Below are 106,809 nucleotides of genomic sequence, written 5' to 3' on the forward strand. Positions count from 1 at the left end.
ATTGGTTTGTTGGATCTTTGATATCATCTCTGATCCGACGTTCTTGAAATTCTTGTTTGGAATTTCAGGGTTGTCATGTTGTTAATTTTTCAAGGTTCTTTATGTTTTCGCCTCTCAGCGACAACTTCTATATGCTATCACATCTGAAGTTCTTTGTCAACAACTTTTTTATCTTTTTTTCAAGACCTTTTCGGTTGCTGATGTCCGACCTCTTCGGCGACAACTTCTAAATATTACCACACCGAAGTGTGTATGTCAACAACTTTTTTCATTTTCTTTGTCATCATATTCCAGTGACAGAAGAATAAAATCGATGTTAACTTGTGCCGGTCACAACCAGCAAGTGAAACTATACTAAATATCTCCCAATATGTCAATAACTATTTTCAAAAAAATGTTTTTATCGTACAGATATGTGAGAGCCTTGCTATCGTGTACCATTTCCAGCATCTGCGAAGCCACTGAGAATGCCGACAAAAACGTTATGAGAACCATTGCGATCCATATACACAACACAGCCTGTGCAACGCCAAAAGCAAGTCCTCCTGCTTTGTCCAGTCCACCGACCACGGGGATACCCGACAGAACATGCGATAACGCAAGAGCTATCAGCACGAGCAGTAGCACCACAAATATGGTTAACAGATAAGACAGTCCGTTCATTACCATATCTGTGAGATAATCCACAACATATGCCACATAGTCTCCGATCGCCTTTCCATTTATCTTGTCTCCGCCGTTACTGCGTATGTAGTTCTTCACGATCTCCGGCAGTTCTGTATGTTCTAGATAATCTTCTTTCTCATAGACAGATACACTTTCACTGATATCTTCCACTCCTATGCTCTGCTCCACCTTCTGCCTCACGGTGTCTCTGAGTGGTGTATGCTGACAGAGGAACTGGTTTACATACGGATTCAGCACATTTGTCAGGATCACCGCTCCTACTATGCCCACTGCACTTACCGCACTTTTGATGAGACCTCTCCTGTATCCGATAAGGGCGCACAGAAGAATAACCGCCACAGACGCAAGCAACATCAGATTCATATGCGCTTCTCCTTTCTCTTACATGCCCTTGAGGGCAATAGTCTGCGTCTCATTTTCAAATATGACCACATACTCCTCCTCGTTTGAGTCCGGCACAACATTTACAAGATTCTTGGTGAATGAATAATTAAATTTCATACTTCCATTAAACCTGATTATACTGCAGTCCATATCTCCCGTGACTATTATCTCCTCTTCAGTTGCATATATTTTGTCAAATGCATTGTCGTAGTCCACTTCAGCCTTCAGCGCACCCTTGTTGTCATATATATATATTTTGTATTTCGCCTTTGAGGCAGAATCCGAGACAGCAATATAACCCACGCAGGAAGAATTATAGAATACGCCCTGCATCTCCCTGGATCCGAGATCTATAACAGCTCTCTCCTCCGGTTTCTCCGTCATAGTGTATGTTCTTATATCTTTATTACCAAAGCATGCAATATTGTCATTATCTGTAAATTTCACGATAGGATACAGTGCATCATCCACTGTATAGCTTCCCATCATACGATCAGCATTCTCATTCTGTCCAACCGAGCTAAAATTGTACATGGCTATCACAGACTGTACCTTTGTGCCCTGTATCTTCATATAACTTGTGACCAGCTTCTGTCCATCGTTCGATATGTCTATATCCATAGGGTATCCACTTTTATCTATCGTGGTCTTGAGCTCATAGATCGTGTTGCTGTCCTTATCGTATCCATTGATATAATTGCAGTCTTCTCCCACAAGTACAAGGGTGTACACTCCCTGCTCTGCAATATCAACATTTGAGATGTCGTAAGCGAGAGTCTGACGGCTGACTTCGCCGTCAACATTAAACACATACACATCTTTACCGTTCATATCCGCAACTATCGCGTAGTTTCCGCACACCTCTGCGTGTGGCATCTTCATCGCATAGCTCACATCCCACTTTGTCACGCCTTTTTCATCTATGTAAGATGCACCGTCCTTGGTCACCTTCAGCACATTTCCCGCAAATACCGTGTAATCTGCTATATTGTCACCTGATGTTTCCGTCGCTGACACCACATCATACTGAGTGTATGTCTTTATCGCATTATATCTCAAAAGTGCAGTGACAAGTCCTAGCACAACCACAATTGCTGCGATAGCGAGGAGCATTTTGCCTTTTTTGCCCATGGTACGTTTTACTTCAATGACATTATCCCTGCCATTTGCAAGGCTTTCCTCGTCCATATCATCTTCTGTCTGATTCTGAACTTCCTGTTTTTCATCGTCTCTGCCCGCAGCAATTTCCTTATCCGCAGTTTTTTTATTTTTTGTTAAAAATTTCATATCCGTATTCCTTCTGTTCTTTATTCACTATAAAAAAACATGGTAATTATAGCATTTTTAATCTGTATAGGGAATAACCAATTTCTGGCCCTCATATATAGGTTCATCTATCTTCAGGCCATTTACCGCCGCTATACTCTCTGCGCCATCCTGCGTTCCGTACATCTTTATCGATATACTCACAAGAGTGTCCCCCGGTTCAACCACATAGATGCTCTCCGTATCCTCCGGCACAGAAGGTATCTCTGATGTTACAGCTTCATCTGAAACACTGTCCGAAGTGTATTCCGAGCCATCCGAAGTTCCCTCCACCGAAGCACTTGTATTCTCCGCTCCTTGCGCCGCTGATATATCCTGCGATCCATTTGCTTTCTGTGCCATCTCTGTATCCTGCACACCTTCCGCATTCTGAGTTGCCTCCGTGTTCTGTGATCCCGGCGTATTTTTTTGTGTATAGGCATCTCCGGATGCAGCTCCTCCCACTGTTTCCTCAGCACCGGCCATGGTGTCTGCACTGTTCATGAACACCTGAACCTCACCGGAGTGTTTTGCCTTTGTCAGCCTGTCCGTTATCTGCCCCACTGTATCCGGGGATATGTACCACAATGCTCCAAATGACACCGCACATACCGCAACAAAGCACGCCGCGGTTGTACCCCAGCTCCTCTTCTTCCGGTTCTCCGTCTGTTTCCCCCTCTCTCTGAAGTTTTCAACGACCGTCTTATCCTTTATTACCACACTGTCTGTCGCAGATTCCGCAGTCTCACGCTTTCTGCTGATTATGTAGTTCTGCATTTTCTCATTTCTCACATAATATATATAGTATCCCTTTTCCCTCATAAGGGTCCCGTGATCGTAATAATAAAATGCCTCCTCACACTCCAGTGCATCCATAAGGAACAGGATCTTTCCCTCACCCGGGAAATTATCGCGGTGCAGCCTTTTCATCTGATCGTTTATCTCTGCAGAGAAACCCATTCTGGACAGGAACCATCCCACGATTGACAGGTCATCGAAGTATTTGTTTATCTCCGCATATATCCCGCTCCACTCGCTGTCACCAAATTTTATCATGGATATGTCAAATTCAAGATTCTGTGCATCCACTGCGCCGCTGACAAATATCACCTTTGTGCCATTTTCATCATATACTTTTCCGAGAAGTATGGCTCCACGGCAGTTCATATTGCCCGGCGATGCAATTCTCCTCAGATATGTCATGACATAGTCTTCTACATATATCTTGTAATTTCCCGGGGCATTTCCCACCTGTCGTATATTCTTGGGCAGCTCATATTTCACCCTGTCGCTTGACCTCATCATCTCATTTGCTTCATCATATACTATCTCTATCATTCACCCGACCTCCTATACTCTTAAGCATCAGCCCTTACAGCTCCGCCAACGATGCATGAATAATACCATGTTGACAAGACGCTTTTTTAGGAAATCATGTCATTTGATGTGTGTAACTGCGCCCTATATTCCAGCCTATTACGACCTATATCTACAGGATCACGTAAATGAGCGCTTTATGAATCTATTGTGTAAACTTTGATAATCTTGGAAATACTCTATACTATAAAACACAGGCAGGGTATTGATATGATAAAAAAGAAGCAGCGACAAACAGAATATTTTAATCCAAATGACATTCTTGCCTGCCGTGCGCTTTCAACCAGAATATCGGATTTTCTGGCAGACAGCGGGCAACCTTCTGACAGCACCGTGGTTTTATGCATAGGAACCGACCGCGCTACCGGTGATGCTCTCGGCCCTCTGACAGGCAGCTTTCTGACAGAGCACAACTGTCCTTTCAAAGTATACGGAACGTTAAAAGCTCCGGTCCACGCCCTCAATCTGCGCGATACCATACACCATATATACGACCATTTTGTCTCCCCCGCCATCATCGCCGTCGACGCATCCCTTGGACGTCCTTCAGATGTAGGTATGATCACGCTCTCTAACGCCCCCCTGTACCCCGGAATCGGTGTAAATAAAAAACTCCCGGCGATAGGAGATATCTCCATCACCGGGATTGTAAATCTGTCTGGAAAGCCAGGTATGAGTCTTCTTCAGAGCACCAGGCTGTATACCGTCAGCAATATGGCACGCTTCATCTCTGACGCCATACTGTCATCATCGACACACTGACTAGCTCTCTCCCTTATAAACCTCTATGGCGCCTGACACTGTGCTTGCCGTGCCCTCCTCCATGATCGATATAAGATCAGAGAGTTTCTCTTCTGTGAGCAGATCTTTGCCAAGGAATGTGACATAGCTGTCAGTCAGATGGCTCTGCATATCAGCAAGCTGTGACTCCATGGCATTGATCTTTTCCTCGAGCTGCTTCAGATCCGCCTTAAGTGCGTCGATCTTCGGCTGCCGTCTTCCTGTTATCTCATCAGTTATAACCTGTTTTGTATCATTCTCAAATACTTTTATCGCCTCAAGCTTGCGATTGCTTATATCCTCGCGCTCCGCCTCAAGCTCGCTGAGCTTTTCATCATATTTGCCAAGATTATATACACTCTCATCCTTGTCTCTTGTTATCGAGTTTCTGATGATCCTTATCTGCTTGTTGTTGGCGCGGACCTTGTTTCTTATCCGCCTGCCCTCATTGACGATCTCAAGATTCTTTACCTTGGCAAGATTGAACACTATGAAATATATGATAAATTCTGCTATGACAATCGCCTGACTGATCACCACATACGTCAAAGTGTGAACTCCGGTCTGGTATATGGTGTATGAAAGCGCCACGCATACAATCGCCGGTATACATCCGCAGAACAGGAGTATAAGCAGTATAAGCTTAAACACGTCGCCTGCTCCGCACGGAGCGAACATACAGTAGAAAAAGCCCGTATTGCAGAAGCCCGATACATTGTTCTGCTTAAACAGCTCCTTTGCCTTGAGTCTGAGCTGTCTGTTGCTCTCGTTGAGGGAGGCCGTCTCGCTCTCTATTCGGTTGCCCATACGCTCCGTCTTCTTCTTATCTTTTTTTGACTGAAGCTGCCTTATCTTGGCTCCGTTCGCCGAAAGCTGCTGGTCGTATCCATCCTCTATCTCATTCTTTCTGTTTTTCAAGGTTGAACTGATCTCATCAGAAAGGCCCTTTTCCTCCTGTGAGATACTCCTGCTGGTCTTTCTCTGTGCCGTTCTCACCTGTTCAAGGTTGTCCTGCACATCATCGATAGCCACCACCAGCTCCCTTGCCTTTATAAGATATTCCTGATTCTCCTGGAAAACATTCTCCGATCCCATACAGTCCTCCTTATGTCTCTTATAATAGTGCATATCAAGTTTATAATATCAAATCGCCTACTAATTAACAACATAATTTTGCAATTTCTGACACATCTGACACATTTCGGATTATATTCTGAAAATACTTTCTTATCATGCACCCGGTCACTATTATTTCACAGTAATTTAATTGAACTCATACTGATTATATTTTATAATTATTACATATGGGCGATAAGCAATATTTATGGTATTTATCATTTACAGAATGGGGCTGTAAAATTACAAATTATATATGACAAGGAGAAGAGGCATGAACATTTTATTTTTTCTTACACCTAAGAGCGATGTAGCATATATTGAGGACAGTTTTTCACTCAGACAGATACTTGAGAAGATGGAGATACACAGATATTCTGCAATACCGATACTATCCAACACCGGTGAATATGTCGGCACCATAACGGAGGGCGACATTCTCTGGTACTGCAAGCGCAATTCGATGAACGCGCTCAAAACCGCAGAGAGCATCTTCCTTAATGATATTCCAAAGAAATTCGAGTACGCCTCCGTATCCATCAGTTCCAACATGGAGGATCTCATAGCCAGAGCCATGGTCCAGAATTTTGTTCCGGTGGTTGACGATCAGAACAAGTTCATCGGCATAGTTACACGAAAGGATATCATCGGTTACTGCTATAAGAAACTTAAGACCAGCGAATCATAAAAAACACCCGGATATGTAAGCATTTCGCCTGCACATCCGGGTATTTTAATGTAATTCAATATATCTTAATCCCTAATTTAATATCTAATTGAGATCTCCCGTTCTGTTGACGGCGCTCACGAGTGCATGTACAGATGCGTCTATGATATCGTTCTTTATTCCTGCGCCCCATGTAACCTTACCATCGACAGTCTCGACTCCGACATAGGCAACTGCCTGTGAGTTTGAGCCAGTCTGGAGTGAATGCTCCTCGTAGCATACGACCTTGAACTGTATGTCAAAGTGCTTCTTTATAGCGTTGCTCACGGCATCCAGACGTCCATTTCCCTTGCCGTGGTAAACCTTCTTCACACCGTTCTTCAGAATAGTTATCTCTGTGGATATTCCATCTCCCTGTACGAAGTGATTCTCAAGCATCTTGATAGGGCCATCTATATTGACATATGTATTCTGGAATATATCCAATACTTCCTTTGGACTGAGCTCCTTGTGCTCCTTATCTGACACATCCTTTACTGTGTAGCCCAGATCCTCTCTGAACTTTGCAGGAAGGTCAAAGCCGTACTTTGTCTGGAGGATGAATCCAATTCCACCCTTTCCTGACTGGCTGTTTATTCTAATAACATCGCCATCATACTTTCTTCCGATATCCTCAGGGTTAAGCGGCAGATATGGACAGGTCCACATTCCGTCACCTTGCTCTTTTCTGAACTTCATTCCCTTGGCAATGGCATCCTGATGTGAGCCTGAGAATGCGGCAAATACAAGCTTTCCTGTATATGGTGAACGCTCGTAAACCTTCATTCCTGTAACTCTCTCATACATCTCTGTGAGCGATGGTATATCGCTGAGATCTATCTCAGGGTCAACTCCATGGGTGAACATGTTCATGCAGAGTGTGATCACGTCCACATTTCCTGTTCTCTCACCATTTCCAAATAATGTTCCCTCTATTCTGTCTGCGCCGGCAAGGATACCAAGCTCTGCATCTGCCACTCCACAGCCTCTGTCATTATGAGGATGAAGTGACAGGATAATATTCTCCCTGTCGTGGAGGTTCTTGCTCATATACTCTATCTGGCTTGCGTAAACATGCGGAAGTGACATCTCGACTGTTGCAGGGAGGTTGATTATAACCTTTCTGTCCGGTGTCGGCTTCCATACATCGATAACTGCGTTGCAGACCTCAAGTGCATAGTCAACCTCTGTTCCGGTGAAGCTCTCCGGTGAATACTCAAAACGATATGGAACGCCGTACTCATCAGCCATCTTGTTGAGCAGCTCTGCTCCATCCACTGCTATCTTAAGTATCTCTTCCTTTGACTTTCTGAACACCTGCTGTCTCTGGGCAAATGATGTTGAATTGTACAGATGTACGATCACGTTCTTTGCACCCTCTATAGCCTTAAATGTCTTCTCTATGATATGTGGTCTTGCCTGTGTAAGTACCTGTATCGTGACATCATCAGGTATGAGATCCTGCTCTATAAGTGTTCGGCAGAACTCGTACTCAGTCTCGGACGCTGCAGGAAATCCGATCTCTATCTCCTTGAAACCGATCCTGACAAGCTCCTTGAAAAATTCCAGCTTCTCATCAAGGCTCATAGGTACGATCAGGGCCTGATTACCGTCTCTCAGATCCACGCTGCACCAGATAGGTGCTTTGTCAATATACTCCTTGTTTACCCAGTCTGTGCACTGTACCGGCGGCATGTAATAGCCACGCTTGTAATTCTGATAATTCTTCATTGATATAACCTCCTACTTAAGCAAAAAAAAACTCACATCTCCTAATCACTATAGAGACGTAAGTTACGCGGTACCACTCTATTTCATACAATAATGTATGCTCTCATCGCAGATACAGATGAACGATATACTTACCGCCGTCTTATACCCTCCTGCTGTAACGGTCAGGCTCCGTCCCTTCCTACTTCACACGATCATCTGACGTGCCATTCAGCGGGCTGCTCCAAGGCGAGTTCAAACCCTATCGATCACCGCCTCACACCAACCGGCGGTTCTCTGAACATCTCCAGAATTCTACTGCTCCTCTTCATCGCATTATCTAGGCTGACTCTAACACATACAAGTGTCAGATGTCAACCCCTTTTAGCTATAATCCTATATATATTAACAGTTCTACCAGACAATAAATCTCTTGTTCTTGAGAGATCTTCCGCCTGCTGTAAGCATCAGTATACCCACTACAAGACCAGTAACTATCGTTATAACCCCAAGTGCTATGTTGAGTGCTCCAACCTGCTTCATAGTCTTATATGCTTTCTCCATACTCATATGCTCCTTTCTATAAGTCTTTATCAATTCTCAGATATAGTAAGTATATCATGTGATATTGCTTCTTACAACTTAAAACTTGAATTAGTTTATTTTACTTTGCACCCCGCCCGTGATAAAATAACTGTGTTTCGGATCATTATATTTGTATACAAAAAGGAGTATCAATATGCCAGCAATAACAAATGACTGGGCTGAATATCTTAAGCCTGAATATAAGAAACCTTACTATAAAAAGCTGTTTGATTTTGTGGGACAGGCATACGCAACGGAAACTGTCTACCCACCAGCCGATGATATATTCAACGCATTTCACACAACGCCGTTATCCCATGTAAAATGTGTGATAATCGGTCAGGATCCATATCATGAGCCAGGGCAGGCACACGGTCTGAGTTTCAGTGTGAAACCAGGTGTCACCATACCACCATCGCTCGTCAACATATATCAGGAGCTTCACGATGATCTGGGATGTAAGATCCCCAATAACGGATATCTTGAGAAGTGGGCCGACCAGGGAGTCCTCATGCTCAATGCCGTGCTGACCGTTCAGGCTCACAGAGCCGGTTCCCATCAGGGAAAGGGCTGGGAACATTTTACCGATGCAGCGATCAGGATCCTGAACGAGCAGGACAGACCTATCGTGTTCATCCTGTGGGGTGCATACGCCCAGAAGAAGGCCGCATTCCTGAACAACCCACACCACCTGATCCTGAAGTCCGCACACCCAAGTCCACTGTCTGTATACAGGGGCTTCTGGGGAAGCAAGCCGTTCAGCAAGACCAACGATTTCCTGGTTGCAAACGGAGTCGAGCCTATCGACTGGCAGATCGAGGACATTTGATTTTGGAGGACTGTACACATGGAGATTTATATTGTAAGACACGGTGAAACCGTATGGAATAAAAAGAAGCTGCTTCAGGGCCGGACTGACATTGAGCTCAGCGACAAAGGACGAGAGCTCGCCAGGATCACAGGAGAAAATCTGAGAGACACACACTTTGATATGGTGTTTTCCAGTCCGCTTAAGAGGGCTTACGAGACAGCCAGCCTCATTGTCGGCGGCAGGGACATTCCAATTGTGAAGAATGACCTCATAAAGGAAATGTGCTTTGGTGACTGGGAAGGGCAGAATATGTCAGAACTTCTGGCAGACGGAGGTCAGGATTTTCAGTATTTCTTCAAGCATCCTGAGCTCTATCACCCGGTTGGAAACGGTGAATCATTTGAGGAACTCTGCCAGCGGGCGGCCAGATTCATGACTGAGTATGTGGAGCCACTCTCCTCAAAATATTCAAGGATCATGATCGTTGCCCACGGTGCGATAAACAAAGCAATGATGATGCATGTAAAAAAGCATCCGCTCGAGGAGTTCTGGTCAGGCGGGCTGCAGCAGAACTGCAACGTGATAATGCTTGACTACTCAGACAACGTATATACGATCATCGACGAGACAAAAATTTTCTATTAGACAGTATAATAAAAACAAAGAGCACTGTCCCGGCTTCATCCATGATACAACCTATCATGAATGTTTCAGGTTCAGTGCTCTCTGCACTTCCAGTATCTGCTCTTCTATCTTATCTGCGAGCATATATATCTGTTCATTATATCTTCCGTCTATTCTCCGCATAGCCTCGGGAAGGGGATTGAGAATGTCTGTATACGACTGCTTTATCTTCTTCTGTATCCACCTCACATCAGGCATGTAAACTATCGTTCTGAGATTGTGAAGCCTGTCCGCAAGCTTCACGATCACCGTCTGGTACGAACCCTGGGAAAATAACCTCCTGGCATATACGGAAAACGGTTCCCCCTGTATCCTAGTCAGAAGTCTTACCTGTTCGCGTATGTCCGCGCCAAATGCACTCTCTATATCGTCAAGTGTACATTCTGTATCTTCAACCGTGTCGTGAAGGAGTGCAGTTATGAGGATATCCTCGTCGGTTATCCCGCACTCTTCTCTCAGGATATTGTATACGCCAAGTATATGCTCATCATAATAAGGCTTCATACCGCCATTTCCCCGGCGCATCTGCCCTTCATGAAATGCTTTTGCCATATCCATAGCCTGCTGTATGCGTTCTGAAACCTGTACATCCGGTCCAACCATATCATCAACGCCTTTTCCCAGTGTCATGTCAGCCATCTTCTTATCCCTTTCAGTACATCCCAAACTACACAAAGTATAACATAGCAGCCTTGAATAATCTATCCATTTTTTATATACTTAACAAATGTGCTTCTATTAAATTTTACATTTACAATGAAATATTTTTTACTTTGCACATCACACTTTACAAAAGGAGTATATACATGAACATAATCAAGAAAATTGCTCAGGAGATAGGCTGTCGCGACAGCCAGGTTGAAGCAGCGGTAAAACTCATCGATGATGGCAACACAATTCCATTCATCGCCAGATATAGAAAGGAAGCCACCGGCTCCCTCAACGACGAACAGCTTCGTCTTCTTCACGAAAGACTTGTATACCTTAGAAATCTCGAGGACAAAAAGGCTCAGGTCATCGCAAGTATAGAGGAGCAGGGAAAACTTACAGATCAGCTCAGGGCGGACATTGAGAAGGCCGAGACCATGGTTCTGGTCGACGATCTCTACAGACCATACAGGCCTAAGCGAAAGACAAGGGCAACCATCGCCAAGGACAAAGGGCTGGAGGGGCTTGCAAACATCATCATGCTGCAGATGACCAGAACTCCGATAGTCAAGGAAGCTGAAGCTTATGTGTCTGAGGAGAAGGGCGTTGCAGACACAAGCGAAGCCATCGCAGGCGCAATGGACATAATCGCTGAAAATATATCTGACACCGCCGATTACAGGACTCACATAAGAGACCTCACCACCAGACACGGTGTGCTGAGAACAACAGCAAAGGACCCGGAGGCTGAATCCGTATACGAGATGTACTACGACTTCTCCACCCCTGTATCCAAGATGACCGGATACAGAACCCTCGCCGTTAACCGCGGTGAAAAGGAAAAGTTCATCACAGTAAAGATCGAGGCACCGGTCAACGACATAATATCATATCTGAAAAAACAGATCATCGTCAGAGACAATCCTGAGACCGAACAGATACTTTCAGACGCGATCGCAGACAGCTACGACAGGCTCATAGCCCCTGCCATCGAGAGGGAGATCAGAAACGCCCTCACAGAGACCGCTGAGGACGGTGCCATCAAGGTATTTGCATCGAATCTGCAGCAGCTCCTCATGCAGCCTCCTATCGCAGGGCAGACCGTGCTCGGCTGGGATCCGGCGTTCAGAACCGGCTGTAAGCTCGCAGTTGTGGATCCGACCGGAAAGGTTCTCGACACCGTTGTCATATTCCCAACGGCACCTCAGAAGAAGGTTGCAGAGGCTAAAAATACTGTGAATGCTCTAATAAAGAAGTACGGCATAACTCTCATATCCGTGGGAAATGGTACGGCATCCAGAGAGTCAGAGATGGTGATCGCCGAGCTCATCAGTGAACTTGACACACCTGTACAGTACGTGATAACCAACGAGGCAGGAGCTTCTGTCTACTCCGCCAGCAAGCTTGCAACCGAGGAATTCCCTCATTTTGATGTTGGTCAGAGAAGTGCGGCTTCCATCGCCAGGAGAGTACAGGATCCTCTGGCAGAGCTGGTCAAGATCGATCCAAAGGCTATCGGAGTCGGTCAGTATCAGCACGATATGAACCAGAAGAAGCTGACAGAAGCCCTGGACGCAGTTGTTGAGGATTCTGTAAATAAAGTCGGCGTCGACCTCAATACCGCTTCTGCCCCACTTATGGAGCACATTTCCGGAATAAACAAGACGCTGGCCAAGAATATCGTGGATTACAGAGAGGCAAATGGACGCTTCAAAACCAGAAAGGAACTCCTCAAGGTTGCCAAGCTCGGACCTAAGGCATTTGAACAGTGCGCAGGTTTCATGAGGATAAGCGGCGGCTCAAATCCTCTGGATGCCACATCTGTACATCCTGAGAGTTACGATATAGCCACTGCCCTGCTGAGCCACATCGGCTACACAACCGATGACATTGCATCCGGCAGGCTCAAGGATCTTTCAAAAGCCGCCGGCAACATCAAAAAGCTAGCTGAGGAGCTGGGAACAGGAACGATAACTCTCAACGACATCATAAAGGAGCTTGAAAAGCCTGCCCGTGATCCCCGTGACGAGATGCCAAAGCCGATCCTCAGAGGAGATGTCCTTGAGATGAAGGATCTGACAGAGGGAATGATACTCAAGGGAACCGTCAGAAACGTGATCGACTTCGGTGCATTTGTGGATATAGGTGTTCATCAGGACGGACTTGTCCACATCTCAGAGATGTCCGACAAATTCATAAAGCACCCTCTTGACGTGGTGAGCGTCGGCGACATTGTCCAGGTAAAGGTCATCGGCATAGACCTCGCCAAGAAACGCATACAGCTCTCCATGAAGGGTATTTAACACACGACAAAATACAGTAACATATTTAAGCCTCCAGCATAGTTTATACAGAGAAAACTTATGTATGGAGGCTTTTATAGTGGAACAAAACAGAAACTGCTGCCGTAACGGCCAGAATCGATGCTACTATAACCAGGGAACCTCTGTTAAATACACCGCCTCATCCGGCTCCAAGCCACGCTCCTGTGACTCCGGCACTGCCACTTCGGTGAGAACCGACAGGCCGCTCGGAATGGCTTATATCCCTGAACAGTTCTTTGAAAATCTGTACGATGCAAAATGCGGACTGATGGAGGGCACCATGTTCAAGGATCTCAATCTGATATTCTGCGGGGTAAGGGGGAAATAGCCATGAATAAAATGAACAAAAAACAGCTTCTGCGCTTTATCACAGAGGTCTCTTTTGCACTTGACGATATTGCGCTCTATCTCGACCTTCATCCCGACTGCACCAAGGCACTTTCGAGCTATGACAACTATCAGAGCATGCGCACCCAGGCTATAAATGATTACGTGAACATGTATGGGCCGCTGAACAAATATCAGGTCACTGACAACAACTATTTCAACTGGGTCAATGACCCTTGGCCATGGGAAGGAGAGTGTAACTGCTAATGTGGGTTTATGAGAAAAGATTACAATTTCCTATAAATATAAAGGAAACCAACGCAAAGCTGGCTCAGGACATAATCAGTCAATACGGCGGTCCGGACGGTGAAATGAGTGCCTCGATGAGATACCTGTCGCAGAGATATTCCATGCCTGACAAGAAGGTCAAGGCGGCTCTGACCGACATCGGAACCGAGGAACTTGCCCATCTCGAGATGGTTGCGACCATCATTTACCAGCTCACAAGGGATCTGAGCATCGAGGAGATCAAGGCATCGGGCTTTGACAAATATTATATCGACCACACCATCGGCATCTGGCCCCAGGCGGCAGGAGGAATTCCATTTAACGCCTGCGAATTCCAGTGCAAGGGCGACGCGATAACAGATCTTTTTGAGGATATGGCCGCTGAGCAGAAAGCCAGGTCGACCTACGACAACATTCTCAGACTGTGCAAGGATCACCCGGACGTATATGAGCCTATCAAATTCCTGCGCGAGAGGGAGGTCGTGCACTTCCAGAGATTTGGCGAATGCCTTGAGGCTGTAAAAGATACCCTCGATCACAAGAATTTCTATGCATTCAACCCTTCATTTGACACCAAGGCACCTTGTTTAAAGAATAATTGAAAATTAGAAATATCGGTGGTAAAATGATGTCACTTTTAACAAGAGAAGAGGCGGTGTTATGTCAGAAAAACAGATCAACCACTCACAGAGATTCGGAATCATACTGGTTCTGTCATGCGGAATCATGTGGGGCATAAGCGGAGTCCTTGGACAATACGTGTTCCAGTCGTCAGATGTAAATGCCACACAGCTTTCCATAATCAGACAGTTTATATCCGGTGTCGTACTGCTTGTCATCGCCGCCGTAAAGGGAGATAAAAGGGCTTTGACCATATGGTCAAAGCCTAAAAGTGTCATATCTATGCTGTTCTTTGCACTCTCAGGTGTCATGGGCGTGCAGTTCACATACTTCGCTTCCATCGAACATTCCAACGCCGCAACCGGCACAGTGATCCAGTTCACATACATAATCATGCTGCTGTTGTACACAACAATATTCATGCACAAGAGACCTCATATATATGAAGCCGCCTCAGTCGTATGTGCATTTGCAGGTATCTTTCTGATCGCCACACACGGCAGCCTGAATTCCCTTGCCATATCCAGGCCGGCGCTCATATGGGGACTCACCTCAGCGGTATGTTTCACTATATACTGCCTTTATCCTCAGAAGCTCTACAATGAATATGGTCTGGTAAATATCATAGGCTGGTCATCACTCATAGCCTCCATTTTCCTTGCGCTGGTCACGAAAACATTCTCACTGCCTCACATGGATGGAAGGATAATTGCAGCCTCACTTGCGGTAGCCATTGTGGGCTCCCTCATCCCATTTACAATATACGGTCTCGGCATCAGCATCCTCGGAAGCGTGAAGGCGAGTCTTTTTGTCACAGTCGAGCCCGTGTCAAGTGCCCTGCTGACGTGGATCTTTCTGGGAACCCAGTTCACCCGTATGGATCTGATCGGTTTTCTCCTGATTCTTGGATCCATACAGGTTGTTGCCATAATGACATTTCACAATGAAAAACACATAGTAAAAGCTGAACAGACCCATCTGTCATGATGAAAGTCCATCCAGTTCATCTATCGCACATCTCATAACCCGGATCTCCTGAAGCTTTTCATCAAGAAGCTTCTCCCGGTGTGTGAGTTTTTCGTATATATCTCTTCTTCGTCCGTCAAGGCTTTGCAGCCCGGTTCTGCGGCTGTGTATCTCATCCCGCTGTGCACAGAGCTTATCAAGTTCCGCCCTGCTTTCCTCAAGCTCCGCTGTCAATCTCTTTCTTCCACTCTTCTTCCTGAGTCCCCAGTATTTTGACAACGCATATCCAATATAGTATGCAAGTCCCGCAGCTCCGACAGCAAAGAGCATCGCATACACAAGTCGTCCGTCCGGGAGAATATTATCACCCCGTGCGACCAATGCATACATTATAACTATCGACAATATTCCAAGTACCATGAGCGGTACAAGTGCTGTTCTTACTCCAGTCCTTATCCAACTTCGTCTGTACTCCTTAGGAAGCTCCTCCAGATGACGTCTGAGCGTCGTGATCTCAAGTTCGCTTTTCCGCTCCTGTGCCCATACCGAGTTAAGCTCACCCAGAACATCAGAGCTGACCTCGTAGTCATTTCGCAGGCTCATATATTCCCTGACCGCAGCGTCCGCCTCGTATGTCTGACATTTCATCCTGAGTATCTGTCTGACCTGTCTCAGTGTATCGTGATAAAGCTCCCTGCCCATTTTTCTGCCCGATCTTGCATACAGCCCCGACACCTCTATCATCATGTCGACCGCAAGTTTTATTCCGTCTCTGATTTCAAGATCGGCAACATTCAGTTTATCGAGCAATCTGCCAAATTCTGTATTTTTGTTGGCTCTGGCGTATTCACTGTAGTCGGATCGTTCAAATCTCTCACCTTCCACCGCCAGGATTCTGTAATCCTTCAGCATGGATGATATATCAAAGTTCTTCTCACAGCCTGTCATACGGTTCAGGCATATGGAATATATATTGTCACGTCCCTCAAGCTCCAGGATACCCAGAATGGCCTCCGTCAGAGCACCGTCCCTTGTATCGTTATCCACCGGATAATCAATTCTTTTATATTCTCTGACCGCAGCAGGCACAAACTTAGTCGAAACCACTCCGTCAGACATTTCCCCATAGATATATCCATGTGCGCCTGTTGACTCTCTCGACACAGCCTCCGGACTTCCAGAATAATAAGCCTTGCCCGGAATCTTCATCTGATACTTCTGGCGGCCGCCAAACGCAATGTAATTAAATCCACTGGCACGCAGCCTGTTCCAGTCAACCGGCATCCGTCTCCGGTCACCCCCACATGCGATCAGCACATTACATACCGCTTCATCCTGCGGTTCTGCATCATCCACCACCCTGGCATCCATCTTCCTGTCAAAATAGCTCACGCCGTATATATCAACGTCCTTGTCCGGAAAATGAATATGATCCAGTGCCATGGTCGCCTGCTCATCCCTGACCGCTGTGTACCCCATATCTCCAGTCTGTTTGTCTCCAATCTGTCTTATTCCAGGGCTTCCGATCACACACACACGGGATTTGAAACCATAGTCAAGAAGCGGCGCATCACTTCCCAGATTATCCTGAAATCCAGCAGCATATATGACCACTGTATGCTTTAAGCTTCCAAATATCTCATCAAGCCATACAAGCTCTTCCTCAGATGGCTGATGGTCAAACAGATTGCCTGCAACCAGAAGAAAATCCACGTCAAGCTCCCCGGCACGTGCCACCACAGCCTCAAATGTCATGTATATTTCGTTTTTCCTCTCGCCGCTCCATACACACTCCCTGTCAGGCAGCGCGCCGAGCAGCACATCGGATATATGTATAAACGTTATCTTTTTCATCAATCTGTATATTCCAATCCCAAGCATGAAAATGCATTATAATCCGTATTTGTTATGTGTGAGCATGACGCACGCCCCACATTTACATACTCTTTTATAATTATATTAGTATATGTCGATACACGCAAGTGCAACGACATAATGTATGTCGTGCACAGGTGCGACAGCCTTCACGCATCAATGTGCTTCATTATTTCATGTCATCTGACCCTAAAACGTTCATTTCAACAGCCAGAGCATTATTTTGCCAAGTTTAATTTGTTTTTAGCTTGTTTTTCTCAATTGACTTTTAGATATGGCTTGCTTATAATATGTTAATGTAGTTTTTTGAAGTATTAATGGAGGATATAATTATGGCAGTCAAGTATGTGTTTGTCACTGGTGGTGTTGTATCTGGACTCGGTAAGGGTATTACTGCTGCTTCTCTTGGACGTCTTCTCAAGATGAGAGGATATAAAGTCACAAGCCAGAAGTTCGACCCTTATATCAATATTGATCCGGGAACAATGAACCCTATCCAGCACGGCGAAGTTTTTGTCACTGACGACGGCGCCGAAACAGATCTGGATCTCGGTCACTATGAGCGTTTTATAGACGAAAGTCTCAACAAGAATTCTAATGTAACAACCGGAAAGGTATACTGGAGCATCCTTCAGAAGGAGCGCCATGGTGATTTCGGAGGACACACAGTACAGGTAGTGCCACATATCACCAATGAGATAAAAGACAGATTCTACAGAAATCCCGATGCAAAGGATACTGAGGTAGCGATAATCGAGATCGGCGGAACCGTTGGAGATATCGAAAGCCAGCCATTCCTTGAGGCTATCAGACAGTTCCAGCATGAGGTTGGTCCTAAGAACTGCATCATGATCCATGTAACTCTTATCCCTTATCTGAAGGCTTCAGGTGAGATCAAGACCAAGCCTACCCAGGCGAGCGTTAAGAATCTTCAGGGAATGGGTATTCAGCCCGATATCCTCGTATGTCGTTCCGATCTTCCTCTTGATCAGGGCATCAAGGATAAGATCGCACTGTTCTGTAACGTGCCGAGCAGAAACGTTATACAGAATCTTGACGTGGATGTTCTGTATGAGGTTCCACTTGCCATGGAGAAGGAGCACCTTGCCGATGTAGTATGTGAGTGCCTGGATATGGAATGTCCTCCACCTGCAGAACACGCATGGCTCGAGTGGACAAGCATGATAGATGCATGGAAGCATCCTGAGAAGAATGTAAGAGTTGCTCTGGTCGGAAAGTACGTATCACTTCACGATGCCTATATCTCAGTAGTTGAGGCATTGAAGCATGCCGGCGTTGCCAACAAGGCAGAGGTTGAGATCAAGTGGGTCGACTCCGAGCTTGTAACAGAGGAGAATGTCGCTGAGATCCTCGGCGATATAGACGGAATCCTTGTTCCGGGCGGCTTTGGCGACAGAGGTATAGAGGGAATGATCACTTCTATCAATTACGCCAGAACACACAAGGTTCCTTACCTTGGACTGTGTCTCGGAATGCAGCTCACGATAGTTGAATTTGCAAGAAATGTACTTGGATATTCAGACGCCCACAGCTCTGAGTTCAATCCAAACTCATTCCACCAGGTAATCCACATCATGCCAAACCAGCACGATGTAACCGATCTTGGCGGTACCCTCAGACTTGGTTCATATCCTTGTGTGCTTGCAAAGGATTCAAAGTCATACCAGTTATACGGTACAGAATATATCCACGAGCGTCACAGACACAGGTACGAGGTCAACAATGACTATCGTCAGGCTCTGACTGACAACGGAATGGAGCTTGTCGGACTGTCACCTGACGGACATATCGTCGAGATGATCGAGATTCCTGAGCATCCTTGGTTCATCGGAACACAGGCACATCCGGAATTCAAATCAAGACCAAACAAGCCACATCCTCTTTTCAAAGGATTTGTAGCAGCTGCACTTGAGCATATGGATAAATAATATATAGAGACGGGGAGTATATCAACTGCTGATATACTCCCTGTTTTCTGTTTATTATGTTTTATAGCAGGTCTGTAAATGACCTTCCGGATCACTCCACCACGTCAAGAAGTTCCGCAAATGTATGGATCTCCGCATCCTTATCCTTCACACTGCCAAACCCGTATGCCGCGTGAATGAACTTTATCCCGGCAAATCTGGCACTGTCGCAGTCGCCCTGGATGTCGCCGACATATGCAGCATCCTCTATTCCATTCTTCTCCATGAGTATCTTTATACTCTCGCCCTTTGATACCTTTGTATCTCCCCAGCAGAGTATATCCTTAAAATACTTTCCAAACCCGTAATAATCAAGAAATGCCTCTATATATCCACTCTGGCAGTTGCTGACTATAAACAGCCTGTGTGATCCCGAAAGCTTCGCAATGGTATCCTCTACACCATCGTACAGAACGCCGCCATGTTCACGGAGATACTCGTTCTCATAGTCTCCGCAGGCATCCATAAGCTGAGTCATTCTGTCCTCCGAATACGCTCCGAACAGCTTGTCGGCAATGGCATCCATAGGCATACCCATAACAGATTTGATATCGGCCTCTGTCACCTTCATGTCCACATCAGCCTGTCTTTCGAGGACTTCACTCCAGGACGCAGCCACATTTGCCGCGCTGTCCCACAGAGTTCCATCCATGTCAAATATAAGTGATTCTACCTTCATATTCTACCTCTCGTATATTCTATTCAAGTATATGGTCAACACCCTGTTTGATGATGGTCACAACGTGCTCATCGGCCAGGGAATATATTATATTCTTGCCCTCTCTTCTGCTTTTTATCAATTTGGCCTGCTTCAGCACCCTGAGCTGGTGTGAAATAGCCGATGCATTCATCTCCAGACGCTCTGCGATGTCTCCGACACTCAGTTCCTGCTTAAGCAGGGCGAACATGATGGATATACGTGTCGCATCGCCAAACACCTTGAACAGGTCTGCCAGATCTGCGAGATCCGACTGTTCCAGTTCATAACTGTCAAAAAAAATATTTTTATCTTCTGCCATATCTATGGTCCTTTCTGCTCCCAAACAAGCAACTCACGTGTTCCATTTGAACAAGTATTCATATGTAAATTTACTACACTTACTTTTTTGTGTCAAGTCACCTGAATCTCATGAATATTTCAAATGATAACTGCACACAATTACATCATACTGAAACGCCGCATTTGGCGCGATCATATTGGAGGTCAAAAATGAAAACATTAAATTGCATATGTCTCACACTGACCATAATCGGTGCTATCGTATGGGGCATTATAGGACTGTTCAGCTACAACATAGTGGACGGCATCTTCGGTGCCGGAACTGCATTTTCCAGAATAATCTATACTCTGGTTGGTGTTGCCGGACTGTATGCCATCTCCTTCTACTGGTTATTCAACAGGGATTAACGGCATTAATATGCAAATGCCCGCACCTATAAAAGTGCAGGCATTGTATTACATATCATAAAACAAATTCTGTTATTATCATAAATCCTATGCATACGCACAGTGCCAGAACAAGCGGCACAGATATGATCCTCGGTCTCTTGACCTCAGCGTTCCTGTTTCTTCTGAACATCGCCAGCATATCCATATGCCTTCCATTCAGGTACGCCAACAACACTATCATCGCCGCAGCCGCACACAATCCCATAAATGCAAATGGAATATATATCAATATCGTCTGCTTGAGCTGATCTGTTGCTATTCCCTCAGAAGCCTGTTTCTCCACCATCTGCTTGAGCACGCTGACATGTGATGCTATATAGCTGATGATGACGGATATCTCATTAAAGCAGAAATGGGCATACATGGTCGTAAATATACTTCCTGTCGCCTCGGCAAGAAATCCCAGCATCATTCCCAGAACCATCGCATATGCCATCTGATTGAAATTCATGTGCATGGCTCCGAACATTATTCCTCCTATGATTATAGCCGCCAGTCTGCTGCCATATCTGTAGCTTCCCATTATGACGCCTCTGTAGGCAAGCTCCTCCACGATTCCCGGAGTGACCGCCATGAGAAGTGTTGACACCCACAGCTTATGATTCGACACAAGACCTGTTGCAAGCTCGGTAGTGGCACTCTCCACCCACAGAAGACTTATGGCATTTATGAGTGTCATAAGAGGCTCAAGAGCCACGACGAATGCCGGAACGATGATTATCGCCAGCCAGTGCGTCTTTTTCAGTCTGAGCGTTTCGCGCAGATCACATTTGCTTATAAGAATATATATGATCGTCGGCACGAATATCATGCTCTGGCTCAGGATCAGATTCTGAACCATGGTTATATGTGAGCCGATATTCGTCTTCCACAGGATCATAACAACACACAGATACACACATATCAGCGACAGGAAAAACCATGACGCTCCGTGTACCTTTCTCTGAACATTGTCCTGTCTCATACGCTTACTCTACTGTAGCGATGGCTTCTATCTCTATAAGCACATCCTTAGGGAGTCTTGCAACCTCCACGCATGAACGTGCAGGGAAATCGCTTGTGAAGAAGTCCTTGTAAATATCATTTATCTTGCCAAAATCATTCATATCCTTGATAAATACTGTTGTCTTCACTACCTTATCCATAGATGAGCCTGATGCCTCTATGAGATTCTTGAGATTGCCGATCGCCTGTCTTGCCTGTACAGTGACATCTCCCTCAACCAGTGTATTTGTCTCAGGATCGATAGGTATAACTCCTGATGTAAAAAGCATTCCATTCACGAGAACCGCCTGTGAATATGGTCCTATTGCCGCTGGTGCCTTTGGTGTACTTATTATTGTCTTCATGTTTTGTTCCTCCTGTTTTTTACTATTATATATGATGAACTATTACTCCTCATCCATCTCGCTCAGCTCCGCCATGAGAGCCTTTCTGTTGTTGCGCCTTCCGCCATTGCTTCTGGTGAATTTCACAGTGCCTTTTCTGTCTGGCACGGGCTCCGGTGACCGTCTGGATACCGGCTTCTTCGTCTCAGGCTTTGCACGCTTCACAACATCGGCTTTGGTTGTTCCTTTTTTCGCAAGCTCTGCCCGCTCTTCCTCGGACAGTATCTCAATGTTCTTCTCTGTGATCCTTATCTTACCGTCCTTGAGGAGCTTGCCAACCGCCGTCTTAAATGCTCTCTTGCTTATTCCAAATTCCTTCTCTATCACCTTTGAATCTGCCTTGTCATTGAACGGGAGCACTCCATTATATGAATCGATGATATTCAATATCATCTCTGCATTCTCCCTGATCTGCATCTTTATCGGCTTCTGCATGGTGAGGTTCAGCTTGCCGTCTTCCCTGACTGACGCAACCCTGCCCTCAACGTGGTCGCCGGCATATATGGCACTGTGTATCTCCTTCTTCGGGATAAGTGCTGAATATTTGTTGTCCACAGCGACAAATGCACCATACTCGGAGCTGTACTCTATAACTATTCCCGATATAGCATCTCCCTGCTTATATGGGGAATTGCTGCTCAGATACTCATAAACCTTCATGGACACACACAGTCTGTCCGATTTGTCAGTGTACATTCTGACCAGATATTCATGGTTCTCTCTCACCGGGCCAACCTGCTCCTTAAACGGAAGCAGAATATCCTTTTCAAGTCCCCAGTCCATGAATGCACCGATCTTGGTAGTTCCCACACACCTGAGAACAGCCATCTTACCCATAGTTATATATGGAACATTCACAGTTGCAATGAGTCTGTCGTCAGAATCCCTGTATATGAACACGTTGATGTGCTCGCCTGTCTTTATGCCATTCGGGACCTGCTTTCTCGGAAGAAGCACCTCACTGTCAGAATCCGCACATCCAAGATACACACCAAATTCCTTTTCTCTCTTTACTATAAGATCATTCCATTCGCCTATCTTTATCATCGTCATACCGTCCTCTTAATTTTTTCTGTCGACACAGTATATCATATATCCTTACTGCTCCGTTCAAACTGGACAACACACCTTGTCCTGTCCTCTTCATCTGCCAGGATTATCTGAACATATCTGTCGTCAATAAATCTCTTTACTACTATAACATCATCTTTCACATATTGCATCTTATATTCCGCTCTGACTGCAATAATATCCGCAACATCATCCACGTATTCCTGGGCAAGAGCAATATACGCTTCATTATTCATATGATTGTTGGAGTCTATCTGATAAGACATGACTTTTCTGGTATCTATAGTCTCCGCATCGCCCAGCAGTTTTACCTTGCGCGGCGCATACTCCATGTCTATGGCAGGCTCCATCGGATATGCGTCTGACACCTCTTTGTCTATCTTGACAGGTCTCAGCCTCTCGGTGTCCATATAGCTCCAAATGGATGCCGCCTTAACTATGCGTTCTCCATTCTCGTCCAGTATATCTATATTTCTGAATCCCAGAGATGCCTTGAAATCATATGCCCACGTCCTGACCTTGATCTTCTCTCCCATCGCAGGATATCTGACCACCTCTATCTGCCAGGAAACCAGGAACCATGCTCTGTGGTGTTCTGCCAGATAATCCAGCCCTATGCCGACCTCCTCCGACTGCAGTATAGCACAGTCCTGGAAATAGTTCGCTATGGTCGCCATGTTGGATATCTTATTTCCACCAGTCTCACTATACCTGACTATCGCTTCATATGAATACATTACGCCACCTCCATGATGCTCATTTTACTATAATTTTATACCCTATTTAGAGGGCTATCGCAAGGTGAAAAATTTTTTTGAAATTTTTTTAAAAAAGTGCTTGCATTATTCTGAGCTTTAGTATATACTACCATTTGTTGAGGCAATGGGCTATCGCCAAATGGTAAGGCACTGGACTCTGACTCCAGCATTTTCAAGGTTCGAATCCTTGTAGCCCAGCTACTAAGACTTGAGATTTATCTCAAGTCTTTTTTATTTTATAAACCGCTTCATATAATGATACTTACAGTGGGCAGTCCGCTCCACAGCACATAAAAAAGACATGTCGTTAGGCTCCGACATGTCTTTCGTGTATTACTATCTGTGAAAAATTTCATTGGCGTAACAAAAATGTAACACATTTTTAAAACATTATCAATAGGTTTTCGCGTATTTTTTTAAAAATTCAATTTCAATCCAAGCAATTTTCGCGCATTATTCTCAAATATATTGTTTTTGTCCACATCTTCCAGATCAAGGGCCTCTATGTCCGCACATGACTGTTCCTGATCAGACCATGGGCTGTCCGTTCCGAACAGGATCTTGTCAGACCCGTGAGCTGCCACTATCTTCTTAAACATGTCACCATCAAGAAGCTGCCATCTGTGCGATGCCCCCTCCCGCCAGTCTATCTGTCCATAGGAAAATGCCGTGTCAAAATACACATCTCTTCCGCAAAGTCTGTTCAGCACGTCATCCCACATCTGCCATCCACCCATATGGGCAAGCACAAGCTTGTCAGGCCCAACCTCATCCAGCACCTCCTCCGCCATTGCAGGAGTGCAGTGAGTCACATCAGGAAGTCCTATGTCTGTTCCCGCATGTGTCACCACGATAAGCCCAAGCTCTGTGGCATAGCTGATTATCCTTTTATATCTTATATCGTTGAAAAAAGCCCCCTGGTAGTCAGGATGGATCTTTATCCCCTTCAGACCTTTGTCGCATATATCCCTGAGTATCTCTTTGTAATTGTCATTGTCGGGATGTATCCCTCCAAACGACCACACATGTGTCTCTGAAAAGCGCTCATTCTCCTCAACTGCGAATTCATTTATATGCTTATATTGTTTCGGAGACGTTGCCACCGGAAGTACCACAGACACATCCACATGTCTGCTCCTCATGTCATTCTCCAGTCCGTCAAGTGTGCCATCCGAATGTGCCCTTGTACCGGATCTGCTCTCCAGAAGCCCTACCGTCTTGGCTGCTATCCTGTCGGGATACGTGTGTGTGTGAAAATCTATTATCATAAATATTCCTCCTGTACATTTATACTGCGTAAGCGCAGAACACCTCTGCTGCGGCCATGCTGTTCACGTTCTCCATATCCACAGTTGAAAAACATCGGATTTTGAGGTATCTTTATCAAAGATATTTCCACGAAGGAGAAAACATGAGCAAACGAAAAAAGAAAATGACGCTGAAACAGATGCGTTCCCTCGTCGTCTTTTTGGTCGCCATAAACATCATACTATTATTGTGCATACTTGTCATGGGATTTTTTCTGGCAAAGGCACAGATCACCAAGGGGAAAGGACAGACTGTCATGCTCCAGAAGGCCAACGACACATACACGGTGTGTGTGGATGCTGGTCATGGAGGAAGCGATGTAGGCGCTGTGGGACTTGACGGAAGCTACGAGAAGGACGACAATCTCCGTCTTGCGCAGGAGGTTGCCAAAGCCCTGAAAAAGAGCGGCGTCAACGTCATAATGACCAGATCCGACGACAGCGACACACAGCTCGACTCCCGTTCAAAGATAGCAAACAAGGCCAAGGCTGATATCTTCGTTTCGCTACACCGCAATTCAACAGCCAACCCAAACACCACAAAGGGCATTGAGATATGGATACACAGCTCAGGATCTGAGCGCAGTTATGCGGCCGCAGATGACATTCTGAGCAATCTCGAGGAAGTTGGTATAACCGCCAACCGAGGGGTGCGAATCGGAACCCAGGGAGACAGCGATGATGACTATGCGGTCATCAGAGACACCGATATGACAAGCATGATCGTTGAGATGGGCTTCATGACCAACCAGGACGATCTGGACTATTTCAATGAAAATCTTGAGAACTACGCCAAGGCAATATCCAACGGTGTGGTTCAGTGGCTGAACGATTACGTCCAGTAACGCCGGACATATCATAACATTTGAATAATTCCATAAAAAAATAACACATTGAGCACAGCCCAATGTGTTATTTTTTATTCACTTATAACTATTCTGTTTCTTCCTGATTCCTTCGCCTTATAGAGTGCTGAATCCGCTCTGTTGAACCATGCCTTGGAACTCTCTCCCTTGGTGTACTCAGCGACACCACAGCTACAGGTTATTCCATCCTTGTTCATAAAGTGGAAATAGTAGCATCTGAACTCTGTTCTTATGTCATCAACAACATTCATGACCTTAGACAGTTCCACATCATGGAACAGTATCACGAACTCCTCACCGCCGTATCTGAAGGCAAGTCCCATATCCTTCGACTTCTCCTTCATCATCTTACACAGCGCCTTGATAACTATATCTCCATTGCTGTGGCCATATGTATCGTTGACTTCCTTGAAATGATCTATATCAAATATGGTGACATAGGACTTCGCCCCAGTCTGCTCCACATTCTCGATCTCCTTATCAAGGCTCTCCTCAAATGATCTTCTGTTGTACAGGCCTGTCATCGGATCAACCATAAGCTCACTCATCAGTGTTACCTGTCTGTTGTAGCTTCCGGCAATCGATTCCGTAAGTGCCTTCGTGTGCTTGTTGACGACCATAACCATCGCACACATAACAGATACTACCAGTATGTATATGAGCAGTGCTCCAACCCAGTTCATCTGTGTGGCAAGCTCACCGACATTCAAATGTAATCTCACAACATTGATGACCATGAGTGCAAGCACCGCAACTCCCGACCATACCGTCAGCTCCTGATCTGCAAATAACGCCGTGGCAATTATGGTGACACACGGAATAAGTATAAGCGGGTATATGGTGCAATATGTAAATGCTATAACACCGACACATACATATATCATACCTGTCACGACATAATTCTTGTGCTTTATGTCCGCCTCATCGTGCTTCATATAAAAATAGCAAATTGTGATCGCTATAGCCTGTACTATCATCGGCAGCACGATATACTTTACTATATATGCGCCTGCTCCTATGCTCTTATCTACTCTGTATACTCCAAATAATATCCATGCAATAACAAAAGAAATACTGCATATAACTATCATCATACGCCATACCAGCATATGCCATCTTGCGTCAATCTCATCCTTGTTAATATCATTCATGTGTACGCACCCCGCAAACCATCATATGTGTTGATTTTACCATATGAGGGTCCTTTTTTCCACCATTAATCAACAAAAGACGGACTTTTTTTATGCCAAAATCCGTCTTTTGTACCAAAAATCGTCAAATTACTTAAGGTTGTAGCCAACCTCAAATGCCTCAAGATTCTTCTCCACTGTCTTAGGTGGAACTGTGTTCTTGATAACCTCAACCCATGCATCATGTGAGAAATCCATGTGCTGTGCCGCGATTCCTATGATGACTGTGTTAAATACCTTGTTGTTGCCAAGCTTCTTTGCCTCGTCCATGGCATCAACTGAGATAACCTTGTACTTGCCGCTGAGCTCCTCGATGATTCCATCAGGATACTGTGCTGCGCCTGTAACTACAGTGATAGGATCTATTCTCTGGTCATTTACGATGATAACTCCATCCTTCTTCAGGAAGTGTGCATATCTGAGTGCCTCAAGTCTCTCAAATGCTATGAGGACATCCGCACATCCCTCTTCCACGATAGGCTCATTTACCTTCTCACCATATCTTACATATGTAACAACACTTCCACCTCTCTGGCTCATTCCGTGAACCTCTGAGAGCTTTACATCATAACCTGCTGCCGTGGTGATTCCACCGAGTATACGGCTTGTGAGAAGTGTTCCCTGTCCGCCTACGCCGACGATCATAATATTCTTTGTCTCCATGATTAGAACTCCTCCCTTTCTATAGCATCGAACTTACAACGCTTCATGCACAGTCCACAGCCTGTACAGAGTGTGTCATCTATACGGATGGTTCCATCCTCCTGCCTGATAACTGCAGGGCATCCAGGCTTTAAGCACATACCGCACTTCTTGCACTTCTCAGGTATTGCCTTGCATCTTCCTGTTATCTTAGTCGTCTTCAAGAGTACACAAGGTGACTTTGTGATGATGACTGATACCTCATCCTTTGCTGTCTCCTCCTTGATGAGCTTCTTAAGACCTTCTATATCAAATGCATTTATCTCATGGACGCTCTGGATTCCCAGTGCCTTGCAGAGATTGTAAATATCAATGGCATATGTAGGATCTCCCATCAGTGTCTTACCTGTTGCGGCGTGATCCTGATGTCCTGTCATACCTGTTGTCGAGTTGTCAAGTATGATGACTGTTCCTGTACTCTGGTTGTATACCATGTTCATGAGTGAGTTCACACCTGTGTGAAGGAATGTTGAATCACCTATGACCGCTACCCAGTTCTTGATATAATCCTTGCCCTTTGCCTTCTCCATTCCATGAAGGGTAGAGATGGATGAACCCATGCAGACTGTTGTGTCAATAACACTGAGCGGTGCGACAGCTCCGAGTGTGTAACATCCGATATCTCCTGCAGCGTGGATCTTCAGCTCTGAGAGGACTGAGAATACGCTTCTGTGTGGACATCCTGGACAGAGGATAGGTGGTCTAGCTGGAACCTGAGCAGCCTCGACTGTCTCTATCTTCTCGCCGAGAAGCTTCTCTCTGAGCATATTTGCGCTGTACTCACCCTGAACTGTAAGCAGCTCCTTGCCGACTGCATCTATTCCCCATGATCTGACCTGAGTCTCGATATGTGGCTCAAGCTCCTCGATGACATACACCTTGTCTACCTGTGCACAGAAGTCCTCGATCATCTTTCTTGGGAGTGGATTTACCATGCCAAGCTTTAAGACTGATGCGTTTGGCATAGCCTCTCTGACATACTGGTAAGGGATACCGCTGGTGATGACACCCACACTCTTGTCTCTCATCTCAACTCTGTTGATCGGCATGTCAGCTCCGTCTGCTGCCATGTCCTTGAGTCTCTGCTCTACAAATACATGACGTGGTATAGCGTTACCAGGCATCATGACATATTTCTTTATATTTCTCTCATATGGCTTGTCAGGAATCTCCTGTCTGTCACAGAGCTCTACAACGCCCTGTGAGTGTGAGAGTCTTGTGGTTGTACGGAGCATTACAGGAGTATCATACTTCTCACTCAGCTCAAATGCATACTTTGTGAAATCCTTTGCCTCCTGGCTGTCTGATGGCTCAACAACTGGGATCATGGCTGTTCTTGCTACAAGTCTTGAATCCTGCTCATTCTGTGATGAGTACATTCCAGGATCATCTGCTGCAACAAGTACCATACCTCCGTTCACACCTGTGTATGCTGCGGTGAACAGCGGATCTGATGCCACGTTCACACCTACATGCTTCATCGACACTATTGATCTCACTCCCGCAAATGATGCACCGATCGCTACCTCTGTGGCTACCTTCTCATTTGGTGACCACTCTGAGTAGATATCTCCTTTGTACTGCACCATGTTCTCACTGATCTCTGTACTTGGTGTTCCAGGATATGCCGCTGATACCTTGACACCCGCTTCATAACAGCCTCTGGCGATGGCTGCATTACCAAGCATAATCTTTTTTTCGCCCATGAATCTTACCCTTCCTGTCTATATTGATATTCTTGTTTTTATTTTTTCGTCTTAATTGACACTCTAATTTGTTATTATACAAGAATTATCAATAAAATAAAAGAGTTTTATACAATGTGATTACAAAGTGTGATTACAAAGCCATATCGAACAGCTCCTCTTATCGACATTTTTCCTAGTCAGTTATATTCTGCGTCTGACGTACCATGTCTGCAAAGCCCTGCCACTGCATATCGATAATATCGCCACTGCCGGCTGAACTGTCCACCTTACCGCCAACAAGAGCCATAACCATATCAAAATCTGCAGAACCCACATATTCACTGTTTTTGAGGATCATACCATAGGCCGCCACGGCACTTGCCGCACTCATGTCAACGGACATTTCGCTGCTGTAGCTGTCAGTCTTCACCACACGGCTCACAAGACTGCTCTTATCCCCATCCGGCTCCTTGTATCTTACGTTCACTGTCGCAAGCTCACCGGTATAGTCCTCTGCGCTATCAGACTTATCCTTAACGTCTTGTGATGCAGTCTCCGATGTATTTGCCTGATTGGAATCCTGTCCGTATTTGTGCTCGGCTGCAGGCACATCGAAATCTGATCCCGCAGGCACATCGAAATCTGATCCCGCAGGCACTATCTCATAGAGCACCGTCACCATATGTCCTGCGCCTATCTCGCCGCCGTCCACAGCGTCATTTGCAAAGTCCGCATCCGCAAGGGCGCGGTTCTCATAACCTATCTGCCTGTAACCCTTGACATTTGCCGGATTGAACTCTATCTGAAACTTCACATCCTTGGCAACGGTGTTCAGAGTTCCGCCCATCTCGTCCACCAGCACCTTCTTTGCCTCATACGCAGAATCTATAAACGCATAGCTTCCATCACCATTATCAGCAAGAGCCTCAAGCTTGTTGTCCTTCAAATTGTCCGTTCCAAACCCAAGCACGCTGAGAAAAATGTTGTTTTCCTTCTTCTCCTCGGTTATCAGATCCACAAGGTCGCTCTCACTGGTAAGCCCCACGTTCAGATCCCCGTCCGTTGCAAGTATGACACGGTTGTTGCCTCCCTCTATAAAGTTCTTCTCCGCCAGCTCGTAAGCTGTGATGATGGCATCTCCGCCGTTGGTACAGCCCTCGGCTGTCATACTCGAAAGCGCCTCATTTATCGTGTACTGCTCTGAGCCGGATGTGCCCGAGAGCACCACCGTATCCTCACCCGCATATGTGACTATGCTCACCTTGTCGTTCTCATCCAGATTCTCCGCCAGCATGGCAAATGACTGCTGCACGAGTGGGAGTTTGTTATCTTCATACATGGATCCCGAGGTGTCGATCAGGAACACCAGATTTGAAGGCTTCTTGTCTCCAAAATCTATTTCATCCGTGTTGATCCCAACCATCATGAGCTTTGTGGCCTTATTCCACGGGCAGTCCGAATATTCTGTGTATATGGAGAACTTCTCTCCATCCTCAGGCTTCCTTCTGTAGTCATAGGTAAAATAGTTCAGCATCTCTTCTATTCTCACCGCTCCGTCCGGTGGGAGACAGCCTGACTCTATATACGACCTGACGTTGCTGTATGATGCCGTATCCCTGTCCGCCGCAAATGTGGAGAGAGGTCTGTCCGCTGTGGATACAAATCCATTCTCCGCCACGCTGTCATACTCTCTCGTATCGTAGGCGATCTCTGTATACATAGAATTTGAAGTATCTGTCACCATCGCTGTATCTCCAGCGACTGTTGCCACATCACAAGCTTCCTCCGCATACATAACATCATTCGACGTACTGTTGAATATTCCACTCAAGCCATTGTCCTGCAGCGACTTCTTTTTTTGCTTACTTTCTTTTTCCCTGTACTTTTCTGCGATCCCTGTTATCTCTGTCTTATCCCCATTTTGTTTTTCAAGGCGCATTCCCCTGCCATCTACTGCATCATCGTTACCGCAGCCCGTAAGACCTCCTACCATCATAATCCCTGCCATAACTGCGCATATGGATCTTGCAAATATTTTTGAATTATATTTCATCATAAAAAATCCCTCCGTAATATGAATTTCAAGCTACCGGTCAAGCTTTATATTCTATATACGAAGGGATTATTATTTTTTATGGTAATTTCTGTATTTTTTAATTTTTGATTTGTTTGTGCTATTCTGCCCTCTCAAATCTGTACCAGTTGCCCTCAACCTTCACTACAAGGCTGCCATCATCACACACAATGTAGGCTGAGTTTCTGGATGGGTTCATGTCAAAGTTGACCTCGCCGTCATTTGCCGGCACGCCATCGGTGTAGCTCTCAGCGTAGGCCGCTTTGCTCTCATCCACGCTGTCAGCATCGACCATGTCGTATGTGTCCCTGTAGAGCACACCATCCAACATGATCATGGGGATATAGTCAGCACTATTCACAGAATTCTGAGCATCAGTATTTCTCTGTACATCATAACTCGCCGTGGCCTTTTCTGCCATTTCAGCAGCATCGCTTTGAATATCGTCTGCCGCAGCCGCGTCACTTTCTTGTGCATAATAACTTTCATCCGAAGTCACCTTCACACTGTTGTCCTGCGCTGTCTTATCGCTTGCCCTCTTACGGCTGTTCCTTAACGGTCCGGCTACGATCAGCACACACACCACTGCCGCTGCCACAAGACCGGAAACGATCTGGATGGTTCTTCTGTTCCTGTCTTTACGGTCTTTCTTGACTCCAAACTTCTTATCTCCAGATTTCTTATCCTGCACCCGCTGCGCATCCACCGCATCAAGTCCTGCCTCTATTTTTTCCCAGAGATCAGGTGCATCCATATTCTCTATATATTTGTCAGCTATTTCCTTTTCCAGTTCATCTTCATGTCTGTTCATAGTCTGCACCTCCTAAGTCTCTTGATCGCACTGTTGTAAAGCCATGTGACTGTTCCCATCGGCTTGCCAACTATCTCTGATATCTCTCTGAAGGTAAATCCTCCAGCCACCTTCATATCAACTATCTCCCGCTCATCAGGCTTAAGCGACTCCATGGCCACCTTCAGTGACACGCTGTTCACAACCTGTTCCTCCATGCTGCCACTCTGCCCGGTCTCCGGTATCTCATCCACCAGAGCCTCACGGTCTATCTTCCTGATCCTGTCCACCGCCATATTCCGGGCGATCGTGACCAACCATTTCTTATGTCCATTTCCCGGCTTATAGCTTCCCGCAATGCTATACAGCTTGATGAAGAATTCCGATGTCACATCCTCAGCCTCCTCGCGCTGTCCTATGGTGTCGTACACCACAGCATATATGAGCTTCAGATACGCATCATATATGTGCCGCAGGCTATCCCTGTCGCCCGCCGCCATCGCAGACATGCACTGTTCAAATTCTCTGTCTGTCATAGCTCCCTCCTCATGATAATATACGTTATATCAACTGATTTTTATGGAATGTCATTTAACTTTTTAATCTTTTCCGCCTATTTGCAACATCATATCTTCCGCATGGCGGCAAATCCCATCACGTAATTTTTCCTGCCACCAGCCGTGTCAAATGGCCATACCATATGGCGGCTGTCAACCAGCTCCACGTCGTAGTTCATATGAAGCGACATATCCTTCATGAGCTGTGCCACACCTTCTATGTGCTCCACCGACTTCATCGTCTCCACATCCCGCCTGTCAAATGCATTTGCAAGCTTCTCTGCGCATGTCTGATCCTCACATGCAGCGACCTCATATCCATATATGAGTACATCCTTTGTCATATGGTACATGTAGTCATTGAGTCTCTCCACCGCCGCCTCGTTCAGCCCCGAGATGGCACTGCTTATGAGTCTAAGATCCTCGTCATGATAATTGTCCCTGTAGTGGTAAAGCAATGCCGCAAATCTGGAATTGAGCTGGCTGTGAAGCCCGACCGCCACACTGTAATCAAATATATCAAGATACCTGTCGGTGTCATTTACTATATCCCCAGATTCCGTTCTACCAATATATTTACCGGAATTGGCAGTCGCTATGCCTGTCAGGAACTCAAGTATATGCTCGGTGTCCGCACAGTCCTCAAGCATCGCCTCATACAAGCGGTACTGGTCATCGTCTACATGCCAGAATGGAATATCCGCTATTATATAATCCTGTTCCTTCAACCCATATTCCCTGACTGCCGAAAGCACAGCTTCCCTGTCTCTGTCTATGAGCAACAGCCTGTAATTATCTGCCAATCTTCCTATATCTATATCGCCGGCCGGCCCTATTCCCCACAGTGCAAGCACAGGCTTTGAATTCGCTGCATCTGCATCCTGCCCGGATTCTTTTTTTACCCGGCAGTTATTTTCTATATATTCCGTCACCTCACGTCTGTACTGTTCCCATCCCACATAGGAATCCGGTATACGCTCCGTGGCGATCATCTCATCAAAATAGCTCATTGTCTTCTCCTGACTCTGTGAACTGACAAATAAAGCAAAAGGGTTATGCCTGTCAGTATTTATTGATCATTCACAGGTATTTTATAAAATTTTATTTTTAAGCACAAGTGGAATGTAGTATAATACACATAGTTGTGCAACAGGACACACCATTCCAGTTTTTTTACATTTTGGAGGAGTTATGGAATCAATACAGACAAACGCTCTGAACAGCAAATACATCAATTCACTCCTGCGCCCGGAGGAAAATCCTTTCATGCAGGAGATGCAGAGTTTTGAGGAGATCATGATGATGTATTCATGTGCCATCAGAGAGGTGAAGACAAAATTTGAAGTGCTGAACGATGATTTCAGCGTAAGATATAAGAGAAATCCTATAGAATTCATACAGTCAAGGATCAAGAAGCCTGTCAGCATTGCCAAAAAGCTTGCAAGCAAGGGCTGTCCGGTTACATGTGCAAGTATACTGAACAATCTGGATGACGTCGCTGGAATAAGAGTCATCTGCCCATTCATCGATGACATATACATGGTGGCAGAAAAGCTCATAAGTCAGGACGACATCACCCTGATCGAGGCAAAAGACTACATATCGCATCCAAAGCCAAATGGCTACCGCAGTCTGCATGTCATAGTCGAGATTCCTGTGTTCTTCGCAGACCACACAAGGAATATGCGTGTGGAGGTACAGATTAGAACAATCGCGATGGACTTCTGGGCGAGCCTGGATCACCAGCTCAGATATAAGAAGGATATCCCGAACGTAGACATGATATCCGCAAGACTTAAGAAATGCGCAGATGTGATATCCGCAACAGACCTTGAGATGCAGTCCATCAAGAACAGCATTTATGGTCAGCGATATATTCCTGAACTTAAGAGAGAATCACCTAAAGAATAATTACAGTTATTTTTCTCCTACTGATATTTTTTCAACCACAGGGAGAATGAAAAAATTGAAATATTTGCAACTTTTTATTTGACATTTGCTCAAACCTGTTGTAATATAACTGATGTTGTTAATCAACATGTGTGCATAGCTCAGCTGGATAGAGCACTTGGCTACGGACCAAGGTGTCGGGGGTTCGAATCCTCTTGCGCACGTGACAGAAGCTGTCTGAATTATTTCAGACAGCTTTTTTATTTTATCAAAACCGCTTTATAACAGCCAAATATTATTCATAAAAAAGCCAGGGGGTGCGGCTATAAGCTTTATTTACATAAAGTGCTACTCCCTGCTCCCCAGATATTCTTCCACCTTCTCCGGCGTATCCAGTCTCAGCCGTACAATAGTCATCATGATCATGTACCGCAACACTTCCTTTAAGATCTCATCGTCAAACTGCGACTTCATATTTTCCGGATACGCATGTACGAGAAAATGCACATTGTAGGCATCGCCCTGTCTTGAGATAAATGCACTCACATAGAGGCCATTCATGACCGCTGTTATGATGTCGTCATCCGTGATCTGTATATTTATCTTATACATCTTTGATATAAACTTTACCGTCTTGTCTTCTTTTACGAGAAAACGCCTGTCTGTAATCTCTCCTATGGAAAAGTTCTGTTTATGGAGTGTTATCGCCTGCAGGAATTCTGATTCCCTGTCATTCTCAATTATATAATCATATATATCATTAGGTGTGTATGCCATATTGTTCAAGTTATCCTTTCATCTATTTGTCTATATGCTAAGCGCTTTTGTCTATCACTCGTCCGGAGTCGTCACGTCACACTGCCCATCGTAAGTCCGATCACAAATACCACAAATGCACCAATCGTAAGCACATACCACTCGATAACACGGACTGTAAGTTCCCAGTCAGACGGCTCAACATCATACAGGTTTCTCACCCTGGGCCACATGGCCAATCTGAAAAGTTCATCTGGAAACAGCATACTTACGACCGCAATGATGCATATAATGATTCCGAATATATATAATACTATATTTCCTCTGTTTGTTGTCTGCGGACCATTAATAAACTTCACTATTTCATAAATATCCGGCGGATTTGCATAATAATCTCCTAAAACCACATCAAAATCGTTGGTCATCGTGCCGTCCGCATTGTATACCATGTATCCATCTTTTGAGACAGCGCCTCTAAAAAACACCTTATCACCCGCCATGATCTTTACTCCGATATAATCATCAGATGATAACATGCCGTTCTCCGTCCCTGCCGGTATGGCAGAATAATCCTCCATCCAGCTATATGGTCCATATGTTACGTCTCTATACCCATCTCCTGTAAATCGATGATAACACTTAAATTCTATGCTCTGGTCATCATATACTATGATACTTGTATGTCCATCTGTATATGTCACATTTCCCTGTTCTTCTTTTCGGGTCAGAAAGTCACCCCTGAATTCTATTCCCTTTATGGACATTATAATCGGATAAATTATGGAAAATGCTATGATCATTGCCACTATAATGCTCATCAGAACCTTTTGCGTCCTGGATAAATTCTTTATTCTCTCCATATACATTTCCCCCTTCGATCAGGAATTTTCTGTTATCTCCACGAGCTACGAAACATACTCTGCAGATTTCAAATACATATCGACTGCCTATATTATCCTCCCATGCTATCCGCAGCCCCTGACTACTGCCCGCGCGCGCCTAGAACAGATCCAGCGTATTGTCAAGATATATCTCTTCTCTTACCCTCAGCTGGTACTCTGGCTTTGTCATATAGTATAGCAGAAATTCCAGCACTATGGCACTTCCAAGACTTCTTCCCTCTATCTTGAAATTGGAAAACCCCAGTGGCAGGTAAATGTTCTTTATATCATCTATACCTATAAATCCCGGATTCTCCATCGCTTTTGAGAAACGATAGCCACCTGCTGCGTTCGGCGATGTACAACGGTGAATTGATTTCTCACCGAGAGCCATACGACTCACATCCTCATAGCAGGCTTTCCTGTCCTGACAGGAGAACCAACAGCATTCGTTGCAAAGGAATTCCACCTTGTCTTTCTGCTTTTGCGAAAGCGCCCCCAGCCTGTCAAATGCTTTATTCAACCGAAAATCCGGCACAACATATCGGAATTCATCCCGGTCAAGCTCTGCTGAAAACAGATCAAAGTCCGTAATGACCTTTGTTGTCGATGAAACCATATATAGTCCCGGATAATTCTCCTGCAGATAGTCAAGCAGCAACTCCGAATGGACTATGACGCCATTTTGAACATATGCCTTGCCTTCCTCAAACGCCCTGCACAAGTCATTACACTGCTTATCAGCAAGGTGTTCCGGCCCCAGTAGTGAGTTGCTGAAGGTCAGCCTCGCCGATATTCCATACTCTCTCATAAGTTCCAGCACATCTCTGGCACTGCTGTCACCATATCCCACTCTGCCACCGCCCCAGAGGCAGTCACCCGGTGCACCATACACTGAACCGATATCACACCAGTCGTAAAAATATTCCCTGTGCTCACAGTATAGTGGCAGGAACGCCTTGTACAGCTCGTAGAATTCAAAAAGTCCGGGCAGATGGTAATGTGCCTTGTATTCTGTTTTGTTATTCTCTGTCATTGATCTGCCAGACAATGGCTCATTCTCCATAGTGTTCATTTTCCTGTTTTTCTTTCAGTTCCCATATGTTATCTTAGCTTCCGCATACTGTCTACAATTATATAAAAGTTCTTCATCTGTTGCAAACCATGTTTAGGATATTGTATATTTGAAAGAGGCATCGACCACCCAAAGATCAAGAAGAGGAAGAATGTGGATGCGGAGCTGGACAAGTTTCTGTAGGCAATACAAACAAACTGCAACGGAGGTTATTATTTATTATGGGGAATACATTCAGGGAAGTTAAATGTTTCAAATGCGGACACATTTTTATGTGGCAGAAAGATGGTATAGAATATCAGTCTGAATATCGTCTGGAAAGCACCAACGAACTTCTGGGAATTGCGGCATGTCCTAAATGCGGAACGGATATGTTGGTAATTCCGCATATTCTTGAGGGAATCTCTAAAGATTCAAATGGAATTGTGGAATCAGGGATACGGGGAATATAAAGACAAAAACAACCGGGTATGTTTCTTCCTGAACATACCCGGTTGTTTTTTATATGAAAATATCCTACTCATCTGGATTCACGATGGCACCTATCTTAAACTCTCTGCCGTCCTTTTGCCACTGTCTGTACTCCGCTGTAGCGGCAAAGAGTACATCTCCCGATGAGTTGATTGCCGTCTCAAGTGAATCCTGGACCACTCCGATGATCATTCCGACAGCAACAGCCTGCATGGATATATCCTGTGGGATTCCAAACAGCGAGCACGCCATAGGAATGAGCAACAGCGAACCTCCCGCAACACCTGAGGCACCGCACGCGCCAAGGGTTGCCATAAGACTGAGCATGAGTGCTGTCGGAACGTCCACCGACACTCCCATGGTATTTGCAACGGAAAGCGCCATTATAGTTATAGTGATGGCGGCACCATCCATATTGATGGTCGCGCCAAGCGGTATGGATACCGAATACACATCCGGGTCAAGTCCAAGTCTTTTGCAAAGTGACATGTTCACTGGGATATTTGCCGCAGAACTTCTGGTGAAGAACGCCGTCACACCTGACTCTCTGAGGCATCTCCACGCAAGTGGATATGCATTTCTCCTTAAGACGATAGTCGCAAGGAGCGGATCTACGATCAATGCAACCGTAAGCATGGCGCCCACAAGCACAAGCAGCAATCTGCCATATTCCTTGAATATCGACAATCCACTCTCCGATACTGTCGTGAACACAAGTCCCATGATTCCAAATGGTGCGCACCCGATGATCCACCTCACGACGGTTGATACCGCATCCGATATGGATACAAGTGCAGATTTTATAGACTTGCTTGTCCGTCGCATGGCAAGTCCAAACAAAAGTGCCCATGCAAGTATGCAGAGATAATTTGCGTTGAGTATCGCATTTACGGGATTATCGGTGATGTTGAGCAAAAGATTCTGGAGGACCTCCATGATTCCCGATGGGACGACATCCGCCTGATATGATTCAAGGTCCAGTGTCATGGTTACAGGGAAAATAAAACTTGTGCTCACCGCCACTACCGCTGCGCATAGCGTGCTGAGCATATACATGATCGTCACCATACGGAACTGCTGGCCATTTCCCTTTCCTGCATTTGCAATTGAGCTGATGACAAGGGCAAACACCAGTATCGGCGCAATTGCCTTGAGCGCCCTGACGAACATGGTTCCGATCAGGCCTATTCCCGTTGCCCCCGGCACCAGAAGTCCCAGCACCGCACCGATCACTATTCCAACCAATATCTTCGCGATCAGCGACACCCTATTCCACATCTCTACAATCTTTTTCATGAATCTAACTCCTAACTATATCTATATTTCTGCTTTTTAACATACATTTTCTTTAGTATTCTTCTTTCTCAGAAGAAGTATCCTCACGAGCAAAAGCACTGGGAATATAACTCCCGCAAGGATTCCGCGTTTCTTAATAGTATCATATATCGATCAGGCTTGTATATAACAGATTTCATAACACAAAAAAGCGGCGAACAGATTCTTGCTTCTGTTCGCCGCCACTTCACTTCTATAATATTCTGTTTTATGACCAGACTTCCTCTGCTATCTCCTTAACGAGCTTGAGCTTTGCCCACTGCTCATCCTCTGTCAGCTTGTTTCCGATCTCACATGATGCAAATCCGCACTGAGGGCTCAGGCATAATCTGTCAAGTGGTACATACTTTGCAGCCTCATGGATCCTTGCAATGACCTTCTCCTTATCCTCAAGAACCGGAGACTTTGTTGTGATGAGTCCGAGCACGACCTTCTTGTTCTCTGAAACCTTTGCAAGAGGTGCAAATCCGCCTGATCTCTCATCATCATACTCAAGGAACAGCGCATCCACATTCTCATTTGCAAATACGTAATCTGCAACTGTGTCATAAGGACCACTGGTGAAGAATGTTGAGTGATAATTTCCTCTGCAGATATGTGATGTAATAACCATATCCTCCGGCTTTCCCTCCAATGCAAGGTTGTTCACTGCAAGCAGCTCTTTCTTGACATCCTCAAGTGATATTCCAAGTGCCTTATATCTCTGCTTTGCGGCATCCCCCACTATGGCGCCCCATGTACAATCGTCAAGCTGAAGATTTCGACAGCCTGCATCATAAAACTGCTTAATTACATCCTGATAAGCCTTTCCAATGTCCTGGATAAGCTCCTCATTTGCAGGATAGAACTTCCTTGTGTTTGCAATATTGTCAGGTACTATCATCTGCTGAAATGTCTGTGCTGGAGCCGGTATCGTATACTTTGCAACAGTATTCTCATCCTCGAACTGCTTTAAGAACTTAAAATATTCAACAAATGGGTGCGCCTTTGCCTTTATCTTGCCTACAAGATAAGTGTCGTCAAGAACTGCAAGCTCTGCATCGAATTTCACACCATTTCCAGTGTTCTCATGGGCAACGCCATCAAGTCCCCACATAAAGTCAAGATGCCAGAATGTTCTTCTGAACTCGCCATCTGTGATCGCATGGAATCCAAGTTCCTTCTGCTTTGCAACGACCTTGGTAATCTCCTCATTCACAACTTTGTCGAACTCCTCCTTGGTGATCTTTCCGTCCCTGTATGCTGCCTTCGCATCCTTGAGTGCCTGTGGTCTCAGAAAGCTTCCTACAAAATCGTATCTGAAAGGTGTCTGTAATTTGCTCATATGTCTTTATCCTCCGTAGTGTTTTCTCGTTTTCTTAACTTGAGGATATTCTAACAGGGGAGGGATTCTATGGAAAATACTATTATTTTGAGGCTTGCCATAGTTTTAAACTATGGAGCATGATAAGAGTACTCCACTATCAATGCTTAAAATTCTATAAACCGCCAAATCTATAACAAAAAGCCTGCATAATCCCTATGTGAAATCATCCACAATGACAATCGTCAAATATGATTTCATATAGGCTTATACAGGCTTTCATACCCTATTATTCAATATTCTTTAACTCCACTGCGAGTTATACAGATCCGCATAGAATCCATTCTGCGCCATGAGCTCGTCATGGTTACCTTGCTCTATGATGTCACCGTCCTTCATAACAAGGATTATGTCTGCATTCTTGATGGTTGACAGTCTGTGGGCTATGACAAAGCTTGTCCTGCCCTTCATCAGATTGTCCATGGCTCTCTGAATCCTGTGTTCTGTTCTCGTATCGACTGACGATGTAGCCTCATCGAGGATCAGGACCGGATTGTCAGCAAGAATTGCTCTTGCGATAGTTAAGAGCTGTTTCTGTCCCTGGGAGATATTTGTTATCTCCTCATTGAGCTCCATGTTGTATCCACCCGGAAGTGCCGAGATAAATCTATGTGCATGAGCTGCCTTTGCCGCTGCGATAACTTCCTCATCCGTAGCGTCCAATCTTCCATATCTGATATTCTCCATGATAGTGCCCTTGAACAGCCATGTATCCTGAAGCACCATGCCAAATACATCCCTGAGTTCACGCCTGTTGAAGTCCTTAATATTGTGTCCGTCCAGAAGTATAGCACCGCCATTCACGTCGTAGAATCTCATGAGCAGCTTGACCATGGTGGTCTTGCCCGCTCCGGTAGGTCCGACTATGGCTACCTGCTGTCCCGGTTTTACATGGGCTGAGAAATCCTTGATGATGATCTGATCCGGATTGTAGCCAAACTTTACATGTTCAAATGTAACTTCACCCTTGATTCCCTCTGTGGATACAGGATTCTCTACTATCTGCTCCTCTTCTTTCTCTTCAAGAAGTTCAAATACTCGCTCAGCGGCTGCTGCCATCTGCTGCATCATATTTGTGACCTGGGCAACCTGCTGAACTGGCTGTGTGAGGTTCTTCACGTACTGTATAAATGCCTGGATATCACCTATCTGGATAGTTCCTCTGATCGCCAGAGCCGCACCTGATATGGCAACTGCCACATAGCCCAGATTACCGACAAACATCATAATAGGCTGCATCAGTCCTGAGAAGAACTGTGACTTCCATGCTGACTTGTACAGAGTCTCATTTGTCTCATGGAACTCTCTTCTAACGTCGTTCTCCTTATTGAACGCTTTTATGACATTGTGTCCGCCATACACCTCTTCAACCTGACCATTTATGTGTCCCACGTATTCCTGCTGCTGCTTGAAGAATCTCTGGGATTTCTTGATGACAAACATCATGAGCATGATACTTATCGGAAGTATCAGCACTGATATAAGTGTCATAAGCGGGCTGATCGTGAGCATCATCACTATTACACCGATGACTGTGCTAACCGATGTGATGAGCTGTGTGATACTCTGGTTCAGACCATTTCCCATGGTGTCTATATCGTTTGTGATCCTTGAAAGTACCTCGCCATAGGTTCTGCTCTCAAAGTAGCTCATCGGCATCCTGTTGATCTTCTCGGACACCTCACGTCTCATCCTGTAGCACACCTTCTGTGTGATACCGGTCATGATGAAGCCCTGTACAAAGCTAAATGCCACACTCAGCACATACAGACCAAGACAGAACAGCAATATCTTACCGATATACGTGAAATCAATTCCGCCGTTGCCTGTTATCTTGTTCATGATCCCCTCGGACAGGGCTGTTGTCGCCTTGCCGAGCACCTTCGGACATACTACGTTGAATACCGTACTTCCAATTGCAAATATAGCAACGACAACAACCGCTGCCTTGTACTTGCCTATGTATCTAAATAACTTTCCTATCGTTCCCTTGAAGTCCTTGGCTTTCTCGCCGCCCATCATAGGACCGTGACCTCTTCTAGGGCCTTTGAAACTTCTCTGATTATTTGTCTGATTCTGTTCTGCCATGTCCTACACCTGCCTTTCTGAGTCAGTTCCAAGACTGGCCGCTATCTCCGATGGAGAAAGCTGCGACTCGGCTATCTGCCTGTACTCCTCACAGGTCTGCAAGAGTTCCTTGTGAGTTCCCTTGCCGACTATCGTACCCTCGTCAAGCACAAGTATCTGATCTGCTGAGAGTATAGTGCTTACACGCTGTGCAACGATAAATACCGTGCTGTCATTTACGTGCTCGCCAAGCGCCTTTCTAACTGCCACATCCGTCTTGAAATCAAGCGCCGAAAAGCTGTCGTCAAATATCAGGATCTTCGGCTTTCTCGCTATGGCTCTGGCTATAGCAAGACGCTGTTTCTGACCGCCGGACACATTTCCACCACCCTGAGCAACCGCACTGTCGTAACCATGCTCCTTCTCCTCTATGAAGTCGGATGCCTGGGAAATCTCAGCTGCAAGCTTGACATCTTCATCAGATGCATCCGGCGCGCCGAATCTTATATTGGATGCAATCGTTCCTGAGAACAGAATTCCCTTCTGCGGAACAAAACCGATATTCTGTCTCACGCTCTCCATGGTGAGGTCTCTTATATCCTGTCCGTCTATTGTTATCGAGCCCTCCGTAACATCATAGAATCTCGGGAGGAGCTGAACCAGTGTACTCTTACCACAACCGGTACTTCCTATGATCGCCGTAGTCTGTCCAGGCTTGGCCTCAAATGAGATATTCTCAAGTACATTCTCATCTGCGCCCGGATATGCAAATGCGACATTGTCATACTTTACGACACCCCTTGGTGCTTCAAGCTTCTTTGCTCCGGCTGCATCCTGAACTGTCACATCCGTATCTATGATCTCCTGTATTCTGTCTGCTGCCACGCTGGCACGAGGGAGCATGACTGACATCATGCTGAGCATAAGGAATGACATAATGATAAGCATTGTATATGTAATAAATGCAGTCATTGATCCTACCTGAAGGACACCCGCATCGATCTTGTGGGCTGCCACCCACTCTATAAGTATGCTTATTGCATACATGATGAACATGAGTATAGGCATTGCAAATGTCATGACTCTGTTGACGAACAAGGTGTTCTTCGTCAGGTCTTTATTTGCCTCATCGAATCTCTCTTCCTCGCGTTCCTCTCTGCCAAATGCCCTGATAACCGGGATACCTGTAAGTATCTCTCTTGACACAAGGTTTACTCTGTCCACCAGTGTCTGCATAACTTTAAACTTTGGCATGGCAATGACCATAAGCGTTCCCATGAGGATCACAACTGCTGCTATACCGATGAATATTACCCAGCCCATTCCGGCTCCGTTCCCAACAACCTTGACGATTCCTCCAATAGAAAGTATCGGTGCATATAGAACCATTCTGAGCATCATAACTGTAACCATCTGTATCTGCTGGACATCATTTGTAGATCTCGTTATAAGAGATGCAGTTGAGAACTTGTTGATCTCAGCATCCGAAAATGCGATAACCTTGTTGAACACCTTCTCTCTGAGTCCGCAGGCAACGCTTGCCGCAACCCTTGACGCCACAAGTCCTATGAGAACCGCAGCTGCTGCCATGAGAAGTGACATTCCAAGCATCTTCACCGCTGCCCACTTCAGATATGACATCTGTCCTGCCTTATAATCGTAGCCAAAGCTGTCATAGCATATCCTTGTACATGCGATGGCTGTGGATTCCATATAATCCTCCCCCATGCTATCGAGCATGCCGTCAACCGTAGGTTTCATCTGTTCACCGATCTGCGCCCACATCTCCTCCGGCATCTCGTCAAGGGTGATTCCCATCTTATCAAGTCCTGCCTTGATCTCATTGTCCTCGTCAGAGTTCACCATCTGATATGGATAGTAATACATCATAAGCCCCTTCATACAGGCACTATCCACTTCGTCTATGTGTTTCTCGCCGTCTTCTGTCAGGTAATAATAACCATCCGAACCATCTTTATAATATTTCTTCCATACGGCTTTCTCATCGTCATCCATAAATCCGTCTATCACTTTGTAGGCTTTCTCCGGGATCTGTTTCGGACTGCAGTTCTCTATACCGTAGTTCTGTATACCGGTATCTATGAGCTTTGAGGTGTAGTCCGGAAGTGACAGATCACAGTATGCCTGCAGAACGAGAAGCAGGGCTATGATAATGACCGACTTCCAATACGGCTTCAGATTTCTGAATATCTGCATGTCATTTCCTCCTTGAACAATTATTGATCAGATGAATGTATCCCCCTCTAGTCTTTCTATGTGCACAACATAACATCACCTGTACCGGATCGCTCCCGCTCATTTCGGCCTACAGCGGTACTAAGGACCGGTGGCCTCAAATGTCCTGTACAGGTGATGTTATGTTGTACACGTTAATATACATTATGCAGGGATACATTCATCTGATATCTACGCTTTCTTCTGACGGAGAAAATGCCATGCTTTAGCTGACGTTGTTTTCCCCTTTACATTTCCAAGCGTATTCTTACTTTATTTGAATATCTTTGAAAGTTTATCATTGCTTATATTCTCAGTCAATTAAATATCTATAAAGATTTAATTATTTTTATTACAAAAATACGACAGTCGCTGTTCTCCAGCAACTGCCGTTTTTTCCGTTTCTTCCGCTTTCAATCTAAGCTAGCTTTATCCGCTCCGCCGCGTCCCTTGTTATCGCTAGTCTTTTTCCATTTACTTTGATTATCACATTGCCAAAGTAAGACGATACGACCTGCACCTGATCTCCGGTCTCAAGCTGACATGCGCCGAACAGGGATCTGTCCGCGCAGTTCCAAGCTATCTCACCTGAGAAACCGTTTACTGCATCTGATAATGACATCATAGTAACCACCCCTTCAAAATAATAGATTTCATGAATCATCTTATGTATCAACGCACTATCCGATATACAATTTATCTTTCGTTCCTTCTATTGTCTACACAATTATAACTCTTCAGGGTCGGTGCAAGTCAATTCTAATTGTTAGTATATGGGGCTAATCTTTCTTACACCGAACTAACTTGGATACACAAAAACCCCACCGACATCCGACTTACCATCAGACATCAGTGGGGTTATAATGTTCTCAATATTTATTATCTTACACCGAATTACTTGATCATTACTCGATTACCTTAAGCCATCCCTCTGGACCTTCGATTCTGCCCATCTGGATTCCTGTAAGAGTATCATACAGCTTCTGGATAACTGGTTCCATCTTCTCCATACCGCTTGGGAAACAGATCTCCTTGCCGTGGTCGTTGATCTTGCCTACAGGTGAGATAACTGCTGCTGTACCGCACAGACCGCACTCTGCAAAATCCTTAACCTCATCGAAGTATACTTCTCTCTCCTCAGCCTCAAGTCCAAGGATATCCTTTGCAACTACCATCAGTGAACGTCTTGTGATCGATGGGAGGATACTATTTGACTTAGGTGTAACTACCTTGCCGTCCTTTGTAACGAAGATGAAGTTTGCTCCACCTGTCTCCTCAACCTTTGTTCTTGTAGCTGCATCGAGATACATATTCTCATCGAATCCCTCTTTGTGTGCTGTAACTATTGCATGAAGGCTCATTGCATAGTTAAGACCAGCCTTGATGTGTCCTGTTCCGTGAGGTGCTGCTCTATCGAAATCTGAAACCTTGATTGTGATAGGCTTTGCACCGCCCTTGAAGTAAGGACCAACTGGTGTTGTGAGGATTCTGAACTGATACTCGTCTGCCGGCTTAACACCTATAACTGGATTTGAACCGAACATATATGGTCTGATATATAATGTAGCACCTGATCCGTAAGGTGGTACATAATCAATATTTGCCTTTACTGTATCTACTATTGCCTGTACAAATCTATCCTCTGGGAAAGGTGGCATCTCAAGTCTTCTTGCTGAGTCTGCCATTCTGCTTGCGTTGAGGTCAGGACGGAAACATACAACACGTCCATCCTCTGTTCTGTAAGCCTTCATTCCCTCGAAAACTGTCTGAGCGTACTGAAGAACACCTGCGCACTCGTTTAATACTACGTTAGGATCCTCTGTGAGTGTACCCTCATCCCATGCACCATCCTTATAATTTGCTACAAATCTCTTATCTGTCTGAACATAGCCAAATCCAAGGTTTGCCCAATCGATATTCTTCTTATCCATATCTACATCTTCCTTTCACTTTAGCTTGTGCTTTTTTGTATGTGTCTGTTATATCACATTATTTCGCCTTTTTCCATATGTATATTGAACATTTGCTTGAAAAATTAAGGTTTTTCTTCCAAAAATGGCTAATTTTTTCATGTTACAATGTACAATTTGATGATTTTCCCAAGTTACAAGCTTGTCTACTTCAACTTATTACCCTCTGAGAAAGCATCGCCAACCCTGTCGCCGAGTGCAAAATATCCATGTCCGATGGTGTCAAACACGATCGGATGGAACTCTTCATATGTGATCTCGCCGTCATCGCCCAGGATACGGTCGTCTGCAACAACATTTACAATCTCGCCGAGGAACTTGTCCCCGTCTATGATCTCCTTGAGCTTGCACTCCATTGTCAGTGAAAGCTCGTTGATGACTGGAGCATTTACAAACTCGCTCTTTCTGGTTGTAAAACCAGCCTTCTTCATCTTGTCTGGCTCGTCATTTGCCGACACGATTCCCACATAGTCACAGGCTACCACATGCTCTGCATCAGCAATGGCAACTGTGAACGCTTTGTTCAGCTTTATATTCTCGGTAGTCTTATGACTTCCAAGGTCAAATATGATCTCATTTGCTCCGACTATTCCGCCCCATGCCGCATTCATGACATTTGCATTGCCATCGGCATCGTATGTTCCGATCATCATGACCGGTTGTGGCACCAGCATAGGTTTTGCACCAAGATTCTTACTCATATTATCTGCCTCCTTAATTTGAAGAAACTTACCTTTCTATTTTATGACTACTGCCATCTAAGGGCAATATTTTTCTGGCTAAAATATTATTTCCCACATGCATATAAGCACCACCAGGAACAGCACATTTGCAAATGTGAAGTATACCAGATATCTTCCTCTGGCGCCCTTGTCCTGTCTCGCCACGTATTTGAACGAGATCAGGCTCGCCATGGACGCTATAAGAGTTCCAAGTCCGCCGAGATTGGTGCCGACTATCAGATCCGTGTATCTGTCTGTAAACCCCGACAACAAAACCGCAGCCGGAACATTGCTTATGACCTGACTTGCAAGTACTGATGTGATCATCTCATGCCCGCCAAGAACACTCTCCACAAATGTCCTAAATTCTTCTATTCTTCCCATGTTTCCGATAAACACGAAGAATCCCACAAATGTGAATATCAGCGAATAGTCTACCTTCAGCAGCAATCTTCTCTGACATATAAGGACTACCACAAGCACTACCGCAAATGTCACCCAGTATGGGACGATCCGCGCCACGGTGAGCAATGACAACACAAAAAGTATGCTATATATACCCACCAGCTTCCTGTTCACCTGTATATCACTGCCTGAAAGTCTGATCTCAAGCTGCCTGTTTTTTCCTTTCATACATACTATGATCCATATCACAAGAAGCGCTGCCGATGCCACTGTATATGGCAACATAAGCAATACAAACCTGCCTGCGCTGATCCCTGCAAGTCCGTACAAGTACAGATTCTGCGGGTTGCCTATAGGTGTCAGCATGCTTCCAAGGTTCGCAGCTATGGTCTGGAGGGTTATCACCGGCACCATCCATCTGGTGAGTACTTCCTCTCCTGCCATACCAAGGACCGTGAGTGTCATCGGTACAAATGTTATGAGCGACACATCATTTGTGATAAACATGCTGAAAAAGAAACACATGAATATCAGGACAATTGTCACCGCCCGGAGCGAACCCATACGATTTATCATACTTTTCGCTATGATGCCAAACATCCCCTGCTGTGAAAATCCCGCGACCACTGTCATAAGACAGAAAAGTATCGCAAGTGTCCTGAAATCTATGTAGTCCACATACGCGCTGTCCGGAGGCACGATAAATGCCGATATCACCGCCAGCAGAAGTGCCACGGTGAGCACTGTCTCTTTGCGGACAAATTCTCTGATTTTCTTTATACCCCCGATCATGGTCTGAATGTCCTGAGTGCCTCTATAGTCTTGGTGATCAATTCATCAAGTGACCAACCAAGCATATCTGCACCTCTTTCGATGACCTCCCTGGAGCATCCCGCAGCAAATCCCTTGCTCTTGTATTTCTTCTTAACTGACTTGAGTTCCAGATCTTGAACACTCTTTGATGGTCTCATAAGTGTAACCGCTCCGATAAGTCCTGTAAGCTCGTCCACAGCATAGAGAACCTTCTCCATCTCATGTTCTGGTTTTATGTCAACCGTGATACCATAGCCATGGCTTGCCGTCGCATGTATGATCCTCTCGTCAACACCGTGCGCTCTCATGATCTCCTGGGACTTGATGCAATGCTGCTCAGGATACTGTTCAAAGTCCAGATCGTGAAGCAGTCCGACTATTCCCCAGAACTCTTCCTCATCGCCATAACCAAGTTCCCTTGCAAAATACCTCATGGTTCCCTCTACGATCTGTGCATGCTCCAGATGAAACTCATCCTTGTTGTACTCTGTGAGTAATTCCCACGCTTCTTCTCTTGTCATCTTTTTATTCTCCTCGTATTATATAGTAGTAAATTTATTTCCTTGCATATCTCTTCATTTTTTGCAGAAAAAATTCACACGCCTCTGATTCTGTTTCAAACAAATTCAATCCCATATCTATCTAAGCAGTGCAGGTCTGCACACACGTGCCGACATCTGTTCCTTGAGTCCTGTGATCTTTGCGGCACACGTCGTCAAATTCGCCGCAGCATTTTCAGGCTTCATCGCCGTTCTCACCTGCTCCGGATCACTGTCATCTATCCCAAGCACATTGTTTACCGCATAGCACTCATTGAACACTCCTTCTTTGACGCAGTTCTCCGCGCCATCCCCAAGACATCCTCCTATGGCGATCACATATTTGCCGTGTTTCTTTGCAAGCTTTGCGACTCCCAATGGGGTCTTGCCCATCATGGTCTGGGCATCTATCCTGCCCTCACCGGTTATTACAGTATCCGCCCATTCTACGTCCGCCTCAAGCCCTGTCTCAGACAAAACTATATCAATTCCTGGCGTTAGTTTTCCGCCGAGGAACATGAGAAATGCATATCCGAGACCACCCGCAGCGCCGGCGCCTAGTGTATACCTGTCGAATTTTCCTGTTTCATTTTCACCTACAGGCTCTGTATCTACGTCAGTTTTTTCATATCCACAGTCAATAAGCTGTGCCGATTTGCTCAAACCTTCTACCGATTCTTCTACAATATCAGCATAATGCTTCATGTATTCTTCCATGAGCTCAACAGTCTCCGCATTTGCCCCCTTCTGTGGTGCAAATACCCGGCTGCATCCGAGCTCACCTACAAGTGGATTCGTCACATCACAGGCGATACGGAATGAACAGTGCATTAACTTTGATACAAATTCCACTTCGCCATCACCTGTCACACGAGAAACTTCAGCTTCTTTCTGGCCAGATTTATTGTCAATACCAAACATACCATCAGGTCTGATCATACGCTCCAGGACGCCAAGTCCCGCCGCTCCATATGGCACATCTTTCCCATCCGCATCAAGACAGGAAAATCCAAGAGCCTGAAGCATTCCTATCCCGCCGTCATTCGTTGCACTACCACCTATCCCGATGATAAAACGCTCACATCCCTTTGAAACGGCATCATTTATCATCTCACCGACACCATATGTAGTCGTATGCATCGGATCTCTCCGGTTCTCCGGAACAAGTGGAAGCCCCGCCGCCGCTGCCATCTCCATGACAGCAGTTCGCCCGTCTGCGGCATTATATATTGTATATTCCGCAGTGATCCTATCACCAAGCGGTCCGGTCACATAACATCGCTCTCTGCTGACACCATCTCTTCCATATATAAGAGCATCAGTAGTGCCCTCTCCGCCATCAGCCACAGGACGTACCCTGACCTCTGTATCCGGCAATATTGACTTTATTCCTTTTTTTATGGCATTCCCCGCTTCAAGACTCGTCATGCTTCCCTTGAAAGAGTCAACCGCCACAAGTATCTTCTTCATAATAACTCCTGTCTGTATACTGAAGCACCAGTCATCCATCTTTGTACATGGCTGAAGCTTCACATCGACTTTGTATATTATAATACCATCTGCAATTTTTGCACACAAAAAGTGGGGCGTATACAAAACTGTTGTTATGTTCTGTATACGCCCCGTTGTTCAAAAGGATGTTATTAAGCTATTTTACTTTAACTGATTTCGCCTTGCTCCACGCAGAGTAAAATGTCACTGACTTTCCATTTATCTTTACTGTCTTGTAGGTTCTCACACGTACATAATATGTCTTTCTACTCGCAAGCTTCTTGACACTTGTTCTGATCGTCTTGTTCTTGCTTACAGTCTTTACCTTTGTGCCACTTCTGAAATTCTTATTTGCACAATACTGTAACTGGTAACCCGTTGTCTGTGTCATCTGCTTGTTCCATCTGACTGTCATGTTGCCCTTGCCGGACGCAGTCGCAGCAATGGTGGTTCCCTTCGGATTGATGGTGAAATACATTGTCTTCGAATCCTTATATTTATTTCCGCACAATGTGACCTTGACCGAATATTTTCCTACATTTTTTCTCCCCGCACTGTAGGTGGCCTTGTAATCCTTATTCTTTGTCAGAATATTCCCAGCGGCATCTTTTACTGTAACCGCCGGTGTTCTGACCTTTCCATTATATACATACGAAGCCGTATTAAGCTTAATTGTAGACACCTTGGATATTCTGGATGTCGAAAGCTTTTTGCCGCATGACTTACACGTTGTGGTGATGACGCCAGCCTTCGACATTGTTGCTTTTGTTGTCACAGTGTTCACCTTTGTGGCGTGCTTACATACGGTCGTCTTTGCTGTGAGGACGCCAGACGCGGCATTACTATACACCACGTAAGTGTTCTGTATATATTCAAGCTCACCGGATACCTTGTAACCCTGTGACAACATATACTCATTGCTGTAATACTGGTCTCTTGTAAATGAAACATTGTCTTCTGACTTCTCCACCATACAATATGATGACACATTTCCATACTTGTCTGTCACATCGCCAAGTACACCTGCTATGTCATATTTGAAATATGCATAATCTTTGTAGTTATTATCTATTGAATTATATAAAAATACACACTTATCGCCCGTCTTCTCCTCAATGTACACATATGCAGGTGAAGAGGATCTGAAAGAATATCCGGCAACAGATTCTTGTGTATCGGTGTATCCACACTCCTCAGCGTTGAATGTACCCTCTGTAGTCTTCAGCTCATGCATATAATACTTTCCATCGTTTCCTGGTATAGGCATGAGCTCATACTCTGTATATATACGCACATTCTCTGCCTTTATCGTTCCATCTGGATTATACTCGGTACGCACCCCCTCCGTCACAGTATACAATTTCTTATCATCAGCTTTTTTGTACACCTGACAAATGTCACCTTCACCGCTCAGATCAATCTCTATGCTCTGTATCTGCTCATAGTTCATTCTGGTTGCCTGTGTCTTCTGAAGACCGGTCAAACCATTTACAGCAAAACAATCTGCAACCGTTGTGTTCATGGCCAGAACAAGGTTGCCGTCCGTCTTTCCCGCAAATGCGTGTACCTCAGCATTTCCGCTTATCTTGAAGTATGATCTTGTTCCCTCCGGCTGTAAAACTATTGCGTCAGTTGACTTCTGCTTCTCGTTGACATACAATTTACCGTCACCAACGATTTCCACAGAACCGCCATATCCATCTCCCCATGCATACAATGCACTTACATGACTCGTTCCCACGAGCTTGATCTTAAAATCATCGCCCATCATATTGGTAACGACCCTGTAATCCGGCAAATTACAATTGGTGAGTGTCAAAGTGTTCGTACTCTTGTCATACACCGCACCTTTGGCACTGGTAGTTGTTCCTGCCTGCGGAGTCCTGAAGCTGTACACATATATCGCTTCGTTATTATCCGGATTGTAGAACTCAACATATGCAAAGCTCCACTCCTCATCCTCACATGGTCCATTGTTCGCAGCCATCGCCGCGACACCGCCTACCGTCAGAATAAAAATAAACGACAGCAGAAATGTCAATCTCCTGAAATGCTTCATAGTCATTCCCCCTTCTATGATATTCTTCGTCTACAGGTAAGTAACTCACCTGTTGTTTTATGTCATAGATTATAGTCATCTGCTGTCGTTTTCATAACGTTACATATGTCTCAATATGTGCTATATATTCAATTTTACATTCATTCATCACTTTTATCTAATCCATATGTGTATTTTCAATCTGGCACACTTATACTTCCATAGCAATCAACTCTCACGCAATCATCATTCCTCATGCCATCCATAATAATACTGAATAAGGCCTACTCTGGTCTTCGTTCCAGTCTTCTCATTCATGGAAGATATATGCCTATATAGGGATGCCCTTGATATGTACAGCTCATCCGCTATATCCTGTACACTGCCATCAGATACAAGCAACTTCTGCAACACCTCCCGCTCACGTCCAGTGAGGTGATGAGCATCTGCAAAGCATTCAAAATCAACCTCAACTCTTGCGTTAGAATTCTCCGCCGATTTCGTCACTTTTTCTTCATCATATCGTCTATATTGTTCCTTCTGTAGATTTTCAAGCACAAATACCGCAATGCTTATAAGTACGAGCAACAATATGACCACTACACTCATAACCATGATTCCGGGGGAATCTATCAGCATATATGATATTATTCCCACAATACCCGCACCAATGTTGTTGACTGCCCTTCCGGCACCAGACCAAAGCGCTGACCAACGCATTCCATAGGATACATTTATGAATCCTGTCGTGAAATACACTACGAAGAATCCGGCTGCAAGATAGAATACAATCAGACCTATGATAAATGCCCCTCCAAACTCTATGATAAGCATGGCTATAACGGACAACACTGTAACGCAGTACATCATCTGATTCATAAAGCGCTGATCTTTTATATCAAACAAGAAGCCTGCTGCAACTCCGCTTAATGCGAGAAACAACCTTGGCCATTGCCCCACATCTGCCCCGCCCTCAGCGTGGACAACGGTCACAACATTATCCAGTGCGGAAAATATAAACGTCATAAGAAGAACAACCATCACAAGCGCCACAGCCACCGATCCGCTATCAGGAGTTGTTTCGTCACATTTTTCTTTGCAATCCGTTTTGTTCCGCTCATCTACCATGTATGTGTCCGCTTCTGCGTATTCATCTCTGGCCAGAAAAAGTATCACTGCAAGTGCCACTATGGCCAGCGAGAACATAACCATACGCAGGATCACATTGTCTATAAGATTATAATTGATATACTGCAGAAGCAGTCCAAGTGCATATGAAATTCCCACAATTACCGTAAGATGCTTTCTATCCGTATAATCGCGGCTCACATCGTGATACACGCGTCCTCCCATAACACCACACACAATAAAGAATATAATTCCATATAACAGTATCAATTTGCCGGAACACAGTATTATCGCTGCGAGCGCGGCAACCTCCACTATATTCAAAGTAATAATTATTATCTGTTTGATTTTGCTGCCGACATATCTCTCAATCAGTGCATATATGAATAGTCCCACCGCACTGGCCAGCAGTATCACGCTCTGATACAACAGAACACTTCTGGCATCCACAAACTCCGCAGCCCTGCTGTCGAAGAAGAATTCCATACCCAGAAATACAAAGCTGAACAGAGCCAGCGAGATCACACTTCTGATATGCGCCGGTTCAAAGCCTTTTTCATTATTATTTATTTTTTCAACATCCACTGATCTTTCCCCTGACATATATGGTCATCTCCTGTTTATTCTGTATTAAAGATAATATAGCGCTGAATTTTTGTCAAAATATAAAGTATGCTAATTCATAACACCTATATCCCTTGGAATATCAATGTGATTGAATCGAAGAAGGACGCCCCCCAAAAGGCGTCCTTGCTATATTAATTATTATCTATGCATTTTCCGTACCGTCATCTTCTCTCTGACACTTTCTTATATACACAGAAAATCTCACAGATGCGGTGAGTGCTATCACAATCCATGTAAATATATTCGTATACCACACTCCCCAGAATCCCATCTTTAACACATACATCAGTATCAGTGCAAATACTATCCTTCCTCCCACCTCAAGAGCACCATTCAGCATGGAGAACACCACATCCCCCATTCCATTTAATGCGCCTCTCATGGTATATATCGTTCCAAGTGCAATATACATACTTCCGGATATCACAAGTCCCTTTGCGCCAAGCCTTATGACATTCTCCTCCGTCACGAAAAATCCCACAACATTTTCCCTGAAAACTGCTACCAGACAGAACATTGCTGCGCCAAGAGCCAGCGTGATGAGCTCTGTCTGCCATACCGCTCTGCGCACCCTTTCGTACTTGCGTGCGCCACAGTTCTGTCCTGCAAATGTAGACAATGCAAGTCCCAGAGAACTAAACGGCTGGAATATGATTCCCTCAACCTTTCCTGTTGCAGTATATGCAGCCATGACCTCCGGACCATATCCATTTATAAGGGTCTGCAGTATTGAGCAGGATATTGATATCATGGAAGTCTGAACCGCCATTGGTATACCGATACTGAAATCTTCCTTCATTATATCTCTGTCAAACTTGAAATGGCCTCTCTTCAGTCTGAAATAGGGATTGGTTTTCACCGCATAACATATAGAGCCAACGCTAGACAGGATCTGACTGAGAACCGTTGCATATGCGGCACCGGCAACGCCCATATCCATGTATATGACAAACACTATATCAAGCACAACATTTATGGCAGAAGCAATCATGAGAAATATAAGTGGGGTCTTTGAATCCCCAAGTGCCCTTAGCACAGCAGAAATTCCGTTATAAATAGCCACCGCTATCGTAAATCCACAGGTGATCCTCATGTATGTATATGCGTAGTCAAATGTCTCTGCAGGGGTCTTCATGAGCCTTATAATAGGCCCCGCAAAACAATATCCCAGTATACTCATGAGTGCACCAACCGCCAATATAACAAACAATGCATTTGCTATGGCTTTTTTTACCTGCTCTTCTTTCTTCGCTCCAAAATGTCTTGATATGACAACACCTATTCCAGATGCCATTCCATTGCACAAAGAAAAAAACAGGAAACTGATCATTCCAACTGATCCCACACCGCCAAGCGCATTTGCCCCTAGATGACGACCAACCACTATCGAATCAACCAGGCTGTATACCTGCTGAAATAGATTGCCTATAAGTAGCGGAACTGAGAACTTCATGATCAGTTTCATACTGCTTCCCTCTGTCATATCCATAACATATTCTTTTTTGTTCAATACCTTTTCCACTATGTTTGCTCCTTGTATATATTTAGATTATCCATGATATACAAACTCATGAATCACCTTGCAGATTTTCATAGCAGCACCATCCGTATTGTAATCCCTGTGTATTAACCCATATGCCTCATCATAACATAAGTTATGCTAAGGTCAAGAAGCTAAATGGCTAATCTTCTATATACTCAACATAATCTCTTTCATCAGCGAAAAGCTGGTACTCTCCGTCCACATATCCCATATACCCTTCCGAAACAAAATATCCTTTTATCATGATCACGCCTCCTGTACACTTTATCTTCCAAGCTTCAAGCCTCTATCAAGCTCCTTAATATGGCTCTATCTTATCTTGTCAAGTGTCCAAAAAAGCGTACACCAATTCTCTTTTATATTCCACAAGTACCGACGCAAATCCGGGCTTGAAGATAAGTGACACGGCATATATAATGTATATAATTTTGAAAAATTTCTGCCATATAAACATGGCACCAAGGAGGAAATATGTACTACGGCGCACTTGAAGCCGGTGGCACCAAGATGGTTTGTGCCATAGGCGATGCAGACAAGAATATAATAGACAGAATATCCATACCGACGGGCACACCTGACCAGTCCCTGCCTGCCATGATAGATTACTTTAAGAAATATGACATATCCGCTCTCGGAATCGGTACATTTGGCCCGGCCGACATCAATCCTAATTCCCCTACCTACGGCTCCATCATGAGGAGTCCCAAGAAAGATTGGGAGGGATTCAGCCTTTACAAAGCATTTACGGATGCGCTTGGCTGCCTGGTTGTGGTGGACACAGACGTAAACGCAGCAGCCTGGGGTGAATACCTGTATGGAGCACTGAAAGGACTCAACTCGGGAATGTACCTCACTGTTGGAACCGGCATCGGCGGCGGTATAATATCCGATGGCAGACTCATTCACGGCATGGAACACCCGGAGACAGGCCACATCCTCATCCCTAGACGAACCGGCGATGATATACCATGTACCTGCCGATTCCACCAGAGCTGTGTAGAGGGTCTTGCATCCGGCCCTATGCTTGAGCGCAGAACCGGAATGAAAGGCAAAGACATCCCAGCCGACTCACCGGTATGGGATCTTGAAGCATTTTATATAGCTGAGGCACTGGTCAACTACACCATGTGCTACTCAGTTGAGAGGATCGTCCTTGGCGGCGGAGTCATGGACAACAAATTCCTGTTCCCTATGATCCGCAATTACTACACTGAACTGCTGTCGGGTTACATTGACATGCCACAGGTCAAGGACACCGACACATACATTGTTCCCGCAGGGCTCGAGGGAAATCAGGGCATCATAGGTGCTATGAACCTGTTCTGATACACACATTTGTCCACAAAAAAACAGTTTCACCGATCGACTGGTGAAACTGTTTTTTCTTTTCTATGCTGTTGCCTTCTCATACTCCTCAAAGGTCTTATCCATGATAACCTTGTACTTGCCATACTCGGTCTTGTTGTAGAAGCACTCCTCTGAAAGACTCTTGATACCAAACTCCTCGAACCACTCTTCCTTAAGCTTGTTGAACAGAACCTTCTTCTTTGGTCCTGTGATGGTCTCCAGATGCCACAGACTGAAATGCAGTGCATAGTTGATGTAATCCTGCTCATACTCCCAGAAATTGCCGTGGGCTTCAAGCGCCGCCTTGAGTGCCACAAGAGCCTCGTGGAAGCACTGCCATGACTTCTCTCTGGTGTTGGACAATGACTTTGGATTGTTTCTTCTCTGGTGTGCAAGCACCTCGTCCACTATCTCTATATTTGTTGCAAATGCTATCGCTGAAAATACGAACAGCATATCATTCGAAGTTCTGAGCTGCTGGAATCGGAAATGGTTCTCCTCAACATATTCCCTGCTGAAGAGCTTATCCCAAGCCCATCCCACAAACACCTTGAATATATTGCCCGTGAAATTACGAAAATACATTGGTCTGTACGGTGGAAGCTCCTTCTCGTGAAGTGTCCATCTGACCTGAACAAATTCCTGAAGATCCTCTCTGTACTGATCTGATCTGAACACAACTACCTGAGCTCTGGTCTCGTGAGCCTTGCTCCATGCCTTTTCCAGCATGTCCGGCTCAAAGAAATCATCGGAATCCAGAAATGAAAGATACTCTCCGGTCGCGATCTCAAGACCTTTGTTTCTCGCTGCCCCGGCTCCGGCATTTGCCTGCTGTATAACCTTTACACGCTGATCCTTCGCCTCATATTCCTTCAATATCGCCAGAGAATCATCTGTGGAGCCATCATCCACGCAAATGATCTCTATATCCTTAAGTGTCTGACCCACTATACTGTCCATGCACTGGCGCAGATAATCAGACACATTGTAAACAGGAAGAATAACTGATACCTTTGTACCCATAGCTTTACCTCTATTTGTTTCGACTAAATAAACTCTTGATCTTTCTAGGTATGAACATAATGACCGCACCGATCCTGAATGTAGGTGTCTTCTTCACTCTGTCCAGATCTGCACGGGTCTGATGAACCAGACCACGGAGTCTCTTGACTTCTCTCTCAAGCTTGCGCTCACGATCTGTACATGCGATCCTTGTATAATAGTAATCGTCAGGGGACTTGATGATAAACTGGATGTTCGCCCACTCAAGCTTTGTAAATATAGTCTGATCAATCTCCTGCATCTCCATTGCTCTCTTGAACTCGGAGCTGTATCTTCTTATATAATCCTTCTTGAATTCAGGTCCGATTCTCCTGATCGTCTCGTTGTAATTGTGGTATTTCTTGAGCCAGTATACGCCTCTGAAACGCTCCCAGATCTCAGGATCCTTTACAAGTATATCTCTGATGTGATCATACTCAACATTGACACAGTATACCTTCTCTCTGCTGTGAACAGATGAATTCGGGTTATCTCTGCGGTTCATATAATATGGCTTGTTCACTATCATAGCTCTCTTGGCATATATAAATGTCTGGAACCAGAAACCATTGTCCTGGAATGATGCTCCCGGAGTCTCGTTGTGTCTGATATGATACTCCTCTATGAAGCTTCTCTTGTAAATTCCACTCCATGTGTTCATAATGAAACGGATCGCACTTGGTGTCTCGCTTGGATTGAACACAACATTATAATCCTCTGCATTCGGTGACAAGTGGTTGTACACCAAAGTCATGTTGCCATTGTCATCGTTGCGCTTAAATCTATAGAAATCTGCCTTTACAAGGTCAAGGTCGTTCTCAACCGCCTTGTTGTACAGTTCCTCATACATATTAAGTGGCACAAAATCATCAGGCTCAACTATACCAATATACTCACCTGTAGCCTTATCAAGACCGATATTCATGCCTATTCCATAACCGCCATTTTCCTTGTCAACAATAATGATACGGTCGTCTTTCTCCGCATATCCCTTTAATATTTCAAGTGAACTATCTGTAGATCCGTCATTGATACATATGATCTCGATATCCTTCAATGTCTGATTTACAACACTATCCATACACTCCACCAGATACATCTCTACGTTATATGTTGGAATGATGATTGAAACCTTTGCCATCTTTCTTCTCCCATAAAATTTTATCACAATGTTAATATGTGCTATAATGCACAATTCATGGGCATTATAGCACATACTATATATATTATGCAATTTTTGATTTTATTTATTTATAAGCTATGCAAATAAGGCAAAATATGCAAGAACTATAACTCCGAGCACGATCCTGTACCAGCCAAATATCTTGAAGTCATGCTTCTTGATGTAGCTCATCAGGAACTTGATGACAACAATGGATACAAGGTATGCAACGACACAACCTATAATAAGTATAGCGAACTCAGCACTTGTAAATGACAGTCCGAATTTGATCATCTTCAGAGCACTGAGTCCGAACATAACCGGAACCGCAAGGAAGAATGTGAACTCCGCTGCTGCCACTCTTGATACACCGATGAGCAGAGCGCCTATGATGGTGGCACCTGAACGGGATGTACCCGGTATGATGGAGAGCACCTGAAACATACCTATAAGAAATGCTGTCTTGTATGTTATGTCGTTCAGCGTCTCAACCTTCGGTGTTCTGGTCTTGTTCCAGTTCTCAATCACAATAAATGCTATTCCATAGAAAATAAGGGCAATCGCTATGACAACCGCTGTGTGCAAATGCGCCTCTATGTAATTATCAAACAGTATCGTAACTATCGCTCCAGGTATACATGCAACAACTGTCTTGAACCACATACTCCAGGTATCTTTCTTCATGACAGGCTGTGTCTTGTCTTTGAGCTGGAAAGGCCACATCTTATTCCAGAATATGGTCACGACAGCAAGTATCGCTCCAAGCTGTATCACCACGAAAAACATTTCCTTGAAATCAGTGCTCGCATTCAGTGAGATAAATTCATCCACAAGAAGCATATGTCCTGTGCTACTGATCGGGAGCCACTCTGTGACACCCTCCACGATACCAAGGAATACTACCTTAAGTATCTCGATAAAATTTAATGCCATCTCTTCTCTCTCCTTTTAACTTAATTATGAATATTCTATATTCACAGCGGATATCTGACTCCATCCGGCTGCGGTCTCTATGATAACATATTCTCACTCGTTGTACATCATTCTACAGAAAGCTTTAGAAAATGTTATGTATGAGTTTATCTTCTGTCTATAATTTGCATATATCCGGTATCTCAGCACCCCAGATGTCAACCAGCTTATCCACTGAAAACGCAGCATTTGCCGGGCTTGTGGACGGAAGTACAACAGGTTCTATGCCAAGTATCTTCTGCTGATATTTTGCATAATACTTTCCTGAGGTCTTGCCGTTGCATATCACTTTTGTGACCTTGGAAGCTTCCACTATCTTCGACAGATCCGTGGGCGTAACATTCTTTATACTGCTGTCGCTTGAACCTATGATGTCACAACTGTAGATCGCATCCCACAGGGCTATGTGGTGTGCATGCAGCATGGCTTTCTTCTCATCTATGGTCACCGGAAGTTTCTCGCCAAGCACTCTGCTGATGACCTTCCAGAATCTGTTCTGCGGATGTCCGTAGAAGAACATCTGCTCCCTGGACTTCACCGATGGCAGGCTTCCCAGTATGAGTATCCTTGATTTCTCGTCGTATAGTGGGGGAAATGGATGTACTATATGTTCATATCTGTCCTCTGTCAATCTTCTCACCTCTCAGATAATATTCAAATAACTTTTTCCATTTTTCTGGTACATTGTACGCCACCTGCCGGTTATTTTTCAATTAAATTCTTGCTTTTGCAGCTATGTTTTAAGTCATGTCCACATTATTTAATTTACTTCCAAATGATATTCATGTATATTAATTAAGTTAACGTAATTTACGGACTATGAGGGAGGTCCGCCAATGCGGTAACGAACACATTTGGGAGGAATTATACATGAAAAAGAGAGAATCTTTTAACAACAAATGGGGCTTCATCCTGGCCTGCATCGGCTCTGCCGTGGGCATGGGCAACATCTGGATGTTCCCTACAAGAGTCTCCATATACGGCGGCGGATCCTATCTCATACCATATTTTATATTTGTGGTACTCATCGGATTCACCGGAGTTATCGGAGAGATGAGCTTCGGACGAGCTACAAGATCCGGTCCAATCGATGCATTTGGAATCGCCATGGAGAAAAAGGGCAAGCGAAAGCTCGGTGAACTGCTGGGCGGCATACCTGTGCTCGGCGCACTGGCAATGGCCATCGGATACACGGTCGTCATGGGCTGGATACTGAAATACATGATCGGAGCTTTCACCGGAAGCACACTGTCACCGGAGGATATAGACGGCTTTGCTTCAAGCTTCGGCGGAATGGCATCTTCATTTGGCAACAATGCATGGCAGATCATTGCACTTGCCATCGGAATCACCATCCTTATGTTCGGCGTGGGCAACGGTATTGAGAAGGCCAACAAGGTCCTGATGCCGGCGTTCTTCGTATTGTTCATCATCCTGGCCATATATGCGGCATGCCAGCCGGGAGCCATAGAGGGATACAAATACATCTTCCGCATAGAGCCAAAGGTACTTGCAGATCCAAAGACATGGATATTTGCGCTGGGACAGGCATTCTTCTCACTCTCAGTTGCGGGAAACGGAACTCTGATATACGGCTCATATCTGCCAGACGATGAGGATATACCGGGGGCTGCCGGACGTGTTGCACTTTTCGATACGATTGCTGCCATGCTTGCCGCACTGGTAATCATACCTGCCATGGCAACTGCCGGAGCACAGCTCAACCAGGGCGGCCCGGGATTGCTGTTCATCTATCTGCCATGCCTGTTCAAGTCCATGCCTGGCGGTTATATTATTGCCATACTCTTCTTTGTGGCTGTGTTCATGGCGGGACTGTCATCACTAATCAACCTGTACGAAGCACCAATCGCAACGGTGCAGGAGAAGCTTGGAGTTGGCAGAAAACCTGCATGTGCCATCATCGGTGTCATAGCAGTTGTGGTATCCATCTGTATACAGGGTATCGTATCTGATTGGATGGATGTACTGTCCATCTACATCTGCCCACTTGGCGCAGGACTTGCCGGAATCATGTTCTTCTGGGTATGTGGCAAGAAATATGTTGAGACACAGGTCAACACCGGAAGGGAAAAGAAGTTCACAGAAAAGTTCGTGCCTATATGCAAATACATCTACTGTCCTGTATGTCTCCTTGTATTGATACTTGGTATCCTTCTCGGAGGCATCGGCTAGACAGACATTTCAATATAATTAATAAAAAGTAGTCTGACGGATCATCACCATGTATAACACTGGCGATGTCCGCAGACTGCTTTTTACTTACTGTATCATTATCTCTTTAATCGTGTATCTTATTGTTTTTAATGTCTGTATCCCGCAATTATATGTAATGCCTTATCCTCATCAAGTGGCTTTGCTATATGCTCATTCATGCCCGCCGCCTTGCACTTCTTCACATCCTCTGCGAATACATTTGCAGTCATGGCAATGATCGGAATGGTTCCGGCATCCTCAAGGTCTGAGCTTCTTATCTGCCTGGTGGCCTCAAGGCCATCCATCTCCGGCATCATCACATCCATGAGTATCACATCGAAGCTTCCAGCCGGATGTGATCTGTATATCTCAACAGCCTCACGGCCATTTGCCGCAGTTGTGGCAACAGCACCAGCCATCTCCACCATAAATGTTGCTATCTCCATGTTGAGCGAATTGTCCTCAACCAGCAGTATCTTCATTCCATCAAGTCTGACTGCCTCGTGATCCTCTGGCTTCTCCGGCTCAACGACATCTGTACAGATCTCAAATGGTATCTTCATGGTAAATGTAGAACCCACACCCGGCTTACTATCAACCTCTATGCTTCCACCCATGAGGTCGAGAAGCTCCTTGGTAATAGCCATGCCAAGACCTGTTCCCTGATACTTTGTTCCCGCATCAGTGTGCTCCCTTGAAAATGGCTCAAACAGGTGGCTGATGAACTCCTGGCTCATTCCAACTCCTGTGTCAGCTATCCTGAACACATAATTGGAATGCCTGCCGTCTACAGGTATCTCGTCCATCCACGCCTCTACCGTTCCGCCCGGCTTGTTGTACTTGATGGCATTTGTCAATATATTGAGAGAGATCCGCTGAAGATGAAGCGGACTGCCTATAACCATGTTGTGCTTTATATTGAAATGAGCACCCGTAAGCTTCACATCGTTCTCCTGTGCCATGACCAGGATCGGATCATATCCACTTCTCAAAACCTTTATTATGTCAAACGGTTCACTGGTGAGCTCCGTTCTTCCGCTCTCAAGTCTGCTCATATCAAGCACATCGTTGATGAGCAGTTCAAGCTGTTTTCCAGCATCATCTATCTTGGACAGCGCATCCATCACTCTGTCCCTGTCATCTATGCACTGTTCGGCAATTCGTGACATTCCAAGGATTCCGTTGATAGGTGTTCTTATGTCGTGTGACATGCGTGAAAGAAATTCCGTCTTCGCTGTATTTGCACGCTTGGCCTCTTCGTAAGCTTCGGCAAGCAGCTTCTGGGCACGGATCTCCTCCTTCTTCTCCTCGTCGATCTCCTGAACACCTATGAGTATACGGGTGAGTTCACTCTCCTCATCCGTCCTGACTGGAATCGCCGTTATACGGCACCAGCCATATAAAGTGTCCCGGAAATCCTTACTGACGCTCTTCTCCGTCCTGAGTTTCTCCGCCAGCCTGTCCAGATTGTAGAATCTGCGCATCTGCTCACGATCCTCTTCAACCACACAGTCATTTATCACATTTTCTATTGTCTTTCCTGCTTCGTAATCCGCATTCTGTGCCGGCTTTCTGAAGGTATCACCTTCCTTGATAACCCGCACCTTACCGGTCTGAAGATCGAATATACACACAATAAAATATATGCTGCTAACAGCCTTGATAACCGAATCCTGCTCCCGGAGTTTCTCCTTGTGAGCCTGTTCCGCATTGCGCACAGCGGTTATATCCTGATGGTAGCCTCTGACTTTTATGCCATCGGTAAAACTCCTGTCCCGAACACCGCCACATCTTATGTGCAACAGTCCTCTGGTTGGATGCATCCAGGTATATATAACCTCAGCCTTGCCGTCGCGTCTTATGGTCTCCATGTATTCAGCGGTGGCCTGCTGTGACTCCTCAGTAATGCCTGCTATCCACTTTACATATCTATCTTCAGGCGACAAATCATCAGTCGTTCCAAGAAGAGCGTTCATCTTCTTGTTCGCATACAGCATGGATCTGCCGTCGTTCATGAGCACCATGGTCCACATACCAATACCGGCCCCGGCCAGGGTCTCTTCTATCTCACTCTGTACCTTTTTCTCCTGTTCCTCAGCGCTCTGATTAGCTTCATTTTCCGTCATTATATCAATCCTTTTTCCATATACTTTTCTATAAATATTTGTACCATATAACGACAGATTTTACCAGTTAAGAAACTCAACTATTATAAAGATTATTCATCATCTTCATCCAATCCGAAGCCTTCCTCCAGAAATCGGTTCCACTCGGCATTGTTGCTCTCAAGCTGCTTCTTCTGCATGATACGGTTCCGGTCTGCGAGAATGGACAACATCTCATCCACAATCTCCTCAAGAGGCAGCTCCTGATAATGCGACAGATAGCCCATCATCCTGCCCGCCGTAAAATCCGTATTCAGATTCTTTGATATGAGATCACAGAACTCCTCGGGATATCCCCGGTCAAGCATCATCTCATAGAGCTCCATGCTCATCTCTGATCTTGGTTTCATTCAGATCTCCTTCCTATCACAAAGCTTGCCACCACTGTAAATATTGCACTGATTATCAGCTCAGTATAGTATCCCAGCCCTCTGCTGAGTATCATGCCCGGCAGAAGCAATGTGCTGCCAAATATCGGCAAGAACATCTCCATAAAGAGTTTTTCACTGATTCCCATACCACCCGGAAGGGGAAGCATATCCACCGCAACTGCTATGGCTCCCTGCATGAGAATGATAAGCCATGATGATGATCCTGAAAGTCCAAACGCCTTGTACACAAACCATGTAGCTGCAAATAGTGAGAATCTTTGCACAACTGTTATAATGAACACTACCACCAGCATCCCGAAATGTCCTACCATGTAATCCGCAGTCTGGTTGTACTTTTCCATTGATGCCGCGAGCTTTTCCTCACGGGACTTCTTGTGTCTTAAAAACTTCATCCGCTCAAGAAGTCTACTGCCATTCACCACAAATGCCTTTGCAAGCGACGGGTGAAATGCGAACAGCACCATTCCTGCCACACACACAACGTTCAGCACAAGTCCAAGATAAAATACCCACTGCACATCATCTATATATGTATGTATAAAACTCTGTCCAAATATAGCTATTCCAAGTCCCAGAAGTACCAGCACCAGCTTGTACATGATCGTCACTATGAGCAGTACCTGAGTTGACACCGGAATAGGGATCTTCTTTTTCTTCATATAATATATCTGAGCCGGCTGTCCACCTGATGCAGATGGCGTGATACAGCTGAAAAAGAATCCAACCGACGAGAACAGGAAACAGGTTCCCCTGCCTACATTCACTCCAAGATTTCGCATCATATAATGAATGATAATTGATTCTCCCCATATAAATACCACAACACATACCACTCCCGGTATGAGCCACCAAGGATTCACCGTCTGAAGTATATCAGATATCTGTCCTATATCCTCGCCGTGAAACACTCCGTATATCGTTCCGGCAAATATGAGAACCAGGAACAATACGTTGAACACCATCTTTTTCTTATTTCCCATTTAGCTTACTATCCTTTTCATAACTGGGGCAATACCCCTTTAAATACAGCGTGAACGTCATGCACAATGCTAGTATATCATGGATCATTCAATTAAATGGCAAAAAAGGGTGGTTTTTACTTTAATTATTTGTAATGTGAGTTTTATGTGGCATACACATTCTATTTTTCACTGTTCAGGATCGGCAGATTCTGGCTCTCCTCCCAGAGAGTCGCAACCACGGTTCCATCCTTGTGACAATACACAATCTTATTTATAACTCTTGGCTCCTCATCGCCATAGTATATATCTGAACTGCCTGTATCCTCATGTTCTGTCTGAGGGACAGCCGCGCCCTCTCTATATCCTCCAAAGCTCTGATACGCCTCACTTGACATCCACGACCTTGCATTTCCAAATATATCAAGTGATGTCAGCCCCTGCTCCCCGAGATAAAATTTGAATACGCCGCTGTCCATTTCATCTGAAGTGCTTATATCTACTATCTGTCCCATTCCCTCAAGTCCATTCTGGTGAAGGTACAACATTCCGTCTATCTCGACAACCTGGGCAGCCTGTTGTATCCCCTCCGATGTCATCTTTGGCCAAACCTCAGTCCACCTGCAGGTTATCGCCCAGTTGAGCACTATCCAGAGCAGCACAAATATCAATATAACCGCCAACGCTCTTCCTCTTATCTTTTTATTTACAAATTTCTTAAATTTCTTTACACCTGAACTATCCTCCATCGGAAGCACAAGATGCGACTTCATGCGCTCAACCGTCATCAGGCAATCAGGACAATGCTCTATATGCTCCTCAACCTTTGCCTTGCTCTCCTCGCTGCACACGCCATCCACGTAAAGTGGTATGAGATCTTTTATAATTTCACAATCTTTATTCACTATTATACCTCCTGTTTCTGTTACATTTTATCCATTATCATCATTCTGGCACGGTGATATGTCACTCTCGCCCAGCTCTCCGTCTTGCCAAATATATCAGCGATCTGCCCGAATCTCAGTTCACCAAATACCCTGAGCGTGAACACTTCTTTATATGGCTCCGGCAGATCATGCAGTATTCTATGGATCTTTATAGCCTGCTCCTTATCAACCGACTCAGATATGAAATCATACTCCGCAGCCCCCATAAGTGCAGCCTGTGACTCTGACCGGTTATTTACCGCGTCAACGTCCACCTGCTCCCGGTTCTGTTTGCCCGCATATGTAAAGTATGTATTCTTGGCTATCTGACAGAGCCAGACCTTTATATCACAGTCTCCTTTGAACCGATCCACAGCTTTTATCGCTTTAACAAATGTCTCCTGTGTTATGTCTTCGGCTATGTGGGGATTCTTAGACAGTGCCAGCACAAAACGATATACGTCTTTGTAGTACTTTTCGTATATTTCTTCTATTCCATTTTTTTCTTTTCCTGACGCCAAGTTTTTTACCTCCCTTCACATATAAGACCAGTATAATTGAAAAACGTTACAAAAGGAGCAGACGCATGTAAGGCGCTTCGCGCGGCGTCTGCGTACTTCACAAGGAATCCTCCCACTTACGTGAGTCCCTCCTTATGAAAATAAAATGCTGTGAATTTCGAAAATTCTTCACAGCATTTTTCATCGTTTATATTTTGTCAGATTTTCTTCTCTTTGACTAGAAGCTGTGGCCTCCACCGCCGCCGCCGATGCCTCCGAAGCCACCGCCGCCGATTCCACCATGGCCTCCGGATCCAGATCTTGTACTTCTCGTTTCAGTGAGCATATCATATTTCTGATTCATATTATATGAAACCTTTGTACCGATAAGCAGATTTTTTGAACCCATATCATGTACTTTTGATGTTTTCTTCAGCAGAAGATAATTAAGCAATATAGAAAATATTATTGCAAGGAGTATGTTGCTGATATGCTTCATTGGACGGCTTATCTGCTCTCCTACCAGCAGCATATTTATCTGCTTGAATGCCTCATTTGCGCACTCAAAATATTTCTCTTCACTTGCATATTCATAGACATTGTCTGTTATCGTATACGCATTTGTCTTGGTGATGATCTTATACGGTTCGCCATAAGAATAGATGTATATCTGTCTATTATACAAATCAATGAGGAACATAACACCATCCAGGGTGCCCAATTCCCTTTTGTAGGATGACTCAGCATGGTACGCTGAAGAATGGAATGCAAATTCCGATATCTCGCATAATACATTACAATAACGAGCCGTCTCCTGCATAGTCTCCGTCAATTGTGCTTCCTGACTTTTAGTCAACACATTGGCATAATCCTTGATTATCACTTTATAGTGGTAACTGTACGAATCATCCTGATCATTTTCAGATGCGTGGACAGTCACTGCACCGTTGCATCCCACAACCAGAAACAGCAGCATGATCATTACAGTGATCACCACTCTGCCAATTATCGCTCTACGCACGATGATCACCTCCCTTGTACTCAAACTGCGGAAGTGGTCTTGTGGACATCCGGTTGTGGCTGATAACCAGGTCTATAAGCGTCAGAATGGTTGCAGCACACACCAGGAGCACGCATCCATAATAATACTTATCCATAACCGGGTTTATCAACACAACCACTACAGACAGAATGGTGGCAAAGGCAATAAATAATCCCATGACGCCACTTTTTCTTTTTACTCTTCTCACGTTTGCTATGCCTTTTACTGCTCCATAAATGGCAACCAGACACGAGATGACCGCCACAACATAACTGGCCTTTCCCATAATATCCCAGTTAAAAAGTAAAGGATTTATTCCAAACTTCAGGCAAAAAAATAATATCATGCATGCTATCAGCTGTATGACTTCAAGAAAACAAGAAAACTTTATAAATGAAGTTATCTTATTTTTTAATTTTCTTTTTGTATTTTTTTGTGGCTTTTTTGTTTGTAGCTTTTTTATTTGTAGCTTTTTTATTTGTAGTTTTTTCTTCCTGCCTCCACTTTTCTTTACATTGAGTGTATGCCTTGCGAAGAATCCCACATCATTTTCATGTGTCTCTACATCCGCTATCTTCTCCATCTCATCGCAATATATCATGGTCACAAGCGCACCTATCGCAGATACAAATGCGAGCAGAACGCCAGGTCTCACCGTAAGAAATAAGTTCAGCAAAAAGTATAATGGAGCCACTCCTATCAGGCATCCCAGCAGGAACTTGCCGATATCAAGCGGTATATCCGCAGCCACTTTTCCTGTGCTGCCATTTACCGCTGCATATGCAATACGCTTACCGTTCTTGTATGACAAAAGCCACACAGGAAACAACCCGGTCTTTGCTCCAGTGATCTTTATATCCATCGTTTCTGACAATGGCTCCTCCGGTTCACCGATAGCATCGTATGTACATAGATGATGCTTTATCTTACTCATCATCACATCATACGCCATATCACCTGTCACCTGCGCTATCTTATCCCTGTACACACCATAATCCACATCCGGCAGATCCGCGTAGAACCCGCTCAGATATCCCATGGAAAATGGTTTCATATCCGCCGAGTCAAATGGTGCCACCTTACTGCTGAGATCATCCGGAAACAGCGATGATGCATCCATGGTTATATTCTCATAATGATTATCCGCAAAGCATCTTACATTATATGTATGACTGACTGTATCAACCCCTGAGCTATAGCTGTCCGTCGCCCTGACAGCTGTTTTACCTTTCTGGTCAACATCACACAGCCAATACGGCATGTATATTCCACGGAACTCCTGCACATTTCGTCTGTGTTTCAGCCTGTTCGGAGCGTATATCGCCCTCTTCATGACTGTGGCATATGATGCCTTGCACATGTCCTTCGTCACCGCAAACGGTATCACATAATCCGGTCTTCTCTCGCTTTTCAGCCGGCTGGAAAGCATAGTCGCTGCCCCGCAGTAACTGCAGAATCCCGTCGCTGATTCATCTGTACTGTATATCTCCCCACCACACTGCGGACAAATGAATACAGTAAGTTCCATAAGCTTGCGTTCCTCGCTGTCCTCATCCTTGTCGACACTCTCCGGCTCGTATTCATTTCCACATGCTTTGCAGTACATTTTCTTTCTTGCTATATCATATACCAGATTGCTGCCACATCCGGCACATTGTATCATATGTATTTCCCCCTGTAATATAAATTGTGAAAGATTATTGACGAAATAACCTAACTCATTATACTACCTCTTTTTATAAAGAACCAGTTCCGGATTTGTCCCTTCCGCCTCATATGTCGATATCAATATAAAATCCATATCCGCCAGGACCCCAAAACATCTGTCTCCACCAAACTCACATTCCAACTGATTTCCCAGATATGTCTTCTCGTCATCAAGGAATCTGACATTCATGCCATTTGGCAGACGATACTCGAGATTCACATATTTGCCAACAAGCGCATTGAGTCTTTCAAGACGGGGCATTCCTTCTATATGAAGCGCATTGATCTCGTCTATAAGCTGCTCTTTAAATGCCTCAAACTGGCCGCCATCACTTAGCTGCTCATAACGCTTCCAATAATCAAGCTTCGGCAGAATTTCCTTCAAATATGCTCTCGCCTGCTCCTCAGTGAAATTCTCCCCCACCATATTCTTCACACATACATCGATCAGATCATCCATGTTGCTGTAGGTATAAGTACCGTCGGCATAACACCATTTGCAGTAATCCTCGTTCAGCGCACCATCACTGTCCCGCCCCATAATGGCATCGTCCTCAAGCGGCATTCCACAGCACTGACATATCAATTTCCTCGGTTCGCCAAGCAGAGTGTTTATCGATACATCAAACTCTTTTGAAAGCAGTTTCAACGTATCTGTATTCGGCACTGTATCGCCGTTTTCCCAACGTGACACCGCCTGCCTTGTGACCATGACCTTCTCTGCCAGGTCATCCTGGGATAATCCCCGTTTGGTTCGAAGTTCTAATATAACGTCCTTTGTCTCCATTGTACTCACCTCCGTTATGGATATCATAACAGATTGCGGGGATTGGGGAAAGCAACGGGGTGTTGCTCTGTTCCTATACCGACTGCGTAAACCGGCATTTCGGAAAGCCAGAGCAACCTATAAATTTGCCAAATTTCCCCGATCTTTCAACCAACTTTTTCCCGCATTCCGGGCATATCATAGCCGTCTTTGCAGATACAGATTTAGCATCTTCGGTCTTATCGCCAAGCAGCTCAGCAACCTCTTTATCTGTTAGTATCTCTGCTGTGCATTCTCTCGCAACCCTCACCGACCTGCAAGTCCATACCGACTTATCGCCTATCATGTAAAATCTAAACTTCGCCCTTGTCGCTGCAACATTGACGATATTATTGTTCACCCAGTTGACTGCTCCCATAGATTTGCTGTCGCATCCGAGTAGGAATATAACCTCATCCGTTCCCTGGCCCTGGAAAGTGTGCACAGTTCCAATGTTATTTGCATTAAGCCATTTTCTGACTCTTGGCTCTTTTCCGTATAACTCTGATTTCTTTATCATCTCCAGCATCCCCTCTTTCACCGATGTAAATGGTGTGATGATAAACAACCTAGGGATATCACCGGAATCCCGTTCAAATTTTCTCTCCAGTAGTTTCAGAACAAGCTCGCCCTGCGCCTTGACAAAGTGATCCTTCTTGCCCGAATTCTCAGCACCTGCTACATCTATCCAGCAGCTCTTGTCCAGGATAAATGTTCTTGCCCTGTCCTCCTTAGGAGCTGCCGTCTGCTGCTTCATAGTTCCATCATACGAAAGAACATTTGAGATTGTGTACATCGGGTCAATGCAGCGCCTATGGACTACCAGTGGGCAGCCTACCCACTCTTTCTCCTCATCCTTTCCAAGATAAGTTCCATACGGATTTATATAGTCAGCAAAAGCCTGCACAGAGATTTTCTTATCCTTGTAACCTGCCAATATCTCTGCTGTAAGCAACTGCTTTATCATGTCAGTCTCTGCGGTAACCACAGGCTCGATCTGCTTTGGATCTCCGACTATGATCGCCTTTCTGCATCTGAACATCGCACCAACTGCCATCTGTGGCTGTGCCTGTCCCGCCTCATCGACGATAAGAGTTCCAAGCACTCCGCTTTTCTTCACATCGCCCAGAAATGTCTGCGCAGAAGCAAATGTTGTGGATATTACAGGGGTGAGCAGAAAAATGCTCTGGAGCATATATGGCATGGCTTCTTCTCTGTCTGCAAGCTTCATCCTCTCACCACAATCATCAAACACATTCCACGCAATCATCAGGTTGATGATATTATGCCGCATGCATTTTGAAGAAATGACAAATTCTTTGTGCAGCTTACATGCATACAGGAATAGCTTTTCACGCTCTCTATTGTACTGGGCGGTAAACCATGGATTGGTTATCTGTGCTTTTGTTGACAGCCGATCATCCTCGGATACATAACGTTCCATAAATACAGCGTCCACCGGGGGCATCTTCATCTGCCCATGCGAATATTTTGAAATACACCGCTGATATTCCTGAAGATTCTGCAGACCAGATATCCTGTTGTTCAAAGAAGTTATCTCTCCATTAAGTTTTGATATTGTCGCTTTCTTCTCCTGAATGAATATATCTCTTGCGGATGTATCCTTACGCCTTGCGAACAATCCCTTCGGTCTGCTTTCCTCAAGCTCGATCAGCTCTTTTTGTTCAGCAAATAACTGACGCTCAAGCATCTGCCGCTTTCTTTCCACATCACTTATTTCACATGACAAATCCTCTGGTGCATCTTCCTGCAGCTCCATAGGAACCGAACCTGCCAGAGCACAGATCTGTTCCAACTCATTTCGCAGGCTTTCCACCAGTTTATATTGAGATAAAAACTTTTTTCTTACCTCCAGATATTTTGCCTTATGTTGCTCTCTGACACCAATTGATCTATAGTCCTCCACAAATGGCTTCAGGACCGAATTGCAATACTTACGAATATTTGCTTTTCTGCCAAATGGAGCGGATATCAATCCCCAGCAGTCAGCTCCGCCTAAAAGTTTATCCGCATAACGCGTAAAATAAATGTCCTTCTCTTCATGGCTCTTACCATATCTGGTTATAGTCTCCACATCACCTGACTTGTTGATATCAAACAAATCATGAACCTCATCCAGACCGCAGCGGATCTCCTCTTCATCATCTCTAGACGACTCCAGACTGTCAAGTATATCCCTCGCCTTCGGAAGATCTATCGTGATATTTTCCACCGCCGCATTATTACATGACGCGACCAGCATACTATAATTGTTGATCTCATCAACATTTATCGAATAATAATGAGGCGCATACTGGTAATAGGCATTCGCATTTGCCTCTAGCGGTCCATGCGAAAATGAATGCATTTCGAATATAGAATCCGGATCTTCTGCATTCTCAGCAAGGAGTCTGGCACGCTCAACAATATTGCTTGCCACGATCTCCTTGAGCAATGTAGTCTTTCCCGTTCCGGGAGGTCCGTTTATAGAAAAAACTGGAGCATCCCCGTCCTGTCTGATCGCAATATTGACTGCAACCTGCTGCATCAACGCCGGCATATATTTGGCCGGCCATTTTCCCCTTGGCGAATTTGTAACGTTAAGAATTCTGTCAAAGAACAACTTCATCTCACTCTTTCCCGCATCCGGCGAGATGATCGTTCTCGGTAAATCGTCTGGGCCTTTCGACTTTTCGTACCCTGCCAGAATGTACTCGATCACTTTCTTCTCATATTCATTCCCATCGCCAAAGCTCCCGTTCTGAACCAGCTCTGACAACTGAATAATGTCATTCAAAAAGAAGCTTTTACCCAGATCCGCATAGTCAAATGCGTCCTCGTCCGCATCTCTGGCCTGTTCGCTCGCATACCTGTTGTATTCGGCAATTCCCATCGATTCCTGCGAATCCTCTGAGAATCTGTGTTGCACATACTCGTTAAAAATCTTTTCATATATGGTTGAAATGAACTCATCAACATTCTGGTCCTGCAGTTCCTCATCGATCTCTCCAACAAGTTCTTCATACTCGCTAGTATCGAGAGAAAAGTCATGACTATTATGTGCTCTTGACTCATCCCACTTGGCAACTGCCCACAGTATCGATGACAGCTGGAAACTGTTCTTAAGATACACACCTTTCGTATCTGTCTTGAATGAGCACCATGCGATCGCGCTCTTTTTCGGATAAGCTATCTCAGGATTATCGGATTTATCCTCTATAAACTTCTCAAGATAATCAACTACTGTATTCCGCTCTACCTTCCCCAGACAGAAATGGATCTCTTCACCAACCGAAGGAAACTTCGCATATTCGTCCCTGTCATTTCCCAAGATCATTTCCAGATCAATATCAGGAGATGACAAAACTGGCAAATCAAAGAAGACCTCGATCTTCTCTGCCTTAACCTCTTTTCCATTCTTAATATTTTTAATTAGCTTTTTGTCCTCTGAACTTTCCTGTGGAATGTCGGTCTGCCCTAGAAATTCTGTGATTTTCCAGTAGTTTAGGATTTCCAGGACTGCAGTTTTTCGTTTGTTTTCCATTCGGTGTGCTCCTTGTGGTGTAACCCCTAATCTTCTTTCTTGAAATATCTTCCGATCTTTCTTATAACCTCACTTTTGAATCTGTTTTTACATTTGCTTACCCTTTATCTTATCCACCAGTGTCACATCCGCCGGCAGCCAATCGACCGAATCAAGTTCCTCTATAGTGAGCCACTTCGCATCTTCGTGTTCTTTTAATTCTAAATGATCTGCTGCCAGCTCACACAAGAAACAATCCATCGACAAATGAAAAGCTGGATAATCATATTCGATAGTATCAAGCAACTCTCCAACATTTATCCTTGCATCCAGTTCCTCGTTTATCTCCCTGACCAGAGCGTCCTGTGGAGTTTCACCAGCTTCTATTTTTCCTCCAGGGAATTCCCATCCCCCTTTAAGTTCTCCGTATCCTCTCTGGGTTGCAAATATCTGCTTTTGGTTGTTTTTTTCTCTTACAATTACTGCAGCAACTACTCTTATTGTCTTCATAACATCCTCCAATTAAGAATTTACAATGTACTCGTAAATATCTTCACGCACTGGAACATCAAGTATCCATTCAATTTCCACTGCTGTTTTCTCTGTGTTCTCCATTTTGAATTCTTTAGTTTTTCCACTTGCTGTCATATGTCCAAGATAATAAAACTCCTTAGAAATCTTATCATCTTTATTCTTTCTTACAAAAAGCTCTACATGAATCCCTCTTTCCTTCGCTTTAAGGAAATTCTGTACATCCTCTGATTGTAAACTTCTGCCAGACTTCGAAATAGCTATCAATCGATCCCTGAAGCCCGGAACAAAATGATCTTCATATTTCGTGGTGTCACTAATATCCTCTGCCTTATCATAATTGATGAACACAGGAAATGTCTTCGTCTTTCTGTCATATTTATATCCACCAATATTTAACGGAACTTCATTCTGCTCCCAATTGAGAAGACGACACACATCCTCATAAGTGTATTTCTGGTACAAAACAAAGTCCGTCTGATCATATGTATTACTATAATCACGCTCGTATCTGCTAATACCAAATTCAACAAGTTCTTGAAGGATATCATAAAATTCGCCATTTGACAGCATTTGTAAAAATGACTTTGTTGGTCTATAATCGTTTTCTTTTTTCTCAATAAACACGCACTTCGCGTAAGTTTTCTTGCTCGCTCCAGCCGGGAATTCATTAGTCATAACATTTACAATGTTTTCCTTCTGATCCTGACTGACATCTTTTCCATACTCCCTCATGTCCTCTGAAAGGCCGGCAAACAAACCAAATTTAGCTAGGCCCCGGGCATATGTAAGTATTCTCTTCAACATCTGAAGTTCCTGAATTCTTTTTCCATTTGCCAATTTCTTAGAAACAAATTCGATTACTTTTTCTTCATCCTCTGGCAAGCGAGTCTTGTATTCTTTCTCATATTTCACTAAAAACTTATAATACGATCCGAGACTGTTGTTATCAAAGATTCGAATAACATCCATCTCGCCGTATTCATCAAAATCCCTCAATCTGGGAATACGTCCAAGTTTATTCTTGAGGTTCGTATAATTCTCTTTAATGAGCCTTATATCACTAAAGTTTGCGTTATCAACCGATGTAAAAATTCTTTTTTTACTTATTTCGTCAAAATGAATCGTGGAGGCACCAGGAATCATCCGTTCACCTTCCATGACATATCTACGGATATTATCTTTGTTGTATGTTCTATCTCCTGATAAGGCAATCGGTATCATGAAATTGTTGTTATAGTTTCCAATAAAATCAAGGATTACAACGTATTCTTTCCCCTCTGCTTTTCGAAGGCCTCTTCCCAATTGCTGTATAAAAACAATTGGAGACTGAGTCGGTCTCAACATGATGACCTGATTTACCTCGACAATATCAACACCTTCATTTAAGACATCCACAGAGAAAATATAATCTATAGGAGTCTTATCTGCCGCTGCGTCTCTCTCATCCATAGCAAGTCTCTCAAACGCATCCTGCCTAACCATCTCTGAGTCCTCACCACTAAGTGCAACTGTCCTATATCCTAATTCGTTGAACTTCTTTGAAAGTTCCTTACACTCCCGATTACGGCTGCAAAATATCAGGCCCTTTACACGTTCTCCGCTGTAACCATAGTAATTCGACTGCTCTATAACAAGCTTTACACGCTCGTCACATACCAATTTATTAAAATCTTCTTCAGATAGATTCTTTGACTTGGTATCCTGTACAACGGATAAATCAGTAATTCCAAAATAGTGAAATGGACACAGCAAGTCCTCTTCCATTGCCTGCTGCAGACGAATCTCATAGGCTATCTGATGATTAAATATCTCATAAATATTTTCCCCAGAATCATTGTCATTCCTCTTGTCAGGCGTAGCTGTCATACCAAGGAATAGACGTGGGGTAAAGTAATTCATAACCTTCTGATATGTATTTGCCGAGCTATGGTGGGCCTCATCCAGAATAATACAATCAAACTCGGCTGGATCATACATTTGCAAATGCTCATCCCTATTTAACGTCTCCACAGTGGCAAATATATAATCTCTATCGTATTCATGATAGCCAGCACCAACCAACCCTACAGAAATCGTACTGCCGAAAACTCTCTGATACGATTTCTTTGCCTGTACAGCAAGTGACGCTCGATGGACAAGAAATAACACTCTCTTAAATCCAAGTTCACGCATTGCAAATGCCGACGCATAAGTCTTTCCCGTACCAGTGGCACTTATAAGAAGTGCTCTCTTCTCATCATTCTCCAATATAGCTTTAAGGTTAGCAATAAATCTCACCTGCATGCTGTTTGGTTTTAATTTATATCTCTCCAATGAGGTAACATTTCCCTCTGAAGCGATTTTCCTTTGAGCTTTGATTATATCGTATCTCTGCTTATATTCCTCATAAAACACATCATAGTCCAGAGCATATTCTGAGTTCCATAACTCGTCAAATTCTCTTAATATATCCTCTGACATCTCTCCCTGTGCCGTGGAGACAAGCTTCGTATTCCATTCTCTATTGGTCGTGAGTGCAGCACTAGTAATATTCGAGCTGCCAATTATGATCCTGTATATTTCTTCCTCTCTGAATATATATCCCTTTGTATGAAAGCCATTGTTAGCAGATCTTGTGTCATACATTCTAATCTTTATATTCTTCAGAGAATGCAATTTCTCCAAAGCCAAAGGCTCACTAAAATCCAAATAGTTTGAGGTCAATATCTCCCCTGGAACCCCTTTTGTCTCAAGCTCTTTCAACGTCTGAAGAAGCGGTGTTACACCGCCCAAAGTAATAAATGCCACACTTATCTGAAACTTATCACATTTTAGAAGTTCACTCTCTATGACTGAAATAACTTTCTTACCTTCCCTGTGATTATTTGAAACAAAGCCCGGCTTATATGATATCTCAGATGCAATATTGCCATCGATATATGCAGTTTCCAATCCGTCACGTACTAACTGCGTTTTATCCTGAATCATAGTTGTCCTCCATTTCAAATAGTATGATTTATTTTATCATAAAAGATGGGGAATGGGGAGATTTGTAAAAATTAAAGCGGGATAGAATCTGGTTTGGTGATTCTATCCCGCCTTTAAGTACAATAAATAATTGATGTCAGGCAGTCTCATTATAAAACCAACTGCCTATGCTTATTCTTTTATAGTTTTCTGTATCCATTCAATTCTACATAACTAAACTTTGAACTACTTATCCATCAGTTTTCTTTCGAATACAAGTACATCTTCACAAGCAGTAGAATTTTCCACTAATCCCAACACCTTTAATGCATTTTTGCCTAGCTCATTTGAATAAACAGTATGTAACTTCCACCCCTCTCTAGCACGCTTGTTTATCAATTCAGTCATTCTCTTTGCATCAACACACCCATGATCTTCATTTAATATTGTTTCAACTGCATATTCATATAAGCCTATTAATGAACGTGCATACTCTTGTTTCTCCATTTCATCTTCTTGCATTCGCTTTCTTTCAATGATTATTTCTTCAGCTGTCCTATGCGACTTTTCAATATCTGTTGCAACTTCATCAATATATTCTTTTGCATTATGGGAAAATTTAGAAACATTTATGGGGTCTCTAAAGAATAGCAAATCATCCTCATTTCCATTTCTTAATCCTTGTAATCTAGTAAAACAATTGTTGCAAATACTCATTCCTGCAATTATTCTATCTTCTTTTTTTGCATTGCATATCTCACATACCCTCATTATTTTCTTCCTTCTTTACTACGAATTTTTCACTTTCTGTTTTTTCTATCAATTTGTACTATAACCTTGTATTTTTTCTGTAATAAGTTTTGTAAGCACAGCACAAACCCAAGAACTTAATTCTAATACTTAGACATTTTTCATCACCTATAACAACGATAACAATTTTTCTTGTTCTTCTTCAAATCTATCATCAGATAACAAACCTGCTTCTTTCATTAATTTCAATTTTACTACTTTCGTTTTAAATTCTTCTAATGATATCGATTCTATTTTATTTATTTGCATGTTATCTTGTTTCTGAATTGATTTTAGCAAAGTGCCATTTTCAATAACATCAGTCGATTGATGAACAACCGTTTTCTTTTCAAGTTCATCCACAATACTATACTTTTTTTCTGGCAGATATGTCTGCAAAAAATTGTAAATATCTTGTGGAAGTTCAATATCAACATATTGCCTTTTTGTTTCAGAATAAAAATTGAGTATAACACTTCTATCATCTATAAGTCCTCTGCTATATGCTGAATTGGCTTGTAAATCTAATGGATTACAGGAATATGTGGATGCTATGAATGAATTTAATTAAGTTTATGTAGCTTCATTATGGTTTTGAACTAATCTGACATCAATTTTAACTTTCTTTTGATTGATAAAATAATTCATCGCTTTTTTCGTCGCTTTTTATGCGTCGAAAAAGGCGTCGAATTATTCTAATTATACATCTAACTCGGCTTTTAACCTGGCATATAATTCAATATGCCAAGTTAAATAACAAATTCATTCCGCTCCTTTAGATAAATTGCCAGAATAATATTTTCAAGATTTATTATCAAATCTGCCAACTCTATTTCTTTATAGCCCACATATAAATTAATTGTTGAAATTTCATTCTGATATATGGAGATACTGATTTTTAGACTACCATAATATTTTTGCAAATTCAATAAACTTCTTACATTCATCAATATCTACTGTTTGATTAACAGGGTCCATATATAACGTTTTTTTATGTGCCAAAAGCTGATCTAATATATGCCATGCCTCTCCATTGAAATCATTCGAAACCATTATTTCTTCACTATTCATTCCTATTGTTCTTGTATTTGTCATAGCAATGTTCTTTTTCTCTTTTAAATATTCAATTATGTCTTTAGAAAGATAGTTATCTAGCCCGCCATAGGTCGCATGGTCTATTTCAGGTAGCCAATACAAATCATCAGACCTATCAATATATTTTCCTTCTTTATCAGGTAAAGATATTTTATATTTTATCATTCCCCACATTAATTCAAACCATAAAACTGATTCTGACATTTTCCCTTTAAATGCAAGTGTGTGAATTATATCCAATTTTTCAATTAGCTTATTCAAATTTCGAATGTCAATTTGGCACAAAGTAGCTAATGTTTGTAACTCCTCTGCCGCCGCATCCTTTTCCTCAAATTTTTCAAAATAATAATTATATTTTTCTACATATTTAGATTGAAGCGCTCCCACGCCCAATTTCAAATTGAAACTAATAAATTTTCTCAGATATCTACCTGTATCAACTGCATTACCAAAGATTTTTTTCACGGAATTCTCAAGTTGTTTACTGTCAACAGCCATAATAACAATTGTATTGGGGATACCCTCAAATAAATGATGAAGTCTCTCAAGAACTTTAATTGCATATTCAGGCATACATCTGTCTAGTTCATCAACAACTATTACAACAGTTTTTATTTCCGACATCCGTTTAAGTTTTTCCCTAGTTTCATCTAAAGTTTTCTTAAACGCAAACATTTTATCAAATTTAAATTTTTGATTATCAATGCCCGTCTTTTCACTTTGAAATGTTTCTACAATATTAACACCTATTTTATTTTTTACATACTCTCCGGCTACTTCTGCCAATATTTCTTTCGCTGTTTCCCAACCTGCTTTTGCCACTTTGTTAATTCTATGTTCTAGTGAATTTTCAGAGTCTTCTAGCATTGCTGATATTATCGCAACAGAAGGTTCTTCATAATAATCATATTGCCAACAATTATAATGAAAAACATAAAATTTATCATCGTAGGTATCCTCATTAACAACAGGAGATAATCTTCTCTCAAGTTCTTCTAATACATAAGTTTTTCCATATCCCCAAGTTCCATCAATCGAAAATATTTTTCCTTGTTTTAAATCTGACATAGTGTTGACAAGCTGATATAACATATCAATAAATTGTTCTCTATTCAAAACATCAACTGTTTCCTGCATTCACATTCCCCTTTGCTCTTCAGATGAAAATTTGTCTTATTAATGTATCATTTATTATGCATTATGAAAAATATAGTCTTATTAAACTATTCTTTCAAAGTAATATCTCTCATTAGCCTTTGTACTTTCTCTGACCGTATCAGCATCCTCATCTTCTCATCCCCACTTTCAATCTCAGGCTTACCACACCTCAAGCTATCTGGATGTTCCGACACACAACAATCCTTATACCAACATTCACCCATAAGAGTCCCTTTAACAGACCACTTCTCATTTTGCGTAAATTCGCCCACCAATGACTTCATCACTCGTTCTGTAGAATATCTCTTAAAACCTGCTATATACTGCAAAGTCTTTTCGTCATCAATCTTTGATATATTGATTCTATGATTTTCAACTGCCGTCAAGACTTCTTCGCGAATTTTGATTTTATCTGTCTTTCCAGTGCCTGTCCACTCCACAAGCTTATCAAAGGCAAGAATCAAGTATTCAAAGCAAATCATATCCAGAATTATAATCTTGCCCTCAGCTTTATCTGCTATTGATTTCAGTATGCGATACTTATTACGAATATCCTGATTATCAACAACATAATCAAATGCAACATAATATGAATCGTCATCTTTAATGTCAATGTCTAACACTGCATCCAATAATCCCTGATTACTTCCTTTACTTTCAACCACAAGTTCATTATCAAAGAAAAGTTGATTTACTAATTTCCAGAAATGAAATCCTGCGCCGGTGTCTTCCGTCCATAAATATCTCATATCACACTTCCTCTTCCAGTGTTATTCTATTGTTATCAAAATTCAACACCTTAAAGCTCTTATCAGATACATTAAGTCCGTCACAATTTCTTAGAAAAAGCATATACTGATTTGAAAACTCAAAATTAATGAATCTCCTAACGTCATCATTTATCAAGTAATCTGCATTATCTATCACGATAAAACAATCCCGGCACTGCTTTATTACTTCTAAGAAACCATCTGATTTGTAGTTAAATAATTTGATTGCCTTATATTCGTCTGTCAGTCTTATATCTTCCAACATTTCGTAAAGAACTGTTTTACCTGTACCGCTGTCTCCACCAACAAGTGTTATTCTATCGTCAAATTCCAAATCATATGAAAAAGGATCTGCTTTAAATATAATACTCTTATAAATCATCTGCCGCCCTCCTTTCATACTCCTTGCTCCACCAGGCATTATAACCTCTTCCGCCAGTAACTATATCTGAATCATTGAATCTGATTTTTGCATCATTTGGAATGTCAAAAAGCGTTGGTCTAGACATATAAATCTTTATATTATCCATAGTAAAAATGATTCTGAGCACATTCGGGCCGCATTCTTCAACATTTACCACATTATCAGGATGCTTTACAATATTAAGTAAAGTTTTACAGCCTGATGACAAATTACGAATTGTGCCCAAGCCATATTTTGTCTCAATGTGCTTATCTGGCGTCAGTTTTGCCTCATCCACCTGTCGTATTAAATCAATTTCTTTTTGTGACATTTCTTCATTACCTGTATTTAAGTTAAAATACAGGTCATTCTGAAGTATCCAATCCTTTGAGTTCTTTTTTTCTGTATAGATATTTATCATTGATATTTCTCCTTCAATTTACTATCAATTTTGTACCAATGTCTTTTTACCTGATTCCGAATATCACTCTCAAGTACCTTACTTTGACTAAATATCTCATCCGCTTTATATGCATATGTTAAGAAATTTCCATGATCTTTAGAATACTTACTTGCCCCTAAATGTGTATACGAATGATAAACTGCTTTCTTTCCAGCATTAAACGATTTTTCATCCATATTCTCTTTGATTCTTTTAATTTTTCTATATGCTCTACAATAAAACTTTCCTTAAAGAGTACCCTAACATAAGAGCTAATGCTTCTGCAAGGATAAATAAAAATTATTGATTATCCCTCTACGTCGCAAAATACTATTTAGCATCGGTTGCAATCGGAAAGTTCATTTCAACAATAAACTCTTTTTTTTCTATTTTTGCTTCAATCTCTCCATCCATCCGACTAACCAACTCCTTTGCAATAGATAGTCCCAATCCAGTAGATGTTTTACTTCTGGCAACATCTGCTTTATAAAATCGCTCAAATACCTGATCTATATTAATCTGTTCTGGATGTGTAACCTGATTGCTGATTCTAAGCACCGCCTGATTTTGATCACGTTCCAACACAATGCTAATCTTCTTTTCTCCATGATCCAGCCCATTTTTTATCACATTCTGGATAACACGGCGGAGTCCCTGCCTGTTTCCATGTATATACAACTGTTCTTCCGTAATCTGAATATCCGGCTGAATTTCCATTCTTACCCATTCATCATAGTATGAAAAAACTGTTTCTTTCAAAATCCGGTTCATACAGCACAATGTCAATTCCAAACTGTAAGATTCGTTTTTTAACTTTGTAAACATAAAAAGTTCTTCCAACATTTCATTCAGACTATGAATTCTTTCGTGGATAATGCTTAAATAACGTTTCTGATCCTCTATATTTTCACATTCTTCCATTAGCTGGAAATATCCGTCCAAAGATGTCAGTGGTGTGCGGATATCATGAGAAAGATTTGTATAAGTGTCCGCAATCAGAGCTTCTTTCTCCTGATAATGCTGCTTCTCTTTTCTTCGCAGTTCCAGAAGCTCATTCAACTTGTCAGAAAGCTTTCCTATTCCACCCACATCAAATTCATGGTTAATCAACATGTTACTGTCATGTTTCATCATAAACGCCAATTGGCGGCAGATGTCTTTCACCTGCCGCTGGTATTTCCACATAATAATAAATTGTAAGATAATAATTCCTGCTAATATCCCAATTACGATATACATCCGTTAAATATCCCTCTTTTGAAAAACAACGCTGCTTACTGATATCATCATAACGATGAACACTATTGCCACACCAAATGCCGCCAAACACTCATTTCCACTCGGATTCATAGGAAGCAGTGATAATTTTCCTGTTATCGTATACTTATAAATCTGGAAATTCTGAATTCCTATTTTTTGAATAGCACTATTGATCACCCCATACACAATGGTCATTACATTCATGCTAAGACAGACAGCAATGACCATGCTGATTACATTATTTTTCAAAATAATTGCAATCGCCATACAAATCAGCACAAGTGCATAATGAAGAGCCAGTTCAGTCACAAAATAAGATAAAATTGCCTTTGTATTTCCCCATTCCAATTCCCCGAAAACAATACCATTCGCCGCTGCCTGAAATAAGAATGCACCTGCCATTGTCAGTACCGTAAAGACAGCCAAGGCAATTGCTCTGGAAAAAATCAGAGTTCCTCTATTTCTAACCTGACCTCCTATATTCTTAATATATCCGCTACTGATATCCGCTGTTGAAAACAGAACAGTAAAAATCACCAAAAGCAGTGCATACAATTTTCCTTGGGAATTGGCAAAAAAGATATCATATACCGTCACCTTTTCTCCCGGCTCCGTAGGCAGCGTTACCATCATTCCCACATTAATATTATCCACAGTAGGTTCAGTAACCTGCTCCTGTTTCATGGCATCCTTTTCAGTCAAAAGCTCATAATCTGTCTTGCTTAAAGATGTTGTAATCAATAATATTGCTGCCAGTACGATCCAGATTACATACATACTTTTGGTTTTAAGCATCCGGTATAAATCCATTTTTATTATATTAAGCATGATCCGCACCTCCCGTCAGATTCAGAAAATAAGTTTCCAGTTCTTCACTGGTTATGGAAATCCCTTTTACCGGAATTCCTGCCTTTGCAAGTTCCATATTCAACGCTGCACTTTCATTCAATCGTTCAAAAATATGAATATGCTCTTTATCTGTTACCTGATAGTTGGTAAATCCCATAGAATCCAGCACCGGAATTGCCTGTTTCGGATGATCCAATGTCAACTCTATCCGTTCACTGCATCTTCTTATTAATTCTTCTCTTGTAATTTCCTGTAATAAACTTCCATTATGAATAATTCCATAATCAGTAGCAATCTTCGATAATTCCTCAAGAATATGACTGGAAATGCATATTGTCATATTCTTCTCTTTCTGAAGTCTCTGAATCGTATCCCGGATCTCTGCTATACCCTGTGGATCCAATCCATTGATTGGCTCATCAAGAACTAATAAATCTGGTTCTCCAACCAAAGCAAGACCAATTCCCAAACGCTGTTTCATTCCAAGTGAAAAATGTTTTGTTTTTTTCTTTCCCACATTCTCCAGACCGATAATTCTCAATATTTCTTCAATATAACTTTTTTTCTTTATTCCAAACAGCTTGCATTTGATATTCAGATTTTCATATGCAGTCATATTTCCATAAAGTCCCGGTGCCTCAATCAGACATCCTATCCGTGATCGAACTTTTTGCAAATCTTTTCCCTTGTATCCGAACATCTCGATTTCTCCACAAGTTGGCTTGGAAAGTCCACTGATCATCTTCAGACAAGTTGTCTTCCCAGCTCCATTCCGACCGATAAAACCATAAATAGCACCTTTTTTAATATGCATATTGACACTGTCCACAGCTTTATGGTGTCCATATTGCTTAGTCAAATTTCTTGTTTCCAATAACATTTCGCTCAAGTTTTTCATCTCCTTTTTCTTATCTGCATTTATCATAAAGGAATAATCCTAATCAAACGCAAATAAATAGTAAAAAAAGAGTAAAGATTATAGATGAAGACGATAACCGATTCCCCAGACTGTTTCAATATATTCCTCAGATGTAACTGTTTTTATCTTTTTACGAATATTGCTTATATGTACATCCAGAGTTTTTGTTTCACCCATATATGGTTCGTCCCACGCATATTCAAAAATGTCCTCTTTACTGAAAACCTGCTTCGGATTTCTGAGCAGTAATTCTAAAATCGCAAACTCCTGTCTTGTTATCTTAGGAAGTATTTTTCCACCAATGCTGACCTGAAAAGTAGCTTTGTTCAATACCATCTCTCTGAACGAAAGGTTAGATTCTTTTATTTCCTTTTCTTCTGTATGACGAAGCTGTACCTGAATTCTTGCCAGTACCTCTCTGATTTCAAAAGGTTTCGTTATATAATCATCTGCCCCACTAGTTAAAACCTTTACCTTTTCATCCAAGCTATCTTTCGCAGTCAAAACAATAACCGGAAGATTTCCCTTTTTCCGTATTTCCTCCAGAACTGCTTCTCCTGTAATTCCCGGCAACATCAAATCCAGCAACACCAGTGCATAGCTATGCTCCTGCATATTCAAAAGCAGCTTTGCCTCAGTTCCGGAAAACGCCTGCTCACAGAAATAGCCTGCTTTGGATAATGCTTCCTGAAGCAGATTATTGATATTTGTATCATCTTCTACAATCAGTATTTTCTGCATGATAGTTCTCTCCTCTATTTTACACTGTGAAAACATTATTTTCTTGCATTATACGCTTTTCCCTTTTTTCCCGCAATTACTCCCCACAGATTTCCAGAATTCTCCAGTACATAACATACTTTTTGTTCCAGCTGAACTTATAATTTTCAGTATTCCTGTGCTTCCAAGATGCATATATCACTTTTTCCTTACCATTATGCCTTTATTTCTCCATCAGTGCTTTCGCAACCCTTATCCCGCCCACAAATAGAGCCAAACTAGAGCCATTTGATAAAACAAATGCCGGAAGCCCGCATAAATACAGGCTTTCGGCATTTTAGTCCGTTATTCAAACTCGACAATTACTAATCAATTTTGTTTAGAGATTATTCGTTGTCGTGTTTGTAGTTCTTTTAATTATTTGATTTATCCATATTATCCTGCCTATATGAGCTAATGTTATCATTTTGTTATCGGCATTGATAACACACGCTCTATAACTGTGGATAATAGCAATATGTTCCGACTCAAATTATAAGCGGTTTTGCTTAGAAAAGCAACAGTATATAATTAAAAACAGCAACCACTTCAGACAAACTAAATGCAACTACTATTCCTTATTTATATTCGCCATCTTACTAACGCCGATATACATTTTTATGAATTTCCAATAACTGCTTCAACACATCCTCTATTATCTCATTATTTTCGTTATAAAAGATATTTTCGTTCTCGTTCAAAGTATTTTCCTTAATCTCGATTTTGCTATCTTTATCAAAGCAACCTTTTATGCTTCTAAAATGATTAAATTCAATAGCAAAATCCTTGCCATCATAAATAGAAATACTAATCTCTATATCTTCAATCATAAAATCGGCATAACTGTTTTTTACATGAAAGTCTTTCTTTAAGAACGGGAGTTTTTGGTTTGGCAGTCGATACCGAACATTGTCTTTTTCTAATTCGTAAAGTTCTCCTTTTACGAATCCTAATTTCTCTGCATTCATTTCAAATGCTTGATTCATATTTCTTTCTGTAATTTTCCAGTTAATAAATACAATTGCAAATATAAGCAAACCAGCCAACAGACACATGCCCACTAATCGAATTGCCTTTTTATATTTATTGTAAAAATCTATTTTCTCAACAAACTCTTTATCCTCGTTTAATAGCTTATCCAAAGAAACATGATAGGTGTTACAGATATCAATCAACATTTGAAGATCTGGCAGACTTCTTCCATTTTCCCAACTGGAAACTGTCTGTCTTGAAACACCAAATTTTGCTCCATATTCTCCTTGAGTCATGTTTGCTTCAGTCCGAGTTTTTTTTATCATCTCTGCAACTGTCATTTCAGCTCACCTTTCCATTGTATAATAATGCTCTGTCTCAAGTATGCCATAATCGTGTATTTTACACAAGATATTATCGTTTTACATGCATGTAAAGTAACCTTATCCTTCTAAAATCCAACTGTAAAAGGCTATTTGCTTTATTTTTTTCTTCCAACAACCTATACTTTCATTAACAACAGCAATTGCCGTACAGATTTAGAAAGGATGAATTTTATGAATGATATTATTAGAACCCAAAACCTTTGTAAACATTACAAAGAAACAATCGCTTTAGATAATGTTTCCCTTCATATTCCTCGAGGTGCTATCTATGGATTGATTGGAAATAATGGTGCAGGCAAGACAACTTTAATGAGAATACTTTCTAATTTGCAAAGTCCATCCTCAGGAACAGTTGTTAAATCTGAAAATATTAAAATCGGTGCCATTATTGAAACACCTGCATTATATCCTACCTTAAGTGCAAAAGGAAATTTGAAGTATCAGCTTAAAATTTGTGGATGTCCATCAAAGGAAGTAAAGTCGAAGATTGCTGAACTATTAGAACTGGTACATCTGAAAGATACTCGAAAACTGGTAATGAATTATTCATTAGGTATGCGTCAGCGTCTGGCTTTAGCAATGGCACTTGTAGGAAATCCGCAATTCCTCATTTTAGATGAGCCTCTTAACGGACTTGATCCTGAAGGCATAAAAGATGTCAGAGCTATCATCGCAAAGTTAAATGAAGAGTATGGTGTTACCATTATGATTTCAAGTCATATCTTAAGCGAACTTCAAAAAGTGGCAAACCACTATGGTTTCCTCAAAAATGGTGTTTTAATTCAAGAATTCTCTTCATCAGAAATAGCCGATACCGATTTAGAAACTTTTTACTTCAAAAATTTTTTATAGAAAAGCAGAAAGGAGACTTAAACTATGAATAAACTTTTATCTATGGAACTAAAGCGTGCTGCAAAATCTCCAATTCTATGGCTTGGAGTAATCGCAGTAATTGCCATCAATGTTTATGGAATCTTATTAAATGGATATGGTTTCAAAATCTTTACAACAACATTTTTATTGGAAAATTCTGACCTGATATGTATCATTTTGGCAGTGTTGATTCCGTTATACTTAGGGAGTGACTTTGAAAACAGAACAATCAACAACAAGATATCCGCAGGATATACACGAAAAGAGATTTATATTGTCGAACTAATCGTCAGTAGCATATGTGCTACAGTTCTCTTTGTTGCTGATATATTATCTGTTTTCACAAGCTCAAATATTGCTGGATTAGAATTTAGTGATAAAGTCAATGTAACTGAATTTGCATTTCATGCTGCGATTGCTTTTGTGTGCATCATCACAGTATCTGCTTTGTACACTATGATTGTAATGATTTCACATAAGCAACTTATCAGTCTTGGAATTGCAGTTATTCTAACCTTAGCATTGTTGACATTAGGTGGAAAGTCAGTTTCCAGCTTAAATCAATCAAGCACTTGGACTGATCCTATCACTCATGAAATTGTGGAAAACCCTCTACGAATAGATAGTTTTGCCCGTACAGCAAATAACATTCATGTTTTAGTATCACCGTTTGCGCAGGCTGAATTTCACAGTTATCTGCTATTTGAATCAGAATTCGGCACAAAGGAAGAAACTTCTCTTATTTTCAAAGACTTTCCTTACCACATAGAATTTTGCCTGTTCAATATTCTGGAAATTCTTCTGTTTTACAAGATTGGGATTCGTATTTTTAGAAAGCAGGACTTGAAATAGTAACTTTAATAGTCTTTGTCCCCTGCATTATAAATATGCTTAATACAGATTTTATTAAGAAGGTAAAAACAGTCGCAATATACGCCTGCTTTTACCTTCTGATATTAAATTCATGAATTTATGCTTTATAATTATATACATCAGCCGCCTACATTGTAAAGCAAAAAGCAAGCCATTTTAGACTTGCTTTCCGCCACTCTTATTCCTTATTGATAAATGATTTCTTTATCTACAATCTCCCTCGCACATGCCTGTATATTATTCATCCTGCCTACCCACTCCCACGCATTGTCTGCCTTTAACTGTTCTGTAATTCCTTGTGCCTGTTTCATCTGCTCTACAATTCTTTCAAAGCGTTCCTGTGCCTTTTCCTCTATATCTGCCAGATAACTGTTCAGTCTGCCGCTCATCATCAGATCCAGATATACATTCCTGCGGTATTCTTTCAAATACTGCAAATGTCTTTGTCCCCATACTCCAACAAATCTCGGTTCTTCTTCCTCCGGCAAAGTAAGGTTGGGGATAAAGTAATCCCCACATCTTACATAAGTGCCGCCCATTTCTTCAAAAATTGTTTTCTTCATTTTCTGTTCCACCTTTCTCATCGTCCTCTGTCCATTGATTTCTTCTTTGCTGTCTGTTTTGGCTGTTGCATGCTTTCCTGCTGATAGCGGTGCAATTTTTCCCGTATGCTTGCCTTTTTCGACGGTTCTGATAGCTTCTCTTTTTTCGGTTCTGTCTGATTTTTCCATGCTCGCAGCTCCTCATTATATTCCCTGACCAGTTTTTCCGATTTCTGATATGTCTTTGCAAAGGACTGAACATCTGGATATCCTGCCTGTTTTACAGTCTGCTCCATATCCGTGTGGATACGTTTTTCCTGTTTCTCTGACTGTTCAATTTTGCCCTCTAAAGATTTCCGTGCTTTCCCTTTGAAAAATCCAGTTGTCTCGGAAAGTTGTTTCTTCAACGAGGAAATCTCCTGCTGTGCGAACTTCATCGCCTGTGACTGCTTCTGAAGTTTTTCCATCAGCGTCCGCATCTCATTCCATTCCTGCAAATCAATCTTTGGTATGGGCTTCGGCGGCAGCTTAAACTTGAAAATCATTTCCTGTAAGAAGTCTTTTGCACCTCGGATAATCTGCTGAAGCATATCCGGCAGCCATCCATGTGTCCTTATCGATTGCAGTGTTTTGTCTGTAATTCTCTCCCGCTTGACAGTTAAAATATCTTCTTCGGGAACGCCCTCAACCAATGCCACATCAACTGTCCGATTCCATTCCTGCCTTGCTGCATTGTCTGCCTTTATCTCCTCTGCTTTCGGATTATTCTTCCCGATTTTCTTCGTTGCCAGATACACACCGCCTTGCTGAAATACGGACAGCTTTTCAGATTCTACCTTCACATGGCTATTGATGATTTCCGTAAACATCTCCTTGACTTCTCTGGTAAAAGCGTCGCTCTTAAACCATTCATCTTTCTTTGTAAAAATGTGGCTCTCATAAACTTCTCCTTTGGGAATAATGCTGCATCCTGCCCGAAGATTTCCCTGCTCATCTAAAATCTCTTTCTTCGTGCGTCTGTGATTGCCCTGCTCATCATAAAACATATTTCTGGTAGCAATTTTCACTTCGGGATGTTCCAGCATTTTCCGTTCGCTGAATACGAGATGGATATGGTAATTGGTCATTTTCTTGTTATGGTGAAGTGCCGCACTACATTCTACACTGTACCTTTTATAAAAACTTTCCGTGAAAAGCCTTACCACATCATCTGCCTTGTACTCAACAAAACTTTCTGGAAGTGCAATGATAAACTCCCGTCCTTCAATACATTTTCCTGTTGTTCCACTTGCCTTAAAATCCAACTGATTCTCTCTGGCAAGATTCTTCCAGAACTCTGGTGTTGCTCCTTCCGTCTGATAGGTCGCATAGAGATGTTCCTGTCTTTTCGGATTAGAAATATAGTCAATTCTTCCTACCACATCAGACAGCTTGTTTTGTCTGATAAATGAATGTCTGCCTATAAGCATTCTCCTTTCCCGGCTCTCGCCTGCTTCGCTGTGAGTAGGTGCATAGGCACCTGTTTTACGAACTAATTGCCGTTTCTGGCATAGCTCCCGGCAGGGCGAAATACACAGAGCATAAACGAAGTTTGTGCGATGGGTGTATTTCGCTCTCAAACGCCGAGGGCTTTATGAGATACTTTATGCCTTTGTCATAACTTGGCTTTTGCTTTTCATTTTGGGCGTGTCCGCCCTTTTTATTTGCCCGTATCCGGGCTGTTTTTTATTCCTGACAACAAGCCGACTCTTTACTTCCTGTCTGATTTATTCCGGTATTCTTGCCCGTACATACTCCAGATCGCCGCAGTACGGTGTTCCCACCAGATACCATTCCATTGCAGGATTCATCTCCATCCTTGTCCGCACCCACTGATCATCTACCAGAACTTCCATACACTCTCCGCAGTGAAATCCTGTATCAATCCATAAATCCATTGACAACAATCCATATCTGCCATTTTCACAGTTATAACCTAATCTTCCTTCTCTCATTGCATGATTCTCCTTTCCAGATTTCTCCTTGTCTGCTATCCACAGGGGCGTGTCACGCTCCTGTTCTTATCATCAAGGAAGAATTACCATCGGAAACTCTCCGGCACTCCTCGTCTGTCCAGATACTCTTTTCTCGCCCGTTCCCGTTCTTCCTCTGTCGGTGCATTCTTAAATTTTCCATACAGGTCACGCATGACCATCCTGTCTAATTTCTTCTCTAACCCCTGCTTGATTTCTTTCTCGTAGCTCTCATCTTCAACCAAGTGAAAGTGGAGCAACTGCATAAATAATTCCTGTGATATTTGCACATTTCCCATCTTATCCATCCTTTCCGTGACAGTACGTGACGGTATGTGACAGTCGTGACGGTTATTTTGATACCACCCCGCTGTCAAAAATACCGTCACAACCGTCACGTACTGTCACGCATTCTCTGTATTGTCTTTCCAGAACCTCAGTTTCCGTCCTTCGTGGACACGTTCACTCCGAAAGAGAATCCCATGTTCTGTATACAACCGTCCTGCAAGAATGTTCAGTTTTCTTGTGATAACGTGCGGTTGAATGTTCACATTTATCAGTGCAACAAGTGCTGTTGGCGAACCTTCCCAGTAAGGATTGTCCTTCATAACAAGCTTCGCAATCTCATCCAATAACGGCTCTGGCGGTTCTTTCCATAACTCCGTTTCTGCCTTTTGCAAATCCCACAACAAGGTTTCTGTATTGCGGATAAGATACAGCTTCTGGTCTTGCTGATCTCTGCCCGATACTTCCAGTGTTGCGGTATTACCTGTTCGTTTTTCTTTCTGAAGAAGAAACGCTCCGTCTGCTGCTCCAAGCAGTCCGCTTGTCCCGGAAATCATGTCAAACTTATCATCCGCATTCTGCTTTCTTGTGTGGTGTACGAGCAGTAAACAAAGTCCGTGAGCATCCGCAAAACTTTTCAGTCTTGCCATAATCTGATAGTCATTTGCGTAGCTGTAATTATCGCCGCCAACCTCACGCACTTTCTGAAGCGTATCAATAATAATCAGCTTCGTGTCTTTATGCTCTGCCACAAATCTTGCAAGCTGCTCATCCAGTCCATTTCCAAGCTGGCTGGCAGAGACAGAGAAGTAAAGATTATCGGTACTTTCCGTCCCAAACATCCGATACAGACGCTCCTGCAAGCGGCGGTAATCGTCTTCAAGTGCCAGATACAGCACCGTTCCTTTTCGGGTGGTATAATTCCAAAGCGGTGTGCCCGTGCTGACATGGTAGGCAAGCTGTGCCATCAAAAAACTCTTTCCCAGTTTGGGCGAACCTGCAAAGATATAAGTGCCGGGGTAGAGCAGACCGTCAATCAACGGCTGCTTACTCCGATACTGTGTGTCAAACAGCTCATTCATGGAAATTGTCTGGAGATAGGATGGGTCTGATCGCAACTGCATTTCTCTCTGCAATTCCTCAAAACTCTTGATATTTCCATCATTCTCGGATATACTACTTGTAGTGTTTTTAGAAGTCGGCTGCTCCGTATCTGCGCCAACAGATACATCCGGGGCAGTCTTTTCTTTTTTATTTCCCATCCTCGTCCTCTCCTTTCAGACCGCCCAGAATAACAGCGATTAGTTCAATGACATTCAGCAGTTCTTCATCCGCACGGTTTCCTGCTTCAATCCGCTTTAGTTCTGCGAGGACAGCGGCAAGTTCCGTTTTGAGTGCCTTGAATACTCTCGGATTTCCCTGTACCACTACATCCTGATTCAGGCAACGGCGGTAGCAGTATTCCTGCTTCGGCAATCCCGATAAGGCGACTGCCTTGTTAATGAGTTCATTTTCTTCGGGCGATACCCGAAACCCTACTGTAATGTTTCTCCAACGGTTTTTGTTATCTCTGTTCTTAGCTGACATTTTCAATCTCTCCTTTCCCTAAATCGTCTAATCTATCTGCCATTTCCGTCTGCTTTGACGGGAACAGATGAGCATACTGGTAAGTGATGTCAATGCTTTCATGCCCTACACGGTCTGCAATCGCCACCGCTGAAAATCCCATATCAATCAGCAGGCTGATGTGGCTGTGTCTTAAATCATGGATACGGATACGCTTTACTCCTGCGGCTTTCGCACCTCTGTCCATCTCGTGATGAAGATAACTCTTTGTGACCGTAAAGATTCGGTCTTTCTTCTTCAATCCGTAAAGCATCTGCAAATACTCCCGCATTTCTTCACAAAGGAACTTCGGCATTTTGATGATGCGGTTGCTTTTCTTTGTTTTCGGTGTGGTAATCACATCTTCTCCGTGTAACCGCTGATAGGACTTGTTGATTCTGACCGTTTCTTTCTCAAAATCGAAGTCGGCGGCGGTCAGTGCCAGTAGCTCTCCTTCTCGGATACCGCACCAGTAAAGCATTTCAAAAGCGTAAAAGGAAACTGGCTTGTCCATCATCTCAAATGAGAATTTCTTGTATTCTTCTTTCGTCCAGAACAGCATTTCCTTGTGTTCCTCACTTCCCATATTTCCTGCTTTGGCGGCAGGATTGGAACGCAGCTCATAATACCGCACCGCATGATTAAAGATAGCGGACAACTGATTGTGCAGCGTTTTCAGATAGGTCTGTGAGTATGGCTTTTTCTTTTCGTCCCGATAGGCAAGCATCTCATTCTGCCATGCGATAACCTCTTTTGTGGAAATCTCGCTGATTTTCATCTTGCCGAAATAAGGTAAAATCTTCGTGCGGATGATATGCTCCTTCGTCAGCCATGTGTTCTCCTTCAGACGGCTTTTCATATCCCGGATATACAGTTCGGTAAAGGCTTCAAAACTCATATCCATATCAGAGGAGTTCTGCAACTGGAACATTCGCTCCCATTCCTGTGCTTCTTTCTTGGTAGCAAAGCCACGCTTGCATTTCTGTTTACGCTCGCCTTTCCAGTTGACATATCTCGCCATCACATACCATGTTCCATTGCTCTCGTTCTTGAATACCGGCATTATTCATCCTCCTTTCCTTATTCCTGTCCTGCCTTGTAGGACATAGTGGTATCCCCTTGGGGATTTCCTGTTCCGTAGAGTCTTTCATAGAAATACTGGCGGTTTACCCGTCCTGAAATAGTAATAAAGCCTTTTGCTTTCAGTTCCTCATTCAACTGACGGATTAGCTTGTAGGCATACGGCTTTGATACGCTTAGTTCCTGTGCCACTTCTTCGGCACAAATAAATCTGTTTTTCATATAATCAGTCCTTTCTTTCATTTTTTATCGCCGTTCTATCCGAAGGAAGTTCCAGCAGGTATTCCCTGTTCGGCACTGTGCTGTCCCGATATATCTTAATATGTCAGGCGCTTGCTTGCTGTCTGGCAAGGTCTTGGCGGTTTATACTGTTCGGACGGTCATTTTGTTTTTATTAAACTTATTTGCTTAATTTAAGCTTATTATACTAAGCATATTTGTTTGTGTCAAGTGGCTTTTTGGAAAATATTAAACTTTTTTGTTTTGTATTATCTTGACTTCTCCTAAACATATCTGCTATACTCATTGTAAAATACATACAAGGAGTGGACACGTTATGGCGATTGGAGAGAGAATACATTTTTTCCGCATTCTGCGTGGGATGACACAAAAATATCTTGGTACGATTGTCGGCTTTCCTGAGCGAAGTGCCGATGTACGTTTAGCACAATACGAAACAGGAACAAGAAAACCGAAGGCGGAACTTACTGCTGCACTGGCACAGGCTCTGGATGTTTCCCCTCATGCCCTCGATGTGCCTGACATTGACAGCTATATCGGACTGATGCACACTTTATTTACCCTTGAAGATTTGTACGGTCTGACTGTCAGTGAATCAGACGGAGAAATCTGTCTGAAAGTTGATACTTCCAAAGGTAAAGACGCTCACGAACTCCGGAAAATGTTGTATGCCTGGAAAGAGCAGGCTGACAAGCTATCTTCTGAAGAGATCAGTAAAGACAAATACGATGAGTGGCGTTACCACTACCCGGAGTTTGATACCACGCAAACATGGGCGAAAGTCCCATCACAGGAACTTAGCGATGTATTTGCTGAAGCATTCAAAAATCACTTAAAAGATAACTAATCCTAAAATACCAACTAAAAAAGGAGAACAATTATGACACTTGCTGAATGGCACTCAACACTGTTTCAATTCATAGGAATTGTGCTCAGTTTCTTAGCATTAGTAGCATCTATAATTGCGGTCATTTTGACTTACAAAAATTTATCCGAAATGAAAAAGCAGCTATGCGAGCAACAAAAGCAATATTTCGATCAGAATCGTGGTAATCTTATATTTTATGTTCAAAAAAGTATAACAGGTATAACACACGACTTAATTATCAAAAACTTTGGTAACTCTCCTGCAAAACTTCTGTCATTAAAAATCACCCCTGATTTGGATTGGAAGAAAGCTGGTCAATCTAATATAGATGATTTTAATATTTCCAAACTAAACAACATTTTTCTTGCCCCGCAACAACATATCGGAACTATTTTTGATTTTTCAAACTTCAATGAAACCGAGTTAGATGTTGAAATTTGTTACTCTACTTGCGGTCAAACCTTTACAGAACAATACAAAGTAAATTTAAACTATCTCCATAAAGTTTTAAGCCTTGAGCCACAAATCAAAGATGAATTATCTGCTCTAACGCAAATAAACAAATCATTAACCTCTCTTTCCGATAAATTTATCTAAAGACGACAAAAAGCCCTTAGCTATGAGTTTTTACCCACAGCTAAGGGCTTCGTTTATAATATGGATTATTGGTTGCACAACCACCTGTCAATCATTCTCTAACCCTAAAACCACTGGATTACAAGAATAATGGCTCTCATGCAACCGTTATCAAATTGTTATCAAAAGACTTTTAAAAGTGCTGCAAACCCGCATAAACGCTGGGTTTACTAAGCATTTTTGTTTATTCAAACTCAATCGTTCCAGGTGGCTTACTAGTCAAATCATACATTACCCTGTTCACACCCTTAACCTCATTGATAATCCTGTTCATTACCTTCTGAAGCACCTCAAATGGTATCTCTGAACAATCTGCTGTCATGAAGTCTGTTGTATTTACAGCACGGAGTGCTACGGCGTAATCGTACGTTCTGAAATCTCCCATACAGCCAACTGAACGCATGTTGGTCAGGGCTGCGAAGTACTGACCGAGGCTTCTGTCGAGGCCTGCCTTTGCGATCTCCTCACGGTAGATGGCGTCGGCATCCTGAACGATCTTGACCTTCTCGGCTGTGACCTCTCCGATGATTCTTATTCCAAGGCCTGGGCCTGGGAATGGCTGACGGAATACCAGGTACTCTGGGATTCCAAGCTCAAGGCCGGCCTTGCGGACCTCGTCCTTGAAGAGAAGACGGAGTGGCTCCACGATCTCCTTGAAATCTACATAGTCAGGAAGTCCGCCTACGTTGTGGTGGGACTTGATGACCGCTGACTTGTCAAGGCCTGACTCGATGACGTCAGGATATATGGTTCCCTGTACGAGGAAGTCAACGGCACCGATCTTCTTGGCCTCCTCCTCGAATACACGGATGAATTCCTCGCCTATTATCTTTCTCTTTGCCTCAGGCTCGGTTACTCCGGCAAGCTTGCTGTAGAATCTGTCCTGCGCATTTACTCTGATGAAGTTCAGGTCATAAGGTCCATCTGGTCCGAATACCGCCTCAACTTCGTCGCCCTCGTTCTTACGGAGAAGGCCGTGGTCTACGAACACACATGTGAGCTGCTTGCCTATCGCCTTAGACAGGAGAACCGCAGCTACTGATGAGTCAACACCGCCTGACAGGGCGCACAGCACCTTGCCATCGCCTATCTTGGCACGGAGACTCTCTATTGTATCTTTTACAAATGAATCCATCTTCCAGTCGCCTGCACACTGGCATACATCCATGACAAATGCTCTGAGCATCTTCATACCTTCCTCGGTGTGCATAACCTCTGGGTGGAACTGAGTCGCATACAGCTTCTTCTCAGCATTCTCCATGGCTGCCACTGGGCATACAGGAGTGTAAGCTGTCTTCTTGAAGCCCTCTGGTACCTCTGCAATATAGTCTGTGTGACTCATCCAGCAGATGGTCTTGTCATTCACATCTGCAAACAGCTTGGATGTCTTGTCAACCTCAACCTCTGTTCTTCCATACTCGCTGACAGGGGCCGTGCTGACCTTGCCGCCCAGCAGATGAGCCATGAGCTGTGAACCGTAACATATTCCGAGAATAGGAATACCCAGTTCGAATATCTCCTTGCTGCAGCTAGGTGAATCGTCTTTGTATACGCTGTTTGGTCCGCCTGTAAAGATGATTCCCTTTGGATTCATCTCCTTGATCTTCTCCAGCGGCAATGTGTACGGATGTACTTCGGCATATACATTACACTCTCTTACACGTCTGGCGATCAGTTGGTTGTACTGTCCGCCAAAGTCCAATACGATAATCAGTTCCTTATCCATGTATATCTCCTTTGTTGCCTTTTATTACTTATAACAGATTTCTGAACATTTCCTAGTATAACACAATATGCAGCACTTTTGTGCTGCATATTATCTAAAAATTATGTTGTTTTAATTATTTATGCATTTTACATATACGATAGCATTCGAACAGATACTTCACTGACAAATTTATATAACGCAGTAACGTCATCTGCCCTGCCCACTCAGTATTGAAATCTATTATATAACTATATTTATACCAATCTCTATCTTAATCCCTACTTCAGCTTCTCCTTCAGAACCTCAATACCCTTCTGGTACTGGCTGTCATTCTTGCCCTGGAAATCCTCATAGGTATAATCATCTGGAAGATCCACTTCAATATCAGGCGCAACACCCTTCTTGTGGATATCGTTGTCATCGTGTGTGAAATACTTCTGTGTCGTGAGCTTGATCGCTGTGCCATCACCAAGTGGTATAACACTCTGCACGATTCCCTTACCGTAGGTATTCTTTCCTACAACAGTTGCAGCCCCGAATTCCTTGAGTGCCGATGTAAGTATCTCTGACGCACTGGCACTGTACTCATTTGTCAGGACTACCATAGGCATATCGAGGTATTCATCATCTGTCGATTTATACTCGTCCACAACCTTGCCGGTCTTGTCCTTGATGGACACTATGGTTCCTTCTGGGAGCAGATAGTCGCAAATGTTTACGACCGTGGTGAGCATTCCACCCGGATCACTTCTGACATCGATCATCAGTGCCTGCATGCCCTCATTCTTGAGCTCCTCAACTGCCTTCTGGAAAAGCTCGTCTGTGTTGTCTATGAACTGCGTGATCCTCACATATCCGATCTTGTCGTCTATCATAAATGATGATACCGTGCTGTACTCAACGATCTCCCTGGTGATGGTGACATCGTGGTAAGCCTTATCACGCTCCCTGTATATCTTCAGCGTAACATCAGTTCCAGCATCGCCTCTTATGAGTGATACGAGGTAGTCAAGATCATCGTCTGTAGTGATCTCGTGATCGTCTATCTGTACAATAATGTCATCAGGCTGTATATCCACCTTCTCAGCCGGTGCACCCTCAAGGATATTTACCGCACGGACATATCCCGTATCCTCATCCTTGCTGACCGTAACTCCGATTCCGGCATACTCACCCGAATCATCCTCCTGCAGCTTGGCATACTCTTCCTTGGTGTAATACTGTGCATACGGATCGTCAAGGGATTCCATTATACCCTTGTATATGCCCTCCCTGATCGTATCATCGTCAATATCATTGTAATAATAATTGTCTATGATACTCTCGATCTTCTCTGTCTTGTCAAATACGTCCGCATCCAACAGATTGCCATCATAGGTTATCTTGGTGGAACTGCCGGTTTTTCCGCTGAGTGTGCCACTGAACACACCTGATGTACCGCAGCCCGTCAGACCGATCACCGTACTTGCCAGCACCGCTGTCACTACTGTCTTCTTCAACATTTTCCTCATATCATTATCTCCTAACCTTGTATTGCCATCAAATACCTGAATCTCTCCATATCCCCTGCCCGGTCTACTGTCCAAGGAAGTCATGCGGATTGACATACGTTCCGTCTATCGACACGCCAAAATGGCAATGCGGACCTGTCGACACACCCGTACTTCCTGCCTTTGCTATGACCTGACCTTTCACAACCTTGTCGCCAACATTTACACATAGCTGTGAGTTGTGCATATATACCGTACATATTCCGCCGCCGTGGCTGATCATGACCATGTTGCCACCACCGCCATTGTAGCAGGACATCACGACTGTGCCGGCCTCCGCCGCAACAATATCTGTTCCATAATCACAGCCTATATCAAGTCCCTGATGATATGTACTTGCTCCCGCTGTAGGAGCATCTCGGTAACCAAATTCATCCGTGATAACACCTCCGGTCGATACCGGCCACATGAATTTGCCCTTATATTTGGAGGTGTCGTATACCTTTCCATCTTTCGTATACGCACCCGTACCATTTGCATTTGCCTTGCCCATCTCCTGTCTGGATATCTCCGCGATACGTCTCTCGGCTTCCTCACGGGCCACAGTGAACTTGTTCATCAACGACTTCTGGGCTTCTATATCACCATCATATCTGGTGATCTCTTCCTGCTTCTGATCTATAATGGTCTGCAGTTCAGCCTCGTTACTCTCCAGATCCGTCTTGACCGACTCCACCTGTCTGAGGTCAGATTCAAGCTGCGCCTCATAATTGGCAATATCTGTCTTGGTCTTGATCAGCTTTGCAAGCTGCCTCTGATCGTATTCCGATATCTGGTCTATATACTCTGATTTGTTCAGGAGATCGCTGAATGATATGGATGTGAGCAGGGCATCGACATATTCCGTCTCCCCCTCCTCATACAGATACTGTATTCTCTGCTTCATCGCCTCATACTGCTCATCCTCTGCCTTCTGAGCTTCATCCAGACTTTTCTGAGTTGTGTCTATCTCCGTCTGGAGCTCGTCTGTCTGCTCCTGCAGGCTCGTTATCTGAGTCTGGACGGATGTCATCTTGGCATCCAGATCCGCAACGTCCTGAACGATCTTGTTCTGCTGTTCCTCCAGAGAATCCAGAACGTCCTTGGCATTCTTCTCGTTTTCACTGGCATCATCCTTCTGACGCTCAGCCTCTTCCTTCGTCATGGCATATGCCATATTTCCCCCGGTCTGAGACGCAGCCATGCCCCCCATGACTACACATCCCGCAACAAGCAATGCCATCCTTCTGATATTCCCTTTTACATTGACTTTCTTTTTCATAATCTACTACTCCTTGTTATCCCCATCTAACAATTAACTAGTATATCTTATGTCGTCGTGCGTGAGCGCGATGACCTGCGCACGCATCAGCGTGCTTCATTATATTATATCGCCTGCCGGCTCAATGAGGGCATTCGCATTATGACGTCTTGCGCAAGCGCATCCGTCACAATGCTCATTATATCATACTCTCAAATGCTTCCTCGTGGTAAGGATACTTCCTACCAGTCCAACACCGATACCAAGCACAAGTCCAACCGGTATCATGGTCTTGAACAGGTCATGCTGGCTCACAAATGCAAACAGCGTTGTGACAACCTTAAATCTTCCGGCAACATATGTCAGTATCTTATCATACATGTAGTACAGAAGGACCAGAGGTATAGCCGAACCGACCGCACCTATGATCACACCCTCTATGATGAACGGCGCCCGTACAAATACATTTGTCGCACCGATCAGCTTCATGATCCCTATCTCTTCCTTTCGCACCGTGATACCTATGGTTATAGTATTGCTTATAAGGAAGATAGATACCAGCATCAGTATCACAACTATTCCTATGGATGCATATCCGACAAGGGATGACAGTGTCGTGATGCTGTCCGCAGTCACGTCAGAGCTCTTGACCTTTCTGACTCCTGAAAGCCCCTGGGCAAATGCCACGAACTCCGGCTGTCTGGCCACATCCTTGAGCGTAACCTCATATGAGGCCGAATTCTTAAGTGGATTGTCCTCGCCAAATGCATTCTTTGCCGCCTGTGGATCATCGTAGTTCTGCTCAACAAATTTATTCCATGCGTCATCCGCCGACACGTAATCCATCGTGTTTACATAATCCAGAGTTCTTATCTGTGATCCGATAAGCTGTATCGTGTCGTCCGACACATCCTCGTCAAAGAACACTGATATTGTAACTGTATTCTCAAGCTCCTGCATACCGGACTGAAAGTTTACAACTACCGCATATATGATTCCAAAGAGGAACAGACATGATATGATGGTTCCAAGTGATGCAAGTGAGAACAGAATATTTCTTCTTATATTTGCAAAGCCCTGTCTGAGGATATAGAAAAATGTACTAATCTTCATCTATATATCCTCCTTCCTTCTCGTCGCTGATAATTACACCCTTCTTCAGGGTGATAACTCTCTTCTTCATCTCATTGACGATATCCTTGTTGTGGGTTACCACGACAACTGTGGTTCCTCTCTTGTTGATATCCTCAAGGAGGTTCATGATATCCAGTGAGTTCTTAGGATCGAGATTTCCTGTAGGCTCATCCGCCAGTATGATGTCAGGATTGTTGACCAGTGCTCTCGCCATGGCAACTCTCTGCTGCTCACCACCTGAGAGCTCTTTTGGATATGATTTGTACTTGTCTGCAAGTCCAACCAGCGTCAGCATGGCCGGAACACGCCTTCTGATGTATCTCGCCGGAGTCTGGATAACTCTCTGTGCAAATGCAACATTCTCGTATATAGTCCTGTCCTTCAGAAGCCTGAAGTTCTGGAATACGACTCCAATCCTTCTTCTGACCTTCGGTATATCTTTTCTCTTTATCTTGCCATAGTCGTATCCGGCAACAGTGATATTGCCCTCCGTAGGATCGAGCTCCTTGAGCAGAAGCCTGAACAGAGTGGTCTTGCCTGATCCACTGCTTCCAACGATAAATACGAACTCGCCTTTTTCTATATTGATGTTCACATTCTTGAGCGCCTGATTGCCCCCAGGGTATGTCATACTCACGTTCTCTAACTCTATCATCTCATGTCTCCTATATTGCCTCTTTACGGCATAAACTGTACATTATCTTACATTTGTCCATAGTCGGATGATTCTGATTCATTTCATCCACGCTTCATTATACTACATATTGATTGTTTTGTTGTGTATAGTTTGTGAATTAAAATTAATACACGATGCGGCAGTCTTCATATATCCATATGTAAGGCTGCCGCTTCTATGCAATCTATATTCCAGATAACTGTCCACCGGACATTTTAATAATCCAGTGACTCCATGTACTTCATGTACTTTACAACCATAAGAGCGATCTTGAATGTGATGGCATCCTCGAATACTCTCAGATCAAGGCCTGTGCTCTTCTGCAACTTATCAAGTCTGTATACCAGAGTATTTCTGTGGATGTACAACTGTCTTGATGTCTCTGATACGTTCAAGCTGTTCTCAAAGAACTTGTTGATAGTTGACAAAGTCTCCTCGTCAAACTCATCAGGGCTCTTGCCGTCAAATATCTCTCTGATGAACATCTTGCACAGAGGAAGTGGAAGCTGGTAAATAAGTCGTCCTATTCCAAGATTGCTGTATGCTATGATATCTGTGTTCTCATAGAATATCTTTCCAACATCCAGAGCCATCTTAGCCTCTTTGTATGAACGTGAAACTTCCTTTATCTCATTGACAATTGTTCCGAATGATACATGTACAGATGACATCGCCTCGGTATTGAGCATGTCAACGATGACCTTGGCAATCTTGTTCATGTCGTCATATGTCTCGTTGGACTTGACTTCCTTGACAAGAATGATGTTCTTCTCGTCCACAGCAGTGATGAAATCCTTTGTCTTGGCTGAGAAGATATTACGTACTGTCTCAAGTGCATTGGTATCCTTCTCATTCTTTGTCTCTATGATAAATACGATTCTTCTCACATCAGTATCTATGTGGAGCTTCTTTGCTCTGTTGTAGATATCAACCAGAAGGAGATTGTCTAAGAGAAGGTTCTTGATAAAGTTGTCCTTGTCAAATCTCTCCTTGTATGCGACCAAAAGGTTCTGGATCTGAAATGCTGCGATCTTGCCGACCATATATGTATCATCGGTCTCGCCCTTTGCCATGAGAATATGCTCTAACTGGTTATCGTCAAACACCTTGAAGAACTGATAACCTCTTACAACCTGGCTCTCTGCCGGTGAATCAACAAATGCACGAACTGAATCCTCGCAGTCATCTATATCCTTAAGTGTTGACGCAAGCACTTTTCCCTCTGTGTCCAACACGCACAGGTCAGTTCTTGTTATACCTTTTAATCCGTCTATTGTATCCTGAAGAATCTGGTTTGATATCATTCTTTTCACTCCTTATACTCATTATACGTTTTATCCCGTAATCCATTACTCTTATTTTAAAGCAAAATTGTAGAAAAAAAAAGAGAAAATGCAGATTTTTTATATGTATTTTCTGCATTTTCTCAATTTTTCAAGAATTAAACTACTGTTTCCAGTTATCTGGAGTGTAATTGTAAGTTCTATGTGTTATCTAAGACTAGTTAACAAGGATCTCCTCTGTCTCCTTATCGAAGATATGAATCTTGCTTAAGTCAAATGCGAACTGAACTGTGTCGCCAGGTCTAGCTGTTGTACGAGCATTTACTCTTGCTGTGATATCGAACTGGTCGATTGTGAAGTATAAGTAAACCTCGGCACCAAGCATCTCGTAGATGTTGATTCTTGCATCGATTACGCTCTCTGGTGATGACTCGATGAAGAGCTGCTCATCATGAATATCCTCTGGACGGATACCAAGAACAACTTCCTTATCGATAGCATCAAGTGCGATAAGTCTCTCAGCCTTGCTGTCTGGAACCTTGATTGAATGTGAACCGAACATAAGGAGAACGTCAGCACCTGACTTAACAACCTTACAATCGATGAAGTTCATAGGTGGCATACCCATGAATCCGGCAACGAACAGGTTACATGGCTTGTCGTAGAGGTTCTGAGGTGTATCTACCTGCTGGATGATACCATCCTTCATAACTACGATTCTTGTACCAAGTGTCATAGCCTCTGTCTGGTCATGTGTTACGTAGATGATAGTTGTCTGGAGTCTCTGATGAAGCTTTGAGATCTCAACACGCATCTGTACACGAAGCTTAGCATCAAGGTTTGAAAGAGGCTCGTCCATAAGGAATACCTTTGGCTCACGGACAATTGCACGTCCCATAGCAACTCGCTGTCTCTGTCCACCTGATAAAGCCTTTGGCTTTCTGTCAAGAAGATGCTCGATATCAAGAATCTTAGCTGCCTCATGTACAGCCTTGTCGATCTTCTCCTTTGGAACCTTTCTTAACTTAAGTCCAAATGCCATGTTATCATATACTGACATATGTGGGTACAGAGCGTAGTTCTGGAATACCATCGCAATATCTCTGTCCTTTGGCTCTACATCGTTTACGAGCTTGTCGCCGATCCATAACTCACCTGAGCTGATATCCTCAAGTCCTGCTATCATTCTAAGAGTTGTTGACTTTCCACATCCTGATGGTCCAACAAAGATGATGAACTCCTTGTCTTCGATCTCAAGGTTGAAGTCCTTAACTGCGTTGAATCCGTTAGGATATACCTTGTAAATGTTCTTAAGTGATAAACTTGCCATTTGAAATTACCTCCGTAGTGTATATAATCTTGTTTTTGTTCACCCTAAAAACTATTGTTATTCTACATCATTGGCATTTTTCATTCTATGTGATTATTGCTCAAAAAAATTTTTAAACTTTTGTCTAAATTGTATACGTGCACAAATTTTGCAACATTTTGACGATTTTCGAACCGTTTTCCCTTGGTTTAAACTTCCTTTTTTGTGAAACCTTCACCATACCCATTTATGTCAATAGGGTTTTTCGTCACGTTTTCGGTATATTTTATTACTTTTGCCTATTGTTTTTACTCATATATATACTTGACAAACCAGAAAAATGTAGAACAGCCGGCAAAATCTGTAACATTTTGTACTACAGTAAAAAAACTCTGCTGATTGATATGTACCCAGAATCCTGGACACATATTTATGAACTAGGCTGAACACATGGATGCTATCCTGTATTGTACAGGTGGCATCCAT

At 43.3% G+C, this 106,809-nt stretch carries 100 protein-coding genes, 2 tRNA genes and 1 other annotated feature; of the genes, 22 read left to right on the forward strand and 80 right to left on the reverse strand.

The features are described from left to right. Window positions 1-354 precede the first annotated feature (354 nt). Genes OCV54_RS12115 through OCV54_RS12125 form a run of 3 tightly spaced genes read right to left on the reverse strand, consistent with a single transcriptional unit; the run spans window position 355 to window position 3,714 of the window. Window positions 355-1,050: a CvpA family protein gene (locus OCV54_RS12115; RefSeq protein ID WP_055224240.1), complete on the reverse strand. Its 696-nt coding sequence runs from the start codon at window positions 1,048-1,050 to the stop codon at window positions 355-357. A gap of 18 nt (window positions 1,051-1,068) precedes the next feature. Further along, window positions 1,069-2,358, reverse strand: coding sequence for a DUF5711 family protein (locus OCV54_RS12120; RefSeq protein ID WP_055224246.1), 1,290 nt, complete (start codon window positions 2,356-2,358; stop codon window positions 1,069-1,071). A gap of 57 nt (window positions 2,359-2,415) precedes the next feature. Next, complete coding sequence (locus tag OCV54_RS12125) at window positions 2,416-3,714, reverse strand: LysM peptidoglycan-binding domain-containing protein (protein WP_055224248.1); 1,299 nt, start codon at window positions 3,712-3,714, stop codon at window positions 2,416-2,418. A gap of 249 nt (window positions 3,715-3,963) precedes the next feature. Between OCV54_RS12125 and yyaC the strand changes: the two genes are divergently transcribed. Then, on the forward strand, window positions 3,964-4,515 hold the full coding sequence (gene yyaC / locus OCV54_RS12130; RefSeq protein WP_015533411.1) for a spore protease YyaC: 552 nt from the start codon (window positions 3,964-3,966) through the stop codon (window positions 4,513-4,515). On the opposite strand, the gene OCV54_RS12135 is transcribed toward yyaC, so the two are convergent. Next, window positions 4,516-5,628, reverse strand: a complete 1,113-nt coding sequence (locus OCV54_RS12135; protein ID WP_015533412.1) for a hypothetical protein — start codon at window positions 5,626-5,628, stop codon at window positions 4,516-4,518. 295 nt (window positions 5,629-5,923) lie between these two features. Here OCV54_RS12135 and OCV54_RS12140 point away from each other — a divergent pair, with 295 nt between their 5' ends. Further along, window positions 5,924-6,337 carry a CBS domain-containing protein gene (locus OCV54_RS12140; RefSeq protein WP_015533413.1) on the forward strand — a complete coding sequence of 138 codons (414 nt, stop codon included), beginning with the start codon at window positions 5,924-5,926 and terminating at the stop codon, window positions 6,335-6,337. Window positions 6,338-6,421: 84 nt separating this feature from the next. On the opposite strand, the gene OCV54_RS12145 is transcribed toward OCV54_RS12140, so the two are convergent. Together OCV54_RS12145 and OCV54_RS12150 are read right to left on the reverse strand one after the other, a co-directional pair. After that, window positions 6,422-8,086, reverse strand: coding sequence for a 2-isopropylmalate synthase (locus OCV54_RS12145; RefSeq protein WP_015533414.1), 1,665 nt, complete (start codon window positions 8,084-8,086; stop codon window positions 6,422-6,424). A gap of 49 nt (window positions 8,087-8,135) precedes the next feature. Beyond that, window positions 8,136-8,406: a binding site (T-box leader), on the reverse strand. 73 nt (window positions 8,407-8,479) lie between these two features. Further along, entirely contained in the window at window positions 8,480-8,629 is a 150-nt protein-coding gene (locus OCV54_RS12150) for a hypothetical protein (protein WP_015533415.1), read from the reverse strand. A 175-nt stretch (window positions 8,630-8,804) separates the two neighbouring features. On the opposite strand from OCV54_RS12150, the gene OCV54_RS12155 reads away from it, so the two are divergent. After that, window positions 8,805-9,479 (forward strand): uracil-DNA glycosylase, encoded by a 675-nt coding sequence (locus OCV54_RS12155; RefSeq protein WP_015533416.1) that lies wholly within the window; start codon window positions 8,805-8,807, stop codon window positions 9,477-9,479. 18 nt (window positions 9,480-9,497) lie between these two features. Further along, on the forward strand, window positions 9,498-10,106 hold the full coding sequence (locus OCV54_RS12160) for a histidine phosphatase family protein (protein ID WP_022216737.1): 609 nt from the start codon (window positions 9,498-9,500) through the stop codon (window positions 10,104-10,106). 54 nt (window positions 10,107-10,160) lie between these two features. Here OCV54_RS12160 and OCV54_RS12165 read toward each other — a convergent pair whose 3' ends face one another. Continuing rightward, window positions 10,161-10,784, reverse strand: a complete 624-nt coding sequence (locus OCV54_RS12165) for an HD domain-containing protein (protein ID WP_022216736.1) — start codon at window positions 10,782-10,784, stop codon at window positions 10,161-10,163. Window positions 10,785-10,951: 167 nt separating this feature from the next. Between OCV54_RS12165 and OCV54_RS12170 the strand changes: the two genes are divergently transcribed. The 5 genes from OCV54_RS12170 (at window position 10,952) to OCV54_RS12190 (ending at window position 15,340) form a co-directional block, all read left to right on the forward strand. Beyond that, complete coding sequence (locus OCV54_RS12170; protein ID WP_082419799.1) at window positions 10,952-13,096, forward strand: Tex family protein; 2,145 nt, start codon at window positions 10,952-10,954, stop codon at window positions 13,094-13,096. A gap of 79 nt (window positions 13,097-13,175) precedes the next feature. Continuing rightward, window positions 13,176-13,445: a spore coat associated protein CotJA gene (locus OCV54_RS12175; protein ID WP_055147972.1), complete on the forward strand. Its 270-nt coding sequence runs from the start codon at window positions 13,176-13,178 to the stop codon at window positions 13,443-13,445. A gap of 2 nt (window positions 13,446-13,447) precedes the next feature. Next, on the forward strand, window positions 13,448-13,711 hold the full coding sequence (locus OCV54_RS12180; protein ID WP_022216733.1) for a spore coat protein CotJB: 264 nt from the start codon (window positions 13,448-13,450) through the stop codon (window positions 13,709-13,711). After that, on the forward strand, window positions 13,711-14,334 hold the full coding sequence (locus tag OCV54_RS12185; protein WP_015533421.1) for a manganese catalase family protein: 624 nt from the start codon (window positions 13,711-13,713) through the stop codon (window positions 14,332-14,334). Before OCV54_RS12180 ends, OCV54_RS12185 begins: the two co-directional genes overlap by 1 nt. Before the next feature lie 58 nt (window positions 14,335-14,392). Next, window positions 14,393-15,340, forward strand: a complete 948-nt coding sequence (locus OCV54_RS12190) for a DMT family transporter (protein ID WP_055224250.1) — start codon at window positions 14,393-14,395, stop codon at window positions 15,338-15,340. Here OCV54_RS12190 and OCV54_RS12195 read toward each other — a convergent pair. Beyond that, complete coding sequence (locus OCV54_RS12195; protein WP_055224252.1) at window positions 15,335-17,173, reverse strand: metallophosphoesterase family protein; 1,839 nt, start codon at window positions 17,171-17,173, stop codon at window positions 15,335-15,337. The genes OCV54_RS12190 and OCV54_RS12195 overlap by 6 nt on opposite strands. Before the next feature lie 353 nt (window positions 17,174-17,526). Here OCV54_RS12195 and OCV54_RS12200 point away from each other — a divergent pair, with 353 nt between their 5' ends. Beyond that, on the forward strand, window positions 17,527-19,143 hold the full coding sequence (locus OCV54_RS12200) for a CTP synthase (RefSeq protein WP_055224254.1): 1,617 nt from the start codon (window positions 17,527-17,529) through the stop codon (window positions 19,141-19,143). 91 nt (window positions 19,144-19,234) lie between these two features. Here OCV54_RS12200 and OCV54_RS12205 read toward each other — a convergent pair whose 3' ends face one another. Together OCV54_RS12205 and OCV54_RS12210 are read right to left on the reverse strand one after the other, a co-directional pair. Further along, window positions 19,235-19,861, reverse strand: coding sequence for an HAD family hydrolase (locus OCV54_RS12205; protein ID WP_055224256.1), 627 nt, complete (start codon window positions 19,859-19,861; stop codon window positions 19,235-19,237). Between the two features lie 19 nt (window positions 19,862-19,880). Then, window positions 19,881-20,201 (reverse strand): ArsR/SmtB family transcription factor, encoded by a 321-nt coding sequence (locus OCV54_RS12210; RefSeq protein ID WP_022216728.1) that lies wholly within the window; start codon window positions 20,199-20,201, stop codon window positions 19,881-19,883. 191 nt (window positions 20,202-20,392) lie between these two features. Here OCV54_RS12210 and OCV54_RS12215 point away from each other — a divergent pair, with 191 nt between their 5' ends. Then, entirely contained in the window at window positions 20,393-20,590 is a 198-nt protein-coding gene (locus OCV54_RS12215; RefSeq protein WP_055224258.1) for a DUF378 domain-containing protein, read from the forward strand. A gap of 55 nt (window positions 20,591-20,645) precedes the next feature. On the opposite strand, the gene OCV54_RS12220 is transcribed toward OCV54_RS12215, so the two are convergent. From OCV54_RS12220 to OCV54_RS12235, 4 genes are read right to left on the reverse strand one after another with little or no spacing between them, the layout of a single operon-like run. Continuing rightward, the gene (locus tag OCV54_RS12220; protein WP_055224260.1) at window positions 20,646-21,596 is read right to left on the reverse strand and encodes a CPBP family intramembrane glutamic endopeptidase; all 951 of its coding nucleotides are present in this window, start codon (window positions 21,594-21,596) and stop codon (window positions 20,646-20,648) included. A 4-nt stretch (window positions 21,597-21,600) separates the two neighbouring features. After that, a complete protein-coding gene (locus OCV54_RS12225) occupies window positions 21,601-21,981 on the reverse strand; it encodes a RidA family protein (protein WP_015533429.1) in 381 nt (126 codons plus the stop codon). A gap of 42 nt (window positions 21,982-22,023) precedes the next feature. Beyond that, window positions 22,024-23,073 carry a CvfB family protein gene (locus OCV54_RS12230; RefSeq protein WP_308936789.1) on the reverse strand — a complete coding sequence of 350 codons (1,050 nt, stop codon included), beginning with the start codon at window positions 23,071-23,073 and terminating at the stop codon, window positions 22,024-22,026. A 35-nt stretch (window positions 23,074-23,108) separates the two neighbouring features. Further along, window positions 23,109-23,828 (reverse strand): acyl-[acyl-carrier-protein] thioesterase, encoded by a 720-nt coding sequence (locus tag OCV54_RS12235; RefSeq protein WP_015533431.1) that lies wholly within the window; start codon window positions 23,826-23,828, stop codon window positions 23,109-23,111. Between the two features lie 146 nt (window positions 23,829-23,974). On the opposite strand from OCV54_RS12235, the gene OCV54_RS12240 reads away from it, so the two are divergent. Further along, a tRNA-Gln gene (locus OCV54_RS12240) sits at window positions 23,975-24,047 on the forward strand. Between the two features lie 218 nt (window positions 24,048-24,265). Here OCV54_RS12240 and OCV54_RS12245 read toward each other — a convergent pair. Beyond that, complete coding sequence (locus OCV54_RS12245) at window positions 24,266-25,117, reverse strand: amidohydrolase family protein (RefSeq protein WP_015533432.1); 852 nt, start codon at window positions 25,115-25,117, stop codon at window positions 24,266-24,268. A gap of 143 nt (window positions 25,118-25,260) precedes the next feature. On the opposite strand from OCV54_RS12245, the gene OCV54_RS12250 reads away from it, so the two are divergent. After that, a complete protein-coding gene (locus tag OCV54_RS12250) occupies window positions 25,261-26,001 on the forward strand; it encodes an N-acetylmuramoyl-L-alanine amidase family protein (RefSeq protein WP_015533433.1) in 741 nt (246 codons plus the stop codon). 74 nt (window positions 26,002-26,075) lie between these two features. On the opposite strand, the gene OCV54_RS12255 is transcribed toward OCV54_RS12250, so the two are convergent. The 7 genes from OCV54_RS12255 to OCV54_RS12285 all read right to left on the reverse strand — a co-directional run bounded on the left by OCV54_RS12255 (window position 26,076) and on the right by OCV54_RS12285 (window position 34,033). Next, entirely contained in the window at window positions 26,076-27,173 is a 1,098-nt protein-coding gene (locus OCV54_RS12255; protein ID WP_055224262.1) for a GGDEF domain-containing protein, read from the reverse strand. A gap of 129 nt (window positions 27,174-27,302) precedes the next feature. Beyond that, a complete protein-coding gene (locus OCV54_RS12260) occupies window positions 27,303-27,875 on the reverse strand; it encodes an indolepyruvate oxidoreductase subunit beta (RefSeq protein ID WP_015533435.1) in 573 nt (190 codons plus the stop codon). A 2-nt stretch (window positions 27,876-27,877) separates the two neighbouring features. Continuing rightward, window positions 27,878-29,620 carry an indolepyruvate ferredoxin oxidoreductase subunit alpha gene (gene iorA / locus OCV54_RS12265; protein ID WP_022216725.1) on the reverse strand — a complete coding sequence of 581 codons (1,743 nt, stop codon included), beginning with the start codon at window positions 29,618-29,620 and terminating at the stop codon, window positions 27,878-27,880. Between the two features lie 175 nt (window positions 29,621-29,795). Beyond that, the gene (locus tag OCV54_RS12270; RefSeq protein ID WP_055224264.1) at window positions 29,796-31,658 is read right to left on the reverse strand and encodes a vWA domain-containing protein; all 1,863 of its coding nucleotides are present in this window, start codon (window positions 31,656-31,658) and stop codon (window positions 29,796-29,798) included. A gap of 118 nt (window positions 31,659-31,776) precedes the next feature. Further along, entirely contained in the window at window positions 31,777-32,487 is a 711-nt protein-coding gene (locus OCV54_RS12275) for an SH3 domain-containing protein (RefSeq protein ID WP_055147945.1), read from the reverse strand. Beyond that, a complete protein-coding gene (locus OCV54_RS12280) occupies window positions 32,484-33,002 on the reverse strand; it encodes an RNA polymerase sigma factor (protein WP_015533439.1) in 519 nt (172 codons plus the stop codon). The genes OCV54_RS12275 and OCV54_RS12280 overlap by 4 nt, the downstream gene beginning before the upstream one ends. Window positions 33,003-33,091: 89 nt before the next feature. After that, complete coding sequence (locus tag OCV54_RS12285; RefSeq protein ID WP_022216722.1) at window positions 33,092-34,033, reverse strand: hypothetical protein; 942 nt, start codon at window positions 34,031-34,033, stop codon at window positions 33,092-33,094. A gap of 181 nt (window positions 34,034-34,214) precedes the next feature. On the opposite strand from OCV54_RS12285, the gene OCV54_RS12290 reads away from it, so the two are divergent. Continuing rightward, window positions 34,215-34,934: a GTP pyrophosphokinase gene (locus OCV54_RS12290; RefSeq protein WP_022216721.1), complete on the forward strand. Its 720-nt coding sequence runs from the start codon at window positions 34,215-34,217 to the stop codon at window positions 34,932-34,934. Between the two features lie 129 nt (window positions 34,935-35,063). Next, window positions 35,064-35,137 (forward strand) — tRNA-Arg (locus tag OCV54_RS12295). A 124-nt stretch (window positions 35,138-35,261) separates the two neighbouring features. On the opposite strand, the gene OCV54_RS12300 is transcribed toward OCV54_RS12295, so the two are convergent. From OCV54_RS12300 to OCV54_RS12310, 3 genes are all read right to left on the reverse strand, one after another. After that, a complete protein-coding gene (locus OCV54_RS12300; protein ID WP_055224266.1) occupies window positions 35,262-35,690 on the reverse strand; it encodes a hypothetical protein in 429 nt (142 codons plus the stop codon). A 71-nt stretch (window positions 35,691-35,761) separates the two neighbouring features. Beyond that, a complete protein-coding gene (locus tag OCV54_RS12305; protein ID WP_022216720.1) occupies window positions 35,762-36,529 on the reverse strand; it encodes a hypothetical protein in 768 nt (255 codons plus the stop codon). A 139-nt stretch (window positions 36,530-36,668) separates the two neighbouring features. Then, a complete protein-coding gene (locus OCV54_RS12310) occupies window positions 36,669-37,616 on the reverse strand; it encodes a hypothetical protein (protein WP_242859656.1) in 948 nt (315 codons plus the stop codon). A gap of 230 nt (window positions 37,617-37,846) precedes the next feature. On the opposite strand from OCV54_RS12310, the gene OCV54_RS12315 reads away from it, so the two are divergent. Continuing rightward, the gene (locus OCV54_RS12315) at window positions 37,847-38,077 is read left to right on the forward strand and encodes a hypothetical protein (RefSeq protein WP_055224268.1); all 231 of its coding nucleotides are present in this window, start codon (window positions 37,847-37,849) and stop codon (window positions 38,075-38,077) included. Window positions 38,078-38,141: 64 nt separating this feature from the next. Here OCV54_RS12315 and sstT read toward each other — a convergent pair whose 3' ends face one another. From sstT to OCV54_RS12380, 13 genes are all read right to left on the reverse strand, one after another. Next, entirely contained in the window at window positions 38,142-39,392 is a 1,251-nt protein-coding gene (gene sstT, locus OCV54_RS12320; protein WP_055224270.1) for a serine/threonine transporter SstT, read from the reverse strand. 247 nt (window positions 39,393-39,639) lie between these two features. Beyond that, on the reverse strand, window positions 39,640-40,755 hold the full coding sequence (locus OCV54_RS12325; protein WP_055224272.1) for a 5-methyltetrahydropteroyltriglutamate--homocysteine S-methyltransferase: 1,116 nt from the start codon (window positions 40,753-40,755) through the stop codon (window positions 39,640-39,642). A 282-nt stretch (window positions 40,756-41,037) separates the two neighbouring features. Next, entirely contained in the window at window positions 41,038-42,882 is a 1,845-nt protein-coding gene (locus tag OCV54_RS12330; protein ID WP_015533450.1) for an ABC transporter ATP-binding protein, read from the reverse strand. A 3-nt stretch (window positions 42,883-42,885) separates the two neighbouring features. Then, the gene (locus tag OCV54_RS12335) at window positions 42,886-45,078 is read right to left on the reverse strand and encodes an ABC transporter ATP-binding protein (RefSeq protein WP_015533451.1); all 2,193 of its coding nucleotides are present in this window, start codon (window positions 45,076-45,078) and stop codon (window positions 42,886-42,888) included. A gap of 436 nt (window positions 45,079-45,514) precedes the next feature. Further along, the gene (locus OCV54_RS12340; protein ID WP_055224275.1) at window positions 45,515-45,721 is read right to left on the reverse strand and encodes a FeoA domain-containing protein; all 207 of its coding nucleotides are present in this window, start codon (window positions 45,719-45,721) and stop codon (window positions 45,515-45,517) included. Between the two features lie 280 nt (window positions 45,722-46,001). Then, entirely contained in the window at window positions 46,002-47,027 is a 1,026-nt protein-coding gene (locus OCV54_RS12345; RefSeq protein WP_055224277.1) for a branched-chain amino acid aminotransferase, read from the reverse strand. 185 nt (window positions 47,028-47,212) lie between these two features. Further along, complete coding sequence (locus OCV54_RS12350; RefSeq protein WP_055224279.1) at window positions 47,213-47,767, reverse strand: flavin reductase family protein; 555 nt, start codon at window positions 47,765-47,767, stop codon at window positions 47,213-47,215. Between the two features lie 78 nt (window positions 47,768-47,845). After that, window positions 47,846-48,985 (reverse strand): SLC13 family permease, encoded by a 1,140-nt coding sequence (locus OCV54_RS12355; protein ID WP_055224281.1) that lies wholly within the window; start codon window positions 48,983-48,985, stop codon window positions 47,846-47,848. After that, on the reverse strand, window positions 48,982-49,527 hold the full coding sequence (locus OCV54_RS12360; protein WP_015533455.1) for a hypothetical protein: 546 nt from the start codon (window positions 49,525-49,527) through the stop codon (window positions 48,982-48,984). The genes OCV54_RS12355 and OCV54_RS12360 overlap by 4 nt, the downstream gene beginning before the upstream one ends. Window positions 49,528-49,644: 117 nt before the next feature. Then, entirely contained in the window at window positions 49,645-51,123 is a 1,479-nt protein-coding gene (locus OCV54_RS12365) for a glycerate kinase (RefSeq protein ID WP_262563456.1), read from the reverse strand. Window positions 51,124-51,193: 70 nt separating this feature from the next. After that, window positions 51,194-53,095: a fibronectin type III domain-containing protein gene (locus OCV54_RS12370; RefSeq protein WP_055224283.1), complete on the reverse strand. Its 1,902-nt coding sequence runs from the start codon at window positions 53,093-53,095 to the stop codon at window positions 51,194-51,196. 225 nt (window positions 53,096-53,320) lie between these two features. Beyond that, window positions 53,321-54,805 (reverse strand): helix-turn-helix domain-containing protein, encoded by a 1,485-nt coding sequence (locus OCV54_RS12375; protein ID WP_055224285.1) that lies wholly within the window; start codon window positions 54,803-54,805, stop codon window positions 53,321-53,323. 166 nt (window positions 54,806-54,971) lie between these two features. Then, a complete protein-coding gene (locus OCV54_RS12380; RefSeq protein WP_242859658.1) occupies window positions 54,972-56,351 on the reverse strand; it encodes an MATE family efflux transporter in 1,380 nt (459 codons plus the stop codon). Window positions 56,352-56,843: 492 nt separating this feature from the next. Here OCV54_RS12380 and OCV54_RS12385 point away from each other — a divergent pair, with 492 nt between their 5' ends. After that, a complete protein-coding gene (locus OCV54_RS12385; RefSeq protein WP_055224287.1) occupies window positions 56,844-57,698 on the forward strand; it encodes an ROK family protein in 855 nt (284 codons plus the stop codon). 63 nt (window positions 57,699-57,761) lie between these two features. On the opposite strand, the gene OCV54_RS12390 is transcribed toward OCV54_RS12385, so the two are convergent. The 4 genes from OCV54_RS12390 to OCV54_RS12405 all read right to left on the reverse strand — a co-directional run bounded on the left by OCV54_RS12390 (window position 57,762) and on the right by OCV54_RS12405 (window position 61,525). Continuing rightward, window positions 57,762-58,742 carry a glycosyltransferase family 2 protein gene (locus OCV54_RS12390; protein WP_055224290.1) on the reverse strand — a complete coding sequence of 327 codons (981 nt, stop codon included), beginning with the start codon at window positions 58,740-58,742 and terminating at the stop codon, window positions 57,762-57,764. A 10-nt stretch (window positions 58,743-58,752) separates the two neighbouring features. Beyond that, window positions 58,753-59,901 (reverse strand): glycosyltransferase family 2 protein, encoded by a 1,149-nt coding sequence (locus OCV54_RS12395; protein ID WP_015533459.1) that lies wholly within the window; start codon window positions 59,899-59,901, stop codon window positions 58,753-58,755. 117 nt (window positions 59,902-60,018) lie between these two features. After that, window positions 60,019-60,855, reverse strand: a complete 837-nt coding sequence (locus tag OCV54_RS12400) for an undecaprenyl-diphosphate phosphatase (protein ID WP_055224292.1) — start codon at window positions 60,853-60,855, stop codon at window positions 60,019-60,021. Between the two features lie 157 nt (window positions 60,856-61,012). After that, window positions 61,013-61,525, reverse strand: a complete 513-nt coding sequence (locus OCV54_RS12405) for a DNA-deoxyinosine glycosylase (protein WP_192934988.1) — start codon at window positions 61,523-61,525, stop codon at window positions 61,013-61,015. Window positions 61,526-61,764: 239 nt separating this feature from the next. Here OCV54_RS12405 and OCV54_RS12410 point away from each other — a divergent pair, with 239 nt between their 5' ends. Next, on the forward strand, window positions 61,765-63,087 hold the full coding sequence (locus OCV54_RS12410) for a sodium-dependent transporter (RefSeq protein WP_055224294.1): 1,323 nt from the start codon (window positions 61,765-61,767) through the stop codon (window positions 63,085-63,087). A 128-nt stretch (window positions 63,088-63,215) separates the two neighbouring features. Here the strand turns inward: OCV54_RS12410 and OCV54_RS12415 are convergent, their stop codons facing one another. The 23 genes from OCV54_RS12415 to OCV54_RS12525 all read right to left on the reverse strand — a co-directional run bounded on the left by OCV54_RS12415 (window position 63,216) and on the right by OCV54_RS12525 (window position 88,364). Next, a complete protein-coding gene (locus OCV54_RS12415; protein ID WP_055224296.1) occupies window positions 63,216-65,234 on the reverse strand; it encodes a PAS domain-containing hybrid sensor histidine kinase/response regulator in 2,019 nt (672 codons plus the stop codon). A 92-nt stretch (window positions 65,235-65,326) separates the two neighbouring features. Continuing rightward, on the reverse strand, window positions 65,327-65,623 hold the full coding sequence (locus OCV54_RS12420) for a hypothetical protein (protein WP_015533463.1): 297 nt from the start codon (window positions 65,621-65,623) through the stop codon (window positions 65,327-65,329). Then, on the reverse strand, window positions 65,620-66,645 hold the full coding sequence (locus OCV54_RS12425; protein WP_055224298.1) for a lysylphosphatidylglycerol synthase transmembrane domain-containing protein: 1,026 nt from the start codon (window positions 66,643-66,645) through the stop codon (window positions 65,620-65,622). Before OCV54_RS12425 ends, OCV54_RS12420 begins: the two co-directional genes overlap by 4 nt. Window positions 66,646-66,806: 161 nt before the next feature. Beyond that, complete coding sequence (locus OCV54_RS12430; protein WP_055224300.1) at window positions 66,807-67,529, reverse strand: zf-HC2 domain-containing protein; 723 nt, start codon at window positions 67,527-67,529, stop codon at window positions 66,807-66,809. 20 nt (window positions 67,530-67,549) lie between these two features. Next, complete coding sequence (locus OCV54_RS12435; RefSeq protein ID WP_242859659.1) at window positions 67,550-68,071, reverse strand: RNA polymerase sigma factor; 522 nt, start codon at window positions 68,069-68,071, stop codon at window positions 67,550-67,552. 217 nt (window positions 68,072-68,288) lie between these two features. Next, window positions 68,289-69,071: a TPM domain-containing protein gene (locus OCV54_RS12440; protein WP_055224301.1), complete on the reverse strand. Its 783-nt coding sequence runs from the start codon at window positions 69,069-69,071 to the stop codon at window positions 68,289-68,291. Next, complete coding sequence (locus tag OCV54_RS12445) at window positions 69,064-70,755, reverse strand: hypothetical protein (protein WP_055224303.1); 1,692 nt, start codon at window positions 70,753-70,755, stop codon at window positions 69,064-69,066. The genes OCV54_RS12440 and OCV54_RS12445 overlap by 8 nt, the downstream gene beginning before the upstream one ends. Before the next feature lie 63 nt (window positions 70,756-70,818). Further along, window positions 70,819-71,586: a zinc ribbon domain-containing protein gene (locus OCV54_RS12450; RefSeq protein WP_055224305.1), complete on the reverse strand. Its 768-nt coding sequence runs from the start codon at window positions 71,584-71,586 to the stop codon at window positions 70,819-70,821. A 73-nt stretch (window positions 71,587-71,659) separates the two neighbouring features. Next, the gene (locus OCV54_RS12455) at window positions 71,660-75,148 is read right to left on the reverse strand and encodes an AAA domain-containing protein (RefSeq protein WP_055224307.1); all 3,489 of its coding nucleotides are present in this window, start codon (window positions 75,146-75,148) and stop codon (window positions 71,660-71,662) included. An 87-nt stretch (window positions 75,149-75,235) separates the two neighbouring features. Further along, a complete protein-coding gene (gene mutT / locus OCV54_RS12460; protein WP_055224309.1) occupies window positions 75,236-75,637 on the reverse strand; it encodes an 8-oxo-dGTP diphosphatase MutT in 402 nt (133 codons plus the stop codon). Window positions 75,638-75,649: 12 nt separating this feature from the next. Further along, on the reverse strand, window positions 75,650-78,628 hold the full coding sequence (locus OCV54_RS12465) for a DEAD/DEAH box helicase (protein WP_055224312.1): 2,979 nt from the start codon (window positions 78,626-78,628) through the stop codon (window positions 75,650-75,652). A 225-nt stretch (window positions 78,629-78,853) separates the two neighbouring features. After that, window positions 78,854-79,378 carry a hypothetical protein gene (locus tag OCV54_RS12470; RefSeq protein WP_055224314.1) on the reverse strand — a complete coding sequence of 175 codons (525 nt, stop codon included), beginning with the start codon at window positions 79,376-79,378 and terminating at the stop codon, window positions 78,854-78,856. A 147-nt stretch (window positions 79,379-79,525) separates the two neighbouring features. Beyond that, window positions 79,526-79,759: a hypothetical protein gene (locus tag OCV54_RS12475; RefSeq protein WP_156327932.1), complete on the reverse strand. Its 234-nt coding sequence runs from the start codon at window positions 79,757-79,759 to the stop codon at window positions 79,526-79,528. A gap of 540 nt (window positions 79,760-80,299) precedes the next feature. Further along, window positions 80,300-81,628 (reverse strand): KAP family P-loop NTPase fold protein, encoded by a 1,329-nt coding sequence (locus OCV54_RS12480; RefSeq protein WP_055224319.1) that lies wholly within the window; start codon window positions 81,626-81,628, stop codon window positions 80,300-80,302. A gap of 86 nt (window positions 81,629-81,714) precedes the next feature. Next, window positions 81,715-82,398, reverse strand: a complete 684-nt coding sequence (locus tag OCV54_RS12485) for a hypothetical protein (RefSeq protein ID WP_055224321.1) — start codon at window positions 82,396-82,398, stop codon at window positions 81,715-81,717. A 1-nt stretch (window position 82,399) separates the two neighbouring features. Continuing rightward, window positions 82,400-82,801 carry a hypothetical protein gene (locus OCV54_RS12490; RefSeq protein ID WP_055224323.1) on the reverse strand — a complete coding sequence of 134 codons (402 nt, stop codon included), beginning with the start codon at window positions 82,799-82,801 and terminating at the stop codon, window positions 82,400-82,402. Further along, window positions 82,791-83,243 carry a DUF4869 domain-containing protein gene (locus OCV54_RS12495; RefSeq protein ID WP_055224325.1) on the reverse strand — a complete coding sequence of 151 codons (453 nt, stop codon included), beginning with the start codon at window positions 83,241-83,243 and terminating at the stop codon, window positions 82,791-82,793. The genes OCV54_RS12490 and OCV54_RS12495 overlap by 11 nt, the downstream gene beginning before the upstream one ends. Beyond that, window positions 83,240-83,461: a hypothetical protein gene (locus tag OCV54_RS12500; RefSeq protein WP_055147248.1), complete on the reverse strand. Its 222-nt coding sequence runs from the start codon at window positions 83,459-83,461 to the stop codon at window positions 83,240-83,242. Before OCV54_RS12500 ends, OCV54_RS12495 begins: the two co-directional genes overlap by 4 nt. Window positions 83,462-83,594: 133 nt before the next feature. Then, window positions 83,595-84,503 (reverse strand): sensor histidine kinase, encoded by a 909-nt coding sequence (locus OCV54_RS12505; protein ID WP_055224327.1) that lies wholly within the window; start codon window positions 84,501-84,503, stop codon window positions 83,595-83,597. Window positions 84,504-84,506: 3 nt separating this feature from the next. Continuing rightward, a complete protein-coding gene (locus OCV54_RS12510; protein WP_055224328.1) occupies window positions 84,507-85,352 on the reverse strand; it encodes an ABC transporter permease in 846 nt (281 codons plus the stop codon). Next, window positions 85,345-86,298 (reverse strand): ABC transporter ATP-binding protein, encoded by a 954-nt coding sequence (locus tag OCV54_RS12515; protein ID WP_055224330.1) that lies wholly within the window; start codon window positions 86,296-86,298, stop codon window positions 85,345-85,347. The genes OCV54_RS12510 and OCV54_RS12515 overlap by 8 nt, the downstream gene beginning before the upstream one ends. 51 nt (window positions 86,299-86,349) lie before the next feature. Then, a complete protein-coding gene (locus OCV54_RS12520; RefSeq protein WP_172678749.1) occupies window positions 86,350-87,033 on the reverse strand; it encodes a response regulator transcription factor in 684 nt (227 codons plus the stop codon). A gap of 617 nt (window positions 87,034-87,650) precedes the next feature. Beyond that, window positions 87,651-88,364, reverse strand: a complete 714-nt coding sequence (locus tag OCV54_RS12525) for a helix-turn-helix domain-containing protein (protein WP_055224333.1) — start codon at window positions 88,362-88,364, stop codon at window positions 87,651-87,653. A 216-nt stretch (window positions 88,365-88,580) separates the two neighbouring features. On the opposite strand from OCV54_RS12525, the gene OCV54_RS12530 reads away from it, so the two are divergent. Next, window positions 88,581-89,261, forward strand: coding sequence for an ABC transporter ATP-binding protein (locus tag OCV54_RS12530; protein ID WP_040466133.1), 681 nt, complete (start codon window positions 88,581-88,583; stop codon window positions 89,259-89,261). A gap of 24 nt (window positions 89,262-89,285) precedes the next feature. Then, entirely contained in the window at window positions 89,286-90,134 is an 849-nt protein-coding gene (locus tag OCV54_RS12535; protein ID WP_003864628.1) for an ABC transporter permease, read from the forward strand. Between the two features lie 206 nt (window positions 90,135-90,340). Here the strand turns inward: OCV54_RS12535 and OCV54_RS12540 are convergent, their stop codons facing one another. From OCV54_RS12540 to OCV54_RS12575, 8 genes are all read right to left on the reverse strand, one after another. Next, complete coding sequence (locus OCV54_RS12540; protein ID WP_055224362.1) at window positions 90,341-90,718, reverse strand: TnpV protein; 378 nt, start codon at window positions 90,716-90,718, stop codon at window positions 90,341-90,343. A 17-nt stretch (window positions 90,719-90,735) separates the two neighbouring features. Beyond that, complete coding sequence (locus OCV54_RS12545; protein WP_055224335.1) at window positions 90,736-92,166, reverse strand: MobA/MobL family protein; 1,431 nt, start codon at window positions 92,164-92,166, stop codon at window positions 90,736-90,738. A gap of 297 nt (window positions 92,167-92,463) precedes the next feature. Beyond that, window positions 92,464-92,691 (reverse strand): DUF5348 domain-containing protein, encoded by a 228-nt coding sequence (locus tag OCV54_RS12550; RefSeq protein ID WP_055224336.1) that lies wholly within the window; start codon window positions 92,689-92,691, stop codon window positions 92,464-92,466. An 83-nt stretch (window positions 92,692-92,774) separates the two neighbouring features. Further along, window positions 92,775-93,008: a hypothetical protein gene (locus tag OCV54_RS12555; RefSeq protein WP_055224338.1), complete on the reverse strand. Its 234-nt coding sequence runs from the start codon at window positions 93,006-93,008 to the stop codon at window positions 92,775-92,777. Between the two features lie 105 nt (window positions 93,009-93,113). Continuing rightward, a complete protein-coding gene (locus tag OCV54_RS12560; RefSeq protein WP_055224340.1) occupies window positions 93,114-94,256 on the reverse strand; it encodes a helicase RepA family protein in 1,143 nt (380 codons plus the stop codon). Then, window positions 94,246-94,581, reverse strand: a complete 336-nt coding sequence (locus OCV54_RS12565; RefSeq protein WP_055224342.1) for a plasmid mobilization protein — start codon at window positions 94,579-94,581, stop codon at window positions 94,246-94,248. The genes OCV54_RS12560 and OCV54_RS12565 overlap by 11 nt, the downstream gene beginning before the upstream one ends. Then, window positions 94,571-95,662 carry a site-specific integrase gene (locus OCV54_RS12570; RefSeq protein ID WP_055224344.1) on the reverse strand — a complete coding sequence of 364 codons (1,092 nt, stop codon included), beginning with the start codon at window positions 95,660-95,662 and terminating at the stop codon, window positions 94,571-94,573. Before OCV54_RS12570 ends, OCV54_RS12565 begins: the two co-directional genes overlap by 11 nt. Window positions 95,663-95,679: 17 nt before the next feature. After that, the gene (locus OCV54_RS12575; protein ID WP_055224364.1) at window positions 95,680-95,901 is read right to left on the reverse strand and encodes a hypothetical protein; all 222 of its coding nucleotides are present in this window, start codon (window positions 95,899-95,901) and stop codon (window positions 95,680-95,682) included. A 334-nt stretch (window positions 95,902-96,235) separates the two neighbouring features. Here OCV54_RS12575 and OCV54_RS12580 point away from each other — a divergent pair, with 334 nt between their 5' ends. After that, window positions 96,236-96,766, forward strand: coding sequence for a helix-turn-helix domain-containing protein (locus OCV54_RS12580; protein WP_055224346.1), 531 nt, complete (start codon window positions 96,236-96,238; stop codon window positions 96,764-96,766). 33 nt (window positions 96,767-96,799) lie between these two features. After that, complete coding sequence (locus OCV54_RS12585) at window positions 96,800-97,384, forward strand: hypothetical protein (RefSeq protein WP_055224348.1); 585 nt, start codon at window positions 96,800-96,802, stop codon at window positions 97,382-97,384. A gap of 223 nt (window positions 97,385-97,607) precedes the next feature. Here OCV54_RS12585 and guaA read toward each other — a convergent pair whose 3' ends face one another. The 7 genes from guaA to OCV54_RS12620 form a co-directional block, all read right to left on the reverse strand. After that, on the reverse strand, window positions 97,608-99,149 hold the full coding sequence (gene guaA, locus OCV54_RS12590; protein ID WP_055147204.1) for a glutamine-hydrolyzing GMP synthase: 1,542 nt from the start codon (window positions 99,147-99,149) through the stop codon (window positions 97,608-97,610). A 260-nt stretch (window positions 99,150-99,409) separates the two neighbouring features. Next, window positions 99,410-100,642 carry a S41 family peptidase gene (locus OCV54_RS12595; protein ID WP_015533992.1) on the reverse strand — a complete coding sequence of 411 codons (1,233 nt, stop codon included), beginning with the start codon at window positions 100,640-100,642 and terminating at the stop codon, window positions 99,410-99,412. A 64-nt stretch (window positions 100,643-100,706) separates the two neighbouring features. Next, window positions 100,707-101,942, reverse strand: a complete 1,236-nt coding sequence (locus OCV54_RS12600; protein WP_055147198.1) for a murein hydrolase activator EnvC family protein — start codon at window positions 101,940-101,942, stop codon at window positions 100,707-100,709. A gap of 183 nt (window positions 101,943-102,125) precedes the next feature. Then, window positions 102,126-103,034: a permease-like cell division protein FtsX gene (gene ftsX, locus OCV54_RS12605; protein ID WP_015533994.1), complete on the reverse strand. Its 909-nt coding sequence runs from the start codon at window positions 103,032-103,034 to the stop codon at window positions 102,126-102,128. Continuing rightward, window positions 103,024-103,710, reverse strand: coding sequence for a cell division ATP-binding protein FtsE (ftsE, locus tag OCV54_RS12610; RefSeq protein ID WP_022216898.1), 687 nt, complete (start codon window positions 103,708-103,710; stop codon window positions 103,024-103,026). Before ftsE ends, ftsX begins: the two co-directional genes overlap by 11 nt. Before the next feature lie 236 nt (window positions 103,711-103,946). Then, the gene (locus OCV54_RS12615) at window positions 103,947-105,035 is read right to left on the reverse strand and encodes a PucR family transcriptional regulator (protein ID WP_055224350.1); all 1,089 of its coding nucleotides are present in this window, start codon (window positions 105,033-105,035) and stop codon (window positions 103,947-103,949) included. 196 nt (window positions 105,036-105,231) lie between these two features. After that, window positions 105,232-106,344 carry an ABC transporter ATP-binding protein gene (locus tag OCV54_RS12620; protein ID WP_004851294.1) on the reverse strand — a complete coding sequence of 371 codons (1,113 nt, stop codon included), beginning with the start codon at window positions 106,342-106,344 and terminating at the stop codon, window positions 105,232-105,234. Window positions 106,345-106,809 lie beyond the last annotated feature (465 nt).

This window comes from Coprococcus aceti (assembly GCF_025567285.1).
GTDB classification, from domain to species: domain Bacteria; phylum Bacillota; class Clostridia; order Lachnospirales; family Lachnospiraceae; genus Coprococcus; species Coprococcus aceti.

Coding starts and splice junctions, on each gene's coding strand:
- OCV54_RS12115 (WP_055224240.1), bottom strand. CDS start 1,050: ATGAATCTGATGTTGCTTGCGTCTGTGGCGGTTATTCTTCTGTGCGCC.
- OCV54_RS12120 (WP_055224246.1), bottom strand. CDS start 2,358: ATGAAATTTTTAACAAAAAATAAAAAAACTGCGGATAAGGAAATTGCT.
- OCV54_RS12125 (WP_055224248.1), bottom strand. CDS start 3,714: ATGATAGAGATAGTATATGATGAAGCAAATGAGATGATGAGGTCAAGC.
- yyaC (WP_015533411.1), top strand. CDS start 3,964: ATGATAAAAAAGAAGCAGCGACAAACAGAATATTTTAATCCAAATGAC.
- OCV54_RS12135 (WP_015533412.1), bottom strand. CDS start 5,628: ATGGGATCGGAGAATGTTTTCCAGGAGAATCAGGAATATCTTATAAAG.
- OCV54_RS12140 (WP_015533413.1), top strand. CDS start 5,924: ATGAACATTTTATTTTTTCTTACACCTAAGAGCGATGTAGCATATATT.
- OCV54_RS12145 (WP_015533414.1), bottom strand. CDS start 8,086: ATGAAGAATTATCAGAATTACAAGCGTGGCTATTACATGCCGCCGGTA.
- OCV54_RS12150 (WP_015533415.1), bottom strand. CDS start 8,629: ATGGAGAAAGCATATAAGACTATGAAGCAGGTTGGAGCACTCAACATA.
- OCV54_RS12155 (WP_015533416.1), top strand. CDS start 8,805: ATGCCAGCAATAACAAATGACTGGGCTGAATATCTTAAGCCTGAATAT.
- OCV54_RS12160 (WP_022216737.1), top strand. CDS start 9,498: ATGGAGATTTATATTGTAAGACACGGTGAAACCGTATGGAATAAAAAG.
- OCV54_RS12165 (WP_022216736.1), bottom strand. CDS start 10,784: ATGGCTGACATGACACTGGGAAAAGGCGTTGATGATATGGTTGGACCG.
- OCV54_RS12170 (WP_082419799.1), top strand. CDS start 10,952: ATGAACATAATCAAGAAAATTGCTCAGGAGATAGGCTGTCGCGACAGC.
- OCV54_RS12180 (WP_022216733.1), top strand. CDS start 13,448: ATGAATAAAATGAACAAAAAACAGCTTCTGCGCTTTATCACAGAGGTC.
- OCV54_RS12185 (WP_015533421.1), top strand. CDS start 13,711: ATGTGGGTTTATGAGAAAAGATTACAATTTCCTATAAATATAAAGGAA.
- OCV54_RS12190 (WP_055224250.1), top strand. CDS start 14,393: ATGTCAGAAAAACAGATCAACCACTCACAGAGATTCGGAATCATACTG.
- OCV54_RS12195 (WP_055224252.1), bottom strand. CDS start 17,173: ATGAAAAAGATAACGTTTATACATATATCCGATGTGCTGCTCGGCGCG.
- OCV54_RS12200 (WP_055224254.1), top strand. CDS start 17,527: ATGGCAGTCAAGTATGTGTTTGTCACTGGTGGTGTTGTATCTGGACTC.
- OCV54_RS12205 (WP_055224256.1), bottom strand. CDS start 19,861: ATGAAGGTAGAATCACTTATATTTGACATGGATGGAACTCTGTGGGAC.
- OCV54_RS12210 (WP_022216728.1), bottom strand. CDS start 20,201: ATGGCAGAAGATAAAAATATTTTTTTTGACAGTTATGAACTGGAACAG.
- OCV54_RS12215 (WP_055224258.1), top strand. CDS start 20,393: ATGAAAACATTAAATTGCATATGTCTCACACTGACCATAATCGGTGCT.
- OCV54_RS12220 (WP_055224260.1), bottom strand. CDS start 21,596: ATGAGACAGGACAATGTTCAGAGAAAGGTACACGGAGCGTCATGGTTT.
- OCV54_RS12225 (WP_015533429.1), bottom strand. CDS start 21,981: ATGAAGACAATAATAAGTACACCAAAGGCACCAGCGGCAATAGGACCA.
- OCV54_RS12230 (WP_308936789.1), bottom strand. CDS start 23,073: ATGACGATGATAAAGATAGGCGAATGGAATGATCTTATAGTAAAGAGA.
- OCV54_RS12235 (WP_015533431.1), bottom strand. CDS start 23,828: ATGTATTCATATGAAGCGATAGTCAGGTATAGTGAGACTGGTGGAAAT.
- OCV54_RS12245 (WP_015533432.1), bottom strand. CDS start 25,117: ATGATAATAGATTTTCACACACACACGTATCCCGACAGGATAGCAGCC.
- OCV54_RS12250 (WP_015533433.1), top strand. CDS start 25,261: ATGAGCAAACGAAAAAAGAAAATGACGCTGAAACAGATGCGTTCCCTC.
- OCV54_RS12255 (WP_055224262.1), bottom strand. CDS start 27,173: ATGAATGATATTAACAAGGATGAGATTGACGCAAGATGGCATATGCTG.
- OCV54_RS12260 (WP_015533435.1), bottom strand. CDS start 27,875: ATGGAGACAAAGAATATTATGATCGTCGGCGTAGGCGGACAGGGAACA.
- iorA (WP_022216725.1), bottom strand. CDS start 29,620: ATGGGCGAAAAAAAGATTATGCTTGGTAATGCAGCCATCGCCAGAGGC.
- OCV54_RS12270 (WP_055224264.1), bottom strand. CDS start 31,658: ATGATGAAATATAATTCAAAAATATTTGCAAGATCCATATGCGCAGTT.
- OCV54_RS12275 (WP_055147945.1), bottom strand. CDS start 32,487: ATGAACAGACATGAAGATGAACTGGAAAAGGAAATAGCTGACAAATAT.
- OCV54_RS12280 (WP_015533439.1), bottom strand. CDS start 33,002: ATGACAGACAGAGAATTTGAACAGTGCATGTCTGCGATGGCGGCGGGC.
- OCV54_RS12285 (WP_022216722.1), bottom strand. CDS start 34,033: ATGAGCTATTTTGATGAGATGATCGCCACGGAGCGTATACCGGATTCC.
- OCV54_RS12290 (WP_022216721.1), top strand. CDS start 34,215: ATGGAATCAATACAGACAAACGCTCTGAACAGCAAATACATCAATTCA.
- OCV54_RS12300 (WP_055224266.1), bottom strand. CDS start 35,690: ATGGCATACACACCTAATGATATATATGATTATATAATTGAGAATGAC.
- OCV54_RS12305 (WP_022216720.1), bottom strand. CDS start 36,529: ATGGAGAGAATAAAGAATTTATCCAGGACGCAAAAGGTTCTGATGAGC.
- OCV54_RS12310 (WP_242859656.1), bottom strand. CDS start 37,616: ATGGAGAATGAGCCATTGTCTGGCAGATCAATGACAGAGAATAACAAA.
- OCV54_RS12315 (WP_055224268.1), top strand. CDS start 37,847: ATGGGGAATACATTCAGGGAAGTTAAATGTTTCAAATGCGGACACATT.
- sstT (WP_055224270.1), bottom strand. CDS start 39,392: ATGAAAAAGATTGTAGAGATGTGGAATAGGGTGTCGCTGATCGCGAAG.
- OCV54_RS12325 (WP_055224272.1), bottom strand. CDS start 40,755: ATGAGCAAATTACAGACACCTTTCAGATACGATTTTGTAGGAAGCTTT.
- OCV54_RS12330 (WP_015533450.1), bottom strand. CDS start 42,882: ATGGCAGAACAGAATCAGACAAATAATCAGAGAAGTTTCAAAGGCCCT.
- OCV54_RS12335 (WP_015533451.1), bottom strand. CDS start 45,078: ATGCAGATATTCAGAAATCTGAAGCCGTATTGGAAGTCGGTCATTATC.
- OCV54_RS12340 (WP_055224275.1), bottom strand. CDS start 45,721: ATGATGTCATTATCAGATGCAGTAAACGGTTTCTCAGGTGAGATAGCT.
- OCV54_RS12345 (WP_055224277.1), bottom strand. CDS start 47,027: ATGGATAAGAAGAATATCGATTGGGCAAACCTTGGATTTGGCTATGTT.
- OCV54_RS12350 (WP_055224279.1), bottom strand. CDS start 47,767: ATGAGTAAGAATCTTGGTGCAAAACCTATGCTGGTGCCACAACCGGTC.
- OCV54_RS12355 (WP_055224281.1), bottom strand. CDS start 48,985: ATGATCGGGGGTATAAAGAAAATCAGAGAATTTGTCCGCAAAGAGACA.
- OCV54_RS12360 (WP_015533455.1), bottom strand. CDS start 49,527: ATGACAAGAGAAGAAGCGTGGGAATTACTCACAGAGTACAACAAGGAT.
- OCV54_RS12370 (WP_055224283.1), bottom strand. CDS start 53,095: ATGAAGCATTTCAGGAGATTGACATTTCTGCTGTCGTTTATTTTTATT.
- OCV54_RS12375 (WP_055224285.1), bottom strand. CDS start 54,805: ATGTCAGGGGAAAGATCAGTGGATGTTGAAAAAATAAATAATAATGAA.
- OCV54_RS12385 (WP_055224287.1), top strand. CDS start 56,844: ATGTACTACGGCGCACTTGAAGCCGGTGGCACCAAGATGGTTTGTGCC.
- OCV54_RS12390 (WP_055224290.1), bottom strand. CDS start 58,742: ATGGGTACAAAGGTATCAGTTATTCTTCCTGTTTACAATGTGTCTGAT.
- OCV54_RS12395 (WP_015533459.1), bottom strand. CDS start 59,901: ATGGCAAAGGTTTCAATCATCATTCCAACATATAACGTAGAGATGTAT.
- OCV54_RS12400 (WP_055224292.1), bottom strand. CDS start 60,855: ATGGCATTAAATTTTATCGAGATACTTAAGGTAGTATTCCTTGGTATC.
- OCV54_RS12410 (WP_055224294.1), top strand. CDS start 61,765: ATGAAAAAGAGAGAATCTTTTAACAACAAATGGGGCTTCATCCTGGCC.
- OCV54_RS12415 (WP_055224296.1), bottom strand. CDS start 65,234: ATGACGGAAAATGAAGCTAATCAGAGCGCTGAGGAACAGGAGAAAAAG.
- OCV54_RS12420 (WP_015533463.1), bottom strand. CDS start 65,623: ATGAAACCAAGATCAGAGATGAGCATGGAGCTCTATGAGATGATGCTT.
- OCV54_RS12425 (WP_055224298.1), bottom strand. CDS start 66,645: ATGGGAAATAAGAAAAAGATGGTGTTCAACGTATTGTTCCTGGTTCTC.
- OCV54_RS12445 (WP_055224303.1), bottom strand. CDS start 70,755: ATGATACAATGTGCCGGATGTGGCAGCAATCTGGTATATGATATAGCA.
- OCV54_RS12450 (WP_055224305.1), bottom strand. CDS start 71,586: ATGGAGACAAAGGACGTTATATTAGAACTTCGAACCAAACGGGGATTA.
- OCV54_RS12455 (WP_055224307.1), bottom strand. CDS start 75,148: ATGGAAAACAAACGAAAAACTGCAGTCCTGGAAATCCTAAACTACTGG.
- mutT (WP_055224309.1), bottom strand. CDS start 75,637: ATGAAGACAATAAGAGTAGTTGCTGCAGTAATTGTAAGAGAAAAAAAC.
- OCV54_RS12465 (WP_055224312.1), bottom strand. CDS start 78,628: ATGATTCAGGATAAAACGCAGTTAGTACGTGACGGATTGGAAACTGCA.
- OCV54_RS12470 (WP_055224314.1), bottom strand. CDS start 79,378: ATGAGGGTATGTGAGATATGCAATGCAAAAAAAGAAGATAGAATAATT.
- OCV54_RS12480 (WP_055224319.1), bottom strand. CDS start 81,628: ATGCAGGAAACAGTTGATGTTTTGAATAGAGAACAATTTATTGATATG.
- OCV54_RS12485 (WP_055224321.1), bottom strand. CDS start 82,398: ATGAGATATTTATGGACGGAAGACACCGGCGCAGGATTTCATTTCTGG.
- OCV54_RS12490 (WP_055224323.1), bottom strand. CDS start 82,801: ATGATTTATAAGAGTATTATATTTAAAGCAGATCCTTTTTCATATGAT.
- OCV54_RS12495 (WP_055224325.1), bottom strand. CDS start 83,243: ATGATAAATATCTATACAGAAAAAAAGAACTCAAAGGATTGGATACTT.
- OCV54_RS12500 (WP_055147248.1), bottom strand. CDS start 83,461: ATGGATGAAAAATCGTTTAATGCTGGAAAGAAAGCAGTTTATCATTCG.
- OCV54_RS12505 (WP_055224327.1), bottom strand. CDS start 84,503: ATGTATATCGTAATTGGGATATTAGCAGGAATTATTATCTTACAATTT.
- OCV54_RS12510 (WP_055224328.1), bottom strand. CDS start 85,352: ATGCTTAATATAATAAAAATGGATTTATACCGGATGCTTAAAACCAAA.
- OCV54_RS12515 (WP_055224330.1), bottom strand. CDS start 86,298: ATGATAAATGCAGATAAGAAAAAGGAGATGAAAAACTTGAGCGAAATG.
- OCV54_RS12520 (WP_172678749.1), bottom strand. CDS start 87,033: ATGCAGAAAATACTGATTGTAGAAGATGATACAAATATCAATAATCTG.
- OCV54_RS12525 (WP_055224333.1), bottom strand. CDS start 88,364: ATGACAGTTGCAGAGATGATAAAAAAAACTCGGACTGAAGCAAACATG.
- OCV54_RS12530 (WP_040466133.1), top strand. CDS start 88,581: ATGAATGATATTATTAGAACCCAAAACCTTTGTAAACATTACAAAGAA.
- OCV54_RS12535 (WP_003864628.1), top strand. CDS start 89,286: ATGAATAAACTTTTATCTATGGAACTAAAGCGTGCTGCAAAATCTCCA.
- OCV54_RS12540 (WP_055224362.1), bottom strand. CDS start 90,718: ATGAAGAAAACAATTTTTGAAGAAATGGGCGGCACTTATGTAAGATGT.
- OCV54_RS12545 (WP_055224335.1), bottom strand. CDS start 92,166: ATGCTTATAGGCAGACATTCATTTATCAGACAAAACAAGCTGTCTGAT.
- OCV54_RS12550 (WP_055224336.1), bottom strand. CDS start 92,691: ATGAGAGAAGGAAGATTAGGTTATAACTGTGAAAATGGCAGATATGGA.
- OCV54_RS12555 (WP_055224338.1), bottom strand. CDS start 93,008: ATGGGAAATGTGCAAATATCACAGGAATTATTTATGCAGTTGCTCCAC.
- OCV54_RS12560 (WP_055224340.1), bottom strand. CDS start 94,256: ATGGGAAATAAAAAAGAAAAGACTGCCCCGGATGTATCTGTTGGCGCA.
- OCV54_RS12565 (WP_055224342.1), bottom strand. CDS start 94,581: ATGTCAGCTAAGAACAGAGATAACAAAAACCGTTGGAGAAACATTACA.
- OCV54_RS12570 (WP_055224344.1), bottom strand. CDS start 95,662: ATGCCGGTATTCAAGAACGAGAGCAATGGAACATGGTATGTGATGGCG.
- OCV54_RS12575 (WP_055224364.1), bottom strand. CDS start 95,901: ATGAAAAACAGATTTATTTGTGCCGAAGAAGTGGCACAGGAACTAAGC.
- OCV54_RS12580 (WP_055224346.1), top strand. CDS start 96,236: ATGGCGATTGGAGAGAGAATACATTTTTTCCGCATTCTGCGTGGGATG.
- OCV54_RS12585 (WP_055224348.1), top strand. CDS start 96,800: ATGACACTTGCTGAATGGCACTCAACACTGTTTCAATTCATAGGAATT.
- guaA (WP_055147204.1), bottom strand. CDS start 99,149: ATGGATAAGGAACTGATTATCGTATTGGACTTTGGCGGACAGTACAAC.
- OCV54_RS12595 (WP_015533992.1), bottom strand. CDS start 100,642: ATGAGGAAAATGTTGAAGAAGACAGTAGTGACAGCGGTGCTGGCAAGT.
- OCV54_RS12600 (WP_055147198.1), bottom strand. CDS start 101,942: ATGAAAAAGAAAGTCAATGTAAAAGGGAATATCAGAAGGATGGCATTG.
- ftsX (WP_015533994.1), bottom strand. CDS start 103,034: ATGAAGATTAGTACATTTTTCTATATCCTCAGACAGGGCTTTGCAAAT.
- ftsE (WP_022216898.1), bottom strand. CDS start 103,710: ATGATAGAGTTAGAGAACGTGAGTATGACATACCCTGGGGGCAATCAG.
- OCV54_RS12615 (WP_055224350.1), bottom strand. CDS start 105,035: ATGATATCAAACCAGATTCTTCAGGATACAATAGACGGATTAAAAGGT.
- OCV54_RS12620 (WP_004851294.1), bottom strand. CDS start 106,344: ATGGCAAGTTTATCACTTAAGAACATTTACAAGGTATATCCTAACGGA.